Here is an 81,662-nt window from a genome sequence, read left to right as displayed (position 1 = left end):
AAACTGTCTTATATAAAATGATATTTAACATCAGGAATATTTCGTAATTATAGATGATGATAGCAATCAGAAAAAAATAGAAAAAAATATGTTAATTGACAAATATTTTAGTCCATATATAATCTGATTATCTACACCTATGTACATATTGAGAAAATCATTCCAAAACGAAAAGCAGGGGGGGGATACCTATTCTTTAAAATTTTCGAACAAATCAACTTCTCATAACATTTGGTTATAAACATGTAATTTGAAATAATATTTGTCCAGAATGATTTGACTCCAGATGAATAGGAACGACTTGTAGATGAGAGGAGCCATGTTCGTTTATGCTGCTACGAATGCTGAGAAACGATATAACGAGAAAGAAAGGGATTACGGCTGCGTTGTTTATTTTTGTACTGCTGGCCGCCTTGCTGGTATCTTCGGGGTCACGAATGATTATGGAACTGACGAGTTCCATCCAATATCTGTTCTCTGAATCCAAAACACCGCACTTTGTACAAATGCATGCCGGAGAACTCGACCAGGCCAAAGTGAACACATGGGCCGAGGGAAATGCCATGGTTGATCAGCATCAGATTGTGGAGATGGTCAACATTGACGGTTCTAACCTGTTTCTCGGAGCAGAGTCCGAAAAGAACAGTGTCATGGATATTGATTTTGTTACACAGAATCAGGGTTTTGACTACTTGTTGAATCTGAACAGTGAGATTATACAGGTTAATGATGGCGAGATCGCAGTACCGGTATATTACATGCAGCAGAACAAATTGAACGTGGGTGATCAGGTCCGGGTAGGTAATGGACAGTTTGATCGTTCCTATACGATTGTTGATTTTGTCCGTGATGCTCAGATGAATCCGTCGGTTGTGCACTCCAAACGTTTTATTGTAAGTTCAGGAAATTTGCAGGAACTGAAGCAGAGCATCGGGGAGATGGAGTATCTCATTGAGTTCCGAATGACTGATCCCGGGCGGACGGGAGATTTCACCCAGGCTTACCAAAATGCCGGGCTTCCCAACGCCGGGCCAGTCGTAACCTACGGGCTGTTCCAGGTATTGAATGCCATGACCGACGGAGTTATTGCAGCCGTCATTATTCTGGTCAGTCTTGTGCTGATTCTGATCGCGATGCTCTGCATCCGATTCACAATGCTTGCAACCATCGAAGAGGACTATCGTGAGATTAGTGTCATGAAAGCGATTGGGATCGCAGAGAAGGATATCAAGAGACTGTATCTGATGAAGTATGTTTTTATGGCCGGATTAGCTTCCGTGCTGGGTTACATTGCATCCCTTGGCGTGAACAGACTGTTCGTTTCAAATATCATGTTGTACATGGGAAAAGCACCTGCAACCTTGCTGCATTTTGCCATTCCTTTAGTGGCAGCCGGATTGATCTTCGCAATGGTGGTTCTGTTCTGCCGGACGGTGCTGCGGCGTTTTCGTTCCATCTCCGCGGTGGATGCTCTCCGTACCGGAAGCCTGGGAGACACAAAGCTCATTCGAAATCGGCTTAGTTTGTCCCGCAATCGCTGGTCTTCCGTACCTGTCTTTCTTGGTCTGAAGGAAGTCATTCAGCGAATAAAGATGTTCCGCTTGTTATTATTCGTCTTTGTAGTCAGTTCATTTATCATGATTGTGCCGGTCAACTTCCTGAACACTTTGCAGGCGCCGAGCTTTATTTCCTATATGGGTGTTGGACAAAGCGATATTCGCATTGACTTGAGGCATACAGACGATGTAGAGCAGCGTTATGCCAATCTGGTTGCCCAGATTCAAAAGGATAATGACATCAAAACGTATTCCCCATTGGTAACAAGCCAGTTCAAGGTTCGGAATGCGGAAGGAAGTTACGACAACCTGAGTGTGGAAACCGGGGATTTCAGTATTTTCCCATTGTCCTATGTTAGCGGCAATGCACCAACAACCGGGAATGAAATTGCGCTATCCGATGCAAATAGCAGCGAGTTGGGCCTGAAGACAGGTGAGCAGCTTACCTTACTGGTTAATGGCAAGGACCAGGTAATGACAGTCAGCGGCATATATCAGGACGTTACGAATGGTGGGAAAACGGCGAAGGCGTTGTTGCCCTACAACAAGGATAGCGTTTTGTGGTACGTGGTCAGTCTCGATTTGAAAGATCGCGGGGAAATGGCTGCCAAAATTGCTGAGTATGAGACGTCTTTCTCTCCAGCCAAAGTAACGGATCTTCAAGGTTATCTGGATCAGACGCTTGGAGGAACGATTCAGCAATTGAAATTGGTTACGATGCTGGCCTTGGTCGTCGGTGTCTTCATCTCCATTTTAATTACATCCCTGTTCCTTCAGATGTTAGTAGCCAAGGATAACAATGACATTGCTGTGTTAAGAAGTCTCGGCTTTGCCTTGTCCAAGATCAAGTTAAAGTATGTCGTGATGTCACTTGTCATATTAATTGTTGGGGTTGTTGCTGGAACGATATTATCCAATACGTTGGGTCCGTTGCTGGTCAGTGGCATCATGTCGACGTTTGGTGCTTCGAATATTGTTTTTGTTGTTAACCCGCTGCAGGCATATATTTTGTGTCCATTGCTGCTTGCAGGCACGATCGTACTGACGGCATGGATCAGCATACAATCAATCAAGGAAACGAGCATATCCAAAATGATTGTGGAATAGGGAGGATTAACAATGACAACGATACTTGAAGCCAAAGAAGTGAATAAATCCGTAGCGATCGGCGAGAATGAAGAACATAGCATCCTGAAAGATATCAACCTTCAATTAAAAAAGGGAGAGTTTGTTTCCGTCATGGGCCCGTCCGGCTCAGGCAAGTCCACTTTACTGTACAACATCAGCGGCATGGATCAGATTAGTGCGGGCAGCGTCTATTTTAATGGCAAAAAAATATCTGCATTTCAGGAGAGAGACCTGGCAAGTCTGCGTCTGACCAAGATGGGGTTCATTTTTCAAAATATTCATCTGCTCAAAAATCTGAATCTGTTGGACAATATCGTACTGTCCGCGTATCTCGCCAAGAACAGCAGCAGAGAAACGATCAATACACGGGCAATGTCACTGATGAAAAAAATGGGGATTGACGAGCTGGCCCAGCATAACATCACCCAAGCCTCTGGAGGACAGCTGCAGCGGATTGCCATCTGCCGTGCGCTTATTAATAATCCAGATATTCTATTTGGAGATGAACCGACGGGGGCGCTGAATTCCAAATCAACGTATGAGATCATGGATATTCTGGGCGATATTAATGCAACGGGTACAACCATTCTGCTGGTGACCCATGATGTGAAAGTCGCTGCCAGATCGGAACGTGTACTGTTTATGATGGACGGCAAACTGGTTGCAGACAAAAATATCGGAAAATATGCAAGAGAACGTCAGGATCTGAAAGCAAGGGAAAGCCATCTGGCGCAATGGTTGACTGAAATGGGGTTCTAAAAAAAAACTTCATGACTACAATAGACCGACAGTCGGTCGGCGTATCGGAGGCCAGGATATGAGATTGATGAAAAACCCGGAAGAACGCAGAAACGAGATTTTGGATGCAGCCGAGATTCTATTCGTGACCAAAGGATATACCAAAGCGACAGTGATGGATATTCTCCAGGCGTGCAGCATTGCCAAGGGCACATTTTATTATTATTTTCAGTCCAAAGAAGAGGTTATGAACGCCATCGTCATGCGTTTTATTCTAAGCGGGGAGGCATCAGCCAAGCGCGTGGTATCCGATCCCAAACTGAATGCCCATGACAAAATTTTCAGAATCATGATGGCACAGAGTCAGCCTGACGACAGAAAGCATGATCTCATCGAGCAATTACACAGTGTCCATAATGTGGAGATGCACCAAAAGAGTCTTGTGGAGACGGTGATTCGATTAAGTCCCATCTTGGCTGAAGTGGTGGAGCAGGGCATTCAGGAAGGGGTGTTTCATACGCCTAACCCCAAGGAATCCATCGAATTTCTGCTCGTATCGTCCCAGTTTTTGCTGGATCGAGGCATCTTTCAATGGGAGGAGGAAGAACTCCAAAAAAAGGTGGAAGCATTCACGCATATTATGGAACGTGTTCTGGGAGCAGAAAAAGGAAGCTTTGCCTACGTCACCCGTCTTTATTTTCCACATCAAGCTTAGCGAAGAAAGGAGTACTCTCCATGGAACATACCGTTCAAAAATCATTTCGGAAATTTCTGGTTGTATGGTTCGGTCAGCTGATTTCCATGATTGGGATTGGACTTACGGCCTTCTCTCTGGGGGTGTATGCCTTTGAAAAAACAAATACGGCAACAAGTGTTGCGATGATTACCTTGTTCACGTTTCTGCCGAACATCCTGCTTCGCCCAATTGGAGGTGTGCTGGCTGATCGGTTCGACCGTCGAACCATGATGATCATCGGCGACCTCGGGTCGGCAGCCGGTTTGATTTTCATTCTGTCGATTATGCTCACGGGTGATATCCAGTTATGGCATATCTATGTGGGAGTGGCTTTTAGTTCCGTGTTTTCCGCGCTTCAAAGCCCGGCATACAAGGCTTCTGCCACGGACTTGCTGGATAAAGATCAATTCTCCAAAGGAAGCGGTCTTGTGCAACTGGCTGAATCCTCCAAATTTCTGTTTTCACCCATCATTGCGGGTATTCTGCTAGGTATCACAACCATTGAAGTCATTCTGGTCATTAATATTCTGACCTTCCTGGTCGCCATTCTGGCTGTGCTGGTTATTCGGAAGAGCATGAAGGTAGAGCGAGAGGATCAAGAAGACAAAAACTGGATGACGGATATTCAGGAGGGCTGGAGAGAAGTTGTAACCAACAAGGGCGTACTGCTGCTGGTCGTGATTATTTCACTGGTCACCTTCTATCTGGGATTTCTGGAGACCCTTATTGGCCCGATGCTGCTGTCCTTTACAGATGCCAAAACGTTAGGGACGTTTCAGTCCGTTAGCGCGATCGGCATGCTGATCAGCAGCTTGTGCATCGGCATATTTACGATGACGAAGAAATACGCAAGTGTGCTGGTCATGGGTCTGATTTTGTGCGGCCTGTCTTTCTCGCTTCTGGGGGTGTCCACCAACATTTATTTTATTATTTTCGCAGGTTTTCTGTTCCTGTCATCGCTGCCGTTTGTCAATATGAGCGCAGATGTGCTGGTACGTAACAATATCGCCAACGAGAAGCAGGGCAGGGTATGGGGCATCATTGGTATTCTGTCACAGCTCGGGTTCGTGATAGCCTACAGTTTGGCTGGATTTCTGGCCGACCAAGTGTTTAATCCGCTGATGATGGAGGGTGGAGCGCTGGCATCTTCCGTGGGTCAGATCATTGGAACAGGGCCGGGAAGAGGCATTGCCCTGCTGTTCATCATTGCGGGTCTGTTCGTTATTTTGATTGCGCTTATCACATCCCGTTTGAAAATGATCAAGTCGTTGGAGCAAGACACTGATATCGCTCCGCCGGATTCTGCCGGGTTGGCGCATGATTAATTCAGAATGAATGTGTGATAGCTAAGGATTTCAACAGGGAAAGCCCTCGTCCGAAGCAGGTGAACGGTTCTGTATGAAGAACCAGACACCTGCTTTGCATACGAGGGCTTTTTGGCTGTGAAGTCAGCCTTTTTTTATTAAAAACGTCTGGGGATATGGTCTTTCAAGTGAGCTTATCCTTTAACCGCACCGGAAGTTAAACCGCCAACAATATATTTCTGCCCAATCAGGAATACAATCAACACGGGCAGGGAAGTCAGCACGATATCTGCACTTACCAGATTCCACTGAGCACTGAACTGTCCGAAGAAGTTATATACGGCCAGCGTCATCGGCCACATCTCGACAGTATTGAGCATGTAGAGCGGGGCGGTAAACTCATTCCAGACACTCAGGAAATTAAGAACAAATACCGTAACCAGCACGGAGGTTAATAAAGGCACGATGATTCTCAGAAACAGTTTGATCCCGTTGCATCCGTCCATAATGGCTGCCTCATCCAGTTCTTTCGGAATATTGGATACAAACGCATACGTGATGAATAGCGAGATCGGAATGCCCATCGCTGTGTACAGCAGAATCATGCCCACATGCGAATTAATCATGCTCAGGGATTTCATCACTTCCATTAAAGGGATGTAATTGAGTGGCAGGGTAATGCCCAGAATGAGAAAGAAGTACAGGAACTTGTTTAACTTCGAATAATTACGTGACAATGTAAAGGCCGAGAACGCCACAACAAACACCAGCAGCAGGGAAGAGGCAGTTGAATGCAGCAGACTGTTGAAAAAGGAACCACCCAAGTGTCCCTGCTCATAGACAATTTTATAATTTTCAAAAATAAACTTCTCCGGCAGGGTCAGTTTCAGTACTTTGGCTTCCGCATCGGATTTGAATGAATTCAGGACAATGACGACAAAAGGAATCAGTACCACCAGGCTAAGCAGCCAGGCAAGTACGTTCAAGCCGATGGCAACCAGCCGTTTTTTCACTCGCATCTAGAATTCCACCTTTCGGTTCATCAAGCGGATGATGAAGAAGGAGATGATCGCCATGATGACAAACAGAATTGTGGATAATGCACTGCCGAGCCCCCAATAGCCTTTGGCAAAAGAGGAATATACCGCTGTGTTAATCACATCTGTCGCGTTGCCGGGTCCACCGTTAGTCAGTACGTATACGGCATCGAAAACTCTCAGCCCATACGTGATATTAAGCACTGTGGCGATCGTAATCGTAGGCATCAGCATCGGAATGGTGATCCGAAACAGCTTCTGCCCGAAGCCGGCACCATCAATGGATGCCGCTTCATAATAATCACGGGGAATGGCGAGCAGTCCAGCAATGAACAGCACCATGATGTACCCCATGCCTTTCCACGTATCCACCGCCATGATGGATGGCATGGCCCAGGTCAGTGAGCCCAGCCAGTTCTGGGTCAGCACGTCCAGACCGAGCGAACGCAGCGTCACATTGACGAAGCCGTTGTTGGGGTCGAGCAGACTTTTGAAGACCAGGCCGACGATCAGGAACGAAAGGACTTGGGGTGAAAATATGATCATTCGGTGCAGATTGGCAGCCTTCACACCGCTGACCAGCAGCAGGGCAAGGAAGAGGCCCAGAACCGTCTTGGCGATGGAGGTGATCAGGGTGAAAAGGACTGTATTTTTAATAAAAAGTATATAGGTTGGATCACCCGCCAGAATCGTGCGGAAATGTTCCAGGCCGACAAAGTTCTTCTCGGAGCTGTAGCTGTTCCAGTCGGTGAAGGAATAATAGATGCCCAGCAGGGCGGGAGCGACGATGAACAGCAGATACAGTACAATCGCTCCGGATGAGAAATACCAGGGGTAAATCTTGTTCGCATTCATAATCCGTAACACCTGTCCTTCCTGCCAGCATCCATTGCGCGGGCGATGCCCACTGCATGTAGCGCTGGTCAGCCTTATTTGATCATGTTACCTGGCATATACGCTGTTATTGCCACGCTTCATCCTTCAGCACTTTGGCTTGTTCAGCCCGGCGTTTATCAATATTCTGCAATATTTGCTCGGGGGTCATTGCTCCGGCGAACATGCCGGAAAGATCCTTGCCGATATCCATCCATTGCGGATCAATGTACTTCACGGCTGCCTGCATCACCGTACCCTTTTCATGACTCTTCTCATAATCGATATAATCCTGCGTCAGCTTCGGTTCGATTTCCGGCCAGCAGATCGTCAGGTTGCCTTCACCTTCATCAAAGACACGCTGCAGATGATCATGCTCCGTAATCCAGCGGAAGAATTTCAGTACTTCCTCGGGATGTTTGCTGTTTTTGTTGCCAAACATGGCTGCTGAACCACCGGGGTTCACACCGATGGTCTGATTATCTCCCCACGGCATCACGAAGAATCCCATGTTGTCCGCCATCGCCGGATAAGCCTCGGAAACTTCCTTTTCTGTACCTGGAACTCGCAGCAGCATAGCCGCTTTCTCCTGACCGAAGGCCTCGATTCCGGCTTCAACCGTATTGGATAGGAAATCCTTGCCGAAATAGCCAAGGTCCGCAAATTCTTTCAACTGCTCAATGACCGTTCTGAGCTGCGTCAAATCTTCGACTTTCATCTCATTGTTGTTCAGCTTCTCGTACGTTCCCGGCGCAGACTGCTCATAGTTAGGTCCGGTTTCGAACAAAGGCAGAACCTGATACCAACCGCTGGCAGGTGCCTGATAGAAAGGGATGATATCCTTGTCCTTGATTTTCTGGCTGATCGCCTTGAATTCAGCATATGAAGTGGGCGGCTCAATGCCAAGCTCTTCAAAGATACGTTTGTTATAGTACACATACCAGATTTTCGTTGGTGCAAAAGAAACGCCATATACCTTGTCCTTATGACTGACTGTTGGCAAAATCTCTTCGGACATGCGACCCGTAAATTCTTCCTGGGTCAGATCAATTGCGTTTTCTTCCGGCCTTACGTTGGCCGGCATACTAAGCGGGTCCACGTCAACATTGAAAATATCGGGAGCTTCACCGGAGGCGAGCTTCACCTTGATCAAATCACGCCACTGGGCGTCGGGTACCACCTGAAAGTCAATTTTGACGCCGGTTTCCTGCTCATACTCCTTGGCCATCGTCTGCATGATCCCTGTACGCGGAATGCCCGACTGGCTTGTTCCAAAGGTGAGGGTTACCTTGCCACTCCCGTCTGCACTTTTACCGGAGCTGCACCCGGCAAGCAGCAAGGTGGAGAGCAGCAGCACACTAGCGAAGGAAAATAGAAATCGTTTTCTCATGATTGAACCTCCCAGAATAGAAAGAATAATTGACTCTTGCCGAAACACTTAATGTAAGCGTATTCTTATGTGGATAACTTTACTGTGAACGACGAATGTGCTCAATAGACAAAAGCGTTCTGTTGAGTGGACATTTTCGAATGACGCAATAGACTTAAGTCAAGAGGATGAGGTGTACGATGGTTCGTTACCGCTTTAGAACGCTTCAGCAAAGTCTGTTTGCCTATTACTCTGCGGTGTTTATTATCTTTTCGCTCATTGTGGCAGGCCTCCTGTATGTTTTTCTCGCAAGCGATATCCGTAATCGTAGTGAAGAGCAGCAGAAGCAACTGGGGGTATCGATTGTAGGCAATCTGGATCAAGAGGTTGTCAAAATGAACAATTTCTCCATGAACATTGTGTATTCCAATCTGGTGAAAGAACATTTCAGTCATTATTTGTCTCCAGCGGAGGACAATGAACAGACACTGGGGAGTGATCCGGCATTTTACAAGGATACAACGACACTGATTGATGTCATTCTGGCGATTATTAGCAGCTCCAACACAGCAAAACAGGCAAATATCTATGATGTGAATGGAAAAATGCTGGGGGCAGGGGCTTTTAATGGTCAAATGGCGGTAGACCTCACGCAACGACCATGGTACGAGGAAACGTGGAAGAGGAGCGGCTGGCGGGTCATCCAGCTGTTGGATGGGGGAAGTCTGCCTATGCCTACAGGGCAGGGGAAGTCCGGGAATCCGTATATCGCCCTTACGCGCGTATACAAAGACGGGAATTACGTCAGTCAGGGCGTGGTTGAGATTCTGCAGGATGCAGGTACCTTGTTCCAGCATGTGAATGAAGTACAGGCTGGTAACAATGATCTCCGCATTTATGTGATGGACGAACAAGATACGCTATTATATCCTTTTGCTTCTGATGAACGAGAGTTGACAGCAAACAGTGCCTCCGTTGTAGAGAGAATTCAAAATGATGAAAATGCATCAGGAACGATGCAGGAGATAGCTGATCCGTATGGGAATTCGAAGCAGATGATGACATACACCACCTCACAGGAGACAGGATGGACCGTTGTTGTTATGCAGTCTAAGCAGTCCCTTTTTGCGAATCTGAATCGTATGGCTCTTCTGTTTATGGGGGCTACCCTGGGTACATTGATGCTTATTCTGCTCCTCTCCTACCTGATCTCGAAGCGTGTTACTTTGCCGCTCCATCGTTTGCAGCGTATTATTCAGAAAACGGGTGTGCACGATCTAACCACCGGTGAGGACTCGGGTCAGTTGTTCAAGCTGGATCGTTCGGGTTCCATTCGCGAGATGGACGAACTGAATGATACATTTATCCAACTGAATCAACAGCTTGTACAGTCTTTCCAGGATATGCTGGCCATCAAATCGCAGGAGACGGATGCCAGATTGCTGGCCTTGCAGTCCCAGATGAATCCTCACTTTCTGTATAACAACATTACGAACATCAGTATTATGGCGGAAGAGGGCATGAATGAACAGATTGTTGCGTTCTGTGGTCATATTGCTTCCATGCTGCGTTATATCTCGGCCCCGAACAAAAACGGTGTCCTGTTATCCAAAGAAATCGAGTATTGCGAACGATATTTGGAGTGTATGAAAATCCGGTTTGAAGATGATCTGATCTACGAATTTCATATCCCTGACGCAATGAAAGACATTCAGGTCCCGATGCTGCTGATTCAGCCACTATTGGAAAATGTCATGAAATATGGTCTCGGAGATACCCCACCCTGGAGGTTGCTCATCATTGGAGAACTGGATACGATAGCAAAGACATGGCAAATAACAGTAGAAGATAACGGACCTGGTATGGAACCCGAGGCGCTTACCGCCATACAGCAATACATGGAGAAATCACAGGAATGGGAGCGCATGCCTGAGCTGGAGATGGGTGGGATGGGCCTCCGGAACATTTGGATCAGACTGAAGTTATGGTATGGCCCCGCAGCTCGTATTCATATTGTAAACAAGCTTTCTGGTGGAGTGAGCATTACCATTGGAGGTTCCATTCGAAAGGAGCACCGTTTAATCCATGACGATGACATATAGAACCATTATTGTCGAGGACGAGGCATTGATACGCCGCAATGTATCACGTAAATTCAGTGAACTCAGTACACGTTTCGAGGTGGTTGGTGAAGCGAGGAATGGAGAGGAAGCATTACAGCTGATGGAGCACATGGTACCTGATCTGGTCGTTACCGATATTCAGATGCCGGTCATGAATGGACTGGAACTGGCGAAGCATCTGTATTTTGCCTATCCCCATGTCAAGATTGTGATCCTGAGCGGTCACCACGAATTTGAATATGCTCGTCAGGCAATCCGGTATAACGTAGAGGATTATCTGCTCAAACCACTTACAAAGGAACAGCTTCGGACGCTGCTGGACGCGATGGAATTAAGGCTCGGCAGTGCAGAAGATTCGCTGGCTCATGTCCGTGCAGTGCTGGACGAACAGGTGAAGCCGGAGGATATTGCAGAGGCTGTCAAACGGTATCTGAAACAGAACTATATGCATGAAATCACGTTACAGGATATGGCTGGACAGATGCACTTCAGTGTGGACTATCTGGGAAAGTGTTTCAAAAAAGTGACGGGTGAAACCCCGCTCAAATACATGACGGGACTTCGAATCAATGAAGCGAAGCGCATGCTCGTGACTCGCGAGGATATGGATATCAAAATTGTAGGCAAAGCGGTCGGGTACAGCGATTCTCATTATTTCAGTCGTATTTTCAAAAACAAAACAGGCCTGTATCCAAGTGAATATCGTCAGCAGTCACAACAACGAAAAAAAGCCCTGTCCCTGGATCATGAGGACCAAGATGGCTTGGGCTGATTATTGGGACAATGCCTCTTCGGTTATTTTGCGGATATCAAACGGGGAGCGAATGCCTTCTTCGATCATGTCAGGGAGGATGTGCTCAAGGAAATAATGTACACAGTGGAGGTCAATATTTTTAATTTTGATGAGCGCATAACGGTACATGACGATAAATTCCTTCTCCGTATTACCTCGCTGTAATTCAGCAAAGGCTTCGTAGACCTGATCCATTTTGTCAGCTACTTCCAGAATAAGTCCTTCGACGGAGTTGTCTTTGCCTTCACGCAGTTGTCTGCGGAAAATGTCCTTGAATTCTTCGGGGATATTTTCATTGATAAAATGTTCAACCATGCCTTCTTCCACCTGTTGCAGCATGGAGCGCAGCTCAAGTGAATGATGTTTGACGGGTGTCTTGATATCGCCGATGAATATTTCGCCATAATCATGACTGCTGGTGATTTCGTAGAGCTTCTTCCAATCAATGGTAACCCCGTTCATTTCCTCAATGTCGGCCAGGCTTTTGGCGTATTGCACCACTTTCCAGGAGTGGGCGGAGACGCAGTGCTCCTCAAACTTGAATTTTCCAGGGGTGCGAATAATGCGTTCAAGATCATTCAGCGACCTAAAGTACGTGTGAATTCCCAACAGCGATCATCCTTTGTTAGTTTGTTTGGTGGTATGAACCGACTATACTCCAGTTATATTAACCGTGGATTAACGATGTATACATGAAAGGTAAAATTGGCTGGACAGAAAAAACCACCATGTCCTTCTATAGATAAGTCGAAGGAAGAATGGTGGTGTACAGATATAATGCAGATGGCTCGGAGACTAAACTGTTGTATACTCCTGAACTTCTGCAATAAAGTTCTTAACGAAAGTGAATTACATCATTGGCAATTCAGCCTTTTTTTCTCACAGGTGAAACAAACCAGTAGGCCACCCCGACAAATAGAGCACCACCGATAATATTACCAAGCGTGACCGGAATCATATTATGCATCCAGCCTGTCAGAGTAATCGAATCCGGGTGGTTTGGCAACAGCCAGGACAAGGATAACAAGGTCATATTGGCGACACTGTGTTCATAGCCGCTCGCGATAAAGGCGTACAGACACCACCAGATGAGGACGAGCTTGGCAATATCCTCTTTCGAGCGGGCTGCCATCCAGATCGCCAGACAGACCAGCCAGTTACAGAGAATGCCACGGAAGAACAATTCGCTAACGGGCGCGGCCATCTTTTTGGCAGAAACGGCAAACAGCAGATGCTCCGGTGTCGCCGTCTTGAAGAGACCGCTGCCTACAATGAGCAGACTGAGCAGAACAGCACCAATCAGATTGCCGAGGAAGACAAGTCCCCAGTTTTTGAGCGTATCTCGAACGGTCGTCCGGCCCGCCAGCGTGCTCATGGTGAAAAACATGTTATTACCTGTGAACAGTTCTGATCCCGCAAAGATAACCAGTGTGAGGGCGAGTCCAAAGGACATCCCCATCAACATCATCTGTAGCGGTGACTTAGCCGCCAGAAGTGGAGCACCGATGCTAAATATCAGAATGATACCGAGGCCTACATAAGCGCCAGCCATCAGTGCCGCTACCATGTAACGCGGCAGGCTTGCGTTCATTTGATCCCGTTTTTTAACCGCAGCTTCAATAATGCCTTCAACATTTGTTGTATACATCACGACTTCCTCCATTAGGGTACATCTATCGTTGCCAGTGAAAATGTATAAGCAGCTATATAGCGATCCAGACCTGCCCGTTCTCGATTTTCACGGGATACATCTGCACTTGGCCCTGATCGGGGGCCTGCACAAGACCTGTGTTCAGATCGATTTTCCAATCATATAGTGGATCGTATAGGTAATGTCCAGAGACGATACCTTCCGCCAGCGGCCCACCTTTGGGGTGAGGATTACGATTTTCTGCGGCAAAGATGCTGCCGTCCGAAGTGCGAAATACAGCCAGTTCGTGGTCTTTAATCTCAACCACTCTGCCAATCCGCGGCAGGAATTCTTCGATCTCTCCGGCAGGATAGTAGATGGCAGATTGCTGTGTTGTCATATGAACATCTCCTTCATTTTCAAAATAGCTACAGAATCAATAAAGATATATCATAGTGGCCGAGAGTGCGGACTATGGTCGAGCTGACACTTCTATACCATGGAATAGTTTGTTCTGGCCTTCCTCGTTACGCAGTGCTTTTTTCCAAGGGTCTTCCACTTGCCCAAGCGCGAATTCGATTCGTTCCATAAGCGCTTTGCGTTCTTTGACATCATCAACAACAACCGAACGAATCTGCTCCAGACCCAGACGTTCCACCCATTCGGAAGTCCGCTCCAGGTAATTGGCTGTCTCCCGATAATGCTGCATGATCGCTCCGCAAAGCTCAACTAATTCTTCATCGGTCTTCACCTTGCACAGGGAGTCCGCCAGTCTGGCCTTGATGCCACCATTACCGCCAATAAAGATTTCCCAGCCGCCGTCGTTGCCCACGATACCGATATCTTTCGTACACGACTCCGCACAGTTGCGCGGGCAACCGTTCACAGCATATTTGAATTTGGCCGGCAGATCCAGCCGTTCGAACTTGCGCTCCAGCAGAGCGCCCATCGCCATGGAATCCTGCGTACCGAAGCGGCAAAATTGTGAGCCGACGCATGTTTTGACCGTGCGCAGCGATTTGGCGTATGCATAACCTGAGGGCATATCCAACTCAGCCCAGACCTTGGGCAGATCTTCTTTTTTGACTCCAATCAGGTCCAGACGCTGCCCCCCTGTCACTTTGACAGCTTTTACATCGTATTTGACCGAAATGTCAGCAATGCGTTTCAAGTCTTCCGGAGTTGTGACCCCGCCGTACATACGCGGTACAACGGTATACGTACCGTCTTTCTGAATATTGGCGTTCATGCGTTCGTTGACAAAACGGGATTCCTTTTCATCCACATGGGTATCCGGTGCAATCATGCCAAGATAATAGTTAATAGCCGGGCGGCATTTGGAACATCCTTCGGGCTGGTTCCATCCGAGCACATGCATAACCTCTTTGGTCGTTTGCAATCCTTTTTGTCTAATCTCCGCTACAATCTCATCCCGGCTGAGGGAGGTGCAGCCGCAGATTCCCTGTTTGGCCCCTGTGGTGAAGCTGTCTCCAAGCACATATTGCAAAATTTGTTCAACAACCGGTTTACAACCGCCACAGGAGCGGGTTGCACCCGTACAGGCTTTAATTTCGTCTACGCTCGTTAATCCCTGATTTGTAATGGCATCGACAAGGGTTCCTTTGGTTACCCCGTTACATCCACAGACAATTTCGTCTTCCGCCATCGTTTCAACGGAGGCCGTTTTTTTATGTCCGCCACAGCCTGTACCCATCAATGAAGCATACAGTTCATCTGTCATTTCGGTCTGTTGTTTGATCAATTTCTGTAATTCTGCAGAATCTGTAATGTCACCAAAGAGCACAGCGCCAACCATGATGTTATCCCGAAGCAGAATTTTTTTGTACGTGCGTTTCCAGTCGTCTTTATGCGAAATGACCGTATGTTCAGGAGTGTCGATAAATTCACCGGTTGAGAAGACATCCACACCCGATATTTTCAATTTGGTGGATACAACAGAACCTTCATATGGAGCAGTTTCCACGCCGCATATATGTTTGGCCAGAATCATGCCCTGTTCGAATAGTGGGGCAACGAGGCCGTAACATACGCCGCGATGTTCCGTACATTCCCCGACGGAATACACTTTATCCATTGATGTTTGCATATAGTCATTCACCACAATGCCCCGGTTAACTTCGATGCCGCTTTCACGAGCTACAGCCGTATTGGGCTTAATGCCTACAGCCATAACAACAAAATCAGTGTTCAGCACGGAATCGTCTGCAAAACGAATCCCTTCTACCCGTTCGCCACCGAGCAGCTCTGCGGTTTGTGCACCCATCTTGAACCGGATGCCCTGACGTTCAAGTTCGGCTTTTAACATTGCAGACGCCTGCGGATCAAGCTGGCGTTCCATCAAATCCTCCATCAGATGTACGACTGTGACTTCCATGCCGAGTTGTACCAATCCTTTGGCAGCCTCAAGGCCGAGAAGCCCGCCCCCAATGACAGCCGCCTTTTTGTATTGTTTGGCTGCTTCCAGCATGAGGTTGCAATCAGCTATATCCCTGAACCCAACAACACCTTGTTTGTCATGACCGGGTACAGGAAGAATGAAGGAGCTGGAGCCTGTTGCGATGATGATTTTGTCGTAAGCAAAGCGTTCGCCTTCCGCAGTAACGACTTCATGGGTCTCGGAATCAATTCGTGTTACGGTTGTACTCGTATGGAGGGTAATCCCATAATCCTCATACCAATGCAGATCATTGAGAACAATATCATCAATTGTTTTACTGCCTTCCAGCACATAGGACAGCATAATTCGGTTGTAATTGGGATAGGGCTCCGTTCCAAAGACCCTAATGTCGAACCGTGAGCTCAATTTTAAAATTTGTTCAACTGTACTGATGCCAGCCATACCGTTACCAATAATAACTAATTTTTCTCTATTTCCGTTCATGTGTATATGCCTCCTTGAATGGACACTTACATTACCATCATTTTTAGTGGTTTATATTTGAATCATACCGTGCAATGCTCATATAAAATGTGATTAATTTCACTAAATACGATAGAGGTATCACAAAATAAAAAGTGTGATACCGGTCACGGAATCTTTTTTTCTTTTTTTGACCCCAGTGCATTGAAGTATGAATGGAGAGATGATGAAAAAAATAACGAAATGAGAAATGCGAACTATTGTTCTTGTTTTCGTTTCATTGTAATATCGGAAGTGGGCTGTTTATGTTCCCTATTTCTTCGAAAGGAAGTTTTTGCACCATGATGGGAAGATCCCACCTGATTATCGGCACAGGCGTTTCGCTGTCTGTTCTTCAACTCGCCGGCATACCAGTGACTGCACCGGCAATTACGGTTGCTCTGATCGGTTCGCTGCTGCCGGACATCGATGAGCCGAATTCGCTGCTTGTATCGAAGGCATTGCCGAACAGCCTGATCAGGCTGTTGCAGACAATCCTGCTGCCTACAGCTGTCTTCGTGTATTTCTACGTTCAGGCCAAACCCTGGAATCTGCTGCTCGCGATATTGATTGCGATGGTATCTTTTCTGCCGTCCCGTTCGCTGCGCAAAGTACTGATGTTTGCCATTGGATTGGGGCTCGTAATCTATGGTCATGCATTTGCACCGTGGAATCTGATCGCGGGCAGTCTGTTAATGCTGTGTACGACACTAACCCACAGGGGATTAACACATACCCTTTATGGAACCGCCGTATGGGCTGGACTGCTCTACAGTACCACGAACCATCAGGGAACAGAGATTTGGGTAGCTGGTGGTACAGCGTACGCTATGCATCTATTGGCGGATTCATTAACGAATCGCGGGATTCGTCCTCTGCCACCGCTCAAGTGGCGTATACGGGCCAATCTGATGAGTACGGGAACCAAACATGGGGCTGTTGTGGAAAATGTCTGCATTGTGCTTACTCTCATTTTGGCCTGGTTTGCGTTCTCACCGTTATTTCTGTAATTAAAAAACGCCAGTCCATAACGATGGACTGGCGTTTTGCAGTTGCTCTTTTCATTTATGAAGTCCTACAATTCGGACAATGAGAATGAAGGTGAATCCATGAGTTGAAAAGTGCGTTCAGCTCATTGCTCCTGCTTAAAATCCACCTTTACGCATGATCAATAATCGTATTTAGCGTGGTCTGATCCAGACCCTTCACCAGTTTCACGAGCAGTTCTTTGGCTGCATCATAGTCATCCGTGTGAATGATGGAAGAAGAGGTATGAATGTAACGGGCACAGATCCCAATTACTGTTGAAGGTACACCAATACCACTCATATGAACCGCTCCGGCATCCGTACCGCCGGGAGAGATGAAATATTGCATTTTAATCTGATTGGAGGAAGCGGTATCTTGAACATATTCTACGATGCCGCGATGGGTGAACATGCTCGGGTCAAAGATTCGCAGCAAAGCGCCCTGGCCGATATGTCCGAAAGACTGCTTGTCTCCTGTCATATCATTCGCCGCACTGCAATCCAGTGCAAAGAAGATATCCGGCTGAATTAGATTGGCAGCAGTGCGCGCACCGCGGAGTCCTAATTCCTCTTGAACCGTTGCACCACAGTAGAGCGTATTTGGCAATTTTTCCTGATGTAATGCTTCAACCAACTCGAGTGCAAGTCCTACCCCGTAACGGTTATCCCAGGCCTTCGCCATAATTTTCTTTGGATTGGCCATCGGTGTGAACTCACAGATGGGCACGATTTGCATCCCTGGATGAATGCCCCAGGATTCAGCTTCTGCACGATTGTCCGCTCCAATATCCAAGTACATATGGTTGAGGTCAACCGGTTTATTCCGCTGGGATTCATCCAGCAGATGCGTAGGTGTTGAACCGACAACCCCGGTAATCCGGCGTTCCGGAGTGATGATCTGAAGGCGCTGGGACAGGACAGCCTGACTCCACCATCCACCAAGTGGACGGAATTTGATCATGCCTGTTTCGGTAATGCCCGTAGTCATGAAGCCAACTTCATCGAAGTGACCCGCCACCATAACTTTGGGACCGGACTGCTCGCCCCGGAGTACTCCAAAAAGGCTGCCCAAGCGGTCCTGGACAAATTCATCCGTATAAGCAGACATTTGCTCCTTCATCCATCCGCGAAGCTCGCGTTCAAACCCGGAAACGGAAGGGAATTCCGTTAACGTGCGAAACATGTCCATCGTTTTTTGATTCATGTGTCGACAACTCCTCTGCTTGTATGTAGATCGGTCTCAGCAGAACGGCTGCCGGACGATTGTTCTTCGGAAGTGAAGAACGCTTTATTAACCACTGGTCACACTATAGTATGAACCTTGCGCCAGTAATTGTCCATGGTTATGTCACGTATCTCAGGCATGAACGGTTCCTCATTGTAATCATTCGCTATCCCCAAAAATCCGCACAATTCATTGTCCCAAAGCAGTTGTATTGAATATGCATATAGTGAGGAAATGTTTGCACCCTGCATTCTTATCACTTGCTTGACAACAGGAGGGAGTTGGGACAACAAATGAATCCGCCCGATGAAGGAAATGAAACCATCCTATGTATCGTTCTTTTTATTTTGCTCGTCATTGTTCTGCTTTATTTATAAATGAATCAGAGTTCTGAACCGGCTGGGTTACTCATCTGAATTCGGCTGCTTCATCTGCTGGAAACAAATGCTGTCATTCGCCGGATACATAACCTTCCCAACATTAACAAACAATGAATATAGGGTTACACACAGTACAAGTGTTCATTAGCTGTTGACTCATTTTGATTTCAAGGGAGGTTCTTCATCTTGCCAGCTCAAGAGAAGTCAGGTAATGGAAAAAAATCTTCATCCCTGTCCATCAATGAACAGGAATATAAAAAAGTCGCCAAAAAACATGAACCTGCCCGTCCGATCCTGGCAAACTGCATTAAGGCTTTCTTTGTGGGAGGATTCATTTGCATCATTGGACAGGCTATCCAGGAGGCGTTCAAAGCCGGGTTCGATATGACATCCAAGGAAGCAGCCAGTCCAACCGTTGCGGTTATGATCCTCATTTCGGTTATCCTGACCTGTCTTGGTGTATACGATAAAATTGCCCAATGGGCCGGGGCAGGAACAGCGGTACCGGTTACAGGATTTGCCAACTCGATGTGTTCGGCCGCGTTGGAGCATCGTGCTGAGGGATTGGTGCTGGGTGTGGGGGCCAACATGTTTAAACTTGCCGGATCAGTTATCGTTTTTGGTGTGGTAGCCGCGTTTATTGTGGGTATCGTCTATGCCTGTCTTGGATTCGGAGGTGGGCATCTATGAAACGAATTGGCCGTCAATCCTGGCAGTTTGAGAATCGCCCACGCATTATCGGCAGAGCAACTGTAGTCGGTCCGGATGAAGGACAAGGTCCCTTGGCATCCGATTTCGACTATGTATACGATAACCTGGAGATTGGGGAGAAAACCTGGGAAAAGGCAGAGCGGAAGCTGCTCGAACAGGCGACTCAAATGGCATTAGTCAATGCGAATATTACCAAGGAAGAGCTTCAGTTCTTTGTCGGCGGGGATCTGATGAACCAGATTATCAGCAGTTCATTTTCGGCTCGTAAACTGGGCGTTCCTTATCTCGGCGTCTTTGGTGCCTGTTCCACTTCCATGGAGACACTGGCCCTGGCTTCCCTTATTGTGGATTCTGGTGGCGGAGACTATGTACTTGCAGGTACGGTCAGTCATAACTGTACAGTCGAGAAGCAGTTCCGCTACCCTACCGAATATGGCTCTCAGAAACCGCCTTATGCCCAGTATACGGTAACTGGTTCCGGGTGCAGTGTAGTATCCCGTACGGGTGATGGTCCTGTCGTGACCCGTGCAACCATTGGCAGAGTCATGGATTTGGGCATCAAGGACCCGTTTAACATGGGGGCTGCCATGGCTCCAGCGGCGGCGGACACCATTGTTTCCCATTTTCGTGATACAGGACTTGAACCCGGATATTACGATCTCATCGTTACGGGAGACCTTGCCTCGGTTGGATTGCCAATCGTTAAGGAGCTTTTGCACAAAGAGGGCATACCGATGGAACAGACCGTGTTCAATGACTGTGGTCTGATGATCTATGATCTGGAGAAACAGCCTCAGGTGGTGGCTGGAGGAAGCGGCTGCGGTTGTTCGGCGAGCGTGACTTACGGTCACATCCTGAATCGGATGCAAAAGGGAGAACTCAAGAAAGTGCTCGTTGTTGCTACTGGTGCGTTGTTATCTCCGCTTTCATACCAGCAGGGTGAGAGCATTCCTTGTATTGCTCATGCTGTAGCCATAGAAAAGGAGGGATAAAGGAATGCAGTTTTTATGGGCATTTATTGTTGGCGGGTTGATATGTGTCGTAGGACAGCTGCTGATGGATTGGGTTAAACTGACACCTGCGCACACCATGAGTACACTTGTTGTGAGTGGTGCGGTTGCGGATGCATTTGGGTTGTATGATCCACTCGTCAAGTTTGCAGGGGCAGGAGCTTCCATCCCCATTACCAGTTTTGGTAACTCCCTCGTGCACGGAGCATTGACGGAACTGGAGAAAGAGGGCTGGATCGGGGTCATTACCGGAATATTTGATCTGACTGCCGCCGGGATTTCGTCAGCGATTATTTTTTCGTTTCTCGCGGCATTGGTCGTTCGACCCAAAGGATAATCAAGCACGGCAGGGGCAGCCATTATATAGTAGTCAGCAGAGGCTTCGGATAACTTCTATCCGGGCCTCTTTTTGTCGTATTCATGCGAGAACTGCGGTGAATCTGACGGCTGGAAACAAATTGTGAGTTCCTTCGAGTGTACTCGCGACCGTGGATCATGTACAATAAAAGGAAATCTGTATGCTTTTTTAGGAGGTTAGACCACATGCCTGTGCGCAAAGAGTCGATCCAAATCATTTCAGCTGTTCGTTCTAATCTAGAATCATGCATAATGGGGAAATCCTTTGAAATTCAACTTTTGCTCACAGCTTTGCTTGCAGGCGGACACGTTCTAATTGAAGACGTACCTGGAACAGGCAAGACGCAATTAATTAAAGCGTTATCCAAGTCCATGCGGGGGGAGTACCGCCGTATTCAATGTAATCCTGATATTTTGCCAAGTGATATTACGGGGGTATCCGTGTTTCACCCGCGTGATGAGCGATTTTACTTCCGTCCGGGTCCGGTCATGACCAACATTTTGCTGGCAGACGAGATTAACCGGGCAACGACGAAAACGCAGTCCGCATTGCTGGAAGTCATGGAGGAGCGCAGTGTAACCGTAGATGGCGACACGTATGATCTGCCCCATCCATTTATGCTCTGTGCAACCCAGAATCCAATCGATTTTGAAGGTACGTATACATTGCCGGAAGCGCAACTCGACCGGTTTATGTTGAAAATAAGTCTGGGTTATCCCGACAAGGATATCGAGAAAACGCTGCTGAAACAGCATCAGTTGGGTCAGCCTGTTGACCGGCTTGAATCCGTAACCCATATGGATCAGATATCAGCCATTCAGCAGGAAATCAAGGAAGTATTCATCGGCGATCCGGTGATGGATTATCTGCTTGATGTGGTTCGCAAAACTCGCTCCCACCCATCCGTATTGCTGGGCGCCAGCCCGCGAGCAGCCATTTCATTCATGATGGCCGTGAAGGCTTTTGCCTTTTTGCAGAAACGTGATTACGTGCTTCCGGATGACGTGAAAACGATGGCGCCTTACGTTATCTCCCATCGGATCGTGCTGCGTCCCGAATCGAGACTGGACAGCATGAGCTCCGAAGCCGTACTGAACTCCGTTCTTCAGCAGGTTCGTGTGCCCGTCTCCATGGGGCAATAATTGATGAAGCCGCTTTTGAGTACAGTCCGAAGGGGAATGCGCCACCCCCGCGTATGGAGCATCGCGGCGGTGTGGATGTGCTGTTTGGCTTATGTTTTGTTCCAGGGCGGGAAGACCTCCCTGATGCTGCTGTCCATGGTGACCCTGCTTTGTCTTTATCTGGCGATTGCCGGGTTTAGCGGAGTAAAGCGTGTCCAGGGCATGCGCAAGCTCTCTTCCGGTCAGGATCATGAAGAATTGCTGCATGCAGGTGACCAGGTACAAGTGCAATTAAGTCTTAATATTCCGGGCTTTCTGCCACTTCCTTATATCGTAGTGCGCGAGATATTGCATCGGCATAATGGGGAATCCTGGTCTTTCAAAGAAAGCCTGATCCCGAACATGCGAGGGTACGGCGATTTATCATTTCAAACCCCACCGCTGGAGCGGGGAAAGTATGTCTTTTCAGAGACTGAATGTGCCAGCGAAGACATCTTTGGACTGATCGAGCATCGGGGGACATTCAAGGCCAAAGGAGAGTTTCGGGTGCTGCCGCGAACGGTATTTATTCCATACTGGCAGCTGTATGACCGCAAATCACGGCTATCCGGTCCGCAGACGGCCCTAACCCGCTCGCGAAGGGAAACGACCCAGATCAATGGCGTGCGTGATTACGTGTACGGAGATCGTCTTTCCCGCATTCACTGGAACGCTACTGCGAAGACGGGAACGTGGAAGTCCAAGGAGTTCGAACATGAATCTGTACCGAAAACGATTCTGGTGCTTGATGCGCTTGCAGGCAGCTACGAACATGGTGAGGCCTTTGAACTGGCGGTATCCACGGCTGCTTCCCTGCTGGAGTATGGCTCCAGAGAACGGATGGGTATGGGACTGCTGACACTGTCGGAGATCACAGCATTTTTTGCACCGAGCGAAAGCCTGCTGGAACGGCAAAAGATGATGCATCATCTGGTGGATATCCAATATAACGGTCAGGATAATCGGCTGCTGCCAGGTGTGGAGAAAATGACGCGTCAGCTGCCTCAAGGCGCTTATTTTGTTGTGATTTCTCCCCAGAAGGATGAAAAGGTGTTGGAACTGCTGCGATGGGCAGATACGCGGGGGATGACCCCCTGCCATATTCTGACGGACACGAGTGAATCCCGCCGGAGTGCTGAATGGAACGCCATGCTGCGCGGAAGAGGAACTCGTTCCTTCACGGTTTCCCATTTGCAGGAGCTTCCAACGGTTATGGGGGGAGGTAGTGTATGAGTACTAAAGGCAAAGAGCTGGCAGCAGGAAAAAGATCCTGGTATCATGCAGCTTCGTTGCTCTGGATTTTCCTGATTGGCATGCAGTGGATTTCATTTACACAGGAAACCTGGTATACCGAGACAACTTCATTGGTGTTATGGACGCTTGCAGCGGTCAGTGTATTGGAAATTATACTTCCCTTCAAAATGATGATTCGAACCATAATTAAGGCAGTTGTCATTGTGTATCTGCTGCACAAGACATTAATTGATTACACGGTTTACGTTCCTTACGGTACATTAATGGAGCGTACAGAGCAATTTATCCTGCATCTGACGCCGTACATCTGGTTCTCCCTATGTGCATGGGTGATGCTTGAAGCTGCCCTTCGTCTGGTGACTACAACGCGCCGAATACTGGTGTTTCTGGGCATTAACATTGTATCAATGGGGATTCTTGACTCCTTTACCCAGATTCCACTCTGGATGGAGATCGCCTGGGTTATGTTTGCGGGAATGGGCTGGCTGGTATGTCAGCATTTCCGTAATTTTCAACTGCAATATCCACAAGGGTGGAAGCGAATTATCCGATATCCTTATAAAATACTGGCCAACATTGCCATCATATTCTCTTTGATTATCGTAGCCAGTGTGAATATGCCGGAAGTACCTCCAACCTTGACTGACCCCTATACGGCGTGGCGTAACTATACCGGAAGTTCAACCAGTCAGACGGGGAACGGGACATTGGACATTCCTACGGCGACCGAGTCGGGATACAGCAGGGAAGACAATAAGCTGGGCGGAGGATTTAACTTTGACTATACCCCCGTCATGTCCGTAACTACCAATGAACGCAGCTACTGGCGTGGTGAGACGCGTGCCGAGTATACAGGAACGGGTTGGGATGATCGGGGACGGGGTGCGACAGAGGATGTTGAGGCAGGGCAGGCTCTGGAGAACGACGAATCCGGCAGCGTGACTACCAAGCAGGTTACTCAAAAAGTAACGATGTTGAATGACAATGTGTATCCAATCCTTTTCGGAGCCTACTCCATTTCTGAAGTAACTTCAGTCAATGGAGAGGCTAATTCGGACCGGATGTTATGGAATCCGGAGCAGGCAGAGCTGCATGTCGTAACAGACCGCCAGCAGCCGCAGTATCCAAAGACGTATACGATCGTATCCGAAGCGCCAGTCATTGTGGAGGACGAACTCCGGACAAAATCTTTTGATGATCTGTATTCAAGCAATCCGGCAGATGATATGTACCTGCAGCTTCCATCCCGATTCCCTGATCGGGTGACGGACCTGGCCACCGAAATTACGGCTTCCGCAAATACGCCGTATGAAAAAGTGGCATTACTGCAAAACTACTTACAACAAAATTTTGATTACACGAACAATCCGGATTTATCCCGAAAAGTAAGCAGTGATTTTGTTGAAGGATTTTTATTTGACATTCGTGAAGGGTATTGTGATTACTTCTCGACAGCACTGGTTATGATGGCCCGCTCCGAAGGCATTCCTGCCCGCTGGGTAAAAGGCTATGCGCCTGGACAGCTGTCGCTGAATTCGGATATGCAGGCTCCACGGCAACCACGAGCCGAGATCGAGACAACCTACACGGTTACGAATGCAGATGCACATTCCTGGGCTGAAGTCTATTTTGGCGAGTATGGCTGGATTCCGGTGGAAGCAACTCCGGGCTTTGACATGCCGCTGCTTACGGAACAACCGGACGTACAGCCTGTAGATGAGCCAGAAGAACAACCTGAAGAGGAACCGGTACAAGAAGAAGAGCAGACTCCTGCACCTGAGCAGGCTGCATCCGGCATCCCGGCTTTTGTGATCTGGGCTGCGGGAGCCATCATCGTATTGTGGGTTGCATACATGTTCTGGCGTAATCGTTTTTCGCTTCGATTCTTCCTGCTTCGTCTGCGGACAGGAGGTCCGCTTACTCCTGAACAAAAGGTAGTGGCGGAGACCGATCGCTGGATTCGTTATGCGAGACGTAGAGGGCTAACCCGGAGCGGGGACGAAACACTTCGTGAATCAGTAACCCGATGGAGCCAGGCAAAACCGGCTGCAGCAGCGACGTTTCAGGAACTTCTCGCGAAGTTCGAACAGACACGTTATAGCCCAGCGTCTGTAACAGCAGATGACTGGAAAGCCGTCTATCAGACAGCTTCGAAGCTGCGTAAGGAACTCAAAGCGGAACGGGCATAGATGTCGCCTGTCCCGTTTTTCCTTTTTCCCCATCCCATCAGGGCTGTATGCATTTTCAGGAAAGACGGATTTGTGATATAGTGTGTCGTATGAAACTGAGGTGACTTCTTTGTTTGAAATGTTAATGCCCAAGCTGCGTGTAGACACAGTTTTTGACATTGATCTGGAAGAGCTATACGCTCAAGGCTACCGTGGAATTATAACTGATCTGGACAATACACTTGTTGGAGCCAAAGCCCCTGATGCTACGCCCGAACTGATCGAGTGGTTCGCACGTGTGAAAGAGGCTGGTTTCCAGCTGATGATTGTGTCCAATAACAATTTGAATCGTGTATCCCTGTTTGCGACGCCACTGGATATCCAGTTTGTGCATAGTGCACGCAAACCATCGAATGTTCCGTTTCGTAGAGCAATGAAAATGATGGAGTTAACTCCAGAAAAAACGATTGTGGTAGGCGATCAGATGCTTACAGATGTCTTTGGAGGTAATCGACTGGGACTCTATACGGTTCTGGTGCTGCCGATCTCCATTGGAGATGAAGGCTTCATGACCCGCTTCAATCGGCGCGTGGAACGGATTGCTCTAACGAGTTTGCGCAAGAAAGGCTTATGGCTTGAGGAGGAAAATAAGAAATGACAGAACCGCATAACGGCAATATTGCCGTAAGGTGCAGCGGATGCGGCGTGCATCTGCAAACGGAAAACCCGGAATTACCAGGCTTCATCCCCGAGAAAGCGCTGGATCGTGAACCCGTCATTTGCCAGCGTTGTTTCCGTATCAAAAATTACAATGAGTCATCATCCGTTACAGTGGATCAGGATGAATTCCTGGCGCTGCTGAGCAAAATCGGGGATAAGGATGCACTTGTCATCCATATCGTTGATTTGTTTGACTTTGATGGCAGCATCATCTCCGGTTTGCAGCGCTTTGTAGGCAACAATCCGGTACTGCTTGCCGTGAACAAGACGGACTTGCTCCCCAAAGTAACCAACTGGAACAAGGTTCGTAACTGGGTGCAGAAGCAAGCCAAAGAACAAGGTTTGCGTACCGTAGATGTTGTTCTGTGCAGTGCAAAGCAAAATCAGGGCTTCGACCGACTGCTTGAGCTAGTCGGGACGTATCGCGGAGATCGTGACGTATATGTGGTTGGTGGCACCAATGTGGGCAAATCCACACTGATTAACCGTCTGATCCGTGATTACAGCGATCTCGAGCAGGAACTTACGACCTCTCGTTATCCAGGAACGACGCTGGATATGGTTAATATTCCGCTGGATGATGGAAAAGCTATTATTGATACGCCGGGAATTGTATACCCTTGGCGTTTCAGCGAAATTGTATCCCGGAAGGATCTGGCTGCCATCATGCCAGAAAAACCGCTTAAACCTGCCGTTTATCAATTGAATTCTGGTCAGACGCTGTTCTTTGGCGGCATGGCTCGTTTTGACTTTGTTGAGGGGGATCGCCAGTCCTTCACTTGTTTTATCAGCACTGCACTTGATATTCACCGGACGAAGCTGGAACGTGCAGACGAATTGTATCGTGACCATCTGGGGGAACTACTGTCTCCACCAACGCGTGAAGATGCAGCAGATATGCCAGAATGGACCAGACATGAATTCCGGATCAAACGTGGCAGCCAGTCGGATGTATTTATTTCCGGTCTGGGCTGGATTAAGGTTAACGGTGAGAATGGGGCGCTTGTTGCGGTACATGCTCCAAAAGGTATTCGTGTACTGATCCGTCCATCCTTGATCTAATGTAATTTCAGGAGCATTTTCATCAGATCGGAGGCGGATATATGTCAGAACAAAAGAATGCCAATCCCTCGCTGCCTGTCCTGCTGGGTGTCATGGGCGATCCCATTGCTCACTCCAAGTCGCCTGCCATGCATAATGCGGCTCTACAGGCTGCAGGAGTAAACGGAATGTATATGCCATTGCATGTTCGTCCCGAGCAGCTGGAATCAGCCATCCGTGGTATCGTGGCGCTGGGGTACCGTGGTGTGAATGTAACCATTCCACACAAAGAACAGGTTATGCCGTATCTTGATGTGATTGATGAAAGTGCACGTCTGATTGGCGCGGTGAACACCATTGTCAATGAAGAAGGCAAGCTGACAGGGTATAATACGGATGGTATCGGCTATGTGCGTTCCTTGAAGGAAGAAGCAGTTCCGGAACTCGCTGGCAAGCGTATCGCTGTTCTTGGGGCAGGAGGTGCAGCAAGAGGTGTGATCTATGCGCTCGCTTTGGAAAAGCCTGAACGAATCAGTATTCTTAACCGTACAGCTGATAGAGCCGTTGCCCTTGCTTCCGATCTCCGCGCTCATGGACTGGGTGACATCACAGGTAGTGGAATGGCAGAGGCTGCTGTGATACTGGCTGCGGCCGATATTGTGATTAACACAACAGCCGCAGGTATGCATCCGCATGTAGATGACGTGCTTGTTGACCCTGCACTCATTCGAGCAGGTGCAGCAGTAAGCGACCTTATCTACAATCCGCTGGAAACACGCCTGCTTCGAGAGTCAAGGGAGCGTGGATGTACTGTGCATGGTGGTCTTGGTATGTTTATATACCAGGGTGCGGTAGCATTTGAACACTGGCTCGGCATCCCGGCTCCCGTGGAGACGATGCGACGAGCTGTGTTAGACAGTTTTTGATATTGTAAAAATATAATTGAACGGTCAGGCCCCGACAGTCATTGTACTGTTGCTGAGGTTTGCTCACCATAAGGAGTATGGAGTATTCATGTTAAACGGTAAACAAAAGCGCTTTTTGCGTTCACAAGCACATCATCTGACCCCTGTGTTTCAGATTGGTAAAGGGGGCACCAATGAGCATCTGTTCCGTCATATCGAAGATGCAATCGAGAAGCGTGAATTGATGAAGGTACAAGTGCTGAACAACTGTCTGGATGACAAAAACGAGATTGCTGAAGAGGTTGCCCGTGAGACAGGCAGCGAGCTGGTGCAAATCATCGGAAGTACCATCATTCTGTACAAAGAATCGCGTGACAACAAACAAATCGAACTACCTAGGTAAGGGAGAGTGACTCGGGTGAAGATCGGCATCATGGGTGGTACGTTTGATCCGATCCACATGGGGCACCTGCTGGCAGCGGAAGCAGCAAGGGATTCGCATGGGCTGGATGCGATCTGGTTCATGCCGTCCCATGTTCCACCTCACAAACACGGAGCCGGAGCATCGGGACAACAGCGTCTCGATATGACGGAAGCTGCGGTGAAGGAAGTGCAGCAATATGAGGTGCTTGCCATTGAGATGGAGCTGGGTGGTGTGTCTTATACCATCGATACGATGAAGGAGCTGTGGCGCCGCTATCCCGAACATGAGTTTTATTTTATTGTCGGGGCAGATATGGTGAACTATCTTCCAAAATGGGAGCAGATCGAAGAACTCGCCGAAGGCTTAACCTTTATCGGTGTGGGACGGCCGGGATTCCAGTTACATCTGGACGACCTTCCGGATGCGTTACAGGATCGGGTGCTGCTGGCTGAGATGCCCCTAGTGGATATATCATCCACAGCAGTACGCAGACGTCTTGCCAAAGGGCATTCCGTGCGCTTCATGATTCCCGATGCGGTTCATCAATACATTGTAAGGAGCGGTTTATATGGAACTAAGCCGTGAGGAACTGATCCGGGCTGTCTCCGGCCAAATGCCGGAGAAACGCTGGAAGCACACCATGGGTGTCATGGAGTCGGCCGTTAAGCTGGCTAACCAATATGGTGCTGATCCTGTAAAAGCAGATCTGGCAGCCATATTGCATGATGTGGCCAAGTATTGGCCTGTAGCCGAGATGGAAGCGGTCATTCGTGACAATGGATTGAACGAAGAACTTTTGCAGCATGACAAGCAGCTCTGGCATTCCGAAGTGGGAGCCTTTGTTGCACAGCGTGATTACGGCATTGATGATGCCGAGATTATTAATGCCATTCGCTGGCATACTTCGGGTCGGGTGGGTATGAGCCTGCTGGATAAAGTGGTATGTCTGGCGGATTATATTGAACCGGGAAGAGACTTCCCGGGAGTAGATCATATTCGCGAACAGGCTGGGCATAGTCTGGAAGAAGGTTTAATTGCCGGTTTTGACTCGACGATTAGCTTGCTGATCTCGCAGCGCCGTGTCATTTATCCTTTGACCATGTTGTCGCGAAATGACTTGATTGCACATTTATAGATTATGGAGGTTGGTTCATGACAGTATCATCGAAGGAACTTATGAATATGGCGGTTGCTGCCGCTGACGATAAAAAGGCATCCAACATTGTGGCACTGGATCTGGTGGGTATCTCGCTGGTAGCAGACTATTTTGTTATCTGTCACGGGAATTCCGATACACAGGTACAGGCGATTGCGACAGAAATTCGCAAACAGGCTCATGCATCCGGTGTGAATATCAAAGGCATTGAGGGCATGGATTCCGCACGTTGGGTATTGATGGATATGGGAGATGTTGTTGTTCATATCTTCCACCGCGACGAGCGGGAATATTATAACATTGAGCGCCTGTGGTCTGACGCCAAAGTGGTGGAAACGGTATGAGTTTGATCGCTGGAACAGTCGTCAACTTGCAGGTTTCACGTGAAGTGTCTCCATTTGGCTACTTTTTGACGACAGGATCGGAAGATGTACTGCTTCACTATACGGAGCTCACACGGGACATTAAAATTGGAGAAACGCTGGAGGTATTTCTGTTCTTTGACACAGAAGACCGTTTGGCGGCAACCATGAAAAAACCGTATCTCACCCTCGGCGAAATGGGACGACTGGTTGTGGCGGATATTCATCCACGCCTTGGATGTTTCCTCGAGATGGGGCTTGGGCGACAATTGCTGCTCCCGATTCGTGAATTGCCTGAATTGGAAGAGTTGCGTCCCCATGTGGGCGATGAAGTTTTTGTTATTATGGAGCATGACAAGCAAGGACGCCTGCGGGCGAAATTGGCTGGCGAACGTGAGCTTGCGCCACTGTCCTTCCATGCGCCAACCTCTTGGTTGAATGAATGGGTTGAAGCTACGGTGTACAAGCCGTTACAGATGGGTACTTTTGTACTCGTGGAAGGCGGAGTGCTTGGTTTTGGTGCCATTGGCATGATCCATTCCTCGGAACGGAGCCGCCTGCTGCGCCTTGGTGAAAAAGTGAAATGCCGGGTGACCCTGGTACGTGAAGATGGTCGTGTCAATCTGGCCATGTCTCCTCTCAAAGAGGTGGGTCGCAATGAAGATGCAGACAAGCTGCTTGCTTTCATGAAAGAACGTCCTACAGGTGGTATGCCTTATTCGGATGCGACCCCGCCGGATATCATCAAGCAGCGCTTTGGTATCAGCAAATCCGCTTTCAAGCGTGCTTTGGGCAAGCTGATGAAGGATGGTCTGGTAACGCAGAAGGAAAGCTGGACCTATCTGACAGAGTCTGCACCGCAGAATCAGAGCGAAGACAAGTAAGCAGCAGGTATCATGGATCAAGAATGTACTTGAATCCACAAGTAAAGGCAGGGCAAGGCTGGGTGAACTCCGGACGCCCCTGCTTTTTCTTTTGTTCAGATGGGATTGGAAAATGAAAATTGAAAGTGCGGTGCCTGACATGTCTTACCGGAAATTTGCCTATGTGTACGATGAATTAATGGAGGATATGCCTTATCCGGACTGGATAAGGTTTGCGAGAACGGCTTGGGAACGGCATGGCATGCCGAAAAGTGTGGCTGAACTCGGCTGCGGAACGGGCTCAATTACGATCCCGCTGGTGAACTCCGGCTTTGAAGTTACAGGTATTGACCTGTCAGCAGACATGCTGTCTGTCGCGCGCAGCAAAATGGAGGCTACGCCTCAAGGACACCGCTTGTATCGGGAAGGCAGTGTTCGCTGGGTGCAGCAGGACATGCGGGACTGGAGGGTACCGGAGCCCGTGGACTCGGTTATATCGTTCTGTGATTGTGTCAATTACCTGCTTGAAAAAGAGGACGTCGTTCGTACTTTCCAGCGTACATACGAGATGCTGAAGCCGGAGGGCACGTTCCTGTTCGATGTGCATCATCCGAATACCCTTATTCGATACGAAGAGGAGCAGCCTTTTGTACTGGATGAACGCTCCGTATCGTATATCTGGACCTGTGATATGGATCATGATCGGTGTGAGATCGAGCATCATCTAAGTATATTTTCACGTGCAGCCGAGAACGGCAAGGATATGTATCAACGGTTTGAAGAGGTTCATGTTCAGCGTGCATATGATCCGGACTGGATGAAGCTGGAGCTGACAAAGGCTGGTTTCCGAGATGTCCGTGTATATGCTGATTTTGAATGGAATGAGGCGGGAGAAGACGCACAGCGTCTATTCTATGTAGCCGTGAAATAGGATGATGGCACAGAACTGTCCTTATGATGCATAAGGGCAGTTCTTTTACATTTACGGTATGTTTTTTGCATGTATAAAGACGTTACTATATGTGTAAAAAAAGCTATTGCTAGTTGGGTTGAGGGAAGCCATAATGGTGGAGTGGAAAACGTTAACGAACCTGAGCCGTCTTATTGAGGGGGTTGCAGCGCCTCCGGAAAGCTAAGAAACCAGAGACACGTTAGGTTGGAATCCAGGAAACTTTATCGCATTCTTTCAGCTGGTTTTAGGAAATAAGACGTCTGGAGTTCCTTACGATTATAGAAGAAGGTCCGGGGTTCAAATAAGACTTCCCAGGTTCCTTAGAAAACTAAAATTAATCCGAAATTAAAAATCCGGGTGGGGTGCAAAATGGAAAGTACATATAAAACAAGGCTGACTTCCGAGCAGTTGGATGAAATTGTGCAGCAGCATTTTATCACAGGTATCCAGGAATACAAAGAGATGATTGACGGCTGGGCAAACCACGCTTACTTTATTACACTGAATGACGGACAGCGGGTTGTGCTCAAAATTGCTCCATCGGATGGGATCAAGCTGATGCGCTGTGAGCAGCATGTCATGGTTGCTGAGGTCGAGGCCCTTCGACTCGCGGGAGAGCTTCAGGATATACCGGTTCCCCGGGTGTTGGCCTACGATTCTTCCCTGAGCCTGGTGCCGGCCGAATATTTCATTATGGAATATATGCCTGGAACGCCTTATAACAAAGTCAAGGATCAATATAGTGTGGAAGAACAGCAATCCATTGAGCAGCAGCTGGGTGCATACAATCGCCGAATGAATGAGATTAAAGGGGAGAAGTTTGGTTACTTTTCCGTAAAGAAACCGAAGTATGCCACATGGAAAGAAGCTTTTCTAAGCCTGATGGATGACATGCTCGCAGATGGCAAAGAAGCGGGTGTGGAATTTTCCATGGGTTATGAGGAACTGGAGCGTTTGATTCAGGAGAAATCGGAAGTACTGGATGATGTCAATGAGCCTGTACTGGTGCACTGGGATTTGTGGGATGGCAATGTATTTGTGGATGCAGGGAAAATTACGGCGATTATCGACTTTGAACGCTCGCTTTGGGCAGATCCTCTGATGGAGCATTACTTCAGTCATTTTAATAATACACCGGGATTTCTCAAAGGTTATGGACGAGCAGTTACAACAGATCGCGAACGAAAAAGAAGAAGCTTATATGATCTGTACTTTGATCTGGCGCTGAGAATCGAGTGTTCTTATCGTCAATACGATAACAAGGAACATATTCAGTGGACGATGGATAACCTAGAAGAAGGAATCAAGCGATTCCGGTTATCCTGAGGTGTATGCTGTTGAAAAGCAGCATTTATAAGCAAAAGACGGTGGAATATTGACTTTAACGCTGTTTTTTTATATAATGGTCCCGATATTGTATACATATTTCGATGATAAGGATCAGTAGTGAGTCCTGTACATGACAGAGAGCCGGCGGTTGGTGCAAGTCGGTTGACAGTATTTCACGAACTCGCCTTGGAGAAATGCGGTGATTACACCATTCTGCGACCGACCGGAGCAACACTCGGGTTCAGGAATGGAAATCCGCATCGGTTAACCGCCGTTACAGGTCCAAAGGGAGTGGATGACGAAGCACGATCATTCGCTAACTAGGGTGGTACCACGGGAATTCAACCTCTCGTCCCTAGCGCTGCAAACGCTACGGGATGCTGAGGTTTTTTTGTTGCAATAAAAGCGAATAACCAGAGGAGGAACAATAGATGAGTGAGAACCAACAGCCAAAACACGGCTATCAGCCACAAGTCATGGAGAAGAGCTGGCAGCAATACTGGGATGAAAATAAAACGTTTAAAACGGGTGAGGACCCGGCTAAACCGAAGTTTTATGCTTTGGATATGTTTCCATATCCATCCGGTTCCGGTCTGCACGTAGGTCACCCGGAAGGATACACGGCAACGGATATCATATCACGCTTCAAACGTATGAGAGGATACAATGTTTTGCATCCGATGGGTTGGGATGCCTTTGGCTTGCCTGCCGAGCAGCACGCCCTGGATACAGGCGAACATCCACGGGAGATTACGTTCCGCAACATTGACAATTTCCGTCGTCAGATCAAATCCCTCGGATTCTCGTATGACTGGGATCGGGAGATCAGCACGACAGACCCTGACTACTACAAATGGACGCAGTGGATCTTCATCCAGCTGTACAATAAAGGCCTGGCTTATGTAGATGAAGTACCTGTTAACTGGTGCGAAGCTCTGGGTACGGTACTGGCGAACGAAGAGGTTATTGACGGCAAGAGTGAGCGCGGTGGACATCCGGTTGTTCGTAAACCGATGCGCCAATGGGTATTGAGAATTACGGAATATGCAGAGCGTCTGCTGGAAGACCTGGAAGAGCTGGACTGGTCGGAAAGCATTAAGGATATGCAGCGCAACTGGATCGGCAAATCAACCGGGGCGGAAGTTACTTTTGCCATTGAGGGTCATGAAGAAGTCATCAAGGTGTTTACGACACGTGCAGATACGTTGTTCGGTGCAAGTTATGCTGTATTGGCACCTGAGCATGAGCTGGTGGAAGTCATTACAACGGCAGATCAGCGTGATGCAGTCAAGTCATATCAGGAACAGGCTTCTCGCAAGAGCGATCTGGAACGCACCGATTTGGCTAAAGATAAAACGGGTGTATTTACAGGAACTTATGCAATCAATCCGGTAAACGGAGCGAAGGTTCCGATCTGGATTGCCGATTATGTACTGGCTGGATATGGCACAGGGGCAATTATGGCCGTTCCGGGACATGACGCTCGTGACTGGGAGTTTGCGAAACAATTTGGTCTGGACATCATCGAGGTGGTACAGGGTGGCGACGTGACACAAGAAGCGTATTCCGGAGACGGACCGCATGTGAACTCTGATTTCCTGAACGGATTGAACAACGAAGAAGCGATTGCGAAGATGATTGCCTGGTTGGAAGAGAATGGCAAGGGACAAGGCAAAACGACTTACCGTCTGCGCGATTGGTTGTTCAGCCGTCAACGTTATTGGGGTGAGCCCATCCCGATTCTGCATCTGGAAGATGGGACGATGAAGACGGTGCCAGAGGATCAACTTCCTTTGCTTCTGCCTGATATTGATCAGATCAAACCTTCGGGTACTGGAGAGTCGCCACTGGCGAATGTGACGGAGTGGGTGAATACGATAGATCCGGAAACGGGTATGAAAGCACGTCGTGAGACAAACACGATGCCACAATGGGCTGGCAGCTGTTGGTATTACCTGCGCTTTATCGATCCGCACAATGACAAGGAACTGATCTCTCAAGAGAAACAGCAGCAGTGGCTGCCAGTTGATCTGTATATTGGGGGAGCGGAGCATGCGGTGCTTCACTTGCTGTACGCTCGTTTCTGGCATAAAGTGCTGTATGATCTGGGTGTGGTGCATACCAAAGAGCCTTTCCACAAACTGGTGAACCAAGGAATGATCCTGGGAACCAATAATGAAAAAATGAGTAAATCCCGTGGTAATGTCATTAACCCGGATGAGATTGTCAATGAATTTGGTGCAGATACATTACGTCTGTATGAAATGTTCATGGGGCCGCTCGAAGCGACAAAACCGTGGAACGCAAACGGGGTTGAAGGCATGCACCGCTTCCTGTCACGTGTATGGCGTCTGTTCATTAATGAAGATACAGGTGCGATCAATGACAAGATTACCGCAGATGGTGGTACGGATGAGTTCAAGCGGACTGCACACAAAACGATTAAAAAGGTTACGGATGATCTGGAACATTTGCGTTTCAACACAGCCATCAGTCAGCTGATGATTTTCATCAATGATGCGTACAAAGCAGATACGCTGCCGCGTGAAGCCATGGAGAATTTTGTACAGCTGTTGTCACCGCTGGCACCACATATGGCGGAGGAGCTGTGGAGCCGTCTCGGTCATGAGGGTGGAATCTCTTATGTAGCTTGGCCTCAGTATGATGAATCCATGACAGTGGATGCGGAAGTTGAAATTGTCGTTCAGGTGAATGGCAAAATTGTAACCCGTGCTACGATCGCGAAGGATCTGGATGCACAGGGTATGCAGGACTTTACGATGGAATTGGCACCTGTGAAACAGGCACTGGAAGGCAAGACCATTCGCAAGGTCATTGCCGTTCCAGGCAAACTCGTTAATATTGTTGCCGGTTAATCTCACCGGCTTTGAATAGTTCATCCAGCTTCAACAAATCTTCATCATATTTGTCATGTGTCGTATGGATCAGGCTGTCAAAAACACCATTCAGACTAACCTTCAGCAGGGCAAGTGCCTGTGCGGTGATGCCGCCAGGTACAGCCACGCGAGCCTGAAGCTCTTGCGGAGTGTATCCGCCTTCGGTGAGCAGCTTGCCTGTTCCCAGAAGCATTTCGCCGGCAAGAGCGCAGGCGTCGGCTCGTTTGATACCTGTAAGTTTGACGGCACTTTCAATCCATTGCTCCAGAAAGAACGATATGAATGCAGGTCCGCAGCTGGAGAAGTCGGATGTGATTCGGGTACAGGCTTCATCCACTTGAAAGGGTCTGCCGATATGACTGAGCAGCCCTTCCAGTACAGCGCGGTCTTGGGTAGTCATTCGTTCGCCGTGTATACACAGGGATGCTCCGCTGCCGACCTGGTGCGTAACGCTGGGAATAACTTTGGAGACTTTGCAAGGAAGTGAAGATTCCAGATGTCGCAGCTGCACGGGACTGGTGATCGAGACGATCATATGATTGGGATTTACGACAGGCAGGATGTCGTCGATAACATGTTTGAATTCAAGTGGCTTCACGCACAGGAAGATGATATTGCTTCGGATGACGGTTTCCCGGTTGCTCTGTGATTCATGCAGACCAGGGTAACGGAGGGAGAGCTGCCGTACTTTGGAAGGTGTTCGATTACTTGCGGTGATCTGCCGGGGCTCGAGTGCACCGGATTGAATCAAGGCATAGATCAGCAGGCTGCCCATGCTGCCGGTTCCGATAAATCCAACCTTCATTGTTCAGGCCTCCTTTCATGCTTTACGGTAATGGCGCAGTTCTTTCCCTCTAGTGTATGCGTCATGACCTGCGTGACATGACATGAAAAAAGTACTGCTTGGTTTATAAGGCAAGTCCAACGGTTCGGAAGCACCGCCCGTGTTCAGAATAGATTATTTTGAATTAGGGAGAGGTGTGGAAGGATGAGATGGAATAAGGGGCTGACCATTGCTGCTGCGGTGGTTGGAAGTATACTGATATTATGGTCGGGCATAAGGGAACAGCCACCTTCAGGCTGGGAACCCATGCAGCTCGGCGCCGAGAAGCCGACGATAGAGCAGGAAACCTCTGCTGTACAGTCGGCTACTTCGGTTCAGGAACAGAAGAACGGCAAAGCTGATACAAATCAGCAGCAGCCAATAACAAATGCGACTTCCACAGAGCAAAATCAGGTTGATGCCGTAATGGGGAAAATGGCTGATGAGACCGCTGCAAGTAACCAAGCGAATGACTCTACTACGCGGACTGAAGAGAAATCGAATGCATTGGTTGTTCCTCCAGTTAATAATCAACCTTCGGAGAGCAGTGAAGCGACAACCGACAATGGTAAAATTGATGTTAATACAGCGCCTGCTGCCAAGCTCATGGAACTTCCGGGAATTGGCGAGAAAAAGGCACAAGCCATTATTGACTATCGTAATTCACATGGACCTTTTGCCAAAGTCAGCGATCTGACCAAAGTGAAAGGAATCGGTATGAAGATGCTGGAGAAAATGGCTCCATATGTGCAGATCAGATAATAACAAATACGATGATAGAAGTTGAACTTGAAATGACATAAGAACGAAGAGGACAGAAGGACCTGAAAGAAGCGGAGCTAGAAGCTTTCAGAAAGAAAGCTGCTACGGCTGCATACCCTTCGCCTTTATCCCCGAATCTCCACCAAGGAAAAAAGAGCATAATTAGGGGATAACAGCAATCGGAAGGTTTTCTGTAAGCAGAGTATCAGATGTACATTTGCATGGGTTCAGCTTGTATCGGACGGGAGGGAAACGGACATGAGTACTGCGGACGTACGCAAAGACTGGGATACGTATTTTATGGACATCGCCTATATGGTCTCCACCCGTTCCCGCTGTTCACGCCGTCATGTTGGCGCCGTGCTAGTTCAGGGAAAAAAGCTGCTTGGAACGGCTTACAACGGTGCACCCATGGGGGTTCCTGATTGCTCTGAAGCAGGATGCATGATCTCGGAAGAGTATGAACTCGTGGTAACCGACGGGCAGGAGGAAATGGTCAAAAAGCAGCGCTGCATTCGAACCATTCACGCAGAGCAAAATCTGCTTTTATTCACGGACCGGATTGACCGCGAGGGCTCTTCTGTATATGTAACGGATGAACCTTGCTGGACCTGCTCCAATATGCTCGCCAATAGTGGCATTACAGAAATTGTCTTTCATCGCCCATATCCCAAGGATACAGGCAAGGTGACCAACATGATGAAGCAAAAAGGTATCACATTTCGCAGGCTGGAACATTACCAGCCTCCGCGTGAGACGATGATGACGGTAAGTGACTAGAACCAACAACGTATTCAAATTCGCGGGGAAGAACCTCCGGTTGCTGTATCAGCTGCCGGGGGTTTTTCTGCGTTCTTACAGATGACACGAAGGAGGCTGAGAGAATGAAAGGCAGACCTTTGCTGGTATTTACAGTCTGCTGGTTATGCGGCAGCGGGATAGCATGTGCGTTATCAGGGTGGTCCCTGATCGTGGGAATGATCGGCACCTTCATATGTCTGCCGTTGTTGCTACGAATGATCGATATACGAGGCTGGTCCATCTTGTTGCTGATTGGGGCACTCCTTGGCGGTGCCATGCACTGGGAATGGAATGATGCAAGGAATCGGAGTGGCCTGCCCGAGATTACACATACACCTGCGGAGGAATTGGACGGTTTGGCAGCTACATTTGAAGGCAAGCTTATGTCGGATGTACGCATAGACGGGGACCGGGCAGACTTTGAGATGCAGATCACTTCTGTGCCGCCACTTACTGATACAGTATCGGAGTCAGCTTCGAAAGATCGGTCCAGGCTTACTTTGCAAGAACGTCTGATGGTCCAGGTTCGCTTGATGGAGGAAGAAGAACAGCAAGTAGCAGCAGGCTGGAAACGAGGAGATTCAGTGAAGCTGACAGGTTCACTTGCACTCCCCGGCGAAGCACGAAACTTTGGTGGTTTTGATTATCGAATTTACTTAAGAACTCTCCACATCCACTGGTTGTTTAAAGTGAAGGGTGCCAGCTCGGTAACAACCATCTCACCCGTAGGCTGGGAGAAGCTCAATATTCTGAGGTGGAATGACATCATCAGGCATAAACTTGGCGCGGCGGTTGATCAGATATTTCCTGAGCCACATGGGGGTTATATGAAAGGCCTGATTATCGGCATGGCAAGTGACATCGATCCAGATACCTATGGTCAATTTTCACAGCTGGGCCTAACTCATATCTTGGCGATCTCAGGTACACATGTCGCGGTATATGTGGCATCGCTGCTGCTCCTTTTATCCTGGCTCAGGTTAACCCGGGAGACATCACTCACCATTGTGCTGCTGCTTATACCTGCCTATGTCCTGTTGTCCGGCGGTTCGCCATCGGTCATTCGTGCGGGAATCATGTCCATGATTGGTTTGTACATGGCACGGCGTGGATTAGCCAGGGACGGATTGCAGATGATCAGTGCAGCAGCGTTGTTGATGATGTGGTGGAATCCCTATTTTTTGTTAAGTGTCAGCTTCCAGCTATCTTTCCTTGTAACAGCGGGACTGATGATTTATATGCCACTGATCCATCAGCTATTTCGTAGCTGGCCCAAGTCACTGGCAGCAGCAGCCTCCGTAACGGTGACGGCACAACTCATTTCTTTTCCGGTAACCATTCTGTATTTCAATCAGTTCTCACTGCTTTCCTTTGTAGCCAATTTTCTGCTTGTATCTTTGATCAGTGCCATTGTCCTTCCTCTTGGAACGGTTGCTTTGATTTTATCGTTTCTATGGGTGCCTTTGGCCAAACCTTTGGCGTGGATTGCTATTATGCTGAACAAATTGACCTTTGTAAGTGTGGAGTGGATGAATAGTTTGCCTGGTTTTGTACTGATCTGGGCTACCCCATCGCTACTGTGGATTGCAGCATATTATGCCGTTCTCTACGTGCTTTTGCGCATCCTTCATCGCGGCCGAGGGGATCGGCCCAGTATTCAGGGGATAGAAGAGGACACAGCTCCGCTGGTTCGTCAATCTGTTGGGGGGGTGCCTCAAGGGGCTCTGGGATGGTCTGCACGGTCTGCTATATCATCCCATGATAGAAAAACAGGTGCACATGAAGCGGGGCAAGGCTCGATGACGATGCTGAGTGCTGCCATTGCCTGGCCGGAATATACCAGTGCTTTTGCAGCGCGTGGGGCCGGATTTTATGCCGGTGAACGGATGGGCGTGCTCCACAAATGGATGTGTGCCCTGCTGGCTCTCAGCTTGGTGGCCGGATTATGGTGGGCATACCAGACACCGCAGCCTGCCGGAACGGGAGTGGTACAATTTCTGGATATCGGACAAGGAGACAGTACACTAATTACAACACCGGGAGGCAAACATATTTTGGTCGATGGTGGAGGTACGGTCCAGTTTGGAAAGCCTGAACAGTCGTGGAAGACACGGCGTGATCCATACGAAGTAGGGGCCAAGGTGGTAGTTCCCTTATTGAAAAAGCGGGGCATTCATCGGCTGGATGCCGTAATCGTAACCCATGCGGATCAGGATCATGCCGGAGGATTACAGGCGGTGCTGGAACAGATTCCGGTGGAACGATTCATGTTCAACGGGACAACCAGCGGTACAGCCAATTTCGAGAAATTACTGGATACCGTTATCGAGAAGAAGATTCCGTTATATGCAATTGAGCAGGGGATGTCCTACGTGCCGGATGGAGAAACCAGACTGCATTTTATATATCCGGATTTGGGGAAAGCGGTAGACACGGGAGAGAGATTGCCCGTCTCAGAACATCAGAATCATGATTCGGTTGTCTTTTTGCTGGAGATGGCGGGAGCCTCACTGTTGTTTACGGGTGATATGGATGCTGCTGCCGAGCAGGATCTGCTCTATATGATTCAGGATGGATCGCTCGCAGCCTCGTTCGGACCGTATGATGCAGACGACGCTGCATTAGCAGATGATTCTGTTCAGAAGATATTTACACTCCATTCGGGGGACAATCAGAAGGACAATAATATGCCTGTCTCCATTGATGTGTTAAAGGTTGCCCACCACGGCAGCAAAACCTCGTCCACAGAAGCATGGTTACAGTACTGGAATGCCAAAACCGCCGTAATATCCGCTGGCGTTAATAATACATATGGCCATCCCAATCCGGGCGTGCCTGAAAGGCTGGAGGCTGCAGAGACAGACATTTACCGAACAGACCAAATGGGTGAGGTTCAGATGAAGATCAAAGATGGGAAGATCGATGTGCGTTATAAATTAATCAGGGATGACCTCCACAGCAATTGATATAAAAACGGCACAAATCCTTGTCAATCAAGGGGATTCGTGCACATGAGAAGAATTTTCACTTGACTCCAAAGCAGTATAATGGGTATTATTCCCATATGCTGATGATTAGGAGAATAGACGATGTTTATTATTTTGACATTAATACAAACTCACCATCATGAAAAGCGTTAATCCATTCCTTAAAAATGGGGATGGGTTAACGCTATTCGCGCTTCCCATCCTGCAATATGCAACGCGCAGGACTTAGAGTCTGGCGCGTTTTTTATTTTTTTGTTACAAAAGAAATGGAGGCGTGAAAATGGCAATCATGACAGACTCAAGAGGTAATATTTTTTTGGAGTTTATTCATATCGAGTATGATAAGGTCATTACCACTCCTGTATGGGATGCTCCATTAACACATGCTCTTATTGTGGTGAAGTGCCAAGGAAAATATCTTTTCATGCATAATAAGTGGAGAAAGCAATGGGAACTGCCAGGAGGCATTATTGAAACTGGAGAGAATGCTCAACAATGTGTAATTAGAGAATTGTTTGAGGAAACCAATCAAATAATTGACACGGCCGAGTTCAAAGGTCTAATGAAGTTTAGACTTCAGCCAAGTTTTCATGGACCTGAACGGACAGAATATGGGGCTCTGTTTATGTCTGAACTGTACCAACTTGATGGTTTTGTTGAAAACGATGAGGCTTCTTCAATTATCCTTTGGGACGGTACATCGGAGATTGGGCAAATCGCCGAAATAGATAGGAAGTTAGTTGAATTCGTGTGATATAAATAAAGCTAAAGTCCAAAAAGGGTCGAGGGGCAAACTTAGTCCCTTGTTCTTGTCCCGAGTAAAGGACAGGAACGTACACTGTTTACCAATTAGACATATAACTAAAAATTATTAAAGGATGTGTACTGTAAAATGCAGTATTTTATCGGAATTATCCCTCCAGATGGTTATCAGAAAAAAATAGTGGCATTTCGTGATCGTTGGTCCAGTAACTGTCTTAATGATGTAGTGGAGCCTCACATCACTGTAAAAGCGCAGGGTGGTCTTACAGAAGATCTACATTGGTTAGAAAGTGTAAGACAAACATGCTCGAAAATCCAAAGCTTTCCATTATCATTATCTGAACCTGAGTCGTTTGGAAGCGCCATCACATTTCTTAGTGTTGAAACGAGGAATGTAATTGATTTGCATAGAAGATTGGTAAATGCGATTTCTCCATCTCAAGAACATTTAGATCAATACTTTGAAATGGACAAGTATCATCCTCATCTGACCTTAGGGCAAACCTGTTGGGGTTTGAACGAGACTGAAATTGACGAAATGAGAGTATTAGCATTGAACGAATTATGTCCTTATCCAAGCTTTAATGTCCATTTTGTACGCGTATATAAAGAAGTTGTACCAGACAAATATGTACCATTTGTAGATATACAATTGGGAACTAAAAACTAAGTGATTCAACTAAACGGGCAGGATAATTCGATAGCCAACATGAAATAATGGGAGATAAAGTTTATGAAAGGGGCTAAGCGGTATGGAAAATGGGAGGATCTTAGGAATCGCATATAATGTAATTCCAGTTAAAAATGTAAAAAAATCTGGAGAATGGTTTGTTAGTCACTTTGGTTTTAACATCAGAAACGATAGAGGGAATTATATAAGTTTATTCAGGGATAACCGCCCAATAATTGATTTAATTGAATCTGATAATGACACCAGAGCTGTTTTTGAAGTAAACGGACGGTCAAGGTGGGTTGTAACTTTTTTTACAGATGATATTGTATCATTACACATGAGACTAGCATCAGAGGGAGTTACTGTTACACGAATTAGCAATGAAGGCATTTACGGGAAATTTTTTGTTTTTGAGGATCTGGATGGTAACTTATTTGATGTATGGGAGCATAGAGATTGTGAGTTAATCTTTTAAGAATGCAATCTAAGCTATCTGGCAGGTTAACGTGGAAACATATTTCTCATACTCCAGTTCCATGTTATGGTAATATAGTGTTGGATTTAGGAAAAGTGTACAAGGGTGTGTAAACGAAATGGCTGAAGAACCGTTCATCTTTCTAGCGTGTACAATATGTTTTGTGGTTAAGTATGGATGAATGTAAATAGTACATATGGAGGTAATGAAGTTTGAAAACCCGCTACTATCTCAGTTGGTTTAATGATTTTTTTCCAGAGAAGCTGGTCAAATTGTTGCATGAGGATATAACAGACAGAAAATCGCTTGTTATGATTAGCGCTCAACCGTCTGGTTATAAAGATAAGCAAGTTAACATGGATGATGTTTTTGAAAGGACATGGTTTAATCAGGCTAACATTATTTTTGATGAATATCATTTCATTGACTACCGCATGCAGAAGGAAGATGCCCAGCGATTAATTCGAAACGCTTCTGTCATTTTTTTATGCGGTGGAGATCCTGTTTTGCAGAACGATTTTTTGGCGGAATATGAATTATCTGATGTTATTAAGAACTGCAATGCCGTTATAATGGGTGCCAGCGCTGGTGCGTTAAACATGGCTGCAAAATGGTTATCCTCGAAAAACGCTGGCCATAAGGTTGAAAAAACTACTATTTATGATGGTATAGGCTTTGATCAGTTTGCCTACGAATCTCATGCCAGGCTCGACTACGATGCGCTGGTTCAAGGCTACCTGTTCCCTTTGTCTGAAGAGATTGATGTTTACGCGGCAGAACAGGAGAGCGCTATACGTGTAAAGGGCGGCAAAACAGAAATAATGGGTCCTGTATATTTAATTTCCCACTCCAAGATTCAGAAATTGGTTGAGACGCTCTAATTAGGGTTGGGGTAGCAAAGAAAGAGAACTTATGTAGCTTGGAAGTGATGCTGAGAAAAGATAGAACTTTAAAATGCCGCCATTGAGCGGCATTTTTTTGGAGCAGCTGGTGGTGATTGCCCCTTCATTACCGGATGTGTTAAAACTACGATGCCTGGAATTGAGCACATCAGGTTAATTGTAAGGATTACTATTTACAGGGAGATGAAAATATAATATAGTTATTAAAGAGTTGTTATATCTTTAATAGAGGAGGAAAATGATATGAATCCAAAATTACAAAAGAAAATTAGCACCTTAGATAATACGGAGAGGTTTCCAGCTGATCAATTAATGGAGTTCTTACCTGTCAACAAAAACGACAAAGTATTGGATCTGGGAGCGGGTACCGGTTACATTTCACTTTCCATCGCTGAACGAGTTCAAACCGTATATGCTTTGGATTGTGACAAAGATGTTCTGGATTACATGGAAACGCTAGCCAAGAACAGAGGCATAGCAAACATCAAATCGGTCGTAGGAAACTTCAAAGATATTCCGTTAGATAACCAGTTTATTGATACAGCTATTGCTTCAATTGCTTTACACGAAGTTCAACCACTTTCCATTGCCTTAAAAGAAATTAACAGAATTTTAAAAGATAAGGGCTTGTTCTTATGCATTGAGCTTGAGAAGACGGAAGCTTCTAAGGGTCCGAGAGTTTCTTCTAAAGATATGGAAGTTGAAATCATGGATGCTGGCTTTACCATTGTTAATAAACTCTACCCGTCGATCAAAATTGCTAACCAGTCCATCTATATTATCCTAGCTCAGAAATAAATCATAAGTGGTTCCATTCGGTCGTTCTTGGCCCACGCAGAATGAAACCAAAAGCCCGCTTCCAGAAATACTCCTCGGGGAGATATCGGGAAGCGGGCTAATTGGAATGAAATTATAACAGCGAATTATTCAACGCCGTCTTTAAAATGTTTACTCCAATGTTTGTCGCCTTTGTGCAGCAGATCCTCTACGGTTTTCTCCAGTGTCAACAAGAGCTGTGCTCTCACGTCCAATACAGTTTCCCGGTACAAGCGTTCTTCCGATCCAACGATTTTATCGCCGTATAATGCTTGTGCAGCGGTATATTTTCGATGTTCCTCAACCAGGGTATCAATAGATTGAAGTGCATGTTCCACAAAATGGGATATGCTTTGATATTCTTTGGGCATTTGTTCTTTTAACGCTTGAATTTTTGCAAGAGCTGGCATGCTCATCACCTCGTGTTATGAATGTAAATTTACAATAAACTATTTTCATGAAAATTACATTAAAATGAGCTTAAATTTGAACAAAATTTGAATTTTTCTTAATTTCAACGCGATAAGTGTTGCTAGCTATAATGTATGCCATTGTAAATAAATTGAGTCGTGTAAGTAATGGAATGACTTTTGAGCGGGCTTGGTGACTCGTTATGCAATTTCTGTTATTCTAAGAGAAGATTTCAGCGGCCCCAATACATAAGCCGTTATTTTGTTATGGCAATATAAAAAAAATACTTAACTTTGCAACAATTTTATTGATGATCACGTCTGTAAGGTTGCAGGGAGAGGGGGATCCTTTGTGGTAGAGCCGGAACTCATCAGAGCCGCTCAATCGGGCGATCGCGACGCTCTAATTACCCTATTGCGGGACATTGAACAGCATGTTTATCGGACCGCATATTACATTCTCAATAATGAACAGGACGCTTTGGATGCTGCTCAGGAAGCATTGATCCGAATTTACACCAAGATTAATTCATATGAGGAAAAGGCCCAGTTTAAGACATGGGTCCAGCGCATCGTCACGAATATCTGTATTGACAAATTCAGAAGAACCAAGCCCTCCGTTTCCATTGACGAGCATGACATGGTTTTTCAGGATAATCAGGATGTTGAATTCGAAGTCATGTCCACGTATGTGGCAAAGGATATTCAGGATGCGATCAACAAGCTGCCTGAGCATCATCGCACCGTTATTGTTCTACGATATTTGCAGGACTTATCTTATAACGAAATTGCGGATTGCCTTGATCTTCCGTTGAATACGGTTAAATCTTATTTATTCAGAGCCAGACAGCAATTACAGAATCTACTACAGGATTATCAGAAAGGTGGTGTGACAGGATGAAATGCGAAGAGGTGGTGGAATGGATGCACCGGTATCTGGATCATGATCTGGGCGAGGCGGAAACCGAGCAGATGCTACAGCATGTAGCGAAGTGTCCGGAGTGCGCTGAAAATTTTAGTTTGCTCAGAGCTCTCTCCAGAGAACTGGAAGATTTGCCGCAGGTAACCCCGAGATTCAGTCTGGTTGATGCCATTATGCCGCAACTGGATGCAATTGACGAAGCAAAGAGGGAACAAAGCAGTACATTACAGGAAATGAGTCCTGTCCCTGCTGCATTTGAAAACTTACAGCGATCAAGTGAGCGGAAAACGAAGCAAAAATGGCTCAACTCTATGGCAGGTCGAATGTCCGTGGGTGCAGCGGCAGCAGCTGTTGTTCTGGGCGTTGCAATCTTCGGGTATCAGCCAGAGAAGATAGAAAATGCCGAAATGATGATGAGCACAGGAAGTACCCAAGAAAGTGGGAACACGGATCAAAACCCAATGAGCAGAGAGATCAACAATGAAGGATATTCTTCCTCAGAGAGCGATGACAGTATGGGGGCTGACCGTTCAGAACAGCCGTTGACCGAAGATAAGCGAGCTGAGGATGCTGCTCCAGAAGCAGATGGCACGGACCAGGTAAATGAGCCTGAAGGAAAGCAGGACATTACTCCTAAGCAGCCAGCTGTCGGAACAGAACCGAACACGAACAAGGGTAGTGAAACAAAAGAACCCCCTTCAAGTTCCGATGCTGGGGATAGCTCGAAGAATGCCGGGCAGGAAAAAAACCAGGATTCTACTACTCCGACCGTACCACCGGCAGTCTCTGAAGATCGTAAACCATCAGAGCCGGAAACAAACGACTCACAATTATTCACTTCTCAGGATATGCCTGATCTGAAGGTAGAAGATCCGACAGAGAGTGCAAACACGACACCTGATTCGGAAACGGAAATGGATGCGTCTGGCGGAAAAGGATTTGCCGCCACAGATCAGGGTGCAGCGACCACCACGGCACCCAAAGAATGGAAATCACCGGATGGAGCCTACCTGGTCATGCTGATCGGAGATCAAATCAGCATCTACTCCAAACCTGCGGCTGACTCGGATGTTCTTAATCTGGTTGAGCAGCGCAGTGTGGAGGGTACACTGAAATCGGCCAGCTGGTCCAATGATAGTACCGTATTCAGTTATGAGACAGATCAAGATGGGACAACTACAAAGAAATCGTTTAATGTGTCTACTCCTTCAAGTGGAACTTCAGGTAAATAGGCTGTAAATCAGATGTTTGCCCTTTAGATTTGCCGAACACTCCAGGAGTGACAGAATATAATGGAATTAACCAAAAACGTCCTATCTCAGTTGGAACAACTGACGTCGTATGACCGCGCACCAGCCTTTTCTAGAATCGTTGGTGTCCGCGTTTATATAGATGTAGGACAGGGGCCTTCATCCGTTAATCGGATGTAAGGTCCCTTTGTTGTCTGTCACGTTTTCTGGTAGGATAAGAGGGATAAGGGGGCACCGTGATGGATGTAAAAAGTGCAACAAAGGCAATACGTAATGGGGAAACAGCTCCGGTATATGTGCTGTACGGAACGGAGAAATACCAGATACAGCAATTTACGGATATGCTAAAACAACAGGTGATTGAAGAAGAGCACCGTGAATTTGCGATCATTCCGTATGATCTGTCTGAAACAGCTGTGGAAGTGGTTATTGAAGAAGCGGAGACGGTTCCTTTTCTTGTCCCGCGTAAACTCATTATCGTTCGCGATGCCAATCTGTTCACAGCCGGCAAGGATTCCAAGATTGATCACCAGATTGACCGGCTGCTAACATATATGGACAATCCGGCAGATTATAGTATTATTGTTTTTCTGGCTCAAGGGGATAAGCTGGATGAGCGTAAAAAACTTGTGAAGGCAGCCAAGAAACAAGCTGTTGTCCTGGCGTTCGCTCCGTTAAGTGGTGAGGAGCTGATTCATTGGATTTTGAAACTGGCCAAGCAGCGGGATGTATCATTTGAGTCTGGAGCAGCTGATACACTGGTAAGTTACGCAGGGACAGGCCTGCAGACGTTATCTGCGGAAGTGGACAAATTGTGTTTGTTCGCGGGCAACGGAGGTACAATTAAACGCGCGGATATTGAGTCATTGGTGGCGCGAAGCACCGAGCAGAATGTGTTTGCGCTGGTGGAGGAGCTGGCTAATTTACGCTTGGAGAAGGCTTTGGGTCTCTTTTATGAGTTGCTGAAGCAGCGTGAAGAACCGATCAAAATTGCAGCGTTGATCGCCCGTCAGTTCCGGATCATGATCCAGGTGAAAGAATTGGGGCAGCAGAGCTACTCCCAACAGCAAATTGCCAGCCAGCTTGGTTTGCATCCCTATGCTGTCAAAATTGCTGGTGAACAGGCCCGGAAATTTCAGGCCGAACGGTTGAGGCTGATTCTGAGCCATCTCAGTGAGCTGGACTATCAGATGAAGACGGGCGCAGTGGATAAAGTGCTGGGACTTGAGCTGTTCTTGTTAAGACTTGGAGCATAAAAATTAGCTTGTGAAGAAGCCTAATAATACAACAAAGCGGCCTCTAATTCGTTGATGGTGGATCTTCGAATTAGAAGCCGCTTTGTTCGAGTGCTTATAGAATCAGATACTAAAAAATCCTGAAAGCTCGTGCTGTTCAGGATTTTTCCATTAGATCGTATAAGTAACGCTTCTTACGCTTGTGCGGAAAGAGCGTTCAGTTTTTTCGCCAAGCGAGACTTTTTGCGGGCTGCAGCATTTTTATGAACCAGACCTTTAGTTACAGCCTTGTCCAGCTTTTTGGAAGCAGCTTGAATCGCAGCTTTTGCAGTATCAACTTCGTTACTTACCAGAGCAGCATCAGCAGCTTTAACAGCTGTACGGAGTGCGGATTTCTGGGAAGCGTTGAGTGCGCGGCGCTTGTCGCTCGTTTTTACGCGTTTAACAGCGGATTTGATGTTTGGCATTACATTCACCTCCTGTAAGGCATTTGCATGAATACAAACGTTTCACAACTTAAAATATTCTAGCACGCTAGCATGCAAATTGCAACCAATTTTCCTATGAAGTTCGACAGTACTGCATAAAGCACATCATTTTCCCACACAATATGCTCAAATGCGTTAAGGGAGGCAGGGACAGATGACACTGGATTTGCAAAACTATACAGTTCGTACCGATTTGGCAATTGACTCCAAGGAAATGGCTCAGGGTAAACAGCAGCAGACGATTCCCGGGCTGCGGGAAGATGTGGATCAGAAAGACGGGATTACCATTACGCGTATTGATGTGCTTGATGATGCCGCCGCCACAGCAATTGGGCGTGTGAAGGGGCATTATGTCACATTGGAGGTCCCGGCACTTCGTAACGGCGATACCGGGCTTCAGGAGCGGGTTGCCGCAGAATTTACGCGGGAAATGGAAGGCTTTTTGGCCAAGGCGGGCGTTAACAAGACGTCCAAGATTTTGATTGTGGGACTGGGCAACCTGAACGTAACACCAGATTCTCTCGGTCCGTTGGTGGTAGAAAATCTGATGGTTACCCGTCAGTATTTTGAATTAGTGCCGGATCAGGTTGCCCCTGGCTATCGGGAAGTCAGTGCAATTGCCCCCGGGGTGCTGGGTACAACAGGCATTGAGTCCAGTGACATCGTGCAAGCGATCGTGGATCGAACCAAGCCGGATGCCATCATAGCCATTGATGCCTTGGCTTCACGTTCACTGGAGCGTGTCAACACAACGATTCAGGTGGCGGACATTGGTATCCATCCTGGCTCAGGCATTGGTAACAAGCGACGCGGGTTAACGCAAGAGATATTGGGTGTACCCTGCATTGCGATTGGGGTGCCTACCGTATGTTATGCATCGACCATCGTGAATAACGTTATCGAAATGATGCGTACCCATTTTCAGCAGGAGACGGATCAGACGAAACAGATTATGGGCATGCTGGACGACATTAGTGAGAATGACCGGCTCAGTTTGGTAAAAGAGGTGCTCGAGCCCCTGGGACATGATCTGATCGTTACCCCCAAGGAAATCGATGAATTTGTCGAGGATATTGCCAACATTATTGCAACAGGACTTAATGCTGCGCTCCATGATGCGGTTAATGCTGAGAATGTAGCTGCCTACACCCATTGATTACGGTTGATATCGAATGTTAAATGTCTGAAACTCTTGCAAAGAAGGTTCGAATCTATCGGACTTTCTTTTTTTTGGTGCAATCTTCTTTTTCCTGTTCTATCAAATCTGGCAGGCTCATAGAGTTGAAGTATAAGCGTTGTCCAGCAGGGAAGGAGACAGAGGCATGAACAAAATATTGGCCTGGAATATTGGTAAATGGAAAAAAAGATGTCTGCACGTGCTGGCCATGGGCCGTACGTTGTTGTTGCTTATGATCATATCTGCCTTGTTTTTTGTAGTACTCGGTCTAGGGGGAATGGCAGAGAAACGTTTGAATAACTCACCGGTTTCTTCCATGAAAGGATTTGCGGGTGCCGTATCAAGCCGTTTTTTTGTGGACATGCTCGGCATGGAAATGCCGCACCTTACACAGAAGGAACAGACCTCTGCGTTTTCCGGTGAGAACCTGACTTCATTTGTATTCCAGTTGCTGACGAATGTGAATCCGCAGGACCCGAAAAGCTTGATCGCTAGAGAAATGCCGGGTATGGGTTCGAATCAGCCCGTCTTGCTGCGACCTGGCTCGGGAAATGAAAAATCGGAAGCACCGGAAGACTACCAGCCGGGTCCGGGACTCACGGATACTGCATCTACAGGTGGAGGGAAGTCGGGCGGTGAACAGCATGTTCCACCAGGTCAAGACCACAGCGAGCCATCCGATCCGAAAGGGTCCGATGATGGCGAAGTGAAGGAAGATCCGCCACCAAAGAGTGGCGGGAAAGATGATCCAAGCACACCGACGACAGGGAAAAAGGCAGTTCTTGTCTACCATTCCCATCCGCGTGAAGGGTATAATCCGCTTCTTGGCACGAAGAGTGACAATCCGTCCTCTGGTAAATCCACAGGAAACGTTTTTCAAGTGGGAACCTACTTGTCTGACAGTCTCGAAAAGCTGGGAATCGGAGTGGAACATGCCAAAGAAGATTATCCAACCAAAGTTAAGGATTATAACTGGAACTATTCCTATAAATACTCCCGTCAGACCGTGAAAGCTGCGCTGGCTCAAAATGACGATCTCACATACCTCATTGATATACACCGTGATTCACAACGTCATAGCAAAACAACAACAACCATTAATAATTTGGGTTATGCCAAAGTATATTTCATTATTGGACATGAGAATCCAAATTGGCAGCAAAATGAAGCCTTTGCGGCGAAAATTCATAAAAAGCTTGAAGCGAAGTATCCGGGGGTATCCCGGGGCGTCTGGGGTAAGGACGGCGGCGGAGCCAACAATGGTGAATACAATCAGACGCTCTCACCCAATAGCATTTTGATCGAAATTGGTGGTATCGACAATACGGCTGCTGAATTGGAACGAACCTCCAAAGTACTAGCCGACATGATTGCACAAGTGTACTGGGAGGAACAGAAAGTGGACAAAGCGAGCGCAGTTAAAACATCAAAAGGCGGCTAAGCCATTTCAATATGTAAGAACTAGAAATATAGACAGGAGGCGAAGATGGTGTCCAGATTCGGTAAAAGATTATTTTCCATCTGCGTACTAATGCTGCTGGGTGTTCTGTTCGGAATGCAGCTGGCTGGCAGCAACTTTCATATGGGTAATGATTCGGGAGGCAACCCGGCCGTTGTAAAAACAGAGCCTGTGTCACCAACAGCCGAATCTGTGCCAATCAAGCCCGTCCAACAGGAGGTTAAGGAAGTGCCTGTTGTGCCCGTTCTCACTCCGAGCCAGGTACTCGGTGCAGAACAGAACAAGGCCCCTGTCGACGTGCTCGCTGATAAAACCGCGGGGCTCCTTCAAAATCTGTCCCATAACGGAATGAAGTGGGTCGTCTCCTTATTTAGCGGTGTAGCTGAATAAAACGCCCTGGAATACAGGCAAACTAAACCCTTGGAGTTGGCTATTGTAACGGTTATGATAAAGTTGAGGCAACGCGGGATTGATGCACCCTGCATCAACTGTTATAATGAAGTGATTGACACTAGGCTGTTTCTGGGGGTAAGGAATGACTGACATTCGGGCAAGACAACGTAAAATTCGTAACTTTTCAATTATTGCACATATAGATCACGGCAAATCAACACTTGCGGACCGGATCTTGGAGTACACAGGTGCGCTTACTACACGGGAAATGCAAGAACAAGTATTAGACCAAATGGAGCTTGAACGCGAGCGTGGAATTACGATCAAGCTGCAGGCGGTAGCGCTGACTTACAAAGCCGATGACGGCGAAGAGTATCTTTTGAATCTGATTGATACGCCTGGACACGTAGACTTCACATATGAAGTGTCCCGCAGCCTTGCTGCATGTGAAGGTGCTTTATTGGTGGTGGATGCGGCCCAGGGTATTGAAGCCCAGACGCTGGCTAACGTGTATCTGGCATTAGATAATGATCTCGAAATTTTACCGGTCATTAACAAAATTGACCTTCCAAGTGCTGACCCGGATCGGGTAAAGCAGGAAGTGGAAGATGTCATTGGATTGGACACGAGCAATGCGGTACTGGCTTCAGCCAAAGCAGGCATCGGGATCAAAGAGATTCTGGAACAAGTGGTGCAAAGTGTGCCTGCGCCACAAGGGGACCCTGACCAGCCCTTGAAAGCACTGATTTTTGACTCGCACTATGACCCATACAAAGGTGTTATCGTGTATATTCGTGTCATTGACGGTAAAATCAAGTCCGGTTCCAAAATCAAAATGATGGCAACAGGAAAATCATTCGAAGTTATCGAGGTAGGCGCGTTTAAACCTCGGATGACGATTGTGGACGAGCTGAACGTGGGTGATGTTGGTTTTGTCGTTGCAGGAATCCGGCATGTGGGGGATACCCAAGTCGGGGATACGGTAACAGACGCCAAAAATCCAACAGCGGAACCTTTACCGGGTTACCGTAAAATCAATCCAATGGTTTACTGCGGTCTCTATCCGATTGAAACATCGGATTATGTTGACCTGCGTGAAGCGCTGGAGAAATTACAGTTGAACGATGCGTCGCTCAGCTTTGAGCCGGAGACTTCCAGTGCACTCGGTTTTGGATTCCGTTGTGGATTCCTTGGACTGCTTCACATGGATGTTATTCAGGAGCGGATTGAACGTGAGTTCAACATTCCGTTGATCACGACCGCACCAAGTGTAATCTACCACGTAACGCTGACCAACGGTGAAGTGATGCAAATCGATAACCCATCCAACTATCCTGAAGTGGGAAGAATTGATTTTGTTGAGGAACCGTATGTGAAGGCTTCGATCATCGTACCGAATGATTATGTGGGTACCATTATGGAGCTTTGTCAGAACAAACGTGGTGAATATGTGAATATGGAATATTTGGACACAACTCGGGTTACCATTACGTATGAGATTCCGTTGTCCGAGATTGTATATGACTTCTTTGACCAGTTGAAATCAAGCACCAAAGGATATGCATCGTTTGACTATGAACTGTCCGGTTATCGTCAGTCCAATCTGGCAAAAATGGACATCTTGCTTAATGGGGAGCAGGTCGATGCCCTGTCCTTCATCGTTCACCGTGACCGTGCGTATAACCGTGGACGCATTATCTGTGAGAAGCTGCGCGAGCTGATTCCACGGCAAATGTTTGAGGTGCCGATCCAGGCATCTGTAGGAACCAAGGTTGTAGCTCGTGAAACGGTAAAAGCGATGCGTAAAAACGTACTTGCCAAGTGTTATGGCGGTGACATCTCGCGGAAACGGAAACTGCTTGAGAAGCAGAAGGAAGGTAAGAAGCGGATGAAGCAGGTCGGTAACGTAGAGGTGCCGCAGGAAGCGTTCATGGCGGTGCTGAAAATTGATGATTAGGACGTTTGCTTGCAAACGTCATGTGAATCCTTTTGGTACAACAATAATTTGTGTATGAAAGGATAAACGATATTTTGTCTTGGGTACAACACTGAGTGTGTGTATCAAAATTGAATTGTAGGACGTTTGCTTGCAAACGTAGTTACATCACAGAATAACCAATAAACCAAGCTGAAAGGGAAGCCGGATGGCTTTCCTTTTTTCAAATAGAGGGGGACTTGCCATGACATTGGCAGCACACAGCCGGAAAACAGGTGCACCCCAAGCGGTGTATCTTCACATTCCCTTTTGCACAAATAAATGTTTCTACTGCGATTTTAACTCCTATGTATTGAAGGACCAGCCTGTAATGCAATACCTTGAAGCGCTGGAACGGGAGATGGAACATACGGTCCAAGCGAATCCGCCGGGAGAAATCAAAACCATATTTGTGGGCGGCGGCACGCCGACTGCATTGAAGCCGGATGAAATGGCCGTATTCCTGAAATCAGTTAAGACCTATTTCCCAAACTGGGCGGATGATATCGAATTCTCGATGGAAGCAAACCCGGGCACGACCGATGCGGAGAAGCTTGCCGTCATGAAGGAAGGCGGGGTTAACCGCGTCAGCTTCGGGGTACAGGCATTTCAAAATGATCTGCTTACAGGCATTGGCCGGATTCATAATACAGATGATGTATACCGTAGTCTGGAGAACGCTAGAGCAGCTGGATTGCATAACTTGTCCATTGACCTCATGTTTGGTTTGCCAAACCAGACGGTTGAGATGCTGAACGAGAGTATCGACAAAGCGCTGGAACTGGATCTGCCGCATTACTCCATATACAGTCTCAAGGTGGAAGAGAATACCCTTTTCCATACGCTATATCAGAAAAATCAATTGCCGCTTCCTCATGAAGATGACGAGCTGCAAATGTATCTTCTGTTAATGAAGCGTATGAAAGAAGCGGGTTACGGACAATACGAGATCAGTAACTTTGCCAAACCTGGCTTTGAGAGTCGTCACAATATTACGTATTGGCGGAATGAGGACTATTACGGTCTGGGTGCAGGTGCACATGGATATGTGGGCCGTGAACGTCATATGAATATTAAAGGTATAAACCCGTATGTTGAAGCCTCCAAAGCAGGGCTGCCGCGTCTTGATCATTTTGAGATCAGCCGTGCCGAGGCGATGGAAGATTACCTGATGGTTGGACTGAGAATGCTGGAAGGCGCTTCATCATCGCGGTTCAGCGAACAGTTCGGGGAGTCTATGGAGGAAGTGTTTGCGAAGCCTTTAAGCAAAATGTTGAATGCAGGACTGCTTGAGAAGACGCCAGATGGCTTCCGGCTTAGTGAGCAGGGCATCCTATTCGGAAATGACGTTTTTGCCGAGTTTATCGGGTCGATATCGCTGAATTCGTAGCTTGAAATTATATACGCTCTGTTGTATATTTATTCATATTGATTTTACAGAGCGTGTAATTTATACAACTACGAAGTTGGCTTTCCTCTGGAAAGCTTCTTATTAGGAGGAGAGCTGGATGTCGGCCATATGCAGAAAAGCCGTACCGGAAGATGTTGAACCATTATTTGAAATGATTAAGGGCTATGCAGAGCGTGGAATCATGCTTCCGCGTTCACGGGAAGTACTGCAGCGGCAGCTGGAGCACTTTGTTGTAGCTGAAGTGAACGGTGAAGTTGTAGGTTGTGGATCACTTTGCCGTCTGGGGAATGATTTGGTGGAAGTCAGATCCCTTGGCATCTCGGAAGGTCACAAAGGCATGGGCATTGGCTCACTGCTGCTGGACCGATTGGTAGAGGAAGCGGAGAAACAACAGATTCCCAAGGTCATGGCGTTGACATATGAGGTCTCTTTTTTCTTGAAAAATGGCTTCGCTGTTGTGGAAAAGGAGATTTTCCCGGAAAAAGTATGGACGGACTGCGTTCATTGCAGCAAACAGAATTGCTGTGATGAGATTGCCGTATTGAAAGAGTTGAACGTTTCAGCCTAATAAATAATGAACCGCATGGATCGAGCAATACACTCAATCATATGCGGTTCTTTTAATTCATTAGATATGAGCAAAGTTGTTAGGACTTGCATACATTGGTCTATACTATAAATAGATGAGCGTACTCATCAAACTCACTTGACAACGATCACGTCAGTTTGGTATTTTTGTATTACCGCTTAGCACTCATCTAACCGGAGTGCTAACGACATGGGACAGTACAGTCAGAAGGAGGGAATACTCACCATGTTAACTGAGCGTCAACGAATGATTCTGAACGCTATAGTGGATGACTATATCCGTTCAGCTGAGCCCGTAGGGTCCCGGAGCATTTCCAAAAGGGGAGATGTTGGATATAGTCCGGCTACGATCCGTAATGAAATGGCAGATCTTGAAGACATGGGTTTTCTGGAACAGCCGCATACATCAGCTGGTCGCATTCCTTCACATAAAGGCTATCGGTATTATGTCGATCATCTGGTTCCCTGGAATCAGGTGGAACCGCAAGAACTGGATGACTTAAAGTCTTTCTTCGCGGAAAAGCTGAACGTGATGGAACAAGTGATTCAGCATGCCTCAGTTATTTTATCACATATGACGAATTATACTTCGATCCTGCTTGGACCGGAAGTTTTTCATACGTCTCTTCGTCATTTTCAGTTGCTTCCGCTTAACGAAAGTGAAGCCGTTGCAATCATTGTAACGAATACGGGACAGGTGGAGAACAAGACCGTGCAGATCCCGCCGGAAATCTCGGTAGCCGAGATGGAGAATGTGGTCCGTCTGTTGAACAGCAAGCTGGTTGGCGTGCCGATTTACAAATTGAAGTCTCGTCTCTATACGGAGCTTGGACAAGAGATGGAACGTCATATTACACGTTATGAGGAAGTCATGCAGGTGCTGAACAGTGCCTTTGACAATGAACATGACAATCGTCTGTTCCTCAGTGGTGCAACCAATATGTTAACCCAACCAGAATTTAAGGATATCGAAAAAGTAAAAGATATTCTGGATCTGTTGGATGAGACACCAACACTCATGAAATTGATGATGCCCGTGCAGGGTGGATCTGGTATTCAGGTGCGAATTGGTACCGAGAATGATCATGAAGCCTTCGCCAATTGCAGCCTGATAACGGCATCCTATTCATTGGATGGAGAAGCTTTGGGCTCCATCGGAATTTTGGGACCTACGCGAATGGATTACGCACGTGTCATTCATATTTTAAATACATTATCCCGTGATTTGACGGCCATGCTAACGCATCGCTTTAAATAAGGATACGGGAATGAATCCAAGAGCATTTCATTCTTATAAGGAGGTGAACATCTTGAAAGAGGAGCAATCATTCGCAGCAGAAGAACAGGAGCAGCAAACGACTACAGCAGCGGAGCAGGAACCTGTCAATGAAGCCGGAGCTGCAGAAGCCCAGGCAGAAGAGATGGCAGATCAGGAGCAAGATGAGATCGCACGTTTGAAGACAGAAGCCGAGGAACAACAACAGCGTTTTGTCCGTGCGCAAGCTGATTTTGACAATTTCCGTCGTCGTACGCAGAAGGAAAAAGAAGAACTGGCGAAATACGCTTCGATGAAGCTGGTCAACGAACTGGTACCCGTTATTGATAACTTCGAGCGTGCCATGGCTACTGTACCTGAAGGTACGGAAGTTGAATCTTTTTCCAAAGGCATACAAATGATCTTCCGTCAGCTGGAAACGGTGCTGAATAATGAAGGCCTGACTGCGATGGATACGGTAGGACAACCGTTTAATCCTGAATTCCACCAAGCGATCATGCAAGTGGAAAGCGACGAGTATGAAGAAGGTACCGTTGTTGAGGAAGTCCAAAAAGGCTATATGCTGAAGGATAAAGTGCTTCGTCCGGCTATGGTCAAAGTGAGCTCATAATTTCTGGTTGCAGAATGTAATGGGTGTACTACATGATTATACGAAGCCAGCGAAGCTTAATATAAAGGTTTGCACACACATAGAGCATGACTAGTGAAAAATAAAATAAGGATCAATTGGATCCATTTAAATTGTCGAGGGAGGATATTTTCGAATGAGCAAAGTAATCGGTATTGACTTAGGAACAACAAACTCATGCGTAGCGGTTATGGAAGGCGGCGAGGCTGTCGTCATTCCAAATCCGGAAGGCGCACGTACTACACCGTCCGTAGTCGGTTTCAAAAAAGACGGAGAACGCGTGGTTGGTGAAACTGCCAAACGTCAAGCGATCACGAATCCTGATCGTACGATCATCTCGATTAAACGTCATATGGGTACATCCCACAAAGAAACAATTGACAGCAAAGACTACTCCCCACAAGAGATCTCTGCAATCATCCTGCAAAAACTGAAATCCGATGCTGAGGCTTATCTGGGCCAAACGGTAACTCAAGCGGTTATCACGGTACCGGCTTACTTCAATGACAGCCAGCGTCAAGCTACGAAGGATGCAGGTAAAATCGCAGGTCTGGAAGTTCTGCGTATTGTCAACGAGCCAACAGCAGCAGCTTTGGCATACGGTATGGAGAAATCCGAAGACCAAACGATTCTCGTATATGACTTGGGTGGCGGTACATTCGACGTATCCATCCTTGAACTGGGTGACGGTTTCTTCGAAGTTAAAGCAACTAGTGGTGATAACCAACTGGGTGGCGATGACTTTGACCAAGTGATCATTGATTATCTCGTAAGTGAGTTCAAAAAAGATCAAGGCATTGACTTGAGTAAAGATAAAGCAGCGGTTCAACGTTTGAAAGATGCTGCCGAAAAAGCGAAAAAAGAACTTTCCGGCGTATTGACTACTACGATTTCCCTGCCGTTCATTACTGTGGCTGATGGCGTTCCTCAACATTTGGAGCTGAACCTGAGCCGCGCGAAATTCGAAGAAATCTCTGCTGGTCTGGTTGAGCGTACGCTTGAACCAACTCGCCGTGCACTGAGTGACGCTGGAATGACAGCTAACGATATCGACAAAATCGTATTGGTTGGTGGTTCCACACGTATTCCTGCAGTACAGGAAGCAATCAAAAAACTGACAGGTAAAGAACCTCACAAAGGCGTTAACCCGGATGAAGTGGTAGCTTTGGGTGCGGCTGTACAAGCGGGCGTACTGACAGGTGACGTGAAAGACGTTGTATTGCTCGACGTAACTCCATTGTCCCTGGGTATTGAAACTGCAGGCGGCGTATTCACTAAGATGATCGAGCGGAACACAACGATCCCTACAAGCAAATCCCAAGTATTCTCCACCTATGCAGACAACCAGCCTAGCGTTGAGATTCACGTTCTGCAAGGGGAGCGCGAGATGGCAGCGGGTAACAAATCCCTCGGTCGCTTCATGCTGGGAGATATTCCTCCAGCTCCACGTGGCGTTCCACAAATCGAAGTTAGCTTCGATATTGATGCCAACGGTATCGTTAATGTATCTGCAACAGACAAAGGTACGAACAAAACTCAAAAAATCACCATCACTTCTTCCAGCGGTTTGAGCGATGCTGAAGTTGAGCAAATGATGAAAGATGCTGAGCTGCATGCTGAAGAAGATAAAAAACGCAAAGAACTCGTTGAAGCGAAAAACAGCGCAGATCAACTGATCTACTCTGTTGACAAAACGATCAAAGATCTTGGCGAAAAAGCAGACGCTGGTGAAGTCGAAAAAGCGAATGCTGCAAAAGAAAAACTGCAAGGCGTGCTGGCTTCCGACAACCTGGAAGACATCAAAGCCGCTACAGATGAACTGACAGAGATCGTTCAACAGCTGTCCGTTAAACTGTATGAGCAAGCACAAGCTCAAGAGCAAGCAGCTCAAGGTGCTGAAGAGCAACAAGGTTCCGCTAAACGTGACAACGTCGTAGACGCTGATTACGAAGTTGTGGATGAAGATAAAAAACAAAACTAATTCACGATTCTTTGTGGATTAATCATCGGTGACGTTCGGATCGAGGGGAAAGTCATAGCCGGGGCTCCCGTGCTTTGGCTTTCCTTTTGTCACGATGTGCGATAAGGTGAATGATATGGGGGTGGAAGAGTGGCTGAAAAACGTGATTATTATGAGGTACTCGGCGTCAGCAAAAATGCCAGCGACGAGGAAATCAAAAAGGCATACCGCAAGCTTGCCCGTCAGTATCACCCTGACGTAAACAAGGCTGCTGACGCGGAAGCCAAGTTTAAGGAAGTTAAAGAAGCTTATGATGTGGTCAGTGACGGTCAGAAGCGGGCACAGTATGACCAATACGGTCATATTGATCCAAACCAGGGCGGCTTCGGCGGCGGTGGCGATTTTGGCGGCGGCGGCTTTGGCGACATCTTCGATATGTTCTTTGGCGGTGGCGGTGGACGACGTGATCCAAATGCTCCGCAACGGGGGAACGATCTGCAATACACCATGACGATTGAATTCAAGGAAGCGGTATTTGGCAAGGAAACCGACATTACCATTCCGCGCACTGAAGGCTGTGATACTTGTCATGGCTCTGGTGCGAAACCGGGAACCAAACCGGAAACCTGTTCCGTCTGCCATGGTAGCGGTCAACAGGAAGTGGTTCAAAATACTCCGTTTGGCCGTATGGTCAACCGTCGTGCTTGTTCGAACTGTAACGGTTCTGGACAAATTATCAAGGAAAAATGTACAACATGCAGCGGCAGCGGTAAAGTACGCAAACAACGCAAAATTCATGTTCGCATTCCAGCGGGTGTAGATGACGGAGCTCAACTGCGCATGACTGGTGAAGGTGAAGGTGGTTTGCGCGGGGGACCAGCAGGAGATCTGTATATAGTCATCCGTGTGAAATCACATGATTTCTTCGAGCGTGAAGGCGATGATATCTATTGTGAAATCCCGCTCACTTTTGCTCAAGCCGCATTGGGAGATGAGATTGAAATTCCAACGCTGTCCGAGAAAGTGAAGTTGAAAGTACCTGCCGGTACACAAACGGGAACGTACTTCCGTCTTAAAGGCAAGGGTGTACCGCGTCTGCGTGGTATGGGGCAAGGCGATCAGCATGTAAAAGTGGTTGTAGTTACACCAAGCAAGCTGAATGACGAGCAGAAAGATTTGCTTCGTCAAATTGCTGCACTTGATGGAGAACAAACGCATGAACATGAGCAATCCTTCTTTGACCGAGTGAAACGGGCTTTCCGTGGAGACTGAGTCTTATCATGAATGTAAAAGGACACCACAGCGGTTTTTCCGCTCGGTGTCCTTTTTTGCATAATAAGGGCACGGTTGCGGAAAGATACCAGACATGAGCATTCAGTGGTTGCTGATGTGCCGAAAACTAGGGAAGCAGGTGAACCGGATGACCGAAAAAAATATTTTGGCTTATTTCCATAGCCCGGAGCAAGCGGAAGGGGCAGCCAAAAAACTGGAGGCATTACGTGTGGAAGACCTGTCAATCAATCGATTCAGTCGTTATGCAGGTGTAGGGCCGAGTGGAGCGTCCTATACATCGGGGGTTTCCGGCAGTTTTTCTTCCTGGGTGCCTAGCGCTCTAGGCACGAATGCCAGTGCCGGAATCATGGCTGCAGCAGATCCCTCTGCGAGCGGTATGAGTGACGGCGGGCAAGAGGGTCCGACAGGCCGAGATGTATTACTGACCGTCGTCGTAGACGAGGCAGTACATCATCGCGCCCTATCCATTATCGAACAAGCCGGCGGTATGATTTAGTTTTAAAATTCATGTAAGTTTCAACTAAAACATTTACACGATAACGGAGAGGACAGAAAAAAACTGGAGAAGCGAAGCGTTCGCCTGAAAGCTTTCGCAAGAAAGCTACTTCGGAAGCATACGCTATCCCTGGATTTTCCCTTTTAAGGGAGGGAATCAAAAAAATCTGGGGATAACAGCGATCGGAAGGTTGTTCTGTCATCGGAGTGCCAGTGTAAATACGCTTAGTTGGACTTATACAATTTGAAGGAGGAGCATAACGATGGCAGAACATGAACGTCCAGGCAAGATTTTGACGAAAACAGAAAAGATGAAACGAATGCAGTCCGCCAAAAATGAGGATGTGGAATTCAGCGCCGAAGCTGCGGACCATGAAGATATAGAGGCTCTGCGCCACAGTGAAGCAGCTGATCGTCGTCAGGGACGGGAGCTTCATGACTGAAGATCGCTCCGCAGTGATCATTGAGGCCGTGTTTACAAGCTGGTCCGATGCCGAATCTGCACGGAGAGCTTTGGAATTACTGCACCCGAACCAGCTAAGCGTCGAAAGCGTTCAAAATGAAGCAGCTCGCTCGAATCTCGAAAATCCTGATGCCAGCTATAGTTCTTCTACAGCTATCGTCGGAGGATTCAGTGGTGAGCTGAACGTACTATCACTCATTAGCGATAAGACTGAAATCTTGTCGGGTGGCCAAGTATATGATGATGCGGAAGATGGCTCTGCAGGCAGGCCGAGGCAAGAGATCTTGTTGACTGTTTCCGTGTCCAGCGACTCTCTCCCGCAAGCTGCAGAGATGATTACTCAGAATGGTGGACGCTTTTGCTGAACACAATTTAAAGGGTGTAAATCGGTTGAAGACAGGATATTCAAGCAGTCCTACTGCGAGTATCCTGTTTTTGTTGTTTCTTTTACTGCCGCGGTTTTGTACACCTGCTTGCTTGTGTAGTACAATAGTTGGGATGTTTGAAAAATGAGGAGGAAAAATGAAGTATGTTATGGCATGAACTAACAATACATACCACAGAAGAAGCTGTGGAGATGATTTCAAATTTTTTACATGAAGCGGGTGCTGGAGGGGTCTCCATCGAAGAGTCCGGTACTTTAAATAAAAAACGGGATACGACGTATGGCGAGTTGTACGAGTTTCCTTTGAATGATATTCCTGAAGGTTTTGCAGTGATCAAAGGATATTTTTCTGAAGGTACAGACATGGAGGCCCTGCAATCTGAGGTTAGTCCTCGGATTGAGCAGCTTTCAGAATTCGATATTAATGCGGGTGAAATCCGTTTTGAGACGCGTACAGTGGATGAAAATGACTGGGCGAATGCCTGGAAACAATACTTCAAGCCGGTGCGTGTCTCGGAACGTCTGACCATTAAACCGACATGGGAAGAGTATAACCCGCAAGGTCCGGATGAGAAAATTATTGAGCTCGATCCAGGCATGGCATTTGGTACGGGGACACATCCCACCACTTCACTTTGCCTGCGTACACTGGAATCGGTTATTCAGGGTGGCGAGGAAGTCATTGACGTAGGTACAGGCTCCGGAATTTTGGCCATTGGAGCTGTCCATCTCGGGGCAAAACACGTGCTCGCGCTGGACCTCGACCCGGTTGCAGTAACCAGTGCCAAGGAGAACGTGGAATTGAATGGAATGAATCAGCAAATTACGGTTAAAGAAAGCGATTTGCTCTCTGTTCTGGGCAGCCAGGACCCTGCGCTGGGCGTGAAACTTCCGGTGAAAGTGATCGTTGCGAACATTCTGGCCGAGGTTATTATGCTGTTTGTGGATGATGTCTATCATGCGCTTGAGTCTGGCGGCGTTTATATTACTTCTGGTATCTGGAAAAATAAAGAGCAGGTGGTGCATGATGCACTGGTTGCATCCGGCTTCGAAATCAGTTCGGTACACCGCGATGAGGACTGGGTCGCGTTTGTAGCCAGAAAGAGGTAACCGATGAATCTGGAATCATTCTTTCGTTACCCACTGGATCAGCTTCCCTTTTTCCTGCTGACTATCCTGATTGCCTTTACCGTGCATGAATTCTCTCATGCGTATTTTGCCAACAAATTTGGTGATCCGACAGCCAAACTTCTTGGTCGGGTTACACTGAATCCGGCCGTGCACTTTGACTTGTTTGGTGTACTGCTGCTCGTCATTGCCGGTTTCGGCTGGGCCCGTCCGGTTCCGGTCAATCGGGCCAATTTTGACAAACCAAGACTTATGGGTGTCATTGTATCCGTTGCTGGGCCTGTAAGCAACTTGCTGCTGGCTATTATCGGTACCATTATCTATGCTTCATTGGTTGGTTCGGGAGCACTGGGTGGCATTGAAAATGAGCGTTTGCTTACAGCAATCACCATGTTTTTCTCCATATTTAACCTAACGAACTTTTTCCTGTTTCTCTTTAACCTGATTCCGTTACCTCCATTGGACGGGTATCGAATTCTGGAGGATATCCTGCCGCCTTCAATCAGCCGCAAGCTGCAAGGGGTAGAGCAATGGTCCATATTTATTTTCCTTTTGATCCTTGTTATTCCTCCATTGCAAAATGCAACGATTCAACCTTTATATCAATTTGCCCAGAATATGTATGTGGATCTGGCAAGGCTAATCATCGGTTTATATCGTTAGAAACGTACAGTGTATGGGACTGAAATACTGGTCAGAAGGACATAAAAGTTGTATGATCATCTGTGGCGATTGGATTCACGCCTGCCGTCAGGCGGGGTGAATTTCAGTCATAACAGGATAGAATGGGTGGACAGACTTATGCAGCGTTATTTTGTATCTGCAGAACAGTTTAATGAACATTCCGTGGTCATCACGGGGGATGATGCGCGCCATATTGGCAAGGTCATGCGTGGTAAACCTGGAGATAAACTGATTGTCAGTGACGGAAACTCCAAGGAAGCTTTGGTAGAGATTGAGAGCATCGAAGCTCAGCAAGTAACAGCAACCATTGTGGAGCCGCTTGAAATGGACCATGAAGCACGTATCCGTGTAACAGTGGCCCAGAGTTTGCCGAAGGGTGACAAGATGGAGACGGTGATCCAGAGATGTACGGAAATTGGGGCCGTATCCTTTGTTCCCTTCCTTTCGGAACGTACAATTGTACAGTATGACGCCAAGAAAGAGGGCAAACGATTGGATCGGTGGCGGAAAATCGCCAAGGAAGCCGCTGAGCAGAGTCATCGGAACCGCATTCCATCCGTCGAGCAGCCACTTTCCTGGAAAGGGCTGCTATCTTCTTTTGAGGCCTACAGTTTGGTATGTTATTGTTATGAAAAGGAAAACGGCAAGCAATTGAGAGATGCATTGAAGCCGTTTGTTGAGCAGCTTGCACCTGATGAAAGTGCAGAAGTGTTGATCGTTGTTGGACCTGAAGGTGGATTCTCCGAAAAGGAGACGTTTGAAGCCGATCAGGCGGGCGCGGTTTCTGTTGGACTGGGGAAACGCATTCTGCGGGCAGAGACAGCTGGAATGGCGGCGCTCACCTGTGTATTATATGAATCCGGAGAAATGGGGGGAATGTAATTATGCCATCCGTGGCGTTTTACACCTTGGGCTGCAAAGTTAACTTTTATGATACAGAGGCGATTTGGCAATTGTTCAAAAACGAAGGATATGAACAGGTAGACTTCGACGAACAGACAGCAGATGTATACTTGATTAATACTTGTACAGTAACCAATACCGGCGATAAAAAGAGCCGCCAAATTATCCGTCGTGCCATTCGGCGCAACCCGGATGCGATTGTAGCTGTAACCGGCTGCTACGCGCAGACTTCTCCGGCAGAGATTCTGGACATTCCTGGAGTGGACCTTGTCATCGGGACACAGGATCGGGACAAAATTTTGCCATATGTCAAAGAAATTCAGGAATCCCGTCAGCCTGTTAACGCGGTGCGCAACATTATGAAAACACGGGTATTTGAAGAAATGGACGTACCGGATTTTGCTGATCGTACCCGCGCATTCCTGAAAATTCAGGATGGTTGTAATAACTTCTGTACATTCTGCATTATTCCATGGTCGCGTGGACTCTCCCGTAGCCGGGAAGCGAACAGTATCATTCAACAGGCGCATCAGCTCGTACATGCCGGTTACAAGGAGATTGTCCTGACAGGTATTCATACGGGTGGATACGGAGATGACATGGAGAACTACGATCTGACGGATCTGTTATGGGACTTGGACAAAGTGGAAGGTCTGGAGCGTATTCGGATCAGCTCGATTGAAGCGAGCCAGATTGATGACCGGATGCTGGATGTCATCAAACGTTCCGATAAGCTTGTTCGGCACTTCCATATTCCGCTGCAAGCGGGTGATGACACGGTGCTGAAACGTATGCGCCGCAAATATACGACTGAAGAGTTTTACAATAAAATGCTTCGCATTCGGGAAGCGATGCCGGATGTAGCCATTACGACGGACGTTATTGTAGGATTCCCGGGAGAGACGGACGAGATGTTCCGTAACGGCTATGATCTGATGAAGAAGATCGGTTTTTCCGAAATGCATGTCTTCCCGTATTCCAAACGGACAGGAACACCGGCAGCCCGAATGGAGGATCAGGTGGATGAGGAAGTCAAAAATGCACGTGTGCATGAACTGATTGATCTCTCCGAGCAAATGCAGCTGGCATACGCCAAGCAGTTTGTGGGGCAAGTATTGGATGTCATTCCTGAAGGTGAAGCCAAGGGCCGTGAGGGTAGTGGGAAACTGCATGGGTACAGTGATAACTACATTCAACTGGTCTTCGATGGTTCCATGGATATGGTCGGTAAAGTGTGCCGCGTCAAAGTGACCGAGGCGAGCGTGAATGAGAGCCAGGCAACGCTGGTTCGGGTGTTGGAAGAAAACCTGAAATCTGCAGCGATGTAATCGAGGCGTCAGAAACAAGGATTTCATTTCCTTGGGGAGTGTATACCCGGGAGATGAGGTCCTTCTTTTTCCGTAAAAGATGAAGACTATTCCGTTATTGGGGGAGAGCAACATGAACAAAAAAGAAATTTCGGCAGGTGGCGTTGTGTACCGTACTGGGGAAGACGGAAAGCTCCAAATTCAATTGATTGTAGATCGTTACGGCAAAACGACTCTTGCCAAGGGCAAGATGGAAGATGGAGAAACTGTGGAACAGACGGCTCTGCGCGAGATCCTGGAAGAGACGGGTATGGTGGGCCGGATTGTAGAGCCGGTTGATATCATCGCCTATACGTATCAGCATGCAGAGTTTGGTCCGGTGGACAAGGAAGTTCATTATTATCTCGTTGAAGCGGAAAGCGGCGATCTCCAGCCTCAGATTGAAGAAATCAAAGGTGTGGATTGGTATGCCCCCGAAGAAGCGTGGTCCAGACAGCAGCAAAGCGGTTACGATAATAACGATGACATTTTACGTGAGGCACTGAATAAATTGGGCTTTAACGTGTAAGGAAATAACAGACTGATTTTCTTAGATGTGGCATGTATTGCTGCAGCTTGTCGAGAGGGTTCAACACATCAGGCCACGGGTGACTTCGCCACTGGGGCGGAGACCGGTGGTTTTTTGTGCCAGATTGGCAAGTAACAGAACGGCAGGGCAAGCAGGGAACTGATGACGTTAAAAAGGGTCTGGGCATGCGCAATCTGTGCCCCGTTATCCGCTGACAGCCAGGCTGAAGCTGCATGCAGCTGGCCGATCAGCGGCATAAACAGCAGTGCCCCCGCGATGTTTAATACGACATGGGAGGCTGCAACAAATTTGCCTGCGGATGCTCCGCCAGCAGCAGCAATCACGGCAGTGATACAGGTCCCCACGTTGGACCCGATCACAATGGCGATGCCGATCTCCACAGGTAATACCCCTGTGGCTGCAAGCGTAATCGCCATGCTGATGACAGCTGCGCTGCTATGAATGAGCGCTGTCAGACATGCGCCTGCCAGGAAGCCCCACCACAAACTGTCGGCTGAGCGGTCCAGGAACCATTGAAATACGCCCATGCTTCGCAGTGGTACGGCTATGGACTGCATCACTTGAATGCCTGTCATGACGAGAGCAAATCCGGCAGCTGCAAGGAAACTGTATTGCATGTTGAACAGCGTCCGCCGCATACGCTCAGGAGCTGCCTGATTGCGTTCGCCAAGCACAACAAAGACGGCCCATCCCGTCAGGGACAGGGCAAGCAGAGGCAGGGAAGCACGCCCGATCTGCAGTCCGACCAGTTCTGTTGTCAGGCATGTCCCGATGTTTGTGCCGAGAATAATGCCAAGTGTGCGTCCGTACGTAATCAATCGGGCATTAGCCAGCCCAATGGTGAGTACCGTGACAGCAGTGCTGCTTTGCAGCAAGGCTGTGGCACCTGCACTGAAAGCCATGCCTTTCCAGGGAGCAGAGGTAGCCCGGTTCAGCCATCCAGCAAGCATGGGCCCTGCCATCCGCTGCAAGGCGGTTTCCATCAGCTTCATCCCGCCAAAAAAGATTAGAAGCCCGTATAATAAGGGCAACACAACGTCTCTGAACATTAAATCATCATTCCTTCCGTGCATGTCCTTATCTCATCCTATGAGTAAGTAGGGACAACCATGACAGGCTAAAGGAATTCTGGAGTTTACAGCATTTGAAAGACCGATAAGTTATCTTAACGGTCACCCAACTTACCGCGCCCCTATTCGAAAGATACGGAGATTCTGCAAACGCAGCGGAGGGGATGGAATTGGAACTGGTGAAGCGAAGCGCTCGCCTTTATCCTCGGATTTTCCCTGTTGAGAAAGGGAATCAGAAATTCTCGGGATACAGCGATCGAAAGTACAATCATCCTCGAAGCGGTCGCCTCAATTACCGCGGCCCTATTCGAAAGATACGGAGATTCTGCAAACGCAGCGGAGGGGATGGAATTGGAACTGGAGAAGCGAAGCGTGCGCCTTTATCCCCGGATTTTCCCTTTTGAGAAAGGGAATCAGAAAAATCTGGGGATAACAGCGATCGAAAGTCCAATCCAGCCCCGAAGCGGTCCCCTTTGCACCAAGCCTATCTTTTGAACAATAAATTAAAGGAAGTGAACCAATCTTGCCATCCGTTACACTGGAACGTAGCCGCAAAAAGCGGCTTGAACATGCACATCCATGGATTTACAACAATGAAATCGCCTCCGTTGAGGGAAATCCCGAGCCGGGAGATCTGGTCAACGTATTAAATCATCAAGGTCGCTATTTAGCGACGGGTTATTATAACCCTGCATCTCAAATTACGGTTAGGGTTGTAGCCTACCAGCCTTTGGAATTTGAACAGATGGACACTGCTTTTTTTGCAGCACGTTTCCGTGATTGCTTGCGCCACCGGGAGCGTTTTATCCGGGATGGGGAGGCATACCGTCTCGTTTATGGGGAAGCTGATTTTCTGCCAGGTCTGATTGTTGACCGCTTTGGAAGTGTTCTTGTTGTACAGCTGCTCACACTGGGCATGGACCGCTGCCGTGAAGCGATCGTACAAGCTCTTGTTGAAGTCATGCAGCCGGAGGGCATCTATGAACGCAGTGATGTGCCCATTCGTGAACTGGAAGGTTTGGAACAGACGAAGGGACCGTTGTATGGGGATTGCCCGCGTCATGTCACGGTAACGGAGAATGGATTGCTCATTAAGGTCGATATCGTGGAAGGCCAGAAAACAGGGTACTTCTTCGACCAGCGCGAGAATCGTGCGGCCATCGAACCGCTCATGAAAGGCTGGGGCTACAAGAGTGGCATTACGCTCCAACAGACTGAGCAGGATGGCTCGGAACAATGGCTTCCTGTCAATAAAAGTGGCAAGGTAGTGACGTTCCCTTATTGGGACGGGGCAACGGTGCTGGAATGTTTCTCCCACACAGGCAGCTTCACATTGAACGCCTGTAAATATGGTGCCAAAAAAGTAACATGCCTTGATATCTCAGAGCATGCCATTGAAAGTGCACGAACCAACGTAGAACTGAACGGTTTCACTGACCGGGTCGAATTTGTCGTTGCGGATGCATTCCAATACTTGCGTGAGCAGGTCAAAGGTCTGGATGAGCGTAATGCACGTGCGCGTGCCGGAGAACAGAAAGTGGATACTTCCAAAGCGCTTGCAGCCGGTGGCAAAACGTTCGATGTGGTCATCCTTGATCCACCTGCATTTGCCAAAACGAAATCAGCAGTCAAAGGTGCGTGCCGTGGATATAAAGACATCAACCTGCAAGGAATGAAACTGGTGAACGAGGGTGGGTATCTGGTAACAGCAAGCTGTTCATACCACATGCGTCCGGACCTCTTCCTGGAAACAATTGCGGATGCAGCCGAGGATGCCGGCAAAGTATTGCGTCTGATTGACTGGAAAGCAGCGGGCAAAGATCATCCGCAAATTCTGGGCGTAGACGAAGGTCATTATTTGAAATTCGCGATTTTTGAAGTGCGCAGCAAAAAGAATTAATCGCGCGATTTCAACGGTTGATCGAAGAAATCGAACATACATTTCTGCAAAAGGCCCACAGTTTGGATTAGCTGTGGGCTCTTTGCTGTGCTGTTGCCGATCTACGAAATTACCGGATAGTGGCAAACGTATGTTCCGAACTAAACCAGATATGTTATACTGGGAATTAAAATCTTGTTCGTGATGATTTGGAGGATTAAACATGTCTGTACGCTTTATTATTGGCCGGGCAGGCAGCGGCAAGAGTGCGCTGATTACCCGGGAAATCACATCCTTGCTTCAAAAGGAACCGCAAGGCCAACCACTTATTCTGCTGGTCCCGGAACAAAGTACGTTTCGAACCGAGCAGTCATTGGTGTCTTCAGGGGCTATTAAAGGAACCATGCGTGCTGAAGTGCTTGGTTTCCGCCGATTGGCCTACCGGGTAATGCAGGAGGCAGGTGGCTCTGCACGTATTCCCATTGGGGATGAAGGAAAAAAAATGCTGCTCTATAAAGTGCTCCAGCGTCGTAAGGAAGAATTGAAGCTGTTTGGAGCTTCAGGCAGTCAGCTGGGATTTATAGGAGACTTAAATAATCTATACAGTGAGTTTAAACGTTATGAACTTAATCCCAATTCACTGGAGGAAGGGCTTTCCGAATGGAACACTTCATCCTCGTCTGCACCGATTCTGGGGGACAAGCTGCATGACTTGCTATTAATATACCGTGATTATGAAAAGGAACTGACTGAACTATATATTGATGATGAGGATACGTTGACGGAATTGAACGAGCGGTTATCGGAAAGTGCGTTGCTGCAAGATGCTCAGATCTGGATAGATGGATTTCAAGGATTTACTCCGCAGGAAATGAGCGTTATTGGAAGACTGATGCTGCAAACTTCTTCGGTGACGATTACACTGACTTTGGATCGTGCCTATGATCACGGCACACTTCCTGGGGAACTGGAGCTGTTCCACCCCACAGCGAGCGCATACACGCGCCTCAAAGGCATGGCAGAAGATCTGGGTGTCGTTCATGAGACAACTGTGCTTCAACCTGAAGTTTTGCCAAGATTTGAAGGTAGTCCTGGACTCGCTCACTTGGAAGCTGGCTTCGATCGCCGGGTTCGGTGGAAGAGTGAGGGGCGTGATGCGGGTATCCGGATTTACGCAGCTGAGAACCGCAGGGCCGAATTGGAAGGGGCACTGCGTGAGATGCGTCGTCTGGCGCAAGATGAAGGTGCACGTTACCGGGACATGGCGGTGCTCGTTCGTCAGCTGGATACATACGCCGACATAGCTGAACCCCTATTCAGGGATTATGATGTGCCCGTCTTTCTGGATCGGAGAAGAAATGAACTTCATCATCCATTATCTGAATTTATTCGTTCGGCATTGGATATGGTTCGCCGCCGCTGGCGTTACGAAGATGTATTTCGGTGTGTCAAAACGGATCTGCTGCTTCCGCGTGACGGCTCCATTTCCCGTGAAGATATGGATCAGCTCGAAAATTATATATTGGCTTGCGGGATTCACGGATATCGCTGGACGGATGGTAAGCCATGGAAGTATGTACCCAGCCTCTCCTTGGAAGACAACGGTCAGGAGGCTAACGGCCGGGGACGGGAACAAATGCTTTCCTTGATGGAAAAATGCCGTGCGGCGATTGTTGATCCAATGGGTGCTTTTGAGAAACGAATGCTTAAGGCAAAGACAGCCAAAGACCAATGCACGGCACTTTACAGGCTGTTGGAGGATGCCGAGATTCCCTGGAAGCTGGATCACATGTCTGCAGAAGCCAAGGCACAGGGGGACCCGGAACGTTCGAGAGAGCATCGCCAAATGTGGGGTGCTGTCCTGGATCTGTTGGACCAGATGGTCGATATGATGGGGGCCGAACGACTGGATATCGATCTGTTTGCCGGGTTGATGGAGACCGGATTGACCGAACTGAAATTGGGCCTTGTTCCTCCAGCGCTTGATCAGGTGTTGGTTGGTTCGATGGATCGGACACGGCTTCAGGATATCAAGTATGTATTTATTCTGGGTGCGGTAGATGGTGAGCTGCCCGCTGTGCCTCAGGAGGATGGCGTATTAACCGAGCAGGAACGACAGTTGTTGACGGAAAGAGGTTTAGGGCTTGGACCGGGAGCAACAAGACAAATGCTGGATGAGCGTTTTCTGATCTATACGGCCCTGACAGCAGCGAGCAAGCAGTTATGGCTGAGCTATCCTGTCGCAGATGATGAAGGAAAGGCACTTCTTCCTTCAGAAATTGTTCGGCATATACGCAAGATGTTTGGATTAAACGAGCAGCCACTACTGGCCCAGCCTCCTGTTGCGGGTTCAGAGGAGTCACACTGGTCTTACATTATTCATTCTGGTCAAAGCCTCTCATATTTGATTGGACAATTGCGCAGATGGCGTCGTGGAGAAGTTATTCCTGAAATGTGGTGGGCGGTATATAACTGGCATGTCTCTCGGGACACGAGCAGACCTCAGCTGGAGCAGTTGCTTGGATCGATCTTTTATCGCAATCGGGCGCTGCCCTTGCGTACCGCTACCAGCCGCAGATTATATGGAACAGAGGTACGGACCAGTGTCTCGCGAATGGAACGTTTTGTGGCGTGTCCATTCTCCCATTTTGCATCCCATGGACTGCGGCTGAAAGAGCGACAACTATACCGTTTACAGGCTCCGGACATCGGACAATTGTTCCATGCAGCCTTGAGTCAGCTTGCGATACGTTTGCGAGAGGAGAATCGCAGTTGGGGCAGTCTGTCTCCGGAGGAATGCCGGAAGGAAGCGGAGCACACCGTGGAACAGATTGCACCACAGTTGCAAGGCGAAATCCTGCTCAGCACGAAGCGGTACGGCTACATTTTCCGCAAGTTGAAGGACATTGTCAGTCGGGCATCGGTTATTCTGGGTGAGCAGTCCAGACGGGGAAGTTTTGAACCGATTGGGCTTGAGCTTGATTTTGGACCGGACAAACCCCTGCCACCGCTGCGTTTCGAATTGGAAAATGGCTGCGTGATGGAGATCGTGGGTCGGATTGACCGTGTGGATGTAGCTGAAGGAGAGAACGGTCTGCTGCTGCGAGTCATTGATTACAAATCCAGCCAGACCGATCTCAAACTGCATGAGGTGTATTATGGCCTTTCATTACAGATGCTCACGTACCTGGAGGTGCTGCTTAGCGCCGCCGAGGAGTGGCTTGGAGAATCGGCTATGCCTGGAGGTACATTGTATTTCCATGTGCATAACCCGCTGCTGCAATCCGCGAACGGCATGACATCGGAGCAGGCAGGACAAGAACTGCTGAAACGGTTCAAAATGAAAGGCTTGTTGCTGGCGGACCGGGATGCGATTGCTCAAATGGATAATACCCTGGACAAGGGCTATTCAGCCATTATTCCGGTTGCTCTTAAGGCAGATGGCAGCTTTTACAGCAGTGCTGCTGTAGCTACGCCGGAGCAATGGGATACGTTGCTTGCTTCCGTTCGCAGCAATATCCGCGAGATTGGTACCCGGATTACGGATGGGGATGTAGCGATTGAACCTTATCGTATCCAGCAGGAGGTTGCATGTACGTTTTGTCCGTATAAATCTGTCTGTCAATTTGATGAAACTATCGAAGGTAACGAATATAATCTGCTGTCCAAACCGGGCAAACAGCAAATCTGGGACATGCTGTCTCACCACAAAGGAGGGGAAACCTCATGACGAATATGCCAAAACCGGAGGGAAGCTTCTGGAGTGATGACCAATGGAGTGCCATTTCGCAGAGCGGGGAAGACATCCTGGTTGCAGCTGCGGCCGGATCAGGAAAGACAGCCGTATTGGTTGAACGGATTATTCGCAAGATTGCAGACCCTTCTCGGGGATTCAGCGTGGATCGGCTGCTCGTCGCTACGTTTACCAAAGCGGCCGCTGCCGAAATGAAGCAGCGGATTAGGGAAGCACTGGAACGTGCGCTTGAAGAACAGCCTGCGGAAGAACATCTGCGCAAACAACTGTCTCTCCTTGGACGGGCGTCTATTACTACACTGCATTCATTCTGTATGGAAGTCATTCGCCGTTACTATCAGCAAATTCCGCTGAATCCGGCTTTCCGGATTTTAAATGAGAATGAAGCGGAAATGATGCGTCAGGAATTGTTGGAGGAACTGTTTGAAGAGAAGTACAGCGAAGAAGATGAGGGCAGTACATTTCGCGAATTGGTGGATTGGTTCAGTGGGGAACGAAACGATGATGCCATGCATCGACTTGTGCAGCGTTTGTATGATTTCTCACGCAGTCATTCCTGGCCAGATCACTGGCTGGCTGAGATGGCAGCTGCTTTTCAGGTGGAAAGTGTCGAGGCGCTTGGTCATTCTGCATGGGTTCAGAGTATTTTGCGCGATGCCGCTCTTGCCCTAAGTGGTGCAGCAGGTTTGTTGCGACAAGGGATTAGCATATCAATGCACCCGGAAGGCCCCAAACCTTATGCCGATACATTAAAAGAAGATTTGGCAATGGTCGAAGAGCTTCTTTCTGCTGTTGAGGTGATGCCGTGGGAACGATTGCCTGAAGTGTTTCAGCCAGCAGCTTTTGGCAAGCTGAAGCCTTGCAAAAAGGACCAGACGGACCCGGGGCTGCAAGAACAGGTGAAAGAACTGCGTGAAGCTGCCAAAAAAGCGGTTACGGACCTGAAAGGGTCATTGTTTGGAAGAAGTGCTTTTTCTTTCTGGCAAGAGCTGGAGCAAGCGGCACCACTAATGCAGGAGCTGTCCAAGCTGGTCAGTTCATTTGGAGAACGATATCGACAAGCGAAACAGGAGCGCGGTCAGGTCGATTTCAGTGATCTGGAGCATTACTGTCTTCATATTTTGCGTCATGAAGATTCTACGCCAGAACTGTCCATGCCTTCAGATGCAGCCATGGAATACCGGGCACGGTTCGATGAAGTGCTGCTGGATGAATACCAGGATACCAATACGGTACAGGAAGATATCGTGAGGCTGATCTCCAGAGAAGATCCGGGTAATCGCTTCATGGTTGGTGATGTGAAACAGAGTATTTATCGTTTTCGTCTGGCTGAACCCGGTCTGTTTTTGAACAAGTATCGTCAATACGCACCGAATTCGGATATGGAGGGAGACGGAGAGAGCGGTTCTTTGCGGGCAGGAAGACGTATTGATCTTGCACGTAACTTCCGCAGTCGCGCAGAAGTCGTTCATTCAGTCAATATGTTGTTCAAGCAGCTCATGAACGAAGGAGTAGCCGAAATTGCCTATGATGAACGAGCACAGCTCGCTTATGGGGCTTCTTTCCCGGCAGAGACGCTTGAAGATGAGGCGTACACACCTGAACTCATGCTGATTGACCGCCAAGGCGGAGGACCTGATCTGACGGAAAGCACGGACGAGAACGGGGATGCTCTGCCTTCTGCTGAGTTGGAGAGTGCCGAGCTCGAAACCGCCCAGCTGGAGGCTCGGGCTATGGCTCGCCGTATTCGTGAAATGGTCGGAGATACAGATAAACCAGCCCTTCATGTTTATGATAAAGCCCTTCAATCCATGCGACCTGCGCGTTACGGAGACATTGTTATTTTGCTGCGTTCTGCCCTGATGTGGGCCCCCCTCATGATCGAGGAGTTCAAACAACAGGGTATTCCTGCTGGAGGGGAGCAGAGCAAAGGGTATTTTCAGGCGACGGAAGTGGAAGTGATGTTGTCCCTGCTGCAAATTGTGGATAATCCAAGGCAGGATATTCCGCTTGCTTCCGTACTTCGTTCGCCGATGGTAGGACTGGATGAAGAGGAGATGGCTCAGATTCGTCTTGGGGACAAGAGACAATCTTTCTATGATGCTGTTGTATCGGCCGCAGGAGGCCTCCCTGACGTGTTGAACGGCTACAGGCAGCATGCCGGGCACACATCAAATCCCGATTCATCTGCAACCCAGCTGCAATGGCCGGAAGTCTGGTCAGAAATGGAACAGGGGCTGCGGGAGTCGGCAGTATCCGTTGAGGCAGACATTATCGAACGCATACATGAATCCTCTGGACATGCACATACAGATGCAGATGGGGTTATTGATGCTAGTATAATTGCAAATATGGGTGGAAGTATAGGTGACGATGCGGATAGAGAGAACGGTACCGGCACAGTGCTGAAACAAAAGTTAGTTCGCTTTATGCGTCAGTTGGAACAGTGGCGGCTTGAAGCCAGACAGGGCAGCCTGAGCGAACTGATTTGGCGCATGTACCGGGAAACAGGTTATCTGGATTGGGTTGGCGGCCTTCCAGGAGGTATGCAGCGTCAAAGTAACCTGAAGGCCCTGTATGATCGCGCGCGACAATATGAGGAGGCAACGGCCAATCGTGGCTTGTTTCGCTTCCTGACCTATGTGTCCAGACTGCGTGAGAACGGGGGGGATCTCGGGACTGTAGCGGGTGGTTCGGGAGAGCAGGATAACGCGGTACGCATCATGACGATTCACCGGAGTAAGGGTTTGGAATTCCCTATCGTTTTTGTCGGCGGCATATCCAAGATGTTCAATCAGCAGGATCTGAACTCGCCGTTTCTGATGCATAAGGAGCTGGGGTTTGGCCCGAGGTTTGTGGATCGTGAGAATCGCGTTGCCTATCCAACCTTGGCGAATCTGGCAATTCGCCGTCGTGCCCAGTTTGAGCTGCTTGCCGAAGAGATGCGGGTGCTTTATGTGGCTCTGACCCGTCCGAAAGAGAAAATGATTTTGGTCGGTACGGTGAAAGATGTAGTTAAAAAGGCTGTGGCCTGGTCTCAGATTAAGGACAGTCCGGAACGGGTATTGCCCGACTACCTGCTTGCAGCAGGACGTAGTTATTTGGACTGGATCGGTCCATCTCTGATGAGACATCCGGACGCGGCTCTGCTACGTGAACTTGCAGGAGGCAGTGATTCTTTTGCTGGCTGCCTTGTGGATGATGAATCACGCTGGAGTATATCGGTCATCGCTGCAGATCACGTATCCCGAGACCTGTTCGTGGATCAGGCGTTTGATGAGGAAGAAGGCATAACCGAAGTACGGAGACTTCGTGTTGCTGCCCTAAAAGCAGTTCAGCCTGTGGACCTGTTACCTTCCTCAGTTGAAATAGAGATGATCGAGAATGAACAAGATGCAACCTTGAGAGACAGTCAGATTGAAGAACAGGGGCTCACATCAGGTGCGCAAGAAGGTGCACAGCTAATACGTGAAGTCAAACACGAGGTAGACAGACGGTTATCGTGGACATATGCTCATCACGCAGCAACCCAAGTGGCTGCCAGTACATCGGTTACCGAGCTGAAAACATTGCTCGCCATGCAGGATCATTCGTCCGTTCAAGTTATGGATGAAATGCAGGAACAATCTGAGACATCTACGATGTATGAGCCAGTTCTGGAAGAGGCCTCGTCTTTTAAATTGCATTTGCATCGTCCTCAATTTATGGAGGAAAAACAATTGACCGGAGCTGAGCGGGGAACGGTGTATCATACGTTGATGCAGCATCTTCCTATGGATGGCTCACCCGTTGATTCACAAATCGTGGAAGAGACCATCCAGCGGTTAGTGGAGCTTCAAATCTTGCTTCCATATCAGGCAGACATGATTGAGACTGAACAACTGGCGGAATTTTTCAATACAGAACCTGGGACAGAATTGCTGCACGCGGATTGGGTGAAGCGGGAGATTCCGTTTATATATGGACTTCCCGCCCATCATTCTCCTGCAGATTGGCTCCAAGAACTTTCACCAAATACGGGCATGCAGACGTTGGAAGAAGACGGTAAGATGCAAGCATCTCTGGCAAATGAGACCGTGCTGGTACAGGGAATTATCGACTGTCTGTATGAGGTGAATGGCGAGCTTGTTTTGCTAGATTACAAGACAGATCGCGTGTTGGAGCATCGTGGCGGATTGGACAAACTGATAGAAAACTATCGTTTTCAGCTAGAGCTGTATGGCCGTGCTATTGAAGATATTCTGGGTCGGAAAGTCGACCGGAAATGGCTGTACTTTTTTGATAACGGACATGCTGTGAAACTATGAAATGCAATGATATAAAGGTCGGATGAGATTTGTAACATGGATTTTACAGGAGAGAGGGGTTGAACGGACAATGCGTATTTTGCACACAGGGGACTGGCATCTCGGGAAAACGCTGGAGGGACGGAGTCGGCTGCGAGAGCAGGAGGATTTTGTGGATGAGCTTGTCAGACTGGCGGATGAGCAGCAAGCAGATGCCATCTTGATGGCCGGAGATGTCTATGACTCTGTGAATCCGCCAGCATCGGCGGAACAGCTGTTTTACGAAGCAGCTGCGCGTCTTACGGAACAAGGGAGACCACTTGTGGTCATTGCCGGAAATCATGATCAGCCGGAGCGAGTGGCTTCGGTGACCCCGCTTGTGAACAGACAGGGAATTACACTTGTAGGCATGCCTACTTCAGAAGTCGTAACCATCCATGCAAACCGAACTGGAGAGACTGCGCAGATTGCCGCATTACCCTATCCCTCGGAGGCGCGGTTGAATGAACTGTTGACAACGGACGGGGATGAAAATGTGCTTCGTCAAGCTTACAGCCGGCGGGTTGGGATGTTGATGCAGCGTCTGGCTGCTTCGTTTCGCCCAGATACAGTGAATTTGGCAATGAGCCATATTTATGTTCTGGGTGGGGTTGAAAGTGATTCGGAGCGTCCGATTCAGGTAGGAGGCGCGTATACGGTTGATCCGTCTGCGTTGTCGACAGGGGCGCAATATACAGCGCTGGGACATCTCCATCGTGCGCAGGCGGTGAAAGGAGAAGGCGTGATTCGGTATAGTGGTTCTCCGCTGGCCTACAGTTTCTCCGAAGCGGGGCAGAGCAAGTCCGTCACAATGGTGGATCTGGTACCTGGAGGGGGCGCAAATGTGGAAGAAGTGCTGTTGACCTCTGGACGTCCACTTGTTCGTTGGAAGGCGCGTGGCGGTCTGGCTGAGATCTATCGTTGGCTGGATGAAGGACGTGATCCCCAGGCTTTTATCGATATGGAAGTGTGGCTGGATGAGGCGATGTCCCTAAAAGAAATCCAGCAGCTCCGCAAGTCGCATGACGGGATCATCCATATCCGCCCGGTGTATCCCGAGATGGCAGCCGCAGGGCTTTTGGAGCAGCGATCCGAGCTTCCGGTACATGAGCTCTTCCGCAAATTTTATCAGCGTCAAACAGGTGGGGCATTGCCTGAGGACAGTCTGGTACAACTGTTCCTGGAACTTGTCGATGAGGATGAGCCGGGTGTGCGTGAGGAGGTCGAAGGACCGTGAAGCCGATTCTATTGAAAGTTGCAGGTCTGCAAAGTTATCGGGAGACCCAGGAGATTGATTTTACCGTACTGACAGAAACCGGATTATTCGGCATATTTGGTCCAACAGGCAGCGGCAAATCTTCCTTGCTTGATGCGATTACGCTGGCGATGTACGGAAAAGTGGAACGTGCGGTTAACGGTACCCAGGGGATCATGAATCATGCCGAGGATTCCTTGTCTGTTGCTTTTACCTTTGAACTCGTGTCGGCAGAGGGAACAAGACGATTTCGGATTGAACGTCGTTTCAAACGAAATAATGAGGTTTCGGTGAGCAATACCATCAGCAAATTCATAGAAACCGTCAACGGAGAGGAACAGGTGCGGGCTGACAAGCTGGCAGATGTGAATCGCTGCGTTGAAGATGTCATTGGGTTGAAAATGGATGACTTTACGCGGGCAGTTGTTCTTCCGCAAGGGAAATTCGCCGAGTTTTTGTCGCTGAAGGGCAGTGAACGACGCCAGATGCTGCAACGATTGTTCCACCTGGAGAAGTATGGAGATCAGCTGGCGATCAAGCTCAGCCGGCGGGTGAAGGACAATGATATGGTCCATCAGTCACTGGCAGCAGAGCAGCAGGGACTTGGCAATGCCAGCAAAGAGACATTGGCGGAGACGGAGCTTCTTCTACAAGCTGCAGTGAAGCAGTCGGAAGTGTCACGCCAAGCGCTTGATGAAGCGATGAAGGAAGCCGAACAGCTCGGCAAGGTCCGTGAGTTAAGCCATGAACGTCAATCTCGTATGGAGGAACATCGCAAGCTGCAAGCACTGGAGCCGCAGATCAAGGCCGGTGAACAACGCTTGAAACAGGCCGGGGCGGCAGAGGGGATTCTGCCTTCATTGCAGACAATGCGTGATGCGGCAGCACAGCAACAGTTGCGTCAGGACGCAGCCGGGATGGCTCGCCAGCAAGCGGTTGAACATGAGAAACGGGCTATTCTGGAGGCCGAGAAGGCCGAAAATGCCCGGGTGCAGATGTCTGAGGAAGAACCCAAGCTGCTGCTTCGACTGGAACAGTTGGAGCAGGCCAAAGAGGTACAGCGGGAACGGGACGGGCTGAGGGAAGACCGTATCCGTCTCAAGCAGCTTTTGGATAAAGGACAGAGTGAACAGCACATTATCGGGCAGCAGCTGGAGAAGGAAAAAGAACTGCAGCAGCGAGGACGCAAGCGTCGGGAAGAATTGCAGGAAAGCCTCAAGCCGAATGAAGTGAAGTCGGAAGAACGCAGGCAGCTGCAGGCTGCACTGGAATTAAAGCACCGTTTGGATACTGCGGCGGAGCAAGTGCGGCAGAATAAGGCGGAGATGGAGACCTACAAGCAAGCAGCTGCACAGGGGGCCGACAAGCTGAAGACGACGGCCGAGGAAGAGAGCCGTCTGAGTCAACAGCGACAGCATCTGATCGAACAGGCGGCAGCGGGTCTTGAGGCCTTGCTTGCCTGTGAGCAGGATATTGGTCGCGAACAGAGCCTGCTGGCCAGTGCGGAGGAGCAGCTGCGCGGAACGATGCGAGAGCAGGAGCTGCATCGGCTCTCCTCCGCCTTGCGCGCCGAGCTGCGCGATGGCGAGCCGTGCCCGGTGTGCGGCTCCGCACACCACCCGCTCCCGGCTGCGCCGCCGGGAGAAGATCCGCCCGCAGGCGAGGCGGACCTGGAACTGCTGCGCAGCCTGCACGCGGAGCTGCAGGAGCTGCGCTTTGGGCTGCGCCAGCAGCTGCACGAACGTCGCAGCCTGCTGACGCAGCTTGGCGCAGCGGCCGGCGAAGCCCCGGCCGCTGCCGAGGCCGCGC

At 48.2% G+C, this 81,662-nt stretch carries 70 protein-coding genes and 1 other annotated feature; of the genes, 58 read left to right on the top strand and 12 right to left on the bottom strand.

The window, feature by feature from the left end:
• Positions 1–329 precede the first annotated feature (329 nt).
• Genes PPA03S_RS28455 through PPA03S_RS28440 form a run of 4 tightly spaced genes read left to right on the top strand, consistent with a single transcriptional unit; the run spans position 330 to position 5,483 of the window.
• Positions 330–2,663, top strand: a complete 2,334-nt coding sequence (locus tag PPA03S_RS28455; RefSeq protein WP_062328841.1) for an ABC transporter permease — start codon at positions 330–332, stop codon at positions 2,661–2,663.
• A gap of 12 nt (positions 2,664–2,675) precedes the next feature.
• The gene (locus tag PPA03S_RS28450) at positions 2,676–3,443 is read left to right on the top strand and encodes an ABC transporter ATP-binding protein (RefSeq protein WP_062328838.1); all 768 of its coding nucleotides are present in this window, start codon (positions 2,676–2,678) and stop codon (positions 3,441–3,443) included.
• Between the two features lie 58 nt (positions 3,444–3,501).
• Positions 3,502–4,137 (top strand): TetR/AcrR family transcriptional regulator, encoded by a 636-nt coding sequence (locus PPA03S_RS28445; protein WP_062328836.1) that lies wholly within the window; start codon positions 3,502–3,504, stop codon positions 4,135–4,137.
• A gap of 20 nt (positions 4,138–4,157) precedes the next feature.
• The gene (locus tag PPA03S_RS28440) at positions 4,158–5,483 is read left to right on the top strand and encodes an MFS transporter (protein ID WP_062328834.1); all 1,326 of its coding nucleotides are present in this window, start codon (positions 4,158–4,160) and stop codon (positions 5,481–5,483) included.
• A 173-nt stretch (positions 5,484–5,656) separates the two neighbouring features.
• Here the strand turns inward: PPA03S_RS28440 and PPA03S_RS28435 are convergent, their stop codons facing one another.
• From PPA03S_RS28435 to PPA03S_RS28425, 3 genes are all read right to left on the bottom strand, one after another.
• Positions 5,657–6,481 (bottom strand): carbohydrate ABC transporter permease, encoded by an 825-nt coding sequence (locus PPA03S_RS28435; RefSeq protein ID WP_062328832.1) that lies wholly within the window; start codon positions 6,479–6,481, stop codon positions 5,657–5,659.
• Positions 6,482–7,354 carry a carbohydrate ABC transporter permease gene (locus PPA03S_RS28430; RefSeq protein ID WP_062328828.1) on the bottom strand — a complete coding sequence of 291 codons (873 nt, stop codon included), beginning with the start codon at positions 7,352–7,354 and terminating at the stop codon, positions 6,482–6,484.
• A 106-nt stretch (positions 7,355–7,460) separates the two neighbouring features.
• Positions 7,461–8,762 carry an ABC transporter substrate-binding protein gene (locus PPA03S_RS28425; RefSeq protein WP_062328823.1) on the bottom strand — a complete coding sequence of 434 codons (1,302 nt, stop codon included), beginning with the start codon at positions 8,760–8,762 and terminating at the stop codon, positions 7,461–7,463.
• 179 nt (positions 8,763–8,941) lie between these two features.
• On the opposite strand from PPA03S_RS28425, the gene PPA03S_RS28420 reads away from it, so the two are divergent.
• Together PPA03S_RS28420 and PPA03S_RS28415 are read left to right on the top strand one after the other, a co-directional pair.
• Positions 8,942–10,843, top strand: coding sequence for a cache domain-containing sensor histidine kinase (locus PPA03S_RS28420; protein WP_062328820.1), 1,902 nt, complete (start codon positions 8,942–8,944; stop codon positions 10,841–10,843).
• The gene (locus PPA03S_RS28415) at positions 10,827–11,636 is read left to right on the top strand and encodes a response regulator transcription factor (protein WP_062328817.1); all 810 of its coding nucleotides are present in this window, start codon (positions 10,827–10,829) and stop codon (positions 11,634–11,636) included. Before PPA03S_RS28420 ends, PPA03S_RS28415 begins: the two co-directional genes overlap by 17 nt.
• Here the strand turns inward: PPA03S_RS28415 and PPA03S_RS28410 are convergent, their stop codons facing one another.
• The 4 genes from PPA03S_RS28410 to nirB all read right to left on the bottom strand — a co-directional run bounded on the left by PPA03S_RS28410 (position 11,637) and on the right by nirB (position 16,189).
• Complete coding sequence (locus PPA03S_RS28410; RefSeq protein WP_062328814.1) at positions 11,637–12,266, bottom strand: YfbR-like 5'-deoxynucleotidase; 630 nt, start codon at positions 12,264–12,266, stop codon at positions 11,637–11,639.
• A 256-nt stretch (positions 12,267–12,522) separates the two neighbouring features.
• Positions 12,523–13,305 carry a formate/nitrite transporter family protein gene (locus PPA03S_RS28405; protein ID WP_062328812.1) on the bottom strand — a complete coding sequence of 261 codons (783 nt, stop codon included), beginning with the start codon at positions 13,303–13,305 and terminating at the stop codon, positions 12,523–12,525.
• A 55-nt stretch (positions 13,306–13,360) separates the two neighbouring features.
• Positions 13,361–13,687 carry a nitrite reductase small subunit NirD gene (nirD, locus tag PPA03S_RS28400; protein ID WP_062328809.1) on the bottom strand — a complete coding sequence of 109 codons (327 nt, stop codon included), beginning with the start codon at positions 13,685–13,687 and terminating at the stop codon, positions 13,361–13,363.
• A 72-nt stretch (positions 13,688–13,759) separates the two neighbouring features.
• Positions 13,760–16,189 carry a nitrite reductase large subunit NirB gene (gene nirB, locus PPA03S_RS28395; RefSeq protein ID WP_062328805.1) on the bottom strand — a complete coding sequence of 810 codons (2,430 nt, stop codon included), beginning with the start codon at positions 16,187–16,189 and terminating at the stop codon, positions 13,760–13,762.
• A gap of 320 nt (positions 16,190–16,509) precedes the next feature.
• On the opposite strand from nirB, the gene PPA03S_RS28390 reads away from it, so the two are divergent.
• Positions 16,510–17,217, top strand: coding sequence for a metal-dependent hydrolase (locus tag PPA03S_RS28390; RefSeq protein ID WP_062328802.1), 708 nt, complete (start codon positions 16,510–16,512; stop codon positions 17,215–17,217).
• A gap of 148 nt (positions 17,218–17,365) precedes the next feature.
• Here the strand turns inward: PPA03S_RS28390 and PPA03S_RS28385 are convergent, their stop codons facing one another.
• Positions 17,366–18,439 carry a M42 family metallopeptidase gene (locus tag PPA03S_RS28385; protein ID WP_062328798.1) on the bottom strand — a complete coding sequence of 358 codons (1,074 nt, stop codon included), beginning with the start codon at positions 18,437–18,439 and terminating at the stop codon, positions 17,366–17,368.
• A 587-nt stretch (positions 18,440–19,026) separates the two neighbouring features.
• On the opposite strand from PPA03S_RS28385, the gene spoVAC reads away from it, so the two are divergent.
• The 17 genes from spoVAC (at position 19,027) to leuS (ending at position 36,129) form a co-directional block, all read left to right on the top strand.
• Entirely contained in the window at positions 19,027–19,530 is a 504-nt protein-coding gene (gene spoVAC / locus PPA03S_RS28375; RefSeq protein WP_062328792.1) for a stage V sporulation protein AC, read from the top strand.
• A complete protein-coding gene (gene spoVAD, locus PPA03S_RS28370) occupies positions 19,527–20,543 on the top strand; it encodes a stage V sporulation protein AD (protein WP_062328791.1) in 1,017 nt (338 codons plus the stop codon). Before spoVAC ends, spoVAD begins: the two co-directional genes overlap by 4 nt.
• A gap of 4 nt (positions 20,544–20,547) precedes the next feature.
• On the top strand, positions 20,548–20,898 hold the full coding sequence (gene spoVAE, locus PPA03S_RS28365) for a stage V sporulation protein AE (RefSeq protein WP_062328787.1): 351 nt from the start codon (positions 20,548–20,550) through the stop codon (positions 20,896–20,898).
• A gap of 206 nt (positions 20,899–21,104) precedes the next feature.
• Positions 21,105–22,061 carry an AAA family ATPase gene (locus PPA03S_RS28360; protein ID WP_062328784.1) on the top strand — a complete coding sequence of 319 codons (957 nt, stop codon included), beginning with the start codon at positions 21,105–21,107 and terminating at the stop codon, positions 22,059–22,061.
• A 36-nt stretch (positions 22,062–22,097) separates the two neighbouring features.
• A complete protein-coding gene (locus PPA03S_RS28355) occupies positions 22,098–23,312 on the top strand; it encodes a DUF58 domain-containing protein (protein WP_245683758.1) in 1,215 nt (404 codons plus the stop codon).
• Positions 23,309–25,522 (top strand): DUF4129 domain-containing transglutaminase family protein, encoded by a 2,214-nt coding sequence (locus PPA03S_RS28350; RefSeq protein ID WP_062328780.1) that lies wholly within the window; start codon positions 23,309–23,311, stop codon positions 25,520–25,522. Before PPA03S_RS28355 ends, PPA03S_RS28350 begins: the two co-directional genes overlap by 4 nt.
• Positions 25,523–25,631: 109 nt before the next feature.
• Positions 25,632–26,159: a YqeG family HAD IIIA-type phosphatase gene (locus tag PPA03S_RS28345; protein WP_062328777.1), complete on the top strand. Its 528-nt coding sequence runs from the start codon at positions 25,632–25,634 to the stop codon at positions 26,157–26,159.
• Entirely contained in the window at positions 26,156–27,283 is a 1,128-nt protein-coding gene (gene yqeH, locus PPA03S_RS28340; protein ID WP_062328773.1) for a ribosome biogenesis GTPase YqeH, read from the top strand. The genes PPA03S_RS28345 and yqeH overlap by 4 nt, the downstream gene beginning before the upstream one ends.
• 41 nt (positions 27,284–27,324) lie before the next feature.
• Entirely contained in the window at positions 27,325–28,188 is an 864-nt protein-coding gene (gene aroE / locus PPA03S_RS28335; protein ID WP_062328771.1) for a shikimate dehydrogenase, read from the top strand.
• 88 nt (positions 28,189–28,276) lie between these two features.
• On the top strand, positions 28,277–28,570 hold the full coding sequence (gene yhbY, locus PPA03S_RS28330; RefSeq protein ID WP_062328768.1) for a ribosome assembly RNA-binding protein YhbY: 294 nt from the start codon (positions 28,277–28,279) through the stop codon (positions 28,568–28,570).
• A gap of 15 nt (positions 28,571–28,585) precedes the next feature.
• A complete protein-coding gene (locus PPA03S_RS28325) occupies positions 28,586–29,176 on the top strand; it encodes a nicotinate-nucleotide adenylyltransferase (RefSeq protein ID WP_062328765.1) in 591 nt (196 codons plus the stop codon).
• Positions 29,160–29,726, top strand: a complete 567-nt coding sequence (gene yqeK, locus PPA03S_RS28320) for a bis(5'-nucleosyl)-tetraphosphatase (symmetrical) YqeK (RefSeq protein WP_062328762.1) — start codon at positions 29,160–29,162, stop codon at positions 29,724–29,726. Before PPA03S_RS28325 ends, yqeK begins: the two co-directional genes overlap by 17 nt.
• A gap of 17 nt (positions 29,727–29,743) precedes the next feature.
• A complete protein-coding gene (gene rsfS, locus PPA03S_RS28315; protein WP_062328758.1) occupies positions 29,744–30,091 on the top strand; it encodes a ribosome silencing factor in 348 nt (115 codons plus the stop codon).
• Positions 30,088–30,993 (top strand): CvfB family protein, encoded by a 906-nt coding sequence (locus PPA03S_RS28310; RefSeq protein ID WP_062328755.1) that lies wholly within the window; start codon positions 30,088–30,090, stop codon positions 30,991–30,993. Before rsfS ends, PPA03S_RS28310 begins: the two co-directional genes overlap by 4 nt.
• Positions 30,994–31,105: 112 nt before the next feature.
• Complete coding sequence (locus PPA03S_RS28305; protein WP_245683757.1) at positions 31,106–31,903, top strand: class I SAM-dependent DNA methyltransferase; 798 nt, start codon at positions 31,106–31,108, stop codon at positions 31,901–31,903.
• A 390-nt stretch (positions 31,904–32,293) separates the two neighbouring features.
• The gene (locus PPA03S_RS28300; RefSeq protein ID WP_062328752.1) at positions 32,294–33,250 is read left to right on the top strand and encodes a phosphotransferase family protein; all 957 of its coding nucleotides are present in this window, start codon (positions 32,294–32,296) and stop codon (positions 33,248–33,250) included.
• Between the two features lie 95 nt (positions 33,251–33,345).
• Positions 33,346–33,613: a binding site (T-box leader), on the top strand.
• A gap of 71 nt (positions 33,614–33,684) precedes the next feature.
• A complete protein-coding gene (gene leuS / locus PPA03S_RS28295) occupies positions 33,685–36,129 on the top strand; it encodes a leucine--tRNA ligase (RefSeq protein WP_062328749.1) in 2,445 nt (814 codons plus the stop codon).
• Here the strand turns inward: leuS and comER are convergent.
• Positions 36,110–36,955, bottom strand: a complete 846-nt coding sequence (gene comER, locus PPA03S_RS28290) for a late competence protein ComER (RefSeq protein WP_062328746.1) — start codon at positions 36,953–36,955, stop codon at positions 36,110–36,112. The two genes, leuS and comER, sit on opposite strands and share 20 nt — an antisense overlap.
• 183 nt (positions 36,956–37,138) lie before the next feature.
• On the opposite strand from comER, the gene PPA03S_RS28285 reads away from it, so the two are divergent.
• The 8 genes from PPA03S_RS28285 to PPA03S_RS28250 all read left to right on the top strand — a co-directional run bounded on the left by PPA03S_RS28285 (position 37,139) and on the right by PPA03S_RS28250 (position 45,133).
• A complete protein-coding gene (locus PPA03S_RS28285; RefSeq protein WP_062328744.1) occupies positions 37,139–37,735 on the top strand; it encodes a ComEA family DNA-binding protein in 597 nt (198 codons plus the stop codon).
• Positions 37,736–37,993: 258 nt separating this feature from the next.
• Positions 37,994–38,515, top strand: coding sequence for a deoxycytidylate deaminase (locus PPA03S_RS28280; RefSeq protein WP_062328740.1), 522 nt, complete (start codon positions 37,994–37,996; stop codon positions 38,513–38,515).
• Between the two features lie 104 nt (positions 38,516–38,619).
• Entirely contained in the window at positions 38,620–41,502 is a 2,883-nt protein-coding gene (locus PPA03S_RS28275) for a ComEC/Rec2 family competence protein (protein WP_062328737.1), read from the top strand.
• 301 nt (positions 41,503–41,803) lie between these two features.
• Positions 41,804–42,277, top strand: a complete 474-nt coding sequence (locus tag PPA03S_RS28270; RefSeq protein ID WP_062328734.1) for an NUDIX domain-containing protein — start codon at positions 41,804–41,806, stop codon at positions 42,275–42,277.
• Between the two features lie 138 nt (positions 42,278–42,415).
• Positions 42,416–42,955 (top strand): 2'-5' RNA ligase family protein, encoded by a 540-nt coding sequence (locus PPA03S_RS28265; protein WP_062328731.1) that lies wholly within the window; start codon positions 42,416–42,418, stop codon positions 42,953–42,955.
• An 82-nt stretch (positions 42,956–43,037) separates the two neighbouring features.
• Positions 43,038–43,433 carry a VOC family protein gene (locus tag PPA03S_RS28260; protein ID WP_062328729.1) on the top strand — a complete coding sequence of 132 codons (396 nt, stop codon included), beginning with the start codon at positions 43,038–43,040 and terminating at the stop codon, positions 43,431–43,433.
• Between the two features lie 212 nt (positions 43,434–43,645).
• Positions 43,646–44,314: a Type 1 glutamine amidotransferase-like domain-containing protein gene (locus PPA03S_RS28255; protein WP_062328726.1), complete on the top strand. Its 669-nt coding sequence runs from the start codon at positions 43,646–43,648 to the stop codon at positions 44,312–44,314.
• Positions 44,315–44,578: 264 nt separating this feature from the next.
• Complete coding sequence (locus PPA03S_RS28250; protein ID WP_062328723.1) at positions 44,579–45,133, top strand: class I SAM-dependent methyltransferase; 555 nt, start codon at positions 44,579–44,581, stop codon at positions 45,131–45,133.
• Positions 45,134–45,258: 125 nt separating this feature from the next.
• Here PPA03S_RS28250 and PPA03S_RS28245 read toward each other — a convergent pair whose 3' ends face one another.
• Positions 45,259–45,561: a hypothetical protein gene (locus PPA03S_RS28245; RefSeq protein ID WP_053781298.1), complete on the bottom strand. Its 303-nt coding sequence runs from the start codon at positions 45,559–45,561 to the stop codon at positions 45,259–45,261.
• Positions 45,562–45,913: 352 nt separating this feature from the next.
• Here PPA03S_RS28245 and PPA03S_RS28240 point away from each other — a divergent pair, with 352 nt between their 5' ends.
• The 3 genes from PPA03S_RS28240 to holA all read left to right on the top strand — a co-directional run bounded on the left by PPA03S_RS28240 (position 45,914) and on the right by holA (position 48,989).
• Positions 45,914–46,462, top strand: a complete 549-nt coding sequence (locus PPA03S_RS28240) for an RNA polymerase sigma factor (protein ID WP_062328718.1) — start codon at positions 45,914–45,916, stop codon at positions 46,460–46,462.
• Positions 46,459–47,715, top strand: a complete 1,257-nt coding sequence (locus PPA03S_RS28235) for an anti-sigma factor (protein ID WP_062328715.1) — start codon at positions 46,459–46,461, stop codon at positions 47,713–47,715. The genes PPA03S_RS28240 and PPA03S_RS28235 overlap by 4 nt, the downstream gene beginning before the upstream one ends.
• 257 nt (positions 47,716–47,972) lie before the next feature.
• Positions 47,973–48,989, top strand: a complete 1,017-nt coding sequence (gene holA, locus PPA03S_RS28230) for a DNA polymerase III subunit delta (protein ID WP_062328712.1) — start codon at positions 47,973–47,975, stop codon at positions 48,987–48,989.
• A gap of 173 nt (positions 48,990–49,162) precedes the next feature.
• Here holA and rpsT read toward each other — a convergent pair whose 3' ends face one another.
• Entirely contained in the window at positions 49,163–49,435 is a 273-nt protein-coding gene (rpsT, locus tag PPA03S_RS28225) for a 30S ribosomal protein S20 (protein WP_024628504.1), read from the bottom strand.
• A 175-nt stretch (positions 49,436–49,610) separates the two neighbouring features.
• Here rpsT and gpr point away from each other — a divergent pair, with 175 nt between their 5' ends.
• The 18 genes from gpr to PPA03S_RS28135 all read left to right on the top strand — a co-directional run bounded on the left by gpr (position 49,611) and on the right by PPA03S_RS28135 (position 67,549).
• Complete coding sequence (gene gpr, locus PPA03S_RS28220) at positions 49,611–50,612, top strand: GPR endopeptidase (protein WP_062328709.1); 1,002 nt, start codon at positions 49,611–49,613, stop codon at positions 50,610–50,612.
• A 166-nt stretch (positions 50,613–50,778) separates the two neighbouring features.
• On the top strand, positions 50,779–52,074 hold the full coding sequence (locus tag PPA03S_RS28215) for a stage II sporulation protein P (RefSeq protein WP_062328706.1): 1,296 nt from the start codon (positions 50,779–50,781) through the stop codon (positions 52,072–52,074).
• A gap of 45 nt (positions 52,075–52,119) precedes the next feature.
• Complete coding sequence (locus PPA03S_RS28210; RefSeq protein ID WP_062328703.1) at positions 52,120–52,482, top strand: hypothetical protein; 363 nt, start codon at positions 52,120–52,122, stop codon at positions 52,480–52,482.
• A 145-nt stretch (positions 52,483–52,627) separates the two neighbouring features.
• The gene (lepA, locus tag PPA03S_RS28205; protein WP_062328700.1) at positions 52,628–54,442 is read left to right on the top strand and encodes a translation elongation factor 4; all 1,815 of its coding nucleotides are present in this window, start codon (positions 52,628–52,630) and stop codon (positions 54,440–54,442) included.
• Between the two features lie 223 nt (positions 54,443–54,665).
• The gene (hemW, locus tag PPA03S_RS28200) at positions 54,666–55,850 is read left to right on the top strand and encodes a radical SAM family heme chaperone HemW (protein ID WP_062328697.1); all 1,185 of its coding nucleotides are present in this window, start codon (positions 54,666–54,668) and stop codon (positions 55,848–55,850) included.
• Between the two features lie 118 nt (positions 55,851–55,968).
• Positions 55,969–56,439 carry an N-acetyltransferase gene (locus tag PPA03S_RS28195; protein ID WP_062328693.1) on the top strand — a complete coding sequence of 157 codons (471 nt, stop codon included), beginning with the start codon at positions 55,969–55,971 and terminating at the stop codon, positions 56,437–56,439.
• Between the two features lie 246 nt (positions 56,440–56,685).
• Positions 56,686–57,717 (top strand): heat-inducible transcriptional repressor HrcA, encoded by a 1,032-nt coding sequence (gene hrcA / locus PPA03S_RS28190; protein WP_062328691.1) that lies wholly within the window; start codon positions 56,686–56,688, stop codon positions 57,715–57,717.
• A gap of 52 nt (positions 57,718–57,769) precedes the next feature.
• Positions 57,770–58,345: a nucleotide exchange factor GrpE gene (gene grpE / locus PPA03S_RS28185; RefSeq protein ID WP_062328688.1), complete on the top strand. Its 576-nt coding sequence runs from the start codon at positions 57,770–57,772 to the stop codon at positions 58,343–58,345.
• A gap of 154 nt (positions 58,346–58,499) precedes the next feature.
• Entirely contained in the window at positions 58,500–60,344 is a 1,845-nt protein-coding gene (gene dnaK, locus PPA03S_RS28180) for a molecular chaperone DnaK (protein WP_062328686.1), read from the top strand.
• A 129-nt stretch (positions 60,345–60,473) separates the two neighbouring features.
• Positions 60,474–61,595: a molecular chaperone DnaJ gene (gene dnaJ / locus PPA03S_RS28175; RefSeq protein WP_062328683.1), complete on the top strand. Its 1,122-nt coding sequence runs from the start codon at positions 60,474–60,476 to the stop codon at positions 61,593–61,595.
• A gap of 148 nt (positions 61,596–61,743) precedes the next feature.
• Complete coding sequence (locus PPA03S_RS28170) at positions 61,744–62,112, top strand: hypothetical protein (RefSeq protein WP_062328680.1); 369 nt, start codon at positions 61,744–61,746, stop codon at positions 62,110–62,112.
• Positions 62,113–62,374: 262 nt separating this feature from the next.
• Positions 62,375–62,554 (top strand): YfhD family protein, encoded by a 180-nt coding sequence (locus tag PPA03S_RS28165; RefSeq protein WP_062328677.1) that lies wholly within the window; start codon positions 62,375–62,377, stop codon positions 62,552–62,554.
• Positions 62,547–62,939, top strand: a complete 393-nt coding sequence (locus tag PPA03S_RS28160) for a hypothetical protein (protein WP_062328674.1) — start codon at positions 62,547–62,549, stop codon at positions 62,937–62,939. The genes PPA03S_RS28165 and PPA03S_RS28160 overlap by 8 nt, the downstream gene beginning before the upstream one ends.
• A 164-nt stretch (positions 62,940–63,103) precedes the next feature.
• Positions 63,104–64,069: a 50S ribosomal protein L11 methyltransferase gene (prmA, locus tag PPA03S_RS28155; protein WP_062328671.1), complete on the top strand. Its 966-nt coding sequence runs from the start codon at positions 63,104–63,106 to the stop codon at positions 64,067–64,069.
• 3 nt (positions 64,070–64,072) lie between these two features.
• Complete coding sequence (locus PPA03S_RS28150) at positions 64,073–64,750, top strand: site-2 protease family protein (protein WP_062328668.1); 678 nt, start codon at positions 64,073–64,075, stop codon at positions 64,748–64,750.
• A gap of 138 nt (positions 64,751–64,888) precedes the next feature.
• A complete protein-coding gene (locus PPA03S_RS28145; protein WP_062328665.1) occupies positions 64,889–65,653 on the top strand; it encodes a 16S rRNA (uracil(1498)-N(3))-methyltransferase in 765 nt (254 codons plus the stop codon).
• Between the two features lie 2 nt (positions 65,654–65,655).
• Positions 65,656–67,002: a tRNA (N(6)-L-threonylcarbamoyladenosine(37)-C(2))-methylthiotransferase MtaB gene (gene mtaB / locus PPA03S_RS28140; protein ID WP_062328662.1), complete on the top strand. Its 1,347-nt coding sequence runs from the start codon at positions 65,656–65,658 to the stop codon at positions 67,000–67,002.
• Positions 67,003–67,114: 112 nt separating this feature from the next.
• The gene (locus PPA03S_RS28135; protein WP_062328659.1) at positions 67,115–67,549 is read left to right on the top strand and encodes an NUDIX hydrolase; all 435 of its coding nucleotides are present in this window, start codon (positions 67,115–67,117) and stop codon (positions 67,547–67,549) included.
• 68 nt (positions 67,550–67,617) lie between these two features.
• On the opposite strand, the gene PPA03S_RS28130 is transcribed toward PPA03S_RS28135, so the two are convergent.
• The gene (locus PPA03S_RS28130) at positions 67,618–68,619 is read right to left on the bottom strand and encodes a Na/Pi cotransporter family protein (RefSeq protein ID WP_062328844.1); all 1,002 of its coding nucleotides are present in this window, start codon (positions 68,617–68,619) and stop codon (positions 67,618–67,620) included.
• Positions 68,620–69,163: 544 nt separating this feature from the next.
• Between PPA03S_RS28130 and PPA03S_RS28120 the strand changes: the two genes are divergently transcribed.
• The 5 genes from PPA03S_RS28120 to PPA03S_RS28100 form a co-directional block, all read left to right on the top strand.
• Positions 69,164–70,540: a class I SAM-dependent rRNA methyltransferase gene (locus PPA03S_RS28120; RefSeq protein WP_062328654.1), complete on the top strand. Its 1,377-nt coding sequence runs from the start codon at positions 69,164–69,166 to the stop codon at positions 70,538–70,540.
• A gap of 202 nt (positions 70,541–70,742) precedes the next feature.
• Positions 70,743–74,249 (top strand): helicase-exonuclease AddAB subunit AddB, encoded by a 3,507-nt coding sequence (addB, locus tag PPA03S_RS28115; RefSeq protein ID WP_062328651.1) that lies wholly within the window; start codon positions 70,743–70,745, stop codon positions 74,247–74,249.
• On the top strand, positions 74,246–78,580 hold the full coding sequence (gene addA, locus PPA03S_RS28110; protein WP_062328648.1) for a helicase-exonuclease AddAB subunit AddA: 4,335 nt from the start codon (positions 74,246–74,248) through the stop codon (positions 78,578–78,580). The genes addB and addA overlap by 4 nt, the downstream gene beginning before the upstream one ends.
• A gap of 70 nt (positions 78,581–78,650) precedes the next feature.
• Positions 78,651–79,835 carry an exonuclease SbcCD subunit D gene (locus PPA03S_RS28105; RefSeq protein ID WP_062328644.1) on the top strand — a complete coding sequence of 395 codons (1,185 nt, stop codon included), beginning with the start codon at positions 78,651–78,653 and terminating at the stop codon, positions 79,833–79,835.
• A partial coding sequence (locus tag PPA03S_RS28100; RefSeq protein ID WP_157284396.1) for an AAA family ATPase occupies positions 79,832–81,662 on the top strand: 1,831 nt, incomplete at its 3' end. The genes PPA03S_RS28105 and PPA03S_RS28100, both read left to right, overlap by 4 nt.

It is taken from the genome of Paenibacillus pabuli NBRC 13638, assembly GCF_001514495.1.
GTDB lineage: Bacteria > Bacillota > Bacilli > Paenibacillales > Paenibacillaceae > Paenibacillus > Paenibacillus pabuli.
Note: the sequence above shows the minus strand (reverse complement) of the source record. Positions and strands in the feature narration are given on the sequence as shown.

Bases quoted from the DNA above. Each gene is read 5' to 3' on its own strand.
- spoVAE (WP_062328787.1), top strand. From the start codon at position 20,548: ATGCAGTTTTTATGGGCATTTATTGTTGGCGGGTTGATATGTGTCGTA.
- PPA03S_RS28160 (WP_062328674.1), top strand. From the start codon at position 62,547: ATGACTGAAGATCGCTCCGCAGTGATCATTGAGGCCGTGTTTACAAGC.
- addA (WP_062328648.1), top strand. From the start codon at position 74,246: ATGACGAATATGCCAAAACCGGAGGGAAGCTTCTGGAGTGATGACCAA.
- hemW (WP_062328697.1), top strand. From the start codon at position 54,666: ATGACATTGGCAGCACACAGCCGGAAAACAGGTGCACCCCAAGCGGTG.
- PPA03S_RS28250 (WP_062328723.1), top strand. From the start codon at position 44,579: ATGAATCCAAAATTACAAAAGAAAATTAGCACCTTAGATAATACGGAG.
- PPA03S_RS28170 (WP_062328680.1), top strand. From the start codon at position 61,744: ATGACCGAAAAAAATATTTTGGCTTATTTCCATAGCCCGGAGCAAGCG.
- PPA03S_RS28280 (WP_062328740.1), top strand. From the start codon at position 37,994: ATGAGTACTGCGGACGTACGCAAAGACTGGGATACGTATTTTATGGAC.
- PPA03S_RS28390 (WP_062328802.1), top strand. From the start codon at position 16,510: ATGATGGGAAGATCCCACCTGATTATCGGCACAGGCGTTTCGCTGTCT.
- PPA03S_RS28405 (WP_062328812.1), bottom strand. From the start codon at position 13,305: ATGTATACAACAAATGTTGAAGGCATTATTGAAGCTGCGGTTAAAAAA.
- PPA03S_RS28145 (WP_062328665.1), top strand. From the start codon at position 64,889: ATGCAGCGTTATTTTGTATCTGCAGAACAGTTTAATGAACATTCCGTG.
- lepA (WP_062328700.1), top strand. From the start codon at position 52,628: ATGACTGACATTCGGGCAAGACAACGTAAAATTCGTAACTTTTCAATT.
- PPA03S_RS28360 (WP_062328784.1), top strand. From the start codon at position 21,105: ATGCCTGTGCGCAAAGAGTCGATCCAAATCATTTCAGCTGTTCGTTCT.
- mtaB (WP_062328662.1), top strand. From the start codon at position 65,656: ATGCCATCCGTGGCGTTTTACACCTTGGGCTGCAAAGTTAACTTTTAT.
- PPA03S_RS28305 (WP_245683757.1), top strand. From the start codon at position 31,106: ATGAAAATTGAAAGTGCGGTGCCTGACATGTCTTACCGGAAATTTGCC.
- PPA03S_RS28425 (WP_062328823.1), bottom strand. From the start codon at position 8,762: ATGAGAAAACGATTTCTATTTTCCTTCGCTAGTGTGCTGCTGCTCTCC.
- PPA03S_RS28445 (WP_062328836.1), top strand. From the start codon at position 3,502: ATGAGATTGATGAAAAACCCGGAAGAACGCAGAAACGAGATTTTGGAT.
- rpsT (WP_024628504.1), bottom strand. From the start codon at position 49,435: ATGCCAAACATCAAATCCGCTGTTAAACGCGTAAAAACGAGCGACAAG.
- PPA03S_RS28210 (WP_062328703.1), top strand. From the start codon at position 52,120: ATGGTGTCCAGATTCGGTAAAAGATTATTTTCCATCTGCGTACTAATG.
- yhbY (WP_062328768.1), top strand. From the start codon at position 28,277: ATGTTAAACGGTAAACAAAAGCGCTTTTTGCGTTCACAAGCACATCAT.
- PPA03S_RS28440 (WP_062328834.1), top strand. From the start codon at position 4,158: ATGGAACATACCGTTCAAAAATCATTTCGGAAATTTCTGGTTGTATGG.
- nirB (WP_062328805.1), bottom strand. From the start codon at position 16,189: ATGAACGGAAATAGAGAAAAATTAGTTATTATTGGTAACGGTATGGCT.
- PPA03S_RS28420 (WP_062328820.1), top strand. From the start codon at position 8,942: ATGGTTCGTTACCGCTTTAGAACGCTTCAGCAAAGTCTGTTTGCCTAT.
- PPA03S_RS28385 (WP_062328798.1), bottom strand. From the start codon at position 18,439: ATGAATCAAAAAACGATGGACATGTTTCGCACGTTAACGGAATTCCCT.
- rsfS (WP_062328758.1), top strand. From the start codon at position 29,744: ATGACAGTATCATCGAAGGAACTTATGAATATGGCGGTTGCTGCCGCT.
- PPA03S_RS28165 (WP_062328677.1), top strand. From the start codon at position 62,375: ATGGCAGAACATGAACGTCCAGGCAAGATTTTGACGAAAACAGAAAAG.
- PPA03S_RS28130 (WP_062328844.1), bottom strand. From the start codon at position 68,619: ATGTTCAGAGACGTTGTGTTGCCCTTATTATACGGGCTTCTAATCTTT.
- PPA03S_RS28215 (WP_062328706.1), top strand. From the start codon at position 50,779: ATGAACAAAATATTGGCCTGGAATATTGGTAAATGGAAAAAAAGATGT.
- PPA03S_RS28435 (WP_062328832.1), bottom strand. From the start codon at position 6,481: ATGCGAGTGAAAAAACGGCTGGTTGCCATCGGCTTGAACGTACTTGCC.
- addB (WP_062328651.1), top strand. From the start codon at position 70,743: ATGTCTGTACGCTTTATTATTGGCCGGGCAGGCAGCGGCAAGAGTGCG.
- yqeK (WP_062328762.1), top strand. From the start codon at position 29,160: ATGGAACTAAGCCGTGAGGAACTGATCCGGGCTGTCTCCGGCCAAATG.
- PPA03S_RS28135 (WP_062328659.1), top strand. From the start codon at position 67,115: ATGAACAAAAAAGAAATTTCGGCAGGTGGCGTTGTGTACCGTACTGGG.
- PPA03S_RS28235 (WP_062328715.1), top strand. From the start codon at position 46,459: ATGAAATGCGAAGAGGTGGTGGAATGGATGCACCGGTATCTGGATCAT.
- PPA03S_RS28310 (WP_062328755.1), top strand. From the start codon at position 30,088: ATGAGTTTGATCGCTGGAACAGTCGTCAACTTGCAGGTTTCACGTGAA.
- PPA03S_RS28105 (WP_062328644.1), top strand. From the start codon at position 78,651: ATGCGTATTTTGCACACAGGGGACTGGCATCTCGGGAAAACGCTGGAG.
- PPA03S_RS28355 (WP_245683758.1), top strand. From the start codon at position 22,098: ATGCGCCACCCCCGCGTATGGAGCATCGCGGCGGTGTGGATGTGCTGT.
- spoVAD (WP_062328791.1), top strand. From the start codon at position 19,527: ATGAAACGAATTGGCCGTCAATCCTGGCAGTTTGAGAATCGCCCACGC.
- PPA03S_RS28275 (WP_062328737.1), top strand. From the start codon at position 38,620: ATGAAAGGCAGACCTTTGCTGGTATTTACAGTCTGCTGGTTATGCGGC.
- PPA03S_RS28260 (WP_062328729.1), top strand. From the start codon at position 43,038: ATGGAAAATGGGAGGATCTTAGGAATCGCATATAATGTAATTCCAGTT.
- dnaK (WP_062328686.1), top strand. From the start codon at position 58,500: ATGAGCAAAGTAATCGGTATTGACTTAGGAACAACAAACTCATGCGTA.
- prmA (WP_062328671.1), top strand. From the start codon at position 63,104: ATGTTATGGCATGAACTAACAATACATACCACAGAAGAAGCTGTGGAG.
- hrcA (WP_062328691.1), top strand. From the start codon at position 56,686: ATGTTAACTGAGCGTCAACGAATGATTCTGAACGCTATAGTGGATGAC.
- PPA03S_RS28285 (WP_062328744.1), top strand. From the start codon at position 37,139: ATGAGATGGAATAAGGGGCTGACCATTGCTGCTGCGGTGGTTGGAAGT.
- leuS (WP_062328749.1), top strand. From the start codon at position 33,685: ATGAGTGAGAACCAACAGCCAAAACACGGCTATCAGCCACAAGTCATG.
- yqeH (WP_062328773.1), top strand. From the start codon at position 26,156: ATGACAGAACCGCATAACGGCAATATTGCCGTAAGGTGCAGCGGATGC.
- nirD (WP_062328809.1), bottom strand. From the start codon at position 13,687: ATGACAACACAGCAATCTGCCATCTACTATCCTGCCGGAGAGATCGAA.
- PPA03S_RS28245 (WP_053781298.1), bottom strand. From the start codon at position 45,561: ATGCCAGCTCTTGCAAAAATTCAAGCGTTAAAAGAACAAATGCCCAAA.
- PPA03S_RS28430 (WP_062328828.1), bottom strand. From the start codon at position 7,354: ATGAATGCGAACAAGATTTACCCCTGGTATTTCTCATCCGGAGCGATT.
- PPA03S_RS28300 (WP_062328752.1), top strand. From the start codon at position 32,294: ATGGAAAGTACATATAAAACAAGGCTGACTTCCGAGCAGTTGGATGAA.
- aroE (WP_062328771.1), top strand. From the start codon at position 27,325: ATGTCAGAACAAAAGAATGCCAATCCCTCGCTGCCTGTCCTGCTGGGT.
- comER (WP_062328746.1), bottom strand. From the start codon at position 36,955: ATGAAGGTTGGATTTATCGGAACCGGCAGCATGGGCAGCCTGCTGATC.
- PPA03S_RS28350 (WP_062328780.1), top strand. From the start codon at position 23,309: ATGAGTACTAAAGGCAAAGAGCTGGCAGCAGGAAAAAGATCCTGGTAT.
- PPA03S_RS28450 (WP_062328838.1), top strand. From the start codon at position 2,676: ATGACAACGATACTTGAAGCCAAAGAAGTGAATAAATCCGTAGCGATC.
- PPA03S_RS28455 (WP_062328841.1), top strand. From the start codon at position 330: ATGCTGCTACGAATGCTGAGAAACGATATAACGAGAAAGAAAGGGATT.
- holA (WP_062328712.1), top strand. From the start codon at position 47,973: ATGGATGTAAAAAGTGCAACAAAGGCAATACGTAATGGGGAAACAGCT.
- PPA03S_RS28415 (WP_062328817.1), top strand. From the start codon at position 10,827: ATGACGATGACATATAGAACCATTATTGTCGAGGACGAGGCATTGATA.
- PPA03S_RS28195 (WP_062328693.1), top strand. From the start codon at position 55,969: ATGTCGGCCATATGCAGAAAAGCCGTACCGGAAGATGTTGAACCATTA.
- PPA03S_RS28150 (WP_062328668.1), top strand. From the start codon at position 64,073: ATGAATCTGGAATCATTCTTTCGTTACCCACTGGATCAGCTTCCCTTT.
- PPA03S_RS28270 (WP_062328734.1), top strand. From the start codon at position 41,804: ATGGCAATCATGACAGACTCAAGAGGTAATATTTTTTTGGAGTTTATT.
- gpr (WP_062328709.1), top strand. From the start codon at position 49,611: ATGACACTGGATTTGCAAAACTATACAGTTCGTACCGATTTGGCAATT.
- PPA03S_RS28265 (WP_062328731.1), top strand. From the start codon at position 42,416: ATGCAGTATTTTATCGGAATTATCCCTCCAGATGGTTATCAGAAAAAA.